Source organism: Croceicoccus sp. (assembly GCF_983967925.1).
In genome coordinates this window covers 1-87,772 of the sequence record NZ_CFETID010000017.1, presented here as the reverse complement: position 1 = coordinate 87,772, position 87,772 = coordinate 1, and the positions used below count along the sequence as shown (strand labels likewise).

86 protein-coding genes, 3 tRNA genes and 1 pseudogene are annotated in these 87,772 nt (G+C 64.8%); 67 read left to right on the top strand and 23 right to left on the bottom strand.

Going from position 1 to position 87,772, the window contains the following annotated elements; translation table 11 throughout:
* On the top strand, window positions 1-1,292 hold a 1,292-nt coding region (gene pnp, locus AC4FIJ_RS11015), incomplete at its 5' end, for a polyribonucleotide nucleotidyltransferase (protein ID WP_490336772.1).
* A 76-nt stretch (window positions 1,293-1,368) separates the two neighbouring features.
* Window positions 1,369-2,052, top strand: coding sequence for a spermidine synthase (locus AC4FIJ_RS11010; RefSeq protein WP_490336771.1), 684 nt, complete (start codon window positions 1,369-1,371; stop codon window positions 2,050-2,052).
* A gap of 111 nt (window positions 2,053-2,163) precedes the next feature.
* On the opposite strand, the gene AC4FIJ_RS11005 is transcribed toward AC4FIJ_RS11010, so the two are convergent.
* Window positions 2,164-2,829 carry a GcrA family cell cycle regulator gene (locus AC4FIJ_RS11005; RefSeq protein ID WP_490336770.1) on the bottom strand — a complete coding sequence of 222 codons (666 nt, stop codon included), beginning with the start codon at window positions 2,827-2,829 and terminating at the stop codon, window positions 2,164-2,166.
* A 120-nt stretch (window positions 2,830-2,949) separates the two neighbouring features.
* Between AC4FIJ_RS11005 and AC4FIJ_RS11000 the strand changes: the two genes are divergently transcribed.
* A complete protein-coding gene (locus tag AC4FIJ_RS11000) occupies window positions 2,950-3,804 on the top strand; it encodes an ABC transporter permease (protein WP_490336769.1) in 855 nt (284 codons plus the stop codon).
* A 45-nt stretch (window positions 3,805-3,849) separates the two neighbouring features.
* Here the strand turns inward: AC4FIJ_RS11000 and hspQ are convergent, their stop codons facing one another.
* Complete coding sequence (gene hspQ / locus AC4FIJ_RS10995; RefSeq protein ID WP_490336768.1) at window positions 3,850-4,284, bottom strand: heat shock protein HspQ; 435 nt, start codon at window positions 4,282-4,284, stop codon at window positions 3,850-3,852.
* A gap of 157 nt (window positions 4,285-4,441) precedes the next feature.
* Here hspQ and AC4FIJ_RS10990 point away from each other — a divergent pair.
* Window positions 4,442-4,531: transfer RNA gene (locus AC4FIJ_RS10990), tRNA-Ser, on the top strand.
* Window positions 4,532-4,679: 148 nt separating this feature from the next.
* On the opposite strand, the gene AC4FIJ_RS10985 is transcribed toward AC4FIJ_RS10990, so the two are convergent.
* Both AC4FIJ_RS10985 and AC4FIJ_RS10980 read right to left on the bottom strand, forming a co-directional pair.
* Window positions 4,680-5,225: a VOC family protein gene (locus tag AC4FIJ_RS10985; RefSeq protein WP_490336767.1), complete on the bottom strand. Its 546-nt coding sequence runs from the start codon at window positions 5,223-5,225 to the stop codon at window positions 4,680-4,682.
* Window positions 5,225-6,877, bottom strand: a complete 1,653-nt coding sequence (locus tag AC4FIJ_RS10980) for a class I adenylate-forming enzyme family protein (RefSeq protein ID WP_490336766.1) — start codon at window positions 6,875-6,877, stop codon at window positions 5,225-5,227. The genes AC4FIJ_RS10985 and AC4FIJ_RS10980 overlap by 1 nt, the downstream gene beginning before the upstream one ends.
* A gap of 195 nt (window positions 6,878-7,072) precedes the next feature.
* Between AC4FIJ_RS10980 and AC4FIJ_RS10975 the strand changes: the two genes are divergently transcribed.
* The 5 genes from AC4FIJ_RS10975 (at window position 7,073) to AC4FIJ_RS10955 (ending at window position 10,883) form a co-directional block, all read left to right on the top strand.
* Window positions 7,073-7,879, top strand: a complete 807-nt coding sequence (locus AC4FIJ_RS10975; RefSeq protein WP_490336765.1) for an SDR family oxidoreductase — start codon at window positions 7,073-7,075, stop codon at window positions 7,877-7,879.
* A 74-nt stretch (window positions 7,880-7,953) separates the two neighbouring features.
* Window positions 7,954-9,174: an aromatic ring-hydroxylating oxygenase subunit alpha gene (locus tag AC4FIJ_RS10970; RefSeq protein ID WP_490336764.1), complete on the top strand. Its 1,221-nt coding sequence runs from the start codon at window positions 7,954-7,956 to the stop codon at window positions 9,172-9,174.
* Entirely contained in the window at window positions 9,174-10,106 is a 933-nt protein-coding gene (locus AC4FIJ_RS10965) for an acyl-CoA thioesterase (protein ID WP_490336763.1), read from the top strand. Before AC4FIJ_RS10970 ends, AC4FIJ_RS10965 begins: the two co-directional genes overlap by 1 nt.
* Complete coding sequence (locus AC4FIJ_RS10960; RefSeq protein WP_490336762.1) at window positions 10,103-10,588, top strand: MaoC/PaaZ C-terminal domain-containing protein; 486 nt, start codon at window positions 10,103-10,105, stop codon at window positions 10,586-10,588. Before AC4FIJ_RS10965 ends, AC4FIJ_RS10960 begins: the two co-directional genes overlap by 4 nt.
* A 91-nt stretch (window positions 10,589-10,679) precedes the next feature.
* Window positions 10,680-10,883, top strand: a complete 204-nt coding sequence (locus AC4FIJ_RS10955) for an LPXTG cell wall anchor domain-containing protein (RefSeq protein ID WP_490336761.1) — start codon at window positions 10,680-10,682, stop codon at window positions 10,881-10,883.
* Window positions 10,884-10,923: 40 nt separating this feature from the next.
* On the opposite strand, the gene AC4FIJ_RS10950 is transcribed toward AC4FIJ_RS10955, so the two are convergent.
* From AC4FIJ_RS10950 to AC4FIJ_RS10940, 3 genes are read right to left on the bottom strand one after another with little or no spacing between them, the layout of a single operon-like run.
* Window positions 10,924-12,084, bottom strand: a complete 1,161-nt coding sequence (locus AC4FIJ_RS10950) for an acyl-CoA dehydrogenase family protein (protein ID WP_490336760.1) — start codon at window positions 12,082-12,084, stop codon at window positions 10,924-10,926.
* A gap of 16 nt (window positions 12,085-12,100) precedes the next feature.
* Window positions 12,101-13,432 (bottom strand): aromatic ring-hydroxylating oxygenase subunit alpha, encoded by a 1,332-nt coding sequence (locus AC4FIJ_RS10945; RefSeq protein WP_490336759.1) that lies wholly within the window; start codon window positions 13,430-13,432, stop codon window positions 12,101-12,103.
* 15 nt (window positions 13,433-13,447) lie between these two features.
* Window positions 13,448-14,209: an SDR family NAD(P)-dependent oxidoreductase gene (locus AC4FIJ_RS10940; protein ID WP_490336758.1), complete on the bottom strand. Its 762-nt coding sequence runs from the start codon at window positions 14,207-14,209 to the stop codon at window positions 13,448-13,450.
* A 205-nt stretch (window positions 14,210-14,414) separates the two neighbouring features.
* On the opposite strand from AC4FIJ_RS10940, the gene AC4FIJ_RS10935 reads away from it, so the two are divergent.
* From AC4FIJ_RS10935 to AC4FIJ_RS10905, 7 genes are all read left to right on the top strand, one after another.
* On the top strand, window positions 14,415-15,032 hold the full coding sequence (locus AC4FIJ_RS10935; protein WP_490336757.1) for a TetR/AcrR family transcriptional regulator: 618 nt from the start codon (window positions 14,415-14,417) through the stop codon (window positions 15,030-15,032).
* A gap of 152 nt (window positions 15,033-15,184) precedes the next feature.
* Window positions 15,185-16,399: a CaiB/BaiF CoA transferase family protein gene (locus AC4FIJ_RS10930; protein ID WP_490336756.1), complete on the top strand. Its 1,215-nt coding sequence runs from the start codon at window positions 15,185-15,187 to the stop codon at window positions 16,397-16,399.
* Window positions 16,396-16,764 carry a Zn-ribbon domain-containing OB-fold protein gene (locus AC4FIJ_RS10925; RefSeq protein WP_490336755.1) on the top strand — a complete coding sequence of 123 codons (369 nt, stop codon included), beginning with the start codon at window positions 16,396-16,398 and terminating at the stop codon, window positions 16,762-16,764. The genes AC4FIJ_RS10930 and AC4FIJ_RS10925 overlap by 4 nt, the downstream gene beginning before the upstream one ends.
* Window positions 16,761-17,915: an acetyl-CoA acetyltransferase gene (locus AC4FIJ_RS10920; protein ID WP_490336754.1), complete on the top strand. Its 1,155-nt coding sequence runs from the start codon at window positions 16,761-16,763 to the stop codon at window positions 17,913-17,915. Before AC4FIJ_RS10925 ends, AC4FIJ_RS10920 begins: the two co-directional genes overlap by 4 nt.
* A 123-nt stretch (window positions 17,916-18,038) precedes the next feature.
* Window positions 18,039-18,944: an SDR family oxidoreductase gene (locus tag AC4FIJ_RS10915; protein ID WP_490336753.1), complete on the top strand. Its 906-nt coding sequence runs from the start codon at window positions 18,039-18,041 to the stop codon at window positions 18,942-18,944.
* A 4-nt stretch (window positions 18,945-18,948) separates the two neighbouring features.
* Window positions 18,949-19,719: an enoyl-CoA hydratase/isomerase family protein gene (locus tag AC4FIJ_RS10910; RefSeq protein ID WP_490336752.1), complete on the top strand. Its 771-nt coding sequence runs from the start codon at window positions 18,949-18,951 to the stop codon at window positions 19,717-19,719.
* 65 nt (window positions 19,720-19,784) lie between these two features.
* Window positions 19,785-20,540: an SDR family oxidoreductase gene (locus tag AC4FIJ_RS10905; RefSeq protein ID WP_490336751.1), complete on the top strand. Its 756-nt coding sequence runs from the start codon at window positions 19,785-19,787 to the stop codon at window positions 20,538-20,540.
* A gap of 79 nt (window positions 20,541-20,619) precedes the next feature.
* Here AC4FIJ_RS10905 and AC4FIJ_RS10900 read toward each other — a convergent pair.
* A pseudogene (locus AC4FIJ_RS10900) lies at window positions 20,620-21,938 on the bottom strand (aromatic ring-hydroxylating dioxygenase subunit alpha).
* A gap of 236 nt (window positions 21,939-22,174) precedes the next feature.
* Between AC4FIJ_RS10900 and AC4FIJ_RS10895 the strand changes: the two are divergent.
* Window positions 22,175-22,708: a VOC family protein gene (locus AC4FIJ_RS10895; protein ID WP_490336750.1), complete on the top strand. Its 534-nt coding sequence runs from the start codon at window positions 22,175-22,177 to the stop codon at window positions 22,706-22,708.
* 44 nt (window positions 22,709-22,752) lie between these two features.
* Here AC4FIJ_RS10895 and AC4FIJ_RS10890 read toward each other — a convergent pair whose 3' ends face one another.
* Both AC4FIJ_RS10890 and AC4FIJ_RS10885 read right to left on the bottom strand, forming a co-directional pair.
* Entirely contained in the window at window positions 22,753-24,882 is a 2,130-nt protein-coding gene (locus AC4FIJ_RS10890; protein WP_490336749.1) for a PQQ-dependent dehydrogenase, methanol/ethanol family, read from the bottom strand.
* Between the two features lie 75 nt (window positions 24,883-24,957).
* Window positions 24,958-27,399 carry a TonB-dependent receptor gene (locus tag AC4FIJ_RS10885; protein ID WP_490336748.1) on the bottom strand — a complete coding sequence of 814 codons (2,442 nt, stop codon included), beginning with the start codon at window positions 27,397-27,399 and terminating at the stop codon, window positions 24,958-24,960.
* A 329-nt stretch (window positions 27,400-27,728) separates the two neighbouring features.
* Here AC4FIJ_RS10885 and AC4FIJ_RS10880 point away from each other — a divergent pair, with 329 nt between their 5' ends.
* From AC4FIJ_RS10880 to AC4FIJ_RS10845, 8 genes are all read left to right on the top strand, one after another.
* Complete coding sequence (locus AC4FIJ_RS10880; RefSeq protein ID WP_490336747.1) at window positions 27,729-28,025, top strand: putative quinol monooxygenase; 297 nt, start codon at window positions 27,729-27,731, stop codon at window positions 28,023-28,025.
* Window positions 28,022-28,315, top strand: coding sequence for a putative quinol monooxygenase (locus AC4FIJ_RS10875; RefSeq protein ID WP_490336746.1), 294 nt, complete (start codon window positions 28,022-28,024; stop codon window positions 28,313-28,315). Before AC4FIJ_RS10880 ends, AC4FIJ_RS10875 begins: the two co-directional genes overlap by 4 nt.
* A gap of 145 nt (window positions 28,316-28,460) precedes the next feature.
* Window positions 28,461-29,855 (top strand): DUF418 domain-containing protein, encoded by a 1,395-nt coding sequence (locus AC4FIJ_RS10870; RefSeq protein ID WP_490336745.1) that lies wholly within the window; start codon window positions 28,461-28,463, stop codon window positions 29,853-29,855.
* Between the two features lie 103 nt (window positions 29,856-29,958).
* Entirely contained in the window at window positions 29,959-31,056 is a 1,098-nt protein-coding gene (locus AC4FIJ_RS10865; RefSeq protein WP_490336744.1) for an efflux RND transporter periplasmic adaptor subunit, read from the top strand.
* The gene (locus tag AC4FIJ_RS10860) at window positions 31,046-34,147 is read left to right on the top strand and encodes an efflux RND transporter permease subunit (RefSeq protein WP_490336743.1); all 3,102 of its coding nucleotides are present in this window, start codon (window positions 31,046-31,048) and stop codon (window positions 34,145-34,147) included. Before AC4FIJ_RS10865 ends, AC4FIJ_RS10860 begins: the two co-directional genes overlap by 11 nt.
* Window positions 34,144-35,529: an efflux transporter outer membrane subunit gene (locus AC4FIJ_RS10855; protein WP_490336742.1), complete on the top strand. Its 1,386-nt coding sequence runs from the start codon at window positions 34,144-34,146 to the stop codon at window positions 35,527-35,529. Before AC4FIJ_RS10860 ends, AC4FIJ_RS10855 begins: the two co-directional genes overlap by 4 nt.
* Before the next feature lie 23 nt (window positions 35,530-35,552).
* A complete protein-coding gene (locus AC4FIJ_RS10850; protein ID WP_490336741.1) occupies window positions 35,553-36,371 on the top strand; it encodes a hypothetical protein in 819 nt (272 codons plus the stop codon).
* 197 nt (window positions 36,372-36,568) lie between these two features.
* A complete protein-coding gene (locus tag AC4FIJ_RS10845; RefSeq protein WP_490336740.1) occupies window positions 36,569-37,660 on the top strand; it encodes an endonuclease/exonuclease/phosphatase family protein in 1,092 nt (363 codons plus the stop codon).
* Between the two features lie 7 nt (window positions 37,661-37,667).
* On the opposite strand, the gene AC4FIJ_RS10840 is transcribed toward AC4FIJ_RS10845, so the two are convergent.
* Window positions 37,668-38,672, bottom strand: coding sequence for a bile acid:sodium symporter family protein (locus AC4FIJ_RS10840; protein WP_490336739.1), 1,005 nt, complete (start codon window positions 38,670-38,672; stop codon window positions 37,668-37,670).
* A 183-nt stretch (window positions 38,673-38,855) separates the two neighbouring features.
* On the opposite strand from AC4FIJ_RS10840, the gene AC4FIJ_RS10835 reads away from it, so the two are divergent.
* The 5 genes from AC4FIJ_RS10835 (at window position 38,856) to pssA (ending at window position 42,966) form a co-directional block, all read left to right on the top strand.
* The gene (locus AC4FIJ_RS10835) at window positions 38,856-39,959 is read left to right on the top strand and encodes an NAD(P)/FAD-dependent oxidoreductase (RefSeq protein WP_490336738.1); all 1,104 of its coding nucleotides are present in this window, start codon (window positions 38,856-38,858) and stop codon (window positions 39,957-39,959) included.
* A gap of 49 nt (window positions 39,960-40,008) precedes the next feature.
* Window positions 40,009-40,863 carry a formyltetrahydrofolate deformylase gene (gene purU / locus AC4FIJ_RS10830; protein ID WP_490336737.1) on the top strand — a complete coding sequence of 285 codons (855 nt, stop codon included), beginning with the start codon at window positions 40,009-40,011 and terminating at the stop codon, window positions 40,861-40,863.
* Between the two features lie 152 nt (window positions 40,864-41,015).
* The gene (locus AC4FIJ_RS10825) at window positions 41,016-41,249 is read left to right on the top strand and encodes a hypothetical protein (protein WP_490336736.1); all 234 of its coding nucleotides are present in this window, start codon (window positions 41,016-41,018) and stop codon (window positions 41,247-41,249) included.
* An 86-nt stretch (window positions 41,250-41,335) separates the two neighbouring features.
* A complete protein-coding gene (locus AC4FIJ_RS10820; RefSeq protein ID WP_490336735.1) occupies window positions 41,336-42,088 on the top strand; it encodes a phosphatidylserine decarboxylase in 753 nt (250 codons plus the stop codon).
* A gap of 65 nt (window positions 42,089-42,153) precedes the next feature.
* The gene (gene pssA / locus AC4FIJ_RS10815) at window positions 42,154-42,966 is read left to right on the top strand and encodes a CDP-diacylglycerol--serine O-phosphatidyltransferase (protein WP_490336775.1); all 813 of its coding nucleotides are present in this window, start codon (window positions 42,154-42,156) and stop codon (window positions 42,964-42,966) included.
* Here pssA and AC4FIJ_RS10810 read toward each other — a convergent pair.
* Window positions 42,926-43,189, bottom strand: a complete 264-nt coding sequence (locus tag AC4FIJ_RS10810) for a hypothetical protein (protein ID WP_490336734.1) — start codon at window positions 43,187-43,189, stop codon at window positions 42,926-42,928. The genes pssA and AC4FIJ_RS10810 overlap by 41 nt on opposite strands.
* 353 nt (window positions 43,190-43,542) lie before the next feature.
* Here AC4FIJ_RS10810 and rpsB point away from each other — a divergent pair, with 353 nt between their 5' ends.
* The 13 genes from rpsB (at window position 43,543) to rpmE (ending at window position 56,057) form a co-directional block, all read left to right on the top strand.
* Window positions 43,543-44,295, top strand: coding sequence for a 30S ribosomal protein S2 (rpsB, locus tag AC4FIJ_RS10805; RefSeq protein ID WP_490336733.1), 753 nt, complete (start codon window positions 43,543-43,545; stop codon window positions 44,293-44,295).
* Window positions 44,296-44,441: 146 nt separating this feature from the next.
* Window positions 44,442-45,365, top strand: coding sequence for a translation elongation factor Ts (gene tsf, locus AC4FIJ_RS10800; protein ID WP_490336732.1), 924 nt, complete (start codon window positions 44,442-44,444; stop codon window positions 45,363-45,365).
* 242 nt (window positions 45,366-45,607) lie between these two features.
* Entirely contained in the window at window positions 45,608-46,147 is a 540-nt protein-coding gene (locus AC4FIJ_RS10795) for a carboxymuconolactone decarboxylase family protein (protein WP_490336731.1), read from the top strand.
* Window positions 46,148-46,444: 297 nt separating this feature from the next.
* Complete coding sequence (gene pyrH / locus AC4FIJ_RS10790; RefSeq protein WP_490336730.1) at window positions 46,445-47,167, top strand: UMP kinase; 723 nt, start codon at window positions 46,445-46,447, stop codon at window positions 47,165-47,167.
* Between the two features lie 52 nt (window positions 47,168-47,219).
* The gene (gene frr / locus AC4FIJ_RS10785; RefSeq protein WP_490336729.1) at window positions 47,220-47,777 is read left to right on the top strand and encodes a ribosome recycling factor; all 558 of its coding nucleotides are present in this window, start codon (window positions 47,220-47,222) and stop codon (window positions 47,775-47,777) included.
* Between the two features lie 74 nt (window positions 47,778-47,851).
* Entirely contained in the window at window positions 47,852-48,496 is a 645-nt protein-coding gene (gene uppS, locus AC4FIJ_RS10780; RefSeq protein WP_490336774.1) for a polyprenyl diphosphate synthase, read from the top strand.
* Window positions 48,483-49,253, top strand: coding sequence for a phosphatidate cytidylyltransferase (locus tag AC4FIJ_RS10775; RefSeq protein ID WP_490336728.1), 771 nt, complete (start codon window positions 48,483-48,485; stop codon window positions 49,251-49,253). Before uppS ends, AC4FIJ_RS10775 begins: the two co-directional genes overlap by 14 nt.
* Window positions 49,253-50,407, top strand: coding sequence for a 1-deoxy-D-xylulose-5-phosphate reductoisomerase (gene dxr, locus AC4FIJ_RS10770; protein WP_490336727.1), 1,155 nt, complete (start codon window positions 49,253-49,255; stop codon window positions 50,405-50,407). Before AC4FIJ_RS10775 ends, dxr begins: the two co-directional genes overlap by 1 nt.
* Before the next feature lie 85 nt (window positions 50,408-50,492).
* On the top strand, window positions 50,493-51,605 hold the full coding sequence (gene rseP, locus AC4FIJ_RS10765) for an RIP metalloprotease RseP (RefSeq protein ID WP_490336726.1): 1,113 nt from the start codon (window positions 50,493-50,495) through the stop codon (window positions 51,603-51,605).
* A 283-nt stretch (window positions 51,606-51,888) separates the two neighbouring features.
* Complete coding sequence (gene bamA / locus AC4FIJ_RS10760) at window positions 51,889-54,561, top strand: outer membrane protein assembly factor BamA (protein ID WP_490336725.1); 2,673 nt, start codon at window positions 51,889-51,891, stop codon at window positions 54,559-54,561.
* Complete coding sequence (locus AC4FIJ_RS10755; protein ID WP_490336724.1) at window positions 54,561-55,238, top strand: OmpH family outer membrane protein; 678 nt, start codon at window positions 54,561-54,563, stop codon at window positions 55,236-55,238. The genes bamA and AC4FIJ_RS10755 overlap by 1 nt, the downstream gene beginning before the upstream one ends.
* Before the next feature lie 8 nt (window positions 55,239-55,246).
* On the top strand, window positions 55,247-55,705 hold the full coding sequence (fabZ, locus tag AC4FIJ_RS10750) for a 3-hydroxyacyl-ACP dehydratase FabZ (RefSeq protein WP_490336723.1): 459 nt from the start codon (window positions 55,247-55,249) through the stop codon (window positions 55,703-55,705).
* Window positions 55,706-55,832: 127 nt separating this feature from the next.
* The gene (rpmE, locus tag AC4FIJ_RS10745; RefSeq protein WP_490336722.1) at window positions 55,833-56,057 is read left to right on the top strand and encodes a 50S ribosomal protein L31; all 225 of its coding nucleotides are present in this window, start codon (window positions 55,833-55,835) and stop codon (window positions 56,055-56,057) included.
* A 135-nt stretch (window positions 56,058-56,192) separates the two neighbouring features.
* Here rpmE and AC4FIJ_RS10740 read toward each other — a convergent pair whose 3' ends face one another.
* Together AC4FIJ_RS10740 and AC4FIJ_RS10735 are read right to left on the bottom strand one after the other, a co-directional pair.
* On the bottom strand, window positions 56,193-56,435 hold the full coding sequence (locus tag AC4FIJ_RS10740; RefSeq protein ID WP_490336721.1) for a hypothetical protein: 243 nt from the start codon (window positions 56,433-56,435) through the stop codon (window positions 56,193-56,195).
* 173 nt (window positions 56,436-56,608) lie between these two features.
* The gene (locus AC4FIJ_RS10735) at window positions 56,609-57,256 is read right to left on the bottom strand and encodes a prolyl hydroxylase family protein (RefSeq protein WP_490336720.1); all 648 of its coding nucleotides are present in this window, start codon (window positions 57,254-57,256) and stop codon (window positions 56,609-56,611) included.
* Between the two features lie 95 nt (window positions 57,257-57,351).
* On the opposite strand from AC4FIJ_RS10735, the gene AC4FIJ_RS10730 reads away from it, so the two are divergent.
* The 15 genes from AC4FIJ_RS10730 (at window position 57,352) to AC4FIJ_RS10660 (ending at window position 68,902) form a co-directional block, all read left to right on the top strand.
* Complete coding sequence (locus AC4FIJ_RS10730; RefSeq protein ID WP_490336719.1) at window positions 57,352-57,912, top strand: GspH/FimT family pseudopilin; 561 nt, start codon at window positions 57,352-57,354, stop codon at window positions 57,910-57,912.
* Window positions 57,909-58,277, top strand: a complete 369-nt coding sequence (gene gspI / locus AC4FIJ_RS10725) for a type II secretion system minor pseudopilin GspI (protein ID WP_490336718.1) — start codon at window positions 57,909-57,911, stop codon at window positions 58,275-58,277. Before AC4FIJ_RS10730 ends, gspI begins: the two co-directional genes overlap by 4 nt.
* Window positions 58,274-58,885, top strand: a complete 612-nt coding sequence (gspJ, locus tag AC4FIJ_RS10720; protein WP_490336717.1) for a type II secretion system minor pseudopilin GspJ — start codon at window positions 58,274-58,276, stop codon at window positions 58,883-58,885. Before gspI ends, gspJ begins: the two co-directional genes overlap by 4 nt.
* A complete protein-coding gene (gspK, locus tag AC4FIJ_RS10715) occupies window positions 58,882-59,886 on the top strand; it encodes a type II secretion system minor pseudopilin GspK (protein ID WP_490336716.1) in 1,005 nt (334 codons plus the stop codon). Before gspJ ends, gspK begins: the two co-directional genes overlap by 4 nt.
* Before the next feature lie 223 nt (window positions 59,887-60,109).
* A tRNA-His gene (locus AC4FIJ_RS10710) sits at window positions 60,110-60,186 on the top strand.
* A gap of 72 nt (window positions 60,187-60,258) precedes the next feature.
* The gene (locus AC4FIJ_RS10705; RefSeq protein ID WP_490336715.1) at window positions 60,259-61,308 is read left to right on the top strand and encodes a Leu/Phe/Val dehydrogenase; all 1,050 of its coding nucleotides are present in this window, start codon (window positions 60,259-60,261) and stop codon (window positions 61,306-61,308) included.
* A 96-nt stretch (window positions 61,309-61,404) separates the two neighbouring features.
* Window positions 61,405-62,202: a heme ABC transporter permease CcmC gene (gene ccmC, locus AC4FIJ_RS10700; RefSeq protein WP_490336714.1), complete on the top strand. Its 798-nt coding sequence runs from the start codon at window positions 61,405-61,407 to the stop codon at window positions 62,200-62,202.
* A 33-nt stretch (window positions 62,203-62,235) separates the two neighbouring features.
* Window positions 62,236-62,379, top strand: a complete 144-nt coding sequence (locus AC4FIJ_RS10695) for a hypothetical protein (protein ID WP_490336713.1) — start codon at window positions 62,236-62,238, stop codon at window positions 62,377-62,379.
* Window positions 62,376-62,858: a cytochrome c maturation protein CcmE gene (gene ccmE / locus AC4FIJ_RS10690; protein WP_490336712.1), complete on the top strand. Its 483-nt coding sequence runs from the start codon at window positions 62,376-62,378 to the stop codon at window positions 62,856-62,858. The genes AC4FIJ_RS10695 and ccmE overlap by 4 nt, the downstream gene beginning before the upstream one ends.
* A gap of 13 nt (window positions 62,859-62,871) precedes the next feature.
* The gene (locus tag AC4FIJ_RS10685) at window positions 62,872-64,848 is read left to right on the top strand and encodes a heme lyase CcmF/NrfE family subunit (RefSeq protein ID WP_490336711.1); all 1,977 of its coding nucleotides are present in this window, start codon (window positions 62,872-62,874) and stop codon (window positions 64,846-64,848) included.
* A complete protein-coding gene (locus tag AC4FIJ_RS10680) occupies window positions 64,845-65,429 on the top strand; it encodes a redoxin family protein (RefSeq protein ID WP_490336710.1) in 585 nt (194 codons plus the stop codon). The genes AC4FIJ_RS10685 and AC4FIJ_RS10680 overlap by 4 nt, the downstream gene beginning before the upstream one ends.
* The gene (locus AC4FIJ_RS10675) at window positions 65,426-65,860 is read left to right on the top strand and encodes a cytochrome c-type biogenesis protein (protein ID WP_490336709.1); all 435 of its coding nucleotides are present in this window, start codon (window positions 65,426-65,428) and stop codon (window positions 65,858-65,860) included. Before AC4FIJ_RS10680 ends, AC4FIJ_RS10675 begins: the two co-directional genes overlap by 4 nt.
* The gene (locus AC4FIJ_RS10670; protein WP_490336708.1) at window positions 65,857-66,543 is read left to right on the top strand and encodes a tetratricopeptide repeat protein; all 687 of its coding nucleotides are present in this window, start codon (window positions 65,857-65,859) and stop codon (window positions 66,541-66,543) included. Before AC4FIJ_RS10675 ends, AC4FIJ_RS10670 begins: the two co-directional genes overlap by 4 nt.
* A gap of 169 nt (window positions 66,544-66,712) precedes the next feature.
* The gene (locus tag AC4FIJ_RS10665) at window positions 66,713-68,638 is read left to right on the top strand and encodes a potassium transporter Kup (RefSeq protein ID WP_490336707.1); all 1,926 of its coding nucleotides are present in this window, start codon (window positions 66,713-66,715) and stop codon (window positions 68,636-68,638) included.
* A gap of 114 nt (window positions 68,639-68,752) precedes the next feature.
* On the top strand, window positions 68,753-68,902 hold the full coding sequence (locus tag AC4FIJ_RS10660; protein ID WP_490336706.1) for a hypothetical protein: 150 nt from the start codon (window positions 68,753-68,755) through the stop codon (window positions 68,900-68,902).
* A 62-nt stretch (window positions 68,903-68,964) separates the two neighbouring features.
* On the opposite strand, the gene AC4FIJ_RS10655 is transcribed toward AC4FIJ_RS10660, so the two are convergent.
* The 5 genes from AC4FIJ_RS10655 to AC4FIJ_RS10635 all read right to left on the bottom strand — a co-directional run bounded on the left by AC4FIJ_RS10655 (window position 68,965) and on the right by AC4FIJ_RS10635 (window position 74,345).
* The gene (locus AC4FIJ_RS10655) at window positions 68,965-69,618 is read right to left on the bottom strand and encodes an inner membrane-spanning protein YciB (RefSeq protein WP_490336705.1); all 654 of its coding nucleotides are present in this window, start codon (window positions 69,616-69,618) and stop codon (window positions 68,965-68,967) included.
* Window positions 69,618-70,538, bottom strand: coding sequence for a signal recognition particle-docking protein FtsY (gene ftsY / locus AC4FIJ_RS10650; RefSeq protein WP_490336704.1), 921 nt, complete (start codon window positions 70,536-70,538; stop codon window positions 69,618-69,620). The genes AC4FIJ_RS10655 and ftsY overlap by 1 nt, the downstream gene beginning before the upstream one ends.
* On the bottom strand, window positions 70,535-71,755 hold the full coding sequence (locus tag AC4FIJ_RS10645) for a MiaB/RimO family radical SAM methylthiotransferase (protein ID WP_490336703.1): 1,221 nt from the start codon (window positions 71,753-71,755) through the stop codon (window positions 70,535-70,537). Before AC4FIJ_RS10645 ends, ftsY begins: the two co-directional genes overlap by 4 nt.
* Window positions 71,752-72,576, bottom strand: coding sequence for a diaminopimelate epimerase (gene dapF / locus AC4FIJ_RS10640; RefSeq protein ID WP_490336702.1), 825 nt, complete (start codon window positions 72,574-72,576; stop codon window positions 71,752-71,754). Before dapF ends, AC4FIJ_RS10645 begins: the two co-directional genes overlap by 4 nt.
* A gap of 89 nt (window positions 72,577-72,665) precedes the next feature.
* Window positions 72,666-74,345, bottom strand: a complete 1,680-nt coding sequence (locus AC4FIJ_RS10635) for a putative bifunctional diguanylate cyclase/phosphodiesterase (RefSeq protein WP_490336701.1) — start codon at window positions 74,343-74,345, stop codon at window positions 72,666-72,668.
* A gap of 367 nt (window positions 74,346-74,712) precedes the next feature.
* Between AC4FIJ_RS10635 and ffh the strand changes: the two genes are divergently transcribed.
* From ffh to rimM, 3 genes are read left to right on the top strand one after another with little or no spacing between them, the layout of a single operon-like run.
* Window positions 74,713-76,191 (top strand): signal recognition particle protein, encoded by a 1,479-nt coding sequence (ffh, locus tag AC4FIJ_RS10630; protein WP_490336700.1) that lies wholly within the window; start codon window positions 74,713-74,715, stop codon window positions 76,189-76,191.
* A 49-nt stretch (window positions 76,192-76,240) separates the two neighbouring features.
* The gene (gene rpsP, locus AC4FIJ_RS10625; protein ID WP_490336699.1) at window positions 76,241-76,708 is read left to right on the top strand and encodes a 30S ribosomal protein S16; all 468 of its coding nucleotides are present in this window, start codon (window positions 76,241-76,243) and stop codon (window positions 76,706-76,708) included.
* Window positions 76,709-76,728: 20 nt separating this feature from the next.
* Window positions 76,729-77,274, top strand: coding sequence for a ribosome maturation factor RimM (gene rimM, locus AC4FIJ_RS10620; RefSeq protein ID WP_490336698.1), 546 nt, complete (start codon window positions 76,729-76,731; stop codon window positions 77,272-77,274).
* On the opposite strand, the gene AC4FIJ_RS10615 is transcribed toward rimM, so the two are convergent.
* From AC4FIJ_RS10615 to AC4FIJ_RS10600, 4 genes are all read right to left on the bottom strand, one after another.
* On the bottom strand, window positions 77,271-78,251 hold the full coding sequence (locus tag AC4FIJ_RS10615; RefSeq protein WP_490336697.1) for a threonine ammonia-lyase: 981 nt from the start codon (window positions 78,249-78,251) through the stop codon (window positions 77,271-77,273). The genes rimM and AC4FIJ_RS10615 overlap by 4 nt on opposite strands.
* 27 nt (window positions 78,252-78,278) lie before the next feature.
* Window positions 78,279-79,178 (bottom strand): hydrogen peroxide-inducible genes activator, encoded by a 900-nt coding sequence (locus AC4FIJ_RS10610; RefSeq protein ID WP_490336696.1) that lies wholly within the window; start codon window positions 79,176-79,178, stop codon window positions 78,279-78,281.
* 6 nt (window positions 79,179-79,184) lie between these two features.
* Entirely contained in the window at window positions 79,185-80,384 is a 1,200-nt protein-coding gene (gene rnd / locus AC4FIJ_RS10605; RefSeq protein ID WP_490336773.1) for a ribonuclease D, read from the bottom strand.
* A 113-nt stretch (window positions 80,385-80,497) separates the two neighbouring features.
* On the bottom strand, window positions 80,498-81,478 hold the full coding sequence (locus AC4FIJ_RS10600) for a hypothetical protein (RefSeq protein WP_490336695.1): 981 nt from the start codon (window positions 81,476-81,478) through the stop codon (window positions 80,498-80,500).
* A gap of 474 nt (window positions 81,479-81,952) precedes the next feature.
* On the opposite strand from AC4FIJ_RS10600, the gene aspS reads away from it, so the two are divergent.
* The 6 genes from aspS to AC4FIJ_RS10570 all read left to right on the top strand — a co-directional run bounded on the left by aspS (window position 81,953) and on the right by AC4FIJ_RS10570 (window position 87,772).
* Window positions 81,953-83,770: an aspartate--tRNA ligase gene (gene aspS / locus AC4FIJ_RS10595; RefSeq protein ID WP_490336694.1), complete on the top strand. Its 1,818-nt coding sequence runs from the start codon at window positions 81,953-81,955 to the stop codon at window positions 83,768-83,770.
* 172 nt (window positions 83,771-83,942) lie between these two features.
* Complete coding sequence (locus tag AC4FIJ_RS10590) at window positions 83,943-84,179, top strand: acyl carrier protein (protein ID WP_047821044.1); 237 nt, start codon at window positions 83,943-83,945, stop codon at window positions 84,177-84,179.
* Window positions 84,180-84,375: 196 nt separating this feature from the next.
* On the top strand, window positions 84,376-85,638 hold the full coding sequence (fabF, locus tag AC4FIJ_RS10585; protein ID WP_490336693.1) for a beta-ketoacyl-ACP synthase II: 1,263 nt from the start codon (window positions 84,376-84,378) through the stop codon (window positions 85,636-85,638).
* Window positions 85,639-85,644: 6 nt separating this feature from the next.
* Window positions 85,645-86,619, top strand: a complete 975-nt coding sequence (gene mltG / locus AC4FIJ_RS10580; RefSeq protein ID WP_490336692.1) for an endolytic transglycosylase MltG — start codon at window positions 85,645-85,647, stop codon at window positions 86,617-86,619.
* 425 nt (window positions 86,620-87,044) lie between these two features.
* Window positions 87,045-87,569, top strand: a complete 525-nt coding sequence (locus tag AC4FIJ_RS10575; protein ID WP_490336691.1) for a 2'-5' RNA ligase family protein — start codon at window positions 87,045-87,047, stop codon at window positions 87,567-87,569.
* A 126-nt stretch (window positions 87,570-87,695) separates the two neighbouring features.
* Window positions 87,696-87,772: transfer RNA gene (locus tag AC4FIJ_RS10570), tRNA-Met, on the top strand.

Genomic DNA, 87,772 nt, shown 5'->3' with positions numbered 1-87,772 from the left:
TGTTCACGCGCGGTGAGACGCAGGCGATCTGCACCACCACGCTGGGCACCAAGGAATCGGAGCAGATGATCGACGGGCTGGAAGGCCTGACCTATTCGAACTTCATGCTGCACTACAACTTTCCGCCCTATTCGGTCGGCGAGGTTGGCCGGTTCGGCGCTCCCGGTCGGCGTGAGATCGGCCACGGCAAGCTGGCATGGCGTGCGCTGCACCCCGTGCTGCCGTCGAAGGAAGATTTCCCCTACACCATCCGCATCCTGTCGGACATCACCGAGTCGAATGGCTCGTCCTCGATGGCGACGGTCTGCGGCGGCTGTCTGTCGATGATGGACGCAGGCGTTCCGATCGAGCGTCCGGTGTCGGGCATCGCGATGGGCCTGATCCTGGAAGGCGACGAGTTCGCCGTGCTGTCGGACATCCTCGGCGACGAGGATCACCTCGGCGACATGGACTTCAAGGTGGCCGGTACGGAAGCGGGCATCACCTCGCTCCAGATGGACATCAAGATCGCCGGCATCACGCAGGAAATCATGTCGAAGGCGCTTGAGCAGGCGAAGGCCGGCCGCGCGCATATCCTTGGCGAGATGACCAAGGCGTTGGGTTCGGCCCGTACCGAACTGTCGGCGCATGCTCCGCGTATCGAGACGATGCAGATCGACAAGTCGAAGATCCGCGACGTCATCGGCACCGGCGGCAAGGTGATCCGCGAGATCGTCGCCGAAACCGGCGCGAAGGTCGACATCGACGACGAGGGCATCATCAAGATCTCGTCCAGCGATGTCGCGCAGATCGAAGCGGCCCGCAAGTGGATCGAAGGCATCGTCGAAGAGGCGGAAGTCGGCAAGATCTACAACGGCAAGGTCGTGAACATCGTCGACTTCGGCGCCTTCGTGAACTTCATGGGCGGCAAGGACGGCCTCGTCCACGTCTCCGAAATGAAGAACGAGCGCGTGGAAAAGCCGACCGACGTCGTGTCGGAAGGCCAGGAAGTGAAGGTCAAGGTGCTTGAGATCGACAACCGCGGCAAGGTCCGCCTGTCGATGCGCGTCGTCGACCAGGAAACCGGCGAAGAGCTGGAGGACACGCGTCCTGCCCGTGAACCGCGCGAGCCTCGCGGTGATCGCGGCGGTGACCGTCGTGGTCCCCGTGGCGGCGGCGATCGCGGTGGACGCGGCGGTGGCGGTCGTGACCGTGGACCGCGCGGTCCGCGCGGCGACCGTGACGGCGGCAGTGGTGAAGGCAAGGAAGGGGGCAACCCCGACCACATGCCCGCGTTCCTGAAGGACGACTGATCTTTCAGCGGATCGTATGACAAAAGGGGCCGCCGGAGCGATCCGGCGGCCTTTTTCGTGAAGAGGAGGATTTGAGATGCTGGCGCGCGAATTACTGGGCACCGCGCAGGTGCCGGGGGGCGAGGAACTGCGGCTCTATTCCCATGGCCGCGATTTCATGATCGTGCTCGACCGCAACGAGCTGATGAGCACGCGCATGCGCGGATCCGAGGAAGCGCTGGCGGTGATGAGCCTCGAACGGCTTGCCAATGCGCGTGCGCCGCATCTGCTGATCGGCGGCTATGGCATGGGCTTTACCCTGCGCGCGGCGCTGAAGACGGCGCCTCCCAAGACGCGGATCACGGTGGTGGAACTGGTGCCCGAGATCATCGAATGGGCAAAAGGTCCGATGGCGGAATTCACCGGAGATACGTTTGACGATCCGCGCTTTACTCTGCGGATGGGGGATGTCGCCGATGTCATCGCCGAGCGGCCCGGACGATACGATGCGATCCTTCTCGACGTCGACAATGGCCCGGACGGTCTGGTGCGGGCCGAAAACGACCGGCTCTATTCAAACGCCGGTCTGGCCGCCGCTCGCCGCGCTTTGACTCCCGAAGGCGTACTGGCGATCTGGTCCGCCGCGCCGGATCAACGCTTTACCAAGCAGCTTGAGCGCGCCCGATTCCATGTCGATGCGGTGGAGGTCAGCGCGCGCTATGACGCGAACGGCAAGGGCAAGGGTCCCAAGCACGTGATCTGGTTCTGCAGGCCATCCTGATAAGCTGCCTGCCGAGGCAATGTCGCTAGCCTACTAGATTGCGGAAAGAAAAAGGCCCGCCGGTACGTTCCGGCGGGCCTTTTCAATTCTCTTAGCTGACGGCTGCGCTGCTTAACGCACGCGCGGACCGCCGAACGGCAGGGGCGGAGGAGGACGGCGGGCACCGCGCGGAAGCTGTGCCTGATAGGCCCGCCCGCAATGCTCGACGCAATAGGGAAAGCCGGGGTTCACGCTCTGCCCGCAGAAATGGAAGTCCGGTTCGCCCGGATGGCCCATGGGCCAGCGGCAAATCCGGTCGTTTAGGTCGAGCAGGCTAGTCTTGCCTTCGATCTCGGGGCTGGGCTTTGCGGGCACCAGGCGGCGCGGCGGAGCGGGCGGAATAGGCGACTGCTGATCGCCGGGGCCCTGCCGCAGGAAGCCGCCAGGGCCGACCGACACGATCCGCGGCTGGTTGCCGCTGGGGGCTGCCGGACGCTGATCGGCCGGAGCCGCCGCAGGGGCCGGGCGCGGCGCGGGGGCAGGCGTCGGCGCCGGACGCGCCGCCTCCGCCGGCTTGGGCGCCGGGGTTTCCGCCTTCTTGGGCGCCGGCTTTGGCTTTGCCTTGGCGGCAGCCTTTTCCTTTACCGGGGACGGGCGCGCCTTCAGGCCAAGGCGATGCGCCTTGCCGATCACCGCGTTACGGCTAACCCCGCCGAGTTCCTCGGCGATCTGGCTGGCGGTCGAGCCGCTTTCCCACATCTTGGTAAGCTTCTCGATCCGTTCGTCGGTCCAGCTCATGCGTTCTCCAAAAAATCCGTTATCTGCGCACGGGCGGTATCGTTCCGTCCGTTTCGGCGCCGATCTTGTTCCGCCGCCTGCGCTTGCCATATCGATAGCCCGCCGTTACGCGAGCAATTAATGAACGACCCCGCACCCGAAACCGCCGCCAACCCCGCTTTTCACCAGTTTGGCCAGCCAGTCATCGGCCGGGTGAACCGGCTGGGGCTGTGGACCCTCTATATTAAGGAAGTCCGCCGTTTCTTCAAGGTCCAGACGCAGACGATCTGGGCTCCCGCGATCACGACACTGTTGTATCTGGTGATATTCTCGGTGGCGCTTGGCCGCGGAGGGCGCGAGGTGCTGGGCGTCAACTTCACCACCTTCGTCGCGCCGGGCCTGATCGTGATGGGCATGATGCAGAATGCCTTTGCCAATGCCAGCTTCTCGCTACTGGGCGGAAAGATACAGGGCACCATCATCGATTATCTGATGCCGCCGCTGTCCAACCTGGAACTGCTGGTGGGGATTGTCGGCGCAGCGGTAACGCGCGGGATCCTAGTTGGCCTTGCGGTGGGCATCGCCGTATGGCTCTATCCGGGTGCGGAGCTTAGCCTTGCGCATCCGGTTGCCATCATCTGGTTCGGCCTGATGGGTGTGATCCTGCTGTCGCTGATGGGCGTGCTCACGTCGATCTGGGCGGAAAAGTTCGATCACAATGCGGCGGTCACCAATTTCATCGTCGCTCCGCTCGCGCTTTTGTCGGGCACTTTCTACGTGATCGACAATCTGTCGCCAGTTTTCCAGACGATCAGCCGGTTCAATCCGTTCTTCTACGTGATCTCGGGCTTCCGCTACGGCTTTCTGGTGGAAAGCGATATCGGCAATAGCGGACATGCCGTGCTGTGGGCAGGCCTTGGGCTGGGCGTGCTGAACATTGCCATGTTCGTCGTGACTTACATGGTCCTGCGCTCGGGCTGGAAACTCAGAAGCTGATTGAGGAGGTGAGGGGACCGATCCCGCTTTATCGCGCGACCAACCTCAATGCCTCAGGCTGCGGTGCAGTGTATAGCGTCCGTCGTCCAGGTCATAGTCTCCGAACACCATGTCGATGGACGGATGTTCGACAGGACCACCAAGGCTGTCCTCGACCAGGTTCTGCTGGCTGACATAGGCGATGTAGCTCGATTCCTCATTCTCTGCGAAGAGATGATAGAATGGCTGTTCGCGGTTCGGGCGCATCGCATTCGGAATGGATTCGTACCATTCCTCGCTATTGGCGAAGACCGGGTCGACGTCGAAGACGACACCCCGGAAATCATGCAACCTGTGGCGCACGACGTCACCGATCCCAAAGCGAGCTTCGGCGATTTTCGGTGCAGAAACCGTGCCTCCCGCCTGTGGTGAAAAGAACGAGGAGCGTGTATCGCGCTCTGGCGCGCCCTCGTGCGGGATGTTGCGAGAACTTCCGGGCATGGGCACAATATAGGCCGCGTACGGTCAAGTCACAAGCGTAACGAGGTGGTTAACCCCGAAACGCTGCATTTGCCCCCTTGGCAAGCGCCGAATCATCGGCTAACCGCCCGGCTTCCTAAACGACCGGCAGGGATATTTCCCGGCCTGCAGTCCTCGCGGAGAGGTGGCAGAGAGGTCGAATGCGCCGCACTCGAAATGCGGTGTACGGGCAACCGTACCGTGGGTTCGAATCCCACCCTCTCCGCCACTCATCATCCTTGTTTCACTGCACTTTTCGCTCAGACGGAGAGGCCTTCGGGCTGCCCGAGTGATACAGCAGGTCTATTGAGGAACCCGCCCCGTCCGCGCCGTGGATGCCCTGCAAGGCAATCGTTTTCCCCAAGGGAAGCGCGGCGTTAAAGGCCGATCTTGCGGACGACGAGGTGGCGGTCGAAATCACCCGCAATCGCGGCGATATGGTCGTAGAAGCCGCGCAGCTTGTCGGTTCCGGCATAGAGTTCGGTCATCATGCCGGTCAGCGGCACCGTATCGACGAAGTGGAACGCGAAGCCGTCCTCCATGGTGCCGCGAAAGACGCTAGGATAGCCCGCATCCGACCATTCCTGCGCCGCCTTGTCGGCATCGTCGACGAATATGGCGGCGTGATGGGGGCCGAAACGGCCCGAACCTTCGGGATAGATGTCGTGAAAAGCCGAAGGGCCCGGATTGTTCTGCTGGACGAACTCCACCATCACATCGCCCCACTGGCCATAGGCCGAACTGTGGTCGAGCGTGCCGGGCTTGCCGCGATATATGGCCTCGGCCAGCGGGATGTTTTCCGCGAGAAGATAGGGCCCCGATCCGTGCATGGTATGATGCGACAATGCGGCGGCGTGAGCATCGGGCACGAAGAACGCGATCTGCCGGATGGGAAGGGGCGCTGGGGGACGAACTGGGGCCATCAGCCCGCCGCCGTCTGGTCACGCTGCGCCAGCAGTTCCTCGCGCAGTTTGAACTTCTGGATCTTGGACGTCGACATCGGCCATTCGCGCACGAAATGCACGCTGCGCGGCACCTTGAACCCGGCAAGAAATCCGCGGCAATGGTCGATCAACTCGTCCTCCTCGCAATTCTTTCCGGCAGCAAGCTCGATGAAGGCGACCGGCACTTCGCTATAGCGCGGGTCGGGAATGCCGACGACCTGCGCGAGCTTGACGGCGGGATGGGTCTGCAGATGGCTCTCGATCTCGGCGGCGGCCACGTTTTCGCCGCCGACCTTCAGCATGTCCTTGGTGCGGCCGTGGAACATCACATTGCCGTCCGCGTCCACGCTGCCGATGTCGCCGGTGTAGAACCAGCCGTCACGGATCGCCTCTGCCGTCTTGTCGGGCGCCTTGTAATAGCCTTTGAGCATGTTCGGGCCGCGCAGGACGATCTCGCCCTTCTGGCCCGCGCCGCAATCCTGGCCCGTTTCGGGATCGACGATGCGGATCTCCCATTCCTGCAGCGGTTTGCCGCATCGTCCCGTGCGGATTTCATAGCTGTCGTCGAGGCGGCTGGTCGATACCGTGCCCGCGCCTTCGGTCAGGCCATAGGTACCGACCTGGATGGTATCGGGCATCGCCTTGGCGACGGCCTCCTTGATCCACGCCGGCTGAACCGCGAAGTTCGAATTCATCACCCGCAGGCTGGACAGGTCGGTCTGCTCGAATTTTTCATGCGTGATCAGGTCCTGCATGATGGTGACAAAGCTGGGATAGGCGATGGTGCCCTTTTCGCGGTCCAGCATGTCGAGCGCGACGCCCGCATCGAAATGCGGGACCGTCATATAGGCGCCGCCCCGGTCGAGGATCATCGTCATCGGAAGAATTCCGGCGATGTGATAGATCGGCAGCGGAGACCACACCTTGTCCTCGCTCGTCACCTCATAACGCGTGCCGAGGTTGCGGCTGTTGGCGACCTGTCCGCGGTGGCTGATGAGCGCGCCCTTCGGATTGGCGGTGGTGCCCGAGGTGTAGAGGATCATCGCGACATCTTCGTCCTTTATGGCGTCGATGCGTCGGTCGATTTCCTCGTCCGAAATCGCGCGTCCGGCGGCAAGGATCGTGTCGGGCGAGGTGAGGCCGGATTGGCATGGCGGATCGAGGCAGATGACCTGACGAAGATCGGGCGCATCGGCGAGAGCTAGACTGCCGGAATCCTGCCCCTCTGCCAGATCGGGGAAGGCCGCCTGCAGCCTTTCGGCGAAATCGACATTTTCGGCCACGCGGCCCGTCGTCACCAGCATCACGAGGTCGGCATCGGCCACCAGATAGCGCAATTCGCCCGACTGATAGCGCGCATTGACCGGCACGGCGACGCCGCCCGCCATCATGATGCCGAAAAGAATTTCGAAGAAATCGATGCGTGTGGGCAGCAATATGCCGACATGCTCGCCCGGCTTGACGCCGGCGGCGACGAACCCCTTCGCCCATGCGCGCGCTGCGCGATAGAGTTCGTCATAGCTGCGCCGGTCGTCGGGAAAGACCACGGCATCGCTGGGTCCATATGCCTCGGCCGATGCGCGCAGCATCTTGCTCATGGTATAGTTCGGCTGCCCTTGCGCCATAGTCATCCATCCTCCGTCGGCGCCGAGCGGTTCCGTCCGCATCTGTTGCGCGCATGCCAGAATGATAAGGCCGGGGTACGAGAATGCAAAATAAAAAACAAACTTTCATGTTTGTTTTGATTCGTGCCATGGTGACGGTGCAAAACAAGGCGTCGGATCCGGTTCGCCGGGTCGCACGGCACTAATATTGTGGAGAGAGAAATGGCGCATTCGGAAGGGCAGTTCGCCGGGCGGCTGGCGGTCGTCATGGGCGCGGCGGGTGAAGGCAACATGGCGCAGACCATCGCGCGGCGGCTGTCGTCGGAAGGGGCGACCTGCCTTGTGACCGGGCGGCACCGTGATACGCTGGAAACGCTTGCCAACGACATCGGCGGTCATGCGGCGGTCTGCGACATCACCAGTGAAAGCGATCTGGCCGCGCTGGGCGATCGCGCGCGCGAACTGGGCGGCGTGGACATTGCCGTCAACGCAACCGGATGGGGCCTGATCAAGGGTTTCCTCGACACCACGCGCGAAGAGATCGACCGCATGGTGGCGCTGCAATTCACCGGCGCGTTCCAGTTCTACCAGGCGATGCTGCGCGCGATGAACGACGGCGGATCGCTGATTCAGGTGACCAGCGCGACGGCCACGATCATGCTGGAGGATCACGCCGCCTATATGGGCACCAAGGCAGGGGCGGATCACGTGCTGCGCTGCGTTGCCAACGAATTCGGGCACCGCGGCATCCGCGCCAATTCGATCGCGCCGGGATTCACCGCCACCCCGATGACCGAGCGTGCGGCGCGCAACAAGGCGGTCGTCGACTGCTTTGCAAAGGCCTATCCGCTGGGGCGCGTGGGGACGAGCGAGGACGTCGCGGCGGGTATCGTCTGGCTGGCATCCGACGAATGTTTCATGACGGGCGAGACATTGCATGTCAGCGGCGGGCTGCGCCTGCGCCGAAACCCGACCACGGCCGAGATCGTTGCAGCCGCAAAGGCGGCGCGCGAACAGCGTTCGGCGTGATATAAAAAACATTCCTGCTTGTTTTTTCATCCGGTCGTTGCGATGATCGGGCAAGAGGAAGGAGCGCAAAGGCCATGGAACTCAACCGCGACACGATCGCGCAGGTGCAGGAAGTGATGGAATTCGAACGGTCGCGCAAAACGCCGCCCGACGATTTCCCGGCGCTGCCCGATGTTCCCGGATGCCGCTATACCGATCCCGCATTCCTCGACCTTGAGGAAGAGCGCATGTGGAAGCGGTCGTGGCGCTATGTCGGACACGCCGATCAGGTGCCCGAAAACGGCAGCTGGTTCCTGACGCATGACACCGGATCGCCGATCGTCGTCACGCGCACCATGGATGGCGAGGTCAAGGCGTTCTACAACACCTGCCAGCATCGCGGCGCCCCGCTGGTGACCGAGAAATCGGGCCAGTCGCGCGGCTTTGTCTGCGGCTATCACGGGTGGAGCTATACGCTCGACGGGAAGCTGGTGGCGGTGCGCGACAAGCGCGATTTCGTCGATCTCGACATGTCGTGCCGCTCGCTCGTCGGCGTGCGCTGCGAGATGCTGGGCACGCTGATCTTCCTGAACGAAGATCCCGACGCCCAGCCGCTGAAGGACCATATCGGCCCGATGGCGAAGGAGCTGGAGCAATACGACCTCGACAATCTGTCGCTGGTCGACAGCAAGCGGTATGATGTCGACTGCAACGTCAAGGTGCTGCTCGACGCCTTTCTCGAAGTGTATCACATCTCGTCGATCCATCAGGACACGGTGAACCGGTTCCTCGATCATCGCGGCATGATCGTGACGCTCTGGCCCAATGGCCACAGCCGAATGATGACGCCCAATCGCAGGCCCGACTGGACCGATCCCGGCACGCTGGGCATGCCCAAGATCGAGACGATCACCCCGGTCCCGGCCGAGAACAATGTCAGCTATCACATCTTTCCGAACCTGGTGATGCCGCCGTCGGACAGCGGCATCCCCGTGCTGCAATTCATCCCGCGCGGGCCGCGCAAATGCGAAGTCGTGTCGAGCTGGCTGGCCCCCGACCACGACCCTGACGATCCGCACCCCTTGTGGAAGACGCGGATCGATAACTGGACCCGCATCCTGTACGAGGATCTGCAATATGCGCCGCAGATTCAGGAATCGCTGGAAAGCAGGGGCTTTCGCGGCATGCCGCTGAACTATCAGGAACGCCGCATCTATCACTGGCACGAAGAGCTGGACCGGCGCATCGGCCTGAACCAGGTGCCCGAGAGGGCGCGCGTGCAGCAGGTGCTGAAGGATCAGGTCACGGGCGGCTGATGAAGGGCGATATCCCGGCGCGGCAGGCCGCCGAACGGCGGTCCTACACCGGCCCGCCGCGCAGGCTGGAGCGCGAAGGGCTGTTTATGCTGGAGCAGCAGGGTGACAGCCGCTTCGTCTCGCAGCCCCTGCCAAGCGCGCTGATCCGGCTGTATGGCGGGCAGGTCATGGCGCAGGCGCTTATGGCCGCGCAGCGCACGGTCGAAGACGGCAAGCGGCCGGCAAATTGCCATGCCATGTTCCAGACGCCGGGCGATATCGCGGTCCCAATCAGTTTCGACATCGAACGCGATTCCGACGGGCGTAGCTTTTCCGCGCGGCGGATCGTGGCGCGGCAGGGCGATGCGATCATCCTTGCGATGAACGCTATGTTTCATATCGAGGAACCGGATGCGCCTTCGCATGGGGCCGCCATGCCGCGTGTGCCCGAGCCCGAGACCTTGACGCCGATGGAAGAGGTGCTCCACGCCTCGACCGAACTGGCAAAGCGGCACGAGCCGTTCTGGCTGCGCGACCATATCTTCGACTGGCGCCCGGTGCAGACATTTCGCGTAAACACCCGTCCGCCCGAAGCGGGCGAGCAGCAATTCTGGGTCCGGCTGAAGGAATCGTGGCAGGGGCTGGCGATCGATCATTTTTCGCTGACCGCCTATCTCACCGACCTGCACCTGCTGCATGTCGGGCTTGCCCCGTTGGGCATCGGGTTCGCGTCGGATCATCTGCAGACGGCCTCGCTCGACCATTCGGTGTGGTTCCACCGCGCCGCCTCGCTCGACGACTGGATGCTCTATTCGCTGACAAGCCCCTCGGCCGCGCATTCGGTGGCGCTGGGGACCGGGAACCTGTTCACCCGCGATGGACAGATCGTCGCCAGCACGGCGCAATCGGGCCTGATCCGGCTGCACGACAAGGCGCGTACAGGAAAGCTATGACCGGCACCGACCCCAATCGCCCCACGATCTGTTTCGAGGATCTGGAAGTCGGCGATTTCCGCCAGTCGCGCAGCCGCACGGTCACCCGCGACGAGATCGTCGAGTTCGCGCGGCAGTACGACCCGCAATGGTTCCACTCCGACCCAGAGGCGGCGAAGGATTCGGTCTTCGGCGAGGTGGTCGCCAGCGGCATCCATGTGCTGGCCATGTGGCGGCAGCTGGATCATGAGATCAACAGCGATATCGATTACGTCTGCGGCATCGGCTGGAACGAATTGCGCCTCAACCGCGCGATCAGGGCAGGGGACGTCATTCACGTCACCTCGCGCATAGTGGACCTGATCCCTTCAAAGACGCGCGAAAATCGCGGGACGGCGCTGACCCGCTATGCCGTTGTGCTGGAAGACGGGACCGAGGCGGTGACATTCACCAGTATCAATCTTGTCTATACGCGTAACGGCCGTCACCGCGAACGGCGGTAGCACTGCCGACCGCCGCTATTTGGATGGAACAGGACCCGAAGGCATCAGTTGGGAAGGTAAGTCAAAGAACTAAGATTTACTGGAGAGTACGATGCCAGAAGGCGGATTATTAAGCTCGTTGAGCCTTTTTACACTCATCGGCGTGTTGGTGCTGGCAGGTGTAGCGCTGATCTATTTCATGCGGAAAAGATCGAACCGGCACCCCATGGATACCCCCGAAGGCAAGCGAGCCGAAGAATTGCGCAGCCGGGAAGCCGAAGAGGAACGTCGCGAGGAAGGCCGGTCCGAACTTTAGATCTGGCCACTCGCGCTAGAGTTTGCACCCGACATCCCTGTCAACGCCGCTGGTCGAAGCGGCGGCCCAGCATGGCGCTGGCGATGTTCACCTTCTGGATGTCGATCGCACCGCCCGCGATGCCCCAGCCCCAGCTGTCGCGCAGGCGGCGCTCCATCGGGAAATCCTTGGAATAACCGTACGCACCCATCAGCTGCATCGCATCGCCGCACACCTCGCGCGCGATGGCGTTGGAAAAGCATTTGCCGGAGGAGGATTCGAGGATCGAGGGCAAGCCGTCCTCCGCGTTCGAGGCTGCGCGCCAGATCAGCAGGCGGGCGGCTTCGGTCTTCATGTACATCTCGGCCAGTTTCAGCTGCACCGCCTGGAACTCGGCAATGGGTTTGCCGAACTGGACGCGTTCCTGCACATAGGCTGATACGTCTTCCAGCGCGCCGGATGCCTGCCCCAGCGCCATCGTCGCATTGCCGCAGCGTTCGAGGTCGAAAGCTTCCATCAGCTTCTTGAAGCCGCCCGCGGGTACGATGATATTGTCCGCCGGAACCTCGCAATCGTCGAAATTGAGGTCGGAGGAGGGGATGCCGCGAAAGCCCATCAGCTCTTCATTCGGGCCGAACGACAGGCCGGGCGCGTCCTTTTCGACCAGCACCGCGCCGATGCCCTTGGCGCCCGGATCGTCGGACAGGCGGCAATAGACGACATAGGCATCGGCGTGCCCACCGCCCGAGCACCAGCGCTTGGTGCCGTTGATTACCAGCCTGTCGCCCTTCGCCACGCCCTTGGTCTTGAGGTCGGTGAGCGCGCTGCCTGCGTCGGGTTCGGACATCGAGACGGCAACGATCATCTCGCCGCTGCACACCTTGGGCACGATCCGCTGCTTAAGCGCGTCGGACCCGAAATGCTCGATCGCGCGCACCGGGCCTACCGAGGATTCGAAGATCGGGAAGGCGACGGCGGAGGAAATCTTGGCGAATTCCTCCAGCACCACCAGCGCCTCGATATTGCCGAGGCCGAGGCCGCCCAGATCGCCGCTGACGTTGATGCCAAGGAAGCCCATGTCGGCGTAACGCTTGATCAGCTCGCGCGACGGCGGCGCGTTGTCGCGTTCCAGCTGCGCGGCGATGGCGGGCAGTTCGGCCCGCGCGAAAGTGCGCGCGGCCTGCTGCAGCTCCTGCTGCTCCTCGGTCAGCCTGAAATCCAAGTTCCTGTCCCTCTTGTCAGATGTCGCCGGGCTTTTTGCCGCCCGGTCCGTAGATGTAATCGTCGAGCACCTTGTGGAAGTGCCGGATCCGCAGCTCCTGATCCCCGATCCACAGGCCGGGGAAGGAGTCGGAATGCATCCCCTTCTGCACGGTCGGCAGGTTGAAGGCATCCTGGTCCAGCACCTGCCCGATCGACTTGTCGCCATGCGCGAAGCGGCGGTGCTTCGGGCGTTCGGGCCATTCTTCGCCATCGGGCATAAGTTCCAGCACCCAGATGTCGTAGAGCATCTTGTTGGGGTCGGTCGCATGGGGCCGCTGGCGGAACATCATCACGTCGTCGGCATGGACGTTGAGCGAGACGTTCGGAAAAATCGTGTAGTGATAATCGTCGGTCAGCTGGTCGTCGTTGAGGTCGGAATAATCCTTGCCCTGCTCGGGCCCGTGCTCCCGCTTGAAGCGCTGAACGTCGCGGCGGATGTCGCCGACGCGGCCTTCATATTCGGCTGGGTCCATGCCGGCGGCGCGCATGATGCCGTCGATGGCGGGCGGGATGGCGCTGGGCATCGCGACCCGCGCCGATATGGCGGCGAATGGCACCAGATAGCGGCTGTGCTTGTCATAGACGTCGATCTGCGCGCTGGTGTCGTCGAGATACCATTGCAGCTGCGGATGGATGCCCTGAACGTGATAGACCTCGCTGAAGGCGTCGACGCTGGCCTTCCAGTTGCAGTCCCACTCCACCGTGACGTCGCGCACCCATGCCATGCGCTCCATGTGATAGGGGTCGAGGTGCTGCGGGATCATGCCGAGGAAGTCGCTGAGCGGCTCGACATCGCGGTTGAGCGAGAACCACACGAAGCTGCCCCATTCCTCGCAAGGCAGCGGCGGCAGTGCGGCGCCCTTGGGACAGCCCTGCGGAAACGTGTCCATGTCAGGAATGCGCGTGATCTTGCCCGACCAGTCATAGGTCCAGTGGTGATACATGCACTGGAAATGCTCGGCATTGCCCAGCCCCTCGGGCCGAAGGCGATTGCCGCGGTGCAGGCAGACATTGGGAAAGGCGCGCACCGATCCGTCGGCCTGCCGCACGATGAGGACGGATTCCTTGCCGATCTCGGTGCAGATGTAATCGCCGGGTTCGGGAATGTCGCAGGACCGGCCGCCCAGCAGCCAGACCTTGGTCCAGACATGCTCCCACTCCAGCTTCATGAAATCCTCGCTGGTGTAGCGAGCGGCTGGAATGATGTCATAGCCGAGATCGGGATCCTCGGCCTTTTCGGCAGGGGTGCCGTCCGGCCATTCAGCCGGATCGACCCGTTCTATCTTCTGTTCTCGCTTGACGTCCACTTCCCGCACCTTTCCTTAGAATTGCGTGCGGTTGGTATAGGCGCCGTCGACGACAAGGTTCGACCCGTTGCACCATTCGGCAGCAGGGCTGGCCAGGAACACGATGCAGCGCGCAACTTCCTCGGGCTTGCCCAGGCGGCCCGCCGGATGCTGGCGCAGCTGTGAATTGTAGAATTTTTCCATCGTGCCCTTGATCATGTCCCAGTTGCCGCCCTCGAACTCGATGGGGCCGGGGGACACGACATTGACGCGCACGCCATTGCGGCCATGGTGCAGCGCCAACTGCTTGCCCCAAGTGATGAGCGAGGCCTTCATCGCGTTATAGGCCTGCGGACCGCCCATCGCCTCGCCTGCGGATGTGGTGGAGATGAGGACGATGGAGCCCGAGCCCTGCTCCTCCATGTGCGGCATCACGACCTCCACCGCGCGGACGGGGCCGAGCACGTCGACCTCGAAATTATTGTGCCAGTATTTTTCCGAACCCATGCCGCCGCCGGCCGAGGAGATCGGGATGAGGATGTCGACGCCGTCCAGCTCCTCGATCGCCCATTCCAGCCATGCTTTGTATTCGTCGGCGGATTTCACGTTGACCGGCTTGCCGACGATGCGGGTGCCATATTTGCCAAGCTCGGCAACCGCGTCCTTGACGCTGTCTTCGGAACGGGCCGTCAGCGCGATGTCGCAACCTTCGCGGGCAAGGATCTGCGCGACTTCAAAGCCGATTCCGCGTGCGCCGCCGACGACGATGGCCTTCTTGCCTTGCAATCCAAGGTCCAAGGGTTCTCTCCTCAATTCAATCCGCTTGTTGCCCAAGGGTTAGAATGCGAGGCGTGGCCACGCAAGGAAAAACATGCATGTATGTTTGTTTATTTCGTTGGCAGTGCAGACGCAAACATGCATAGGGCGGCGTACCACGATTTGCCTATTGACAATAAACAAGCATGATTGTTTTCTTTCAGCGATGGCCACGACTATGAACCGAATGGCGGGAACCGCGCGCGCCGATGCAACGCAGACGCAGCAATCGCTGAAAAGCGCGCAAACGCGGGCAAGGCTGGTCGACGCCGTCATTCGCTGCATCGTCAAATATGGTTACAACAAGACCACGACGCCTCGCATCGCGGAAGAGGCGGGCCTGTCGCGCGGCGCGATGCTGCATCATTTCGAGAACGGCACCGCGCTGATCAAGACCACGATCATCGAGCTGCATGAAAAGCGGCTGCGCGCATTTCGCCGCGCGTCGGACAGCGGGCACGATCCGACACATCTGGTGCAGGCCTATTGGCGGCAGGTGCAGAAACCCGGCTTCATCGCGTTTCACGAACTGGCGCTGGCAGCGCGGACCGATCCCGACCTCGCCAAGATCCTGCATCCGTTGCAGGTCGAATTTCGCGAGCGGTTCCACCAGGAAGCGGTCGAGATGTTTCCCGAATGGCGCGCCGATCCCAAGAGTTTCGACCGCGCCATGACCCTGTCACAGGTCGTGATCGAGGGGATGGCCTCGTCGAAGCTGACCGGATCGCTGGACGAGGCGATGATCGAGCCGATGCTGACGATGCTGGAAGACCAGATCCGGACGATGAAGCCGAAAGGCGGATAGCGCGGCCAAACGCCGCCGCGGCGCGGACCCATGCGGCAAGGTCAATCGGCCTGCCCGGTCCCCGCCGGCAGACACAGGAGAGGACGCGAGTTGGCACATCTGCATGAAGCCGGCACCAGGCTGCGGACATGAGCGGCCGGGGGCAAGGTCCCTTGGCGGGGGTTAAGGTCATCGATCTGACCAGCGTGCTGATGGGCCCCTATGCGACGCAGATCTTCGCCGATCTGGGCGCCGACGTCATCAAGGTGGAAAGCGAGCAGGGCGACACGACCCGCGCGCTGCCGCCGGGGCGGGAGCCGGGGCGCGGCGGGATGTTCCTGAACGTCAATCGCGGCAAGCGCAGCATCGTGCTGAACCTGAAACAGGCCGAAGCGCGCGAAGCTCTGCTGACATTGTGCCGGGATGCCGACGTATTCGTCCATTCGATGCGTGCCCGCGCGATCGAGCGGCTGGGCCTGACCTATGACGATGTGCGCGCCGTCAATCCGCGCATCATCTATGCCAGCATGTACGGCTATGGCCGGAACGGACCCTATCGCGACCACCCTGCCTATGACGACATCGTGCAGGCCGCATCGGGCGTGGTCGACCTGCAGGCACGGCTCTCGGGCGGTCAGCCGACCTATCTGGCCAATGTGGTGGCCGACAAGGTCAGCGGGCTGACGGGCACCTATGCCGTCATCGCCGCGCTCTATTCGCGCGAGAAGACGGGCGAGGGGCAGGAGATCGAGATCCCCATGTTCGAGACAATGGTCTCGTTCTGCTCGGTCGAGCATCTGTGCGGATCGGTGTTTCGCCCACCGCTGGGGCCGCCCGAATATGCGCGAGCGGTTTCCGCCTCGCGCCGTCCGTACGAGACGGCTGACGGCTATATCGGGGTGATGATCTACAACGACCGGCACTGGCGAAATTTCTTCGACGCCATCGGCAATCCCGAATGGTCGAAGGACCCGATCTTCGCCACCATGGAAAGCCGGACGCATAATATCACCCGCGTGCTCGACCATGTTGCCGAAACCATGCGTACCCGCGGCACCGACGAATGGGTCGCGCTGCTGCGCGAGGCGCAGATCCCCGCGACCGCGATTGCCAGCCTGCAGGACCTTCTGCATGACGAGCATCTCGAGGCCGTGGGATTCTGGCAGGACCGCGAGACCGATGCGGGGTCGCTGCGCATGCCGGGCATCCCGGTGCACTTTTCGGGCACGCCGGGATCGATCGGCGATCCGGGGCCTGCCCTAGGCGCGGACGGACGGGAGATCCTTGAGGAAGCGGGCTTCGACGCGGCCGCCATCGAACGGCTGGTTGGCAGTGGCGGCGAGGAAGATCGAACCGCGCAGGCTGCGCGCAGCGGAGGTGTCCGATGACCGGGCCGGAACAGCAGTGGCGCGAGGCGCTGTCCGAAGGACGCCTTGTGTTCCAGCGTTCCCGTGCCAGCGGGACAGTGTTCTTTCCGCCGCGCATTACCGAACCCGGCACGGGCGATGGTGATTGGGAATGGGTCGAAGCGCCGTCGCCGGCGACGGTCTATTCGGTCACAGTGATCCCCTCGCGAGCAGGTCGTGCGACGGCGGTGGCGCTGGTGGATTTCGACGGCGGCGGCCGGATGATGGGCAATGTCGTCGGCATCGATGCCGAAAGCGTGGCGATCGGCATGCGGGTCGATGTTTTTGTCGACCGGACGGGTGATGCGCCCCGTGTGCAGTTCGACGCAACGAGGGCGGCGCGTTGACCGCGGGCGCCTTCCCCCGCGCGCAATGTTCGATTGCAGGCGCCGCGACATGGGGCGTCGGCGAAGCGCCGGGCCACAGTGCCATGGAAATCGCGATGCGGTCCGCAATGGGCGCGCTCGACGATGCAGGGCTGTCGGTTGGCGATGTCGACGCGGTGTTCGGCTGCTTGCCGGGCGATCTGTTCGCGGGGCTCAGCTTTGCGGAATATCTCGGGATTTATCCGCGCTTTACCGACAATAACCGCACGGGCGGATCGTCGTTCATCAGCCATCTGATCACCGCCTGCCACGGCATCGCCGCCGGATCGTTCGAGACGGCGCTGATCGCCTATGGATCGAACCAGCGCACCGGTGGCGGTCGGCTGTCCACTCCGGCAGGCTGGAACGAATGGGACGCCATGTCCGACGGGCTGTTTCCCGTATCGGGCTATGCGCTAGCGGCGGCGCGTCACATGCACGAATATGGCACTACGCGCACGCATTTGGCCGAGGTCGCGGTCGCGGCACGCAAATGGGCGGCCGGCAATCCCGAGGCGTTCGTGCGCGATCCGCTGACCATCGAGGATTGTCTGAACGCGCGTACGATCAGCAGCCCGTTGGGGAAATTTGATTGCTGCCTCGTCACCGATGGCGGGGCCGCCATCGTCGTGACCTCGACCGAGCGGGCGCGCGACCTTCGTGCGGCGCCCGTGCCGGTTCTGGGCGCGGCGGCGGCCACATGGTACAATTCGGTGTCGCAAAGCGGGGATTTGACCACGACGGCCGCGGCTGAATCCGGCCCGCGCGCCTATCGCTGCGCGGGGATCGGGCTCGCCGATGTCGATGTCGTGCAATTATACGATGCGTTCACGATCAACACGATCCTGTTCCTCGAGGATCTGGGCTTTTGTCCCAAGGGCGAGGGCGGCGCCTTTGTCGCGGACGGGGCCATTGCGCCCGGCGGACGGCTGGCGGTCAACACCAATGGGGGCGGCCTCTCCTTCGGGCATCCGGGCATGTACGGCCTGTTTACCCTGATCGAAGGCGTTCGGCAGATCCGGGGCGAGGCCGCCAATCCGCTGGCCGATGTCGATATCGCGCTGGCCCATGCCAATGGCGGCACGCTGTCGAGCCAGGCGACGGCGATTCTAGGATCGCTGGCGACGATCTAGCCAAGAAAAATACATTCCTGCTTGTTTTTTACCTTGCCATCCAGCATCGAGGTTTGACACGATAACCGAACCGGCGCCTTCTTTTCGAGCGTTCGGGGTGGATGCAGGTTGAGAAGGGATCCCATGAACGAACCTCGGATAATCCGGCCCGATCCCAACGATCCCACTCGGCCCAAGCGCGGGCTGCACGAGGACGATCTCGCCAGTTTGCCAACCGTCTTTCGCAGCGATCTGCTGGCCGATCACGTCATACTGATTTCCGGTGGCGGCAGCGGCATGGGCAAGGCGATGGCGTTCCTCGCCGCAAGGCTGGGCGCAACGGTGATCATCTGCGGCCGGACCGAGGAAAAGCTGGAACGCACGCGCGATGCCATTGCGGAAAAAGTCGGTCGCGAGATCCATTTCTACCCGACCAACATCCGCGACCCCGATGCGGTGGAGGCGATGATCGCCGATGCATCCGACCGGTTCGGCGGGATCGACACGCTGGTCAATAATGCGGGCGGCCAGTTCCCGCAGGATGCCATCGATTTCAGCCGCAAGGGCTGGAACGCGGTGATCGACACCAATCTCAACGGCACGTGGTGGATGATGCAGGAGGCCGCGCAGCGCTGGCGCAAGGACGGGCGCAAGGGCCATGTCATCAATATCGTCGCCAATGTCGAACGCGGCATGCCGCAGGCGGCGCACACCTGCGCGGCGCGTGCGGGGGTGATCTATCTGTCCAAGACCGTCGCGACCGAATGGGCACCGCACGGCATACGCGTCAATTGCATTGGCCCCGGCGTGATCGAGACCGAGGGTTTCGCCGTCTATCCCGAGGAAGCGCTGCAGCGTTTCCACAAGGCCAACCCCATGAAAAAGCGTGGCAATGCGTGGGACGTGGCCGAGCAGGTGATGTATCTGGCATCCCCTGCCGCCGATTTCATAAACGGCGATCTGATCATCATCGATGGCGGACAGGCGCAATGGGGGGTCGTCTGGCCCGGCGGCATGCCCGACTATTTCGACGAGGGCGGGGCGGCCTGATACCATGGCAGGCCTGGTCGAGGAGCGTCGCGGAGCCATCTGCATCCTGACGATCGACCGCCCTTCGCGCGCCAATGCGCTGGACGCCGCGACCTCCGCCGCTTTGGACGAGGCAATCACCCGTGCCGAAGCCGATGAGGCCATTGGCGCGGTTCTGCTCTGCGGCGCGGGCGACAGGGCGTTCTGTTCGGGCATGGACATGAAGGAAGCGGCGCAGGCGGGCGTCGGGCAGGGCCTGATCCCCGGCCGCGGGTTCGGCGGCATTACCGAGCGGCAGCGCAGCAAGCCCCTGATAGCGGTGGTGAACGGCGCGGCGGTGGCTGGCGGGTTCGAGATCGTGCTGGCCTGCGACATGGTGTTTGCCGCTCCGCATGCGATTTTCGGCCTGAGCGAAGTGAAGCGGGGGCTGTTCGCCTATGCGGGCGGGATCCAGCGGCTTGCGCGCCAGTTGCCGCGCGCGACCGGGCTGGCGATGATCCTGACGGGTGAACCGCTTTCCGCCGAGCGGATGCACCAGCTGGGTCTGGTGACGCAGATTTTCCCCTCGGACGCGCTGCTGGAGCGCGCGATTGGCACGGTTGAGACCATGCTGAGCCACAGTTGGGACGCGGTCGGACACGCTTTGGCGCTGTACGACGCAAGCCGCGCAATGCCCGAAGACATGGCTCTGCGTTTCGGCAGGCGGTTCGGCGATGCGACGCTGGGATCGTCCGATGGCGGCGAAGGCGTGGCTGCATTTGCCGAAGGGCGCAAAGCGAAATTCCGGCCCGATTAGGGGGCTGACGAATCCATACCGCAATCGCGGCGATCAGACCGCATCGGATATTGAAGGAGAGAGGCATGGGACGCGTAGAAGGCAAGGTGGCGCTGGTAACCGGCGGCGGATCGGGGCTGGGGGCGGAGGCCTGCCGCGTCCTGGCGGCTGAAGGCGCGCTTGTGGTGGTGTCCGACGTCAACGAAAAGGCCGCGCAGGCGCTTGCCGACACGATCGGCGACCGGGCCATGGCGCTGCGCCACGATGTCGCGTCGGAGGATGACTGGATCTCGGTGATGAAATCCATCGAGGACACGCACGGCCGCCTCGACATATTGGTCAATAATGCCGGTGTCGTACTGAACGCCGATGTCGAGGATACCTCGCTCGAGAAATATCGCTGGGTCAATTCGGTGATGAGCGACGGGGTGTTTCTGGGCTGCAAGCACGCGATCCCGCTGATGAACAAGGGCGAGGGCGGTTCCATCGTCAACATGTCCTCGACCGGCGCGCTGCTGGGCTATCCGATCTTCTTCGCCTATTCCGCCGCCAAGGGCGCGGTGCGGGCGCTGACCAAGTCGGTCGCGGTGATGTGCCAGGAAAAGGGCTATGCGATCCGTTGCAATTCGGTCCATCCCGGCGCGATCGAGACGCCGATGGTGCAGACCGCCGAAGGGCGCGAGGCCAAGGATATTCCCGCCGAGGGGATCCTGCCGCCCGGATCGCCGGGGCATCCGCGCGATATCGCGATGATGGTGCTCTATCTGGCGTCCGACGAATCGCGTTTCGTCACCGGGGCCGAGATGGTGGTCGACAATGGCGTGACGATCCGACCGTTCTGAGTTTTGCCTGCCGGCAGAATCTGGGGGAGCCATTCCATCCGGAGTGGCTCCCCTCTTTTTACGCTAATTCTCGCCGCCGCTATTTCTCGCCGTCCATGTAGCGGTCGATTTCCTTGTGGAAGTGGCGCAGCCGGGCTTCCTGCTCGCTCCACAGCGGCCCGCGGAAGCCGCGCGAGCGCGCGCCCGCCTGAACGATGGGCAGTAATTCGGAATCCTGGTCCAGCACCTCGCCAAGGCCCGGAGGCTCGCCGATGCCGGTGCGCACGATTTCGGGGCGCGTCTTGCCCGACAGGTCGGTCTGGGCCAGCCCCATCCATGCGGGCGCGGTGTAACCCGGCGCATCGACATGGCGATAGAGGATCAGCGTGTCATAGGTGAAGCGGTTCGGATCCTGAGCATTGGGCAGGAACCGGTGCAGGACACCGCCTCTGGGTGGCAGCCGATCTGGGCGTTGGGGAACACCGAATAGACGGTCGAATCCGACAATTGCGTATCGCTGAAGCGTTCATAGTTCAGGCCGAGATCGTCCGACCGCTTGCGCTTGGCCAGCTGGACCGCGCGGCGGGTTTCCTGCGCGCTGCCGTCGAAATCCTCGGGGTCGATGCCCGCGTCGGACAGCATCATCTTGATCCCGTCATTGACCGTTTCCTGATCGTCATAGCGCCGGCTGGGCTGCGCGAAGGGGACGAACTGGCGGCTCATGCCATTGGGATAGAGGTCGATCTGGGTGCGGTCGTCCATCAGGCACTGGGTCTGCGGGTGAACGGCATGGAGGTGATAGGTCTCGGCAAAGGCGTCGACGCCGCCCTTCCAGTTCGCGCCCCATTCCGACTGGCGGTGCTGCACGACATACATGTCGTCGATCTGGTAAAGCTCGAGCTGCGCCTTCAGCGGTCCGAGATATTCGTCGAGCGGCATGACGTCGGGGTTCATCGAGATGAACACCAGCCCCGCCGCCGTTTCGCACCGGACCGAGGTCAGGTCGCGGTCATGGCACAGCACTTCGGGCTGGAACGTGTTTTCGTCCGTCACCTCGCTATTCTTGCCGTCGAGGTCGAATTTCCAGCTGTGGAACGGGCAGGTAAAGCCCGACAGCGTGCTGAAATCGGCAAGCACGAGGCGACTGCCGCGGTGCGGGCAGACGTTGTAATGCGCGCGGATCACATCGTCGTCGTCGCGCACGATGATGAAGCTTTCGTCCCCGATATCGAAGCGAAACAGATCGCCGGGTTCGGCGACATCGGCGACCGGGCATGCGATCAGCCAGCTTTTCGCGAAGACCTTGTCCCATTCCTCGCGCGCGAAATCGCGGTCGTGATCGGGGCGGTCGGTGCCGTTGTCGATTTTCGGCGACCGGTTGTTGAACGGGTGGGGCGTTCCGACGTGAATGTCCCACATTTCGGTTTCGAGTTTCATGGCATCCTCCGCGCCGGTCGGTGCCGGCATCTTGCTTGCTCTGTCCGCTCGGCGCACCGGCGCGATGGCCAGTTCGCGTTTCGCCAAGGCGCTTTCACCGGAAGGCGAAACGGCGGATCGACTCCTATAAAAAAGACATGCATGAATGTTTGCAAGTGGATTCGTTCAAGACGAGCGAACGCTTACGATAAAATGCAAACGGGAAAGGAGAGCGCGCCATGAGCCGCAATTTCGGGAATGTGTTCCAGATCGCCTATGTCGTGGACGAGATAGAAAAGCACATCGATTATTGGACGCAGGTCATGGGCGTGGGGCCGTTCTTTCACTTTCCCGTGCCGCTGCCGTTCGAATGGCTGCGGGCGAACGGAACGGATCTTGCGGTCGATGCGCCGGTCTTCAAGGCGGTGGCCGTGGCATACAGCGGCGACACGATGATCGAGCTGATCGAACCGGGTTCCGCCCCGTCGACCTATCGCGATTTCCTGGAATCGGGGAAGAGCGGCGTCCATCACCTGGGCACCTTTACCGACCGGCTGGAGGAAGAACTGGCCGCCGCGCAAAAGGCCGGGATGAAGGTGGTGCTGGAAGGCGAGCTGCCGTTCTCGCGCTTTGCCTATCTTGAGCCTGCCGACGCGAAGCCGGGCACGATCATCGAGATGATCGACGCGCGCCCGGCGATGCTGGAAACGCTGGAGAAGATCAAGCAGGCGGCGCGCGACTGGGACGGAAAGACCCGCACGGCAGAGATGTAGGGCGCGCCAGCATGTAAGCAGGGGATCGGCGGGGCGCGAACCGGTCAGTTCGCGCCCACGCTGGTCGATGCCTTGCCGCCCGTCCGCAGCACGGCGGCCTGGTCGCGGATATACTGGCGCAGCGCCTTGAGGTCGCTGTCCGACAACTCGCCGAATTTGGGCATGCCCATCGGGATCAGCGCGCCTTCGCCGACGACGCTGTGGAACGCATCGGCGGATGCGACGATGCCCGATGTGCGCAGATCGGGCGCGGTGCCGCCCGCGATCGCGCCGCCGCCATGGCACACCCCGCAGCGGGAGGCGAAGATTTCCGAGCCGCGTGCCGACAGCGCGGCGTTCGGCGCGTAATCCGGATCGTTGAACGCCACTGCCTTGTACGGCACCTTGGCAGGCAGCGTGCCGTTCGCGCCCAGTCTGAAGGTCAGCACCCGGCGCGCCTGCGTGCGGTAGTCGATGCCGAACTGCGCGGTCATCGGTCCGAACAGGCCGGGGCTGGTGCCCATGCCTGCGATCACGGTGACATATTGCTCGCCGTCGACGGTATAGGTGATGGGCGGGGCGATGACGGGGGCCTTGGCGTCGAAGGTCCACAGCACCTTGCCGCTTTTCGCATCATAGGCGGTGAAATCGTCGTTTACCCGGCCCTGGAACACCAGCCCGCCTGCGGTCGCCATCGCGCCGCCGCTGAACGGCACATCCATGGGGATGCGCCATGCGACCTTTTGCGCGACCGGGTCATAGGCGGTGAGGTAGCCGGTGTTCGTCGCGCCCTCGGGTATCGACACCGCATAGCCGACCCCGCTGGTCAGCCCCATGCGCCCGGCCCATTCGAAATTGTCCTTCGTCACGCCCGCGTCGTCATAGGTGACCTCCAGATCGAGCGTGGGGATATAGGCGAGGCCGCTTTGCGGGCTGTAGGCCATCGGCAGCCAGCTATGCGCGCCGACGGGGGTGGGCTGAAAGGTGACGGGGCCGTCCTCGTAGCGGACATTGTCGATCTCGATCGGGCGGCCGGTTTCCTTGTCGATGCCCTTGGCCCATGTGACGGTGACGAAAGGCTCGGCGCTGATGAGTTTGCCGTTGGTGCGGTCGATGACGTAGTAGAAGCCGTTCTTGGGCGCGGTCATCACCACCTTGCGCGGCTTGCCGTCGATGGTCAGCTCGGCCAGCTCCATGTCCATGCTGGCGTTGAAGTCCCAGCTTTCGCCCGGATTGATCTGGTAGTGCCAGCGATATTCGCCGGTCTTGGCATCCAGCGCCACGATTGAGCACAGGAACAGATTGTCGCCCTTGCCCTCGCTACGGATCTTGCGGTTCCACGGCGCGCCATTGCCGGTGCCCAGCAGGACAAGGTCCTGTTCGGCGTCATAGGTCATGGCGTTCCAGACATTGCCGCCGCCGCCGTATTTCCACCATTCGCCCGACCATGTCTCGGCGGCCATCTCCATGGCCTTGCTCTCGAACCCGTCGGCGGGGTTGCCGGGGACGGTGTGAAAGCGCCACAGCTGCTCGCCCGTCTCGGCGTCATAGGTGGTGACATAGCCGCGGATCGGGCCGCTGTCGGCGCCGCCGTGGCCGATGATGACCTTGCCGTCGAACACGCGCGGCGGGCCTGAGATGAAGCGCGGTTCGTCTTCGGCAAAGGTGCGTTTCGACCAGACGGGCTGGCCGGTTTTCGCGTCGATGGCGATCAGGCGGCCGTCCTGCGTGCCGATATAGACCTTGCCGTTCCACCACGCGATGCCGCGGCTCCCCCAGCCCTGCCGCAGCTTGTCGCCCGCGGCTTCGGGCGCCTTGGGGTCATAGGTCCACAGCAGCTTTCCGGTCTTGGCATCGACCGCGTTGGCGACGCTGTAGCCCGAGGCGAAATAGATCACCCCATCGACCGCCACCGGCCCCGTCGCCGGATTGCCCGGCGGCAGGTCGAGCGACCATGCGAGCCCCAGCGAGCCGATGTTCCCGGTGTCGATCTGGTCCAGCGGGCTGAAATGTTGTTCGCCATAGGTGCGGCCGAACGCGGGCCAGTCCGCGCCGTCGCTGGCATCGGTCAGGATCGCGTTTGACCGGCTGTAGGCGCTGTCGTCGGTGTCTCCGGAAGCCCCTCCGCAAGCGGTCAGCGGTACGGCCAGCGCGGCGAGCAGGAGGGCGCGGAGGGGAAGGGGGGTGGAGGGCATCGGAGTGAATCTCTTGGCGTAAATACGGGAAGAGGCAGCCGCGCAGGGTGCGGCTGCCTCTCCGATCAAGCGGACTTAGCGGAACAAATCCTGTCCGAACTTGGCACCCACTTCGAGGCCGAAGTAGCGCGGCGCGCCGTACTGGGCGTTGACCCACAGCCCGGCCACGTTCTGGATACCGACGCGGTAGCGCTCGTCGGTCAGGTTCCGGCCGATGGCGCGGATGTAGTACCTGTCGTCGATCTCGCCCAAGGTGATCGATGCGTTCACCAGCGTGCGCGCATCGAGAAAGGTGTTGCCCAGCGGATCGTCGATCGCCTGCGTGTTCAGGTTGCGATCGGTATAGGCGACATTGCCGTTCAGCGTCAGCGAATGGTCGGCACCCAGCGGCAGTTCGTAATTGCCGTCGATGGTCCACTGCCATTCGGGCGCGCGGTCCAGCGGGGCGGTCGACAGGTCATAGCCGGCGTTGGGCGCGTCATATTCCTTGTACTTGCCGTCCTGATAGCCAAGCACGCCGCGCAGGGTGAAGCCTGCGAAGGGATTGGCTGAGGCTTCAAGTTCAAGACCCTTTACTTCGGCGCTGGCGGCATTGACGAACAGTGTGACCTGGTTGGGCTGGCCGTTCACCTCGATCGGCACGTTCAGCTGCTTTTGCAGATCGTCGTACTTCACGTAGAAGCCGGTCAGGTTGAAGCGCAGGCGGTTGTTGAGGAATTCGGACTTGATGCCCGCCTCGAAGCTGTCGGCCAGTTCCGGATCGGTCGCCTGCGCGGCTTCGCGGAAGGCGTCGAGGTCGGTGCCGAAGGCTGCGAAGCCGCCGATCTGGTCATTGAACCCGCCGCCCTTGTAGCCATGCGAATAGGTGCCATAGACGAACAGGTCGGGCGTCGCCTGCCAGCCAAGGCTGGCGCGATAGGTCGGTTCTTCCCAGCTGTCCTCCACCGTGATGACATTGGCGGGATAGTCATAGACGCTGGCATCCAGCGCTGTGTCGAGCGGGATCGACAGGTCGAAGCCGCCTTCCAGCTCGGCCGCGAAGGCCTGCTGGCGTCCGCGCCATGTCTTGTCGTCCCAGCTGTACCGGCCGCCGACCGTCAGCGAGAGTTCGGGCGTGATTTCGAACGTGCCTTCGGTGAACAGCGCCTTGGACGTCGCCTTTTGCGCGTTGCACAGCACATAGGGCGTGGAGTTCCAGTCGCCGAACGGCAGCGGGCCGCCGGTCAGGTCGAGGAAGCCTAGGATCTGCGACACGCAGAAGTCGATCTTGTCGCGCTGATAGAACCCGCCCGCGATGAAGTTGAACGGCCCGTCGAAGTCGCTCGCATAGCGCAGTTCCTGCTGAAACGTCTTGCGGTCGTCGTCGCGCGATGCGTCGAAGAAGGACAGCCGTTCGCCATCGGGCGCAACCGCGGTCGCACCGGCGTAGGAGTTGGGGATCTGCGAACGCTGCGAGCGGTAGCCGGTCACCGAGGTGATGACGCCCGAACCGATATCCCAGTCGATATTGCCGTAGTACCCGTCGACCGAGATGCGCTGGCCAGCTTCCAGATTGACGCTGGGGAGCGTCCGGCCCGTATAGGCCGCGCGGTCGAGCGGATCGATGTTCTCCGCATTGGGATCGGTCAGGCCGAGCAGGTCGGTCAGCAGCGGGGTATCGCCCTCGTACAGATAGTTGACGTTGACCGAGGGGACGACGTCGGACCGGTCGCGCAGCCATTCGTACTGGAACAGGGCCGAGATATTGTCGGTCGGCTCGACCAGCAGCTTGGCGCGGGCCTGCCAGACGTCCTTTCCGCCCAGCTTTTCGCCGTTCAGGCAGCCCTGCTGTCCATTGAACTTGCTGGGGACGAAGGCCGTGACCGGGCCATAGCAATGGTCGTTGCGGTAATAGCCGTCCGACGTTTCGGACCCCATGACAAGGCGCAGGGCCGCGATGGAGCCGAGCGGGACATTGACCGCGCCCTGCAGGCGGGTCGTGCCGAACTCGCCGAATTCGGCGCGGCCCTCGACCCCGATGTAGTTCATGATCGGGCGCTTGGTCCTGACGGTGACCACGCCGCCGGTGGTGTTCTTGCCGAACAATGTGCCTTGCGGGCCGCGCAGAACCTCGACCTGTTCGATGTCGAACGTGTCGAGCAGCTGCGTCTGGACCGAGGGCACCACGAAATCGTCGACCAGCACCGCGACCGGCGGTTCGAAATAGACGATGATCGAGGTCTGGCCCACGCCGCGCATGGCGAACGAGGCCGCGTTGAAATTGGCGATGGTCGCCGCCGAAAAGTTCGGCACGAAGGCCGCAAGGTCGCCGATGTCGCGCGGCGAGGATTGCTGGATCAGCGCGCTGTCGACGGCGGACACCGCGATCGGCGTCGTCTGCAGGTCCGAGCTGCGGCGGGTGGCGGTGACGACGATTTCGTTAAGACCGGTGCGTCCGCCGTCAGCGGTATCGTCCGGAGGATTGACGACGGTGGCGGGACCGGCAGGCTCTTCCTGATCGGGCGCGGGATCCGCCATGTCCTGCGCAAAGCGGACGGCAATGACGCGATGGCAAGGGCGGACAGGGCGCATTGCACGCCGAGCATGTATTTCATTGTTCCTCTCTCCCCATTTCCATCCCTCTGGCGGGGATGGCAACGACACCCTCATCGGGCAGAAACAGACATTCATGCATGTTTGTATTTATTGCAAGCCCCTTGTGGCAGCTGTCGTCAAATAGCGTTCGGGGTGTTGCCGGGGCTGCTTTTGATGCGCCCGAACAAGCGAAACGCCCTTTCCAAAAGCAATCATGTATGTTTTTTATATCGAAACAGGCGGTTCACCGCCGACAGACGGAGAGAGATTCCATGGCCTATAGTTTCCTGTCGCGCTTTCGCATCAAGGAGGGGGCCGAGGATCGTTTCATCGCCGCCGCCCGCAAGATGGAGCAGCAGGCGCCGGAAGAGCCCGGCGTGCTGCATTTCCAGTTCTTCCGGCTGGAGCAGCCGCAGATGTTCGCGGTGCTGGAATCCTTCGTCGACGCCGATGCCGACAAGGCGCACATGGAATATGAGCAGAACAAGCCGCTGATCGCCGAGATGATCGAATGCATGGACGGCAGTTACGAGCGCGAGATGCTGCTGGACCTTGAGGCGGCGCGATGAGCGGGAAGAGCTTTATCGCGCAATTGCGCGCCAAGCCCGGTCGCCGCGAGGAGCTGATCGCCTTGCAGGGCGAGATGAAGTCGCTGGCCTTCGAACACGAGCCGGGTGTGGTCGTGTACGAACTGTTCCAGTCGGAGGACGATCCGGACCTGTTCCAGGTGGTCGCGACGTTCAAGGACGATGCGGCGTTCGATACGCATATGTCGATCGACTTCCACGACCGGCTGGTGCCGCCGATCCTGGAGTGCGTGGACGGCGAAATGGAGATCGCATTCTACCGCTCGGTCTGACCGGCGGACTCTCCCGTTCGCGCGGTGATTTGCCAAGCTGCGTGATCGGGGATAGCCTGCGCCCGGACAGCGCCGGAATCCGGGGGCGGTGCTGACAGGCGTGGGTCGCGGCCGATGTGCTGCCTCGGGGACCGGGAGTCCTTCGATGACGAGTCCTTCGATAACAGGGCCCGCTCTTGCGGCTGCCCCCGCTGCGCCCGTTCCTGACTCTCCGTTATCCGCCTCACCCGTTTCCGGGGCCGACCGCATAGGCTCGCTCGACGTTCTGCGCGGGATCGCGGTTTTCGGCATATTGCTGATGAACATCTCGGCATTCGGCCTTGTCTGGCAGGCCTATGGCAATCCGTTCGCCGCCGGCGGCAGCACCGGGGTCAACCTGCTGCTGTTCGAGATCATGAATGTCGGTTTCGAAGGGACGATGCGCGGCATCTTTTCCATGCTGTTCGGAGCCGGGATCGTGCTGATGACCGTCAGGATGGAGCGGGCGGGCGTGGGCATGGCCGCTGCCGACATCTATTTCCGGCGCATGGCTTGGCTTGGCCTGTTCGGGCTGATCCACTGGACGCTGCTGCTGTGGCCGGGCGAGATCCTGTTCGCCTATGCGATCTGCGGCTTTGCGCTGTTCGTCGTGCGCAAGGTTCCGGCGCGCTGGCAACTGGCCATCGGCATCGCGCTGCTGGCGGTGGCGGCGGTGAAGATGGAGCTTGGCTATCGCGGGACGCTGGAGGATGCCGGTAATGCCGCGCAGGCGCAGGCCGTGCTTGCCCAAGGGGGCACGCTAAACGAGGGGCAGCGCGAGACCCTCGACGCATGGAACGAGACGCTGTCCGAATATGTGCCGACCGCCGAGACCGATGCGATGTTCACCGAATGGCATAGCGGATCCTATGTCAGTTCCGTCCTGCAGCAATTGCCGTTCAGTTTCGAATTCCAGTGGGTGCGCGCGCCCTTCTGGCTGGCCTTCGACATGGTGCCCTTCATGCTGATCGGCATGGCGCTGCTGAAATGGGATGTGCTCACCGCGCGGCGCAGCACTGGCTTTTATGCGGGGATGGCGGCGGCGGGCTATGCCGTGGGCATACCGCTCGGGCTTTACGAACTGGGCCTGCTGCAGGCGGGCGACTATGGCCCGGTCGCGTCGGCGGCGGCGGGGCGGACCTATCAGTTCAGCCGGCTGGCGATGGTGCTGGGCCATCTGGGGCTGGTGCTCTGCGTGGTGAGGCTGGGGCTGTTCGCCATGCTACAGCGCGGTTTCGCGGCGGCGGGGCAGATGGCGCTGACCAATTACATGACGCAGACCCTGATCTGCATCACGCTGTTCTATGGCTTCGGTTTTGGTCTTTATGGGCGGTTCGACCGGTCCCAGCTCTATCTGATCGTGGCGACCATCGCCGCGGTGCAGATGATCTGGAGCCTGGCGTGGCTGCACCATTTCCGGTTTGGCCCGCTGGAATGGCTGTGGCGGACGCTGACCTACTGGAAATGGCAGCCGATGGCGCGTGCCGTGCCGGTCCATGCGGCGGCGCCGGGACATGCCTGATCGGACAGCTTGACAGCTGTTTTGCCGATGTCGCTGCCCAAGCATATGAATATTAGCCGAAACGGCGCTTTTGCTATCGGTCAGGCCCGGTTATGCAGGCCCGATGATTTGTCGTACTTTTTCGCTTCTGTGGCTGATCGTCCTTGTGGTCACGGGCGGATGTTCCGATCAGCAGGAGGATCGCACGCCCGATCCGGTGCCCGTCGTGGCAGAGCCGCTGCAGTTCCGCCCGCTGCAGGTCGCGACCGAGATGATCGGCACCGCAAGGGCGTCCACCAGCGCCGAGCTTTATCCTGAGACTTCGGGCCGCGTCACGCGGGTGCTGTTCACCGCGGGGGATTACGTGCGCAAGGGCCAGCCTTTGGTCGAACTCGATTCGCGGCGCGAACGGCTGGCTGTCGAGGCGGCGCAGGTGCAATTGCGCGAGGCGGACCAGCTGCTGGGCCGCTATCGCCGGATCGAGGATACGGGCGCCATTTCCGAAAGCCAGATCGAGGCAGGGGAAACCGCGCTCGCCTCGGCCCAGGTCGAATTGCAGCAGGCACGCACCGAACTGGCCGACCGGACGATCAGGGCGCCGTTTTCGGGCCATATCGGCCTGACCGAGATCGACCCCGGCGACCGCGTGAACGATTCGACGCCCATCGCGCAGATCGACAAGCGCAGCACCCTGTTCGTCGATTTCAACGCTCCCGAAACCGTGTTCAGCGCACTGCGTCCCGGCGAGACGGTGACCATCGCGCCCTTTGCGCAGGACGACCGCACGATCGAGGCGCGGATCGTCGCGACCGACAGCCGGGTGTCGCAGGACAGCCGCGATTTCATTGTGCGCGCCTCTGTTCCCAATCGCGACGACCGGCTGCGACCGGGTATGAGCTTTCGCGTCACCGTCGACCGCCGCGGCGATCCGCGCCCTGCCGTGCCCGAGGAAGCCATCGTCTGGGGCGGCGAGGGATCGCATCTGTTCGTGGTGCGCGAGGGCAAGGCGAAGCAGGTGCCCGTTACCATCACCGCGCGGCGCGAGGGGCAGGTGTTCGTCGACGGCGCCCTGTCGCGCGGCGACCGCGTGATCGTCGAGGGCGTGCAGAAGGTGCGCGACGGACAGGCGATCAGGCTGGTCGTTCCCAAGGCGCCGCCCCCGGGCAAGGCGCGGCTGCAGCCTGCGGAAGAAGGCGCTGGCGGAAGCGGCGATGAAGGATAGGTCCGATCTTCCCATGCTGGCGGTCAAGCGGCCGCTGCTGGTGGGTGTGCTCAACCTGCTGATCCTGCTGGCGGGGCTGGCGGCAATCTTTGGCGTGGAAGTGCGCGAACTGCCCAATGTGGACCGGCCCGTGGTGTCGGTGTCGGCGGTGCTGCCCGGCGGATCGCCCGAGACCATGGACGCGGAAGTCACCAGCATCCTTGAGGACGCGGTGGCCCGAGTGACCGGGGTGCGGCAGATCCGCTCTTCCAGCGAGGAGAACAACACGCGCGTCCGGGCCGAGTTCAATCCCGGCGTCGACCTCGACACGGCGGCATCCGACGTGCGCGAGGCGGTGAGCCGCGTCACCCGCGACCTTCCCGACCGGGTCGAGCAGGTCAATATCACCAAGGCCGACGCCGACGCGTGGCCGATCATGCGGCTGGTGGTGCAAAGCGACACGCTGGGCGAGGCGGAGCTGACTCGCGTGGTCGAGAACGACATCGTCCCCGAATTGCTGACCGCCGAGGGCGTCGCCAGTATCGATCTGTTCGGCGAGCGCGCGCTGCAGATGCGCGTGTCGATCGATCCGGCGCGGCTCAACCGATTCGGCCTGACGATCACCGATGTCGCCGATGCGCTGCGCCGCGCGCCCTATGACGTGCCGGTCGGGTCGTTCCGTTCGAATGCGCAGGAACTGGTGGTGCGCGCCGAGGCCAGCGCCACCGATCCGCAGCTGATGCGCGACCTGATCATCAGCGGCAATACGCGGCTGGGCGATGTCGCCGATGTCGATTTCGCGCCCGCCGATGCGAATAATTTCGTGCGGCTGGACGGCAGGTCGGTGATCGGCATGGGCGTGGTCAGGCAGGCCAGTTCCAACACGATCGAGATTTCCGACGCCATCCGCAGCGCGGTTGAGAGGGTCAACCAGCGTTTTGACAATGTGCGGGTGGAGGTCATTTCCGACGACGCCGAATTCATCCGCATCTCGGTCGAGGAAGTGCTGATCACGCTGGGCTTCACGGTGATGGTGGTGATCGGCACGATGCTGATCTTCTTTCGCGCGTGGCGGCCAACGATCATTCCCAGCACCACCATACCGATTGCCTTGGTCGGGGTGATCGCGGGCATCTGGATCATGGGTTTCTCGATCAACCTGCTGACGCTGCTGGCGCTGGTGCTTGCCACCGGGCTGATCGTCGACGACGCCATCGTGGTGCTGGAAAACACGCAGAGGCTGCAGAACAAGGGGCTGGGGCGGCGCGCGGCGGCGGTGGTGGGCACGCGGCAGGTGTTCTTTGCCGTGGTCGCCACGACGGCGGTGCTGGTGTCGGTGTTCGTGCCGATCAGCTTCCTGCCGTCCGAAACGGGGCGGCTGTTCCGCGAATTCGGTTTCGTGCTGTCGGTCGCGGTGCTGATCTCGTCCTTCATCGCGCTGTCGCTGGTGCCCGCGCTGGCGGCGCGGATCGACCTGACCAATGGCGCGGCGGAAAACGACCGGCTGACGCGTTGGGGCGGGCACGCGCGCGACCGCTATATGAAAATGCTCAACTGGTGCCTCGACCGGGGGAAGCTGGTCGTGCTCGCCGCGGTGCTGGTCGCGGGGCTGACCGGCCTGCTCTACACCCAGATCGACAACGAACTTGTGCCGGACGAGGATCGCGGCGTGATCGAGGTGGACGCCACCGGCCCGGACGGCGTGGGGCTTGCCTTCATGGACCGCGAACTGGACGAGATCGAGCGCATCCTGCAGCCCTATCTCGACAGCGGAGAGATCGAGAGCACCTTCTCGGTCGTGGGCCAGTGGGACCCGAACCGCGTGCGCGTGACGGCAGAGCTGGCGCCGTGGGGCGAACGCGACCGCAGCCAGAGCGAGATCGTCGAGGAGCTGAACCCGCCGCTGCAGGAAATCCCCGGATCGCGGACCAATGCGCGCGGACGCGGCACGCTCAGCTTTGGCGGCGGGGGCGAGGGGCTGGAGGTCGCGCTGACGGGCGGCGAGTACGACAATATCTACCGGTCCGCGCTGGCCCTGTCCGAAGCCATCGACACGCGGTCGGACATATTGTCCAACCCCGACATCTCGTACCAGCCGACCCAGCCGCAATTGTCGCTGCGGATCGATCGGCAGCGCGCGTCGGACCTTGGCATCGATCTCGACGATCTGTCGCAGACGTTGAGCGCGATGGTGGGGGGCGAGGAGATCGCCGACCTCAACGTGGGCGATCAGGCGGTGCCGATCTTCCTGACGTCGCGCGCGGTGTCGATCACCAATCCGACCGACCTGTCGAACCTGTATGTCCGCACGCAGGATGGCGGCATGGTGCCGCTCTCGCTGGTTACCGAGGTGGTGGAGCAGGGCGTCGCCGCGCAGCTCGATCGCACCGAACAGCGCCGCGCGATCGAGGTGGATGCCGATATCGCGCAGGGCGTGTCGCTGCGCGATGCGATCACCGAAATGGAACGCCTTGCCGACGAGACGGTGGCAGAGGACATCGACATGCTGCTGCAGGGCGATGCCGAAAGCCTGAACGAGACGTCGAGCGACGTGCTGGTCACCTATCTGTTCGCGCTGGTGATCGTGTTCCTCGTCCTCGTCGCCCAGTTCGAGAGCCTGACGAGCGCGCTGGTGGTGCTGCTGACCGTGCCCTTCGCGCTGGCCGCCGCGATCCTTGCGCTGTTCCTGTCGGGCGTGTCGCTCAACATCTATTCGCAGATCGGGCTGGTGATGCTGATCGGGCTGATGGCGAAGAACGGCATCCTCGTGGTCGAATTCGCGGATCAGCTGCGCCACGAGGGCCGCGACCTGCGCGAGGCGATCGAGGAAGCGGCCGCCATCCGCCTGCGCCCGATTGCTATGACGCTGATCTCGACCGTCATCGGCGCGGTGCCCCTGATCCTTGCGGGCGGAGCGGGGGCAGAGGCGCGCCAGTCGATCGGCTGGGTGATCTTCGGCGGGCTGGGCATCGCGGGGGTCTTCACCCTGTTCCTGACGCCGGTGATCTATCTGGGCATCGCCCGCTTCGGAAAGCCGCGTTCGGTCGACCTCGCGCGTCTCAACGAGGAAATAGACCAGATCGACGAAGACATGACGATGGCGCCCGCATGACGTCCCGACCGATTCGCCGTTTCCTGCCTGTGATGCTGGCCGCCAGCACGCTTGCGGCCTGCGCGACCGTTCCCGAGATCGAGCCGCAGACCGCGGTCGATGCGCCGCCGGCCTATAGCGCGGCGCTGCCCGAGGCGGGGCTGGCCGACGACTGGTGGGAGGGTTTCGGCGACCCCGTGCTGGATGCGCTGGTAGAGCGCGGGCTTGCCGCCAATCTCGACATCACCGCGGCGCGCGACCGGGTCCGCGCAGCAGAGGCGCTGCTGCGGGCCGAACGATCCGACCTTCTGCCCCGCGTGGATGGTGCGGCCGATGTCGGTGTGACGGCGGGGGAGGGGGACGACGGCAGCTTTGCCAGCGCGGGTCTGTTCGTCCTGTTCGATCCCGATCTCAGCGGTAGATTGAGCGCCGAGATACGCGCCGCCGCCGCCCGCTATGCCCAGGCGGATTATATTCGCGCCGACACCCGCCGGATCGTCGCCGCGGCCATCGCCAGCCAATATGTCGAATATCGCCGCACCGGCGCGCAGCTGGAACTGCTGCAGGAATCGACCGCGCTGCAGGAACAGACGCTGGATGTCGTGACCCTGCGGTACGAGGCGGGGCTGGCCGCCAATCTCGACGTGCGGCGCGCGGCTGCCGACCTTGCGCAGACGCAGGCGCGGCGCGGCTTGCTGGAGATCGACCGGGCCGAGGCGGCCCATGCGCTGGCGTTGCTGCTGGCCGAGGCGCCGGGCACTTTCTTGCCGGAGGGCGAGAGCGGGATCGGCTCGATCCCCTCCTATGCCGAGGGGCCCGCGCTGGGCCAGCCCGCCGATCTTCTGCGCCGCCGCACCGACATTCTCGCGGCCGAGGCGCGTCTGCAAGAGGCTGCCGCGGCGGTGGGCATAGAGCAGGCCGATCTGCGCCCGTCGCTCACCGTGCCTGCGTCCATCGTGCTGGGCGGCGGGGGGATCGACGATCTGTTCGGCGAATTCCTTGCCAGCGTCGGGGCCGCGCTCGACCTGCCGATCTTCGACGGAGGGCGGCGGCATGCCGAGGTGGAGGCCGCTGAAGCCGAGCTGGATGCGCGCTATGCCGAATATCGCCTGACGTTCCTGGATGCATTGGGCGAGACCGAGAATGCGCTGGTCGCCATCGGGGCGTTTCGCCAGCGGGCGATCGCCTTGTCCGAGGCCATCGAGCAGAGCGAGGCCGCGCTGGAGCAATCGAATGCGCTTTACCGCGAAGGGCTTGCCTCGCTGTTCGACGTGCTGGATGCGCAGAGGCAGCTGATTTCCAGCCGGGAATCGCTGCTCGACAATCTGGCCGCCTTGTCGAACGCGCATATCGCACTGCATCTGGCTGCGGCCTCGCAGGGTCCGCAACTGGACCAGACGTGACTCGGGTAATCGAGGGAGGTCGCATGATTGGAGTTCGCAGCTTTAGGATCGCGGTGTCGGCCATGGCCGCTGCATTGGCCGCGCCAGTGGCGGCGGGCGCGCAGGAGGCCGTGACCGAACGCGTGATCAAGGCGGAGCATGCGCGGCAGGGCGTGGCGTCCGACGGGCAATCGATCTACGCGGTCGATAATAATGTCATCACCCGCATCTCGCTGGCCGATGGCACGCAGACCGGCGAGTGGAACGGCGATCCCAAGCTGTTTCCGCATCTCAACAGCTGCACCGTGGTGGAAAGCGAACTCGTCTGTGCCTCGTCCAACTATCCGGCAGTGCCGCAGCTTTCGACGGTAGAGATCTATGATCTGGCGTCGCTGAAGCATGTGCGATCGGTGGCGCTGGGCGCGATGCCGGGGTCGCTGACGACGCTCGACCGGCATGACGGCGAGTGGTGGGCGACCTTCGCCAATTACGACGACCGCGGCACGCCAGAGGGGCGGAGCCACCGCGACAGTTTCGTCGCGCAGATGGACGAGCAGTTCCGCATGGTTCGCATGTGGGGCCTGCCCGACACGGTGCTCGAACGGCTTTCCCCCAGCAGCGTATCGGGCGCAAGCTGGAGCGAGGACGGGCTGCTTTATCTTTCCGGCCACGACCGGCCCGAGCTTTATGTCATGGCCTTGCCGCAGGCAGGTGGGCTGCTGCGGCATGTGGCGACGGTCGGAATCGCCTCGCACGGGCAAGCTATCGACATCGATCCGGCGGACAAGGGTCTGATCTGGTCGATCGACCGCGATTCGCGCACGGTGCTCGCCAGCCGGCTGCCCGATCTGTCCGCCGACTGATTTGCGCCGCAGCAGGCCGCTATCCACGGTCCTTTAAGTGTTCGACCGCCAGAAAATGACATGAAGTTGCAGCATTCTCGTGCGAAATGATGTATGGGAACTGAATCGAACCTTGGCTTTCACGCCTGGCTCTGGCGCCTGGCTTTGACGGGGGACTGATGAACAGGACGGGTCGTAAATCGGGAATCGCACTCTGCATGACGGGGGCACTGCTTATGGCAGGGTCCGCCGCTGCTCAGACGACAGCGCCGCTCGCCGCGCTGGAAGTGGCGCTTCCACAGCTTGAATCGCCCGACCTTTCGGTCATGACCTATAATGTGAAGGGCCTGCCGTGGCCCATCGCGCGGGGCCGTCCCGAGGCGCTGGCGAATATCGCGGCGCATCTGGCCGACATGCGCGAGGGCGGGGTGCAGCCTGCCGTGGTGGTCCTGCAAGAGGCATTCGTCTCGCGCGCCAAGGCCATCGGCGACAAGGCCGGCTATCGCTATCAGGCGACCGGCGCGGGCATTCCCCGCGCGTCCGAGCCGAGCTCGCGGCGCTTTCCGCTTCGCCGGCTCAACCGCGGGCCGCAGCTCGACAGCGGGCTGCTGGTGCTGAGCGATTATCCGATCGTCGACATCAAGGCCGCGGCCTTTCCGGAAAGCGCCTGCGCGGGGCTCGATTGCTTTGCCGCCAAGGGCGTGGTTCTCGTCACGCTTGAGATGCCGGGCAAGGGCCGGGTGCAGGTGGCGACGACCCATCTCAACAGCAGGGGCGCCTCCATGGCCCCCACCAGGGAAAGCGCCCGCGCCTATCGCGAACAGGTGGATTTCCTGTGCGAATTCCTTGGCAGCGAACGCGATGCCTCGATCCCGCTGGTGCTGGCCGGGGACTTCAACCTGGGCGACACCGAGGAAAGGCTTGCGATCCTTCCGCCCGCGCTGGAACACCTCAACGGCGGAACCGCGCCGGACGAACCGTTCCGCAATTTCGTGCAGGCCACGGACACCGAAATCTCCCGCTCGGACGATGCGCGCTGGGTGGTGGAGCGGGCGCGCGACATGCAATATATCCTGCCCGGCGGCGGCAGAACCTTGTCGGCCATCTCGGCCCGCATCCCGTTCGGCAGCAAGACGCCGGGCGGGGCCTTGTCCGATCATTTCGGCTATACCGTCGAATACCGGCTGGCCCCATCGAACACCCGGCTCGCCTCGCGCGATACGCGGCCTACAGGAATGGCTGAAAAGACGGCGGGCAGCGGCGGCGATACGCGCCTGCACGGCTCGGCAGAGACCGTCAGCGCCCGCTGATCGGGCTTCACGTTGCGGTTGGCGCGGGTTCGCGCGGCTGCGTTTCCGGATCGACTTTTGCCGACATGCGCTGTGCGATCGCGGCGCAGGCCAACAGTTGCAATTGGTGAAAAATCATCAGCGGCAGGATGAGCGGGCCGACCATGGCGGCGGGAAACAGCACGCCCGCCATCGGTACGCCCGACGCCAGGCTTTTCTTCGACCCGCAGAAAATGATCGCCGCGCGGTCGGGCCGGTCGAACCCCATCCTGTGCGCAGTCCATGCGACAATGCCCAGCACGACGGCCAGCATCGCGCCGCACAGACCTATGATCGCGGCCAGTTGCCAGCCCTCTATCGTTTTCCATAGCCCCTCGACCACGGCTGCGCTGAAGGCCGCATAGACGACCAGCAGGATCGATCCCCGGTCGACATAGGACACCACCGCCTTGTGCCGCTCGATAAAGCGCGCGGTGAGGGGGCGCGACAGGTGACCGGCAAGGAACGGCAACAGCAATTGCATCACGATGGCCTCTATCGACGCGAGCGTGTCGCCGGTCCCGCTGGCTCCGCCTAGCAGCAGGGCGGTCAGCGCCGGGGTCACGAAAATCCCCGCGAAATTCGAGAATGAGGCCGCGCAGACGGCGGCGGGGACATTGCCGCGCGCGATCGAGGTGAAGGCGATCGATGATTGCACGGTCGAAGGCAGCAGCGTCAGGAACAGGAAGCCAGTCGCAACCAGCCCCGGAAGGAACAGCGCCGACAGGGCCGAGATGCCGAGGCCGAGGACCGGAAACAGCAGGAACGTCGCCAGCAGCACGGTGACATGCAGTTTCCAGTTGGTCAGCCCCGCGAGGATGGCGGCCCGCGAGAGCTTCGCCCCGTGGAGGAAGAACAGCAGCGCGATTGCCGCCTTGACGATCCAGCCCAGCCAGAGCGCGAAGATGCCGGATGCGGGCAGCAGGCTGGCCACCACGACGCTCGCCAGAATGGCAAGGCTGTAGCGGTCGATCTTGAGAAGCAGTTTGAGCAATAGGCACCTGAAGACGGGATAGGCCTCCGCCTTAACGCCGCGCCGACCGCGGTGCCAGTGCCGAGCGATAACGCTGTCCTATTGAACGCAATCCGCTGCCGGATAGCCCTTATGCAGCCGTGACATTGTGGCGGGGCCCGGTCTATCGCTGCGGCTGGAACTAAGCGGGGCAGGGCGCAGAATTTGGTCGAACAGGTCGATGCGATAGTCGTGGGGGCGGGCGTGGTCGGCCTTGCCGTCGCGCGCGAACTGGCGCTGGCGGGGCGCGCGCCGCTGGTGCTGGACGGCGAGGCGCATTTCGGATCGTGGACCAGCAGCCGCAATTCCGAAGTCATCCATGCAGGCATCTATTACCCGCTCGGCTCGCTGAAGGCGCGGCTCTGCGTCGAGGGGCGCGACCTGCTGTATCAATTCTGCGCGGCGCGGGGCGTGCCGCATCGGCGCAGCGGCAAGATCATCTTTGCGCATGACCATGCCCAAGCGGGCGAGCTGAACGCGATCCAGACGCGCGCGGCACTGGCGGGCGTGCACGATCTGGTGCGGCTGGACGCGAAGGATGCGCGGACGCTCGAGCCCAAACTGACATGCGCCGAGGCGCTGTTTTCGCCGTCCACCGGAATCGTCGACAGCCATGCGCTGATGCTGGCGCTGCTGGGCGAAGCGGAAGCGCATGGCGCCATGCTGGTGATGGGCAGCAAGGTTGCGCGCATTACGCGTGCTGGCGGACAGTGGCAGGTGTGGCTGGACGATAGCGCCGGTCCGGTGGTCGAGGCGCCGGTGCTGGTCAATTCGGCAGGCCTTGCCGCGCAACGTCTGGCCATGGCGATCGAGGGGCTGGACGATGCCTTCGTCCCTCCTGCTTTTTACGCGCGAGGCGTCTATTTCACCTATTCGGGCAAGGTGCCGTTTCGTCATCTGATCTATCCGGTCCCCGAACCCGGCGGTCTGGGCACGCATCTCACGCTGGATCTGGCGGGGCAGGCGCGTTTCGGGCCCGATGTCGAGTGGATCGATACGGTCGACTACACCGTCGATCCGGCGCGTCATGCCAGGTTTGCAGAGGCCGCAAGGCGCATCTGGCCGGCGCTCGATCCCGCGCGGCTGCAGCCGGGTTACGCAGGCGTTCGGCCCAAGATCACCGGCCCCGGCGAGGCGGCGGGCGATTTCGTCCTCTCGGGCCCCGCCGAGCACGGCTGTGCGGGGCTGGTCAATCTGTTCGGAATCGAGAGTCCCGGCCTGACCGCGTCCATGGCGATTGCCCGCGCGGTCGCGGAAATGCTGGACTAACGCGGCCGCGCCTTTCATGCGGCGGCTCCTGAGCCAAAGGAGTGGGATCTTGAACAGGAATTGCGTGCTCAGCCTTGCTTGCGACGACAGGCCGGGCCTGGTTGCCGCCATTGCGAGCTTTCTGGCCGGACATGGCGGAAACATCACCGATGCCGAGCAATATAACGATGCGTCGACCGCGCGGTTCTTCATGCGCGTCGCCTTCGATCCCGGCCCGACCGCGCCCGAGACCTATCGCGACCTGTTCGCTCCGCTGGCGAAAGAACATGGCATGGACTGGCGGCTGCGCGTCCCGGGCTATCGGCCGCGCATCGTGGTCATGGTCAGCCGGTTCGATCATTGCCTTGCCGACCTCCTCAACCGTCAGCGCAGCGGGGAGCTTGCGATGGATATCGTCGCCATCGTGTCGAACCATCCCCGGGGAGTGCTGTCCGGCTGCATCATCGGGGACATCCCCTTCCATCACCTGCCCGTCACCCGCGGCACCAAGGCGGATCAGGAGGCGCAGGTCAGGTCGCTGATTACCGAGACGGGGGCCGAGCTGGTGGTGCTGGCGCGTTATATGCAGATCCTGTCTGACGAGATGGCGGCGTTCCTGTCGGGACGATGCATCAATATCCATCACTCGTTCCTGCCGGGTTTCAAGGGCGCGAAACCCTATCACCAAGCCCATCGGCGCGGGGTGAAGATGATCGGGGCGACCAGCCATTACGTCACCGCCGACCTCGACGAGGGGCCCATCATCGCGCAGGACGTGCAGGCGATCACCCACAAGGACACGGCCGAGGACCTTGTCGCGCGCGGCCGGGACGTGGAGCGGCGCGTGCTGGCCCGTGCGGTGAAGGCGCATCTCGAGGACCGCGTGTTCATGAACGGCCATCGCACGGTGGTGTTCGACGCCTGAAGCGGGCGTTGCTTCGCAAATTGCCGGCCTATGCCAATTGTTGCAGCGGGGGCGGCGCAGAACCGCTAGAACGTGCCTGCCATCCATACAGCCGGTCGAGTCGTGATTGGGGTCCGATTCAGTCGCTGTCGTGGCGGAAAGGGATCGGGTTCATGCAGACCTATCGTCTGAAGCTGACCGATGACGGGATCGGGATCGCAAAATTCATCGACTTCGACGGCGTGGACGCAAGTTCGGCTCTGTCGGTCCTCAGCAACGAAAGCGGGGGGCGGCGCGCCGAGTTGTGGGACGGCGCCAGACTTGTCTGCACGATCGAGAGGGACAGCGAAGGCAGCGGTTTCTGGGTGGTCAATCCGGTCGTGCGCGCAAGGGCGAAAGCGGCCTGACCGGCGGGCCGGATCCCGCCTCTGCAACCGGGGGTTGGTCAAGCGTCACGCTTGCCGGTGCGCGCGGCAAGCCCTAGATGGTCTGAATGGCAGGTGAAATTCTCGACAACGAAGGACGCGGCGAGGCTGGCTGGAGCTGGCCGCCGATCCATCCCGAGGGCCGCAAATACGGATTGATCGCAGGCGTCGTCGCGCTGTTCTTCCTGTTGGTGGTGGACTGGGAGATTGTCGGCTGGCCGCTGGTGCTGCTGACCATCGGCGTGTTCGCGTTCTTTCGCGATCCAAAGCGCGTGGTGCCGCAGGATCCCGATGCGATCATCGCGCCCGCGGACGGTCTCGTCACGCTGATCCGCCGGGTTCCGCCGCCGCCCGAACTGCAACTCGACGACGGGTCGGGTTCGGCGGGCCTTGGGACGGAGGAGCTGCTTCGCGTCTCGATTTTCATGAGCGTGTTCGATGTGCACATCAATCGCGCGCCGATTTCGGGCACGCTTCGGCGCCTCGTCTATATTCCCGGCAAGTTCGTGAACGCCGATCTCGACAAGGCGAGCGAGGATAACGAACGGCAGCACCTGCTGATGGAGCGAGACGATGGCGTGCTGGTCGGCTTTACCCAGATTGCCGGTCTTGTCGCGCGGCGCATCGTGCCTTTCGTCAAGCCGGGCGACATGCTGGCCGCGGGACAGCGCGTCGGGCTGATCCGGTTCGGCAGCCGGGTGGATATCTATCTTCCCGCCAATACCGAGCCGAGCGTGGTGCTGGGCCAGACAACCATTGCCGGCGAAACGGTGATTGCCCGGATCGGCCAGAGCAGGTTGATCGAAGGCATCGCGCTTTGACCGGGGAAGACGCTTCGACCAAGGGCGATAAGGACAAATTCGATATGTCGAACGAACGGGATTCCATGTCGGGCGACATAGGTCCGCGCATTACGCATGGCGAACGGCCCGTGCCGGCGCGGCGGTCGAGGGGGCTTTCCATGCGCGCGGTGACGCCCAACGCGATCACCGCGGCTGCGCTGTGCCTTGGCCTGACCGGCATTCGGCTGGCGATCGACGGCAACTGGCAATTGTCGATCCTCGCCGTGCTGACGGCGGGCGCGCTGGACGGTATCGATGGCCGCATCGCGCGTTTGCTCAAGGCGCAGAGCCGGTTCGGCGCAGAGCTGGACAGCCTGGCCGATTCGCTGTCGTTCGGCGTTGCGCCCGCATTGATCCTGTTTCTTTGGTCGCTGCAGGACCTGCCGCGGATCGGCTGGTTCGCCTCGCTGGCGCTGGCGATGTGCTGCATGCTGCGCCTGGCGCGTTTCAACGCCCAGATCGACGAGGAGGAGCAGCCGCACAAGTCCGCCGGTTTCCTGACCGGCGTGCCCGCGCCCGTGGGCGGGGGGCTGGCGTTCCTGCCGCTCTATCTATGGATGGCGACCGACGAGCCCATTTTCCGTGAGCCGGTGCTGGTGGCCGTGTGGGTCGTCCTTATCGCCTTCTTGATGATCTCGAACCTTGCCACGCTGAGCTGGACCTCGATCAAGCCGGGCCGGTCGATCCGGATCGAGATCATCGCCCTCGTCGGCCTGCTGGGCGCGGCCTTGCTGCTTGAGCCGTGGCTGTCGCTGGTCGCCGTGTGCGTCGTCTATATCGCGCTGCTGCCCATTGGCTGGTGGCGCTATCGCAAGGTCAGGCGGCGGCGGGCAGCCGAACGTTCGGCGATCGGCTGACATCGCCTGCTGGCAGCGGCCGGGACAGGGGCAGGGCGACGATATTTGCCCCGCGTGCCGATTGCCGATGAACGCGAACGGGCAAGGCCTGCCCGGAATGATCGCCGCCAAGATCGCGATAGGTGGTCGCCATATCGCGCAGCATCAGCCGGATCGCGACGACACAGCCGAGGGCGAGGGCGGCGAAAGAGATGACGGGTGCCAGTGCGGCAATGTCGGTCATGATATACGATCCCCTTTTGTTCCGTACATCATTCTGATAGAACGGATGCGAACGGACATTCGATTGAACAGGTGTAGATACGTAATTGACTTTGAGTGACACCTTTGTTCCTCATTTGTTCTCACCCGTCAAGCGATTTCGGACATGCTCCCCGTATGGCGGGATTCGACAGGGGGCTTCCCAAGGCCGCCTCTTGCCGCTAAGGGCGCGTCGTTCGCGTGAATTCCGGCATCGATTCCCGATGCGGTAACGCGGGCAAATCCACATGGAAGGCACACATCAACCGGTGCCGCGGGGCGTTCATCGCCCTGGGTCATCCGCCTTCCAGAGGTCAAACCGGAAAGGAAACGATTATGGCGTCCACTGGCGTCACCATGCAGCAATTGATCGAGGCCGGCGCACACTTCGGCCACCAGACCCACCGCTGGAACCCGCGGATGAAGCCGTATATCTTCGGCGCCCGCAACGGTGTTCACATCATCGACCTGTCGCAGACCGTGCCGCTGTTCCAGCGCGCGCTCGACTTCGTGTCGGCCACCGCGCAGGCGGGCGGCAAGGTGCTGTTCGTCGGCACCAAGAGGCAGGCGCAGGACCCGATCCGCGAAGCCGCGCTCGCTTCGGGCCAGTATTTCGTGAACCATCGCTGGCTGGGCGGCATGCTGACCAACTGGCAGACCGTGTCGAAGTCGATCAAGAAGCTGAAGACCATCGAGGAACAGCTTTCGGGCGACGTATCGGGCCTGACCAAGAAGGAAATCCTCGACATGACCCGCAAGCGGGACAAGCTCGAGCTTTCGCTGGGCGGCATCCGCGACATGGGCGGCATTCCCGACGTGATGTTCGTGATCGACGCCAATGTCGAGGAACTGGCCATCAAGGAAGCCAACGTGCTTGGCATCCCCGTCGTTGCCGTGCTCGACACCAATGTCGATCCCTCGGGCATCGCGTTCCCGATTCCGGGCAACGATGACGCGGCCCGCGCCGTGCGCCTGTACTGTGACGCCATTGCCGAGGCGGCACGCCGCGGCGGCCAGCAGGGCGTGGCCGACTCCGGCGTCGACATCGGCGCCATGGAAGAGCCGGTTGCGGAAGAAGTCGCCGGCTGATCCGGTTTTGACGCGGCGCATGGCCTTGCCGTCATGCCCGCGTCACCGAAGGCTGCTTGAGAAGCGGCCTTTACGGAAAATTTCTGCCCGGCCTGTCTGCGCATGGCGCGCCTGCCGGGCATCACATCTGAAAAAGGACATGAGCGATGGCTTACACCGCCGCTGACGTGAAGGCCCTGCGCGAGAAGAGCGGCGCAGGCATGATGGACTGCAAGAAGGCGCTGGAAGAAACGAACGGCGACATGGAAGCCGCCGTCGACTTCCTGCGTGCCAAGGGCCTTGCCGCCGCCGCCAAGAAGTCCAGCCGCACCGCGGCCGAGGGCCTGGTCGGCGTCGCCGTCGAAGGCACCAAGGGCGTTGCGGTCGAGGTGAACTCGGAAACCGATTTCGTCGCCAAGAACGAGCAGTTCCAGGATTTCGTCCGCACCGCGACGCAGGTTGCCCTGAACGTCGACGGCGACGATGTCGAGGCGCTGAAGGCCGCTTCCTATCCCGGCGGCAGCACCGTCGGCGAAAAGCTGACCGACAATGTCGCCACCATCGGCGAGAACCAGCAGATCCGCCGCATCAAGTCGGTCGCGGTCAGCGAAGGCGTGGTCGTGCCCTATATGCACAATGCCGCCGCGCCGAACCTCGGCAAGATCGGCGTTCTGGTCGCGCTGGAAAGCTCGGCCCCGACCGAGAAGCTGGAAGAGCTGGGCCGTCAGCTGGCCATGCACATCGCCGCGGCGTTCCCGCAGGCGCTGACCGCCGAAGGCCTCGACGCCGAAGTGATCGAGCGTGAACGCGCGATCGCCCGCGACAAGGCGGCCGAAAGCGGCAAGCCCGAGAACGTGCAGGAAAAGATGGTCGAAGGCGCCGTGGCGAAATACGCCAAGGAGAACGCTCTGCTGTCGCAGATCTTCGTCATGGACAACAAGACGCCGGTCCAGCAGGTCGTCGATCAGGCCGGCAAGGATGCAGGCGCCAAGATTGTGCTCAAGGACTATGTCCGCTTCCAGCTGGGCGAAGGCATCGAGAAGGAAGACAGCGACTTCGCAGCCGAAGTCGCCGCTGCCGTCGGCGGCTGATCGTTCAGCCAGTGCCGATGCCCGGAATTGTCCGGGCCAATTGATTACGGGCCGGAGGGATATCCTTCCGGCCCGTTTTCGTGTCGGGCCTGTTTTCGTACCGGGCTGGCCCAAGTAAAAAACATGCATGATTGACTCTTTCGTCGGGGTGCGTACCCTCTGGCGCGCTAAGAACGGCCGGCGCTGCCCGGTGCCCCACGCGGTCCTGCGCATGCGACCGGCTCACCAAGGAGAGCCCTGTCATGCGTGTTGCACTCGACCCCCAGCCAGAAGCTGCGATCCCCGATCTGGCGCAGCAATATTCGCCCGATCTGATCAAGGCGGGCAATATGTTCGCCGTCGCGCCCTATCGCTTTTCGACCCTACCGCTTCGCCTGTTTGAGGCGTGCCGGATCGCCACCGCGGTCATCAACGGCTGTATCGTGTGCAAGAACTGGCGGGCGCAGCGCGATCTGGCATCGCTGGGTCTGGACAAGGGCGTCGTGGACCAGCCCGAGAAGCCCGACGAGGCGATGTATCAGGCAGTGCTGAACGGCGATCTGTCGGTCCTGTCGCCCAAGGAACGCATCGCCGTGCGCTTTTCGCAGCGCATGGGCACCGATCCCGACGAGCTTGGCAATGACGACGCGTTCTGGAGCGAGCTGAAGCAGCACCTTACCGATGCGGAGATCGTCGAGCTGACCCATTGCACCGCGGCATGGATGGCGATGGGCCGCGTGGCGCATGTTCTGGGAGTCGACACCGTCTGTTCGGTCGGCGGACCGCTAGAAGAGGCGGCCTGAACACCGACGAGAGCAAGTTGCCAAGACCACTGTCGCCTCGGCAGGATCGTCGGGGCGCAGAGGCTTGGGTTCTGATATCTGTCTCCGCGAGGCAGGTTCGCTTTTCAGCCAAGATCTGGGCGGACGCGCGGAAGGGCGCGCCAGCAAGCGTGGCACCATCGGGGCGAGCCGCATAAGGTCGAGTCCTTTCTACGGCAAAATTGCGGGCGATACTCTCCAACAGCGCCCTTGGCTTTCGCGCGCGGCGGTTTTAAGGCCTCTTCACTCCTTCACCGTCCGCGCAGAGACTTGTCCTTCATGCCCCTTCCGCAATTCAAACGCATCCTCCTGAAGCTTTCGGGCGAAGTGCTGATGGGCGATCAGCCCTTTGGCATCGATACCGATTATGTCGCCAAGCTGGCGCAGGAGGTGAAGGCGGCGAAGGAAACGGGCCTTGAAATCTGCCTTGTCATCGGCGGCGGAAACATCTTTCGCGGCATGGCGGGCGCGGCCAAGGGGATGGACCGCGCGCAGGCCGATTACATGGGCATGCTGGCGACCGTGATGAACGCGCTGGCGATGCAGAGCGCGCTGGAACAGATCGGCGTCGAAACCCGCGTGCAATCCGCCGTGCAGATGGACCAGGTGTGCGAACCGGTGATCCGGCGCCGCGCCGAGCGCCACATGGAAAAGGGCCGGATCGTGATCTTTGCCGCCGGAGTCGGCGCGCCCTATTTCACCACCGACAGCGGCGCGGCCCTGCGCGCGGCGGAGATGCGCTGCGACGCCTTGTTCAAGGGCACCAGCGTCGATGGCGTCTATAACGCCGATCCAAAGAAGGATCCGTCGGCGGTGCGTTACGAAACCGTGGGTTACGACAAGGTGCTGGCCGATAATCTGAAGGTCATGGACGCCAGCGCGGTTGCGCTGTGCCGCGACAATGACATTCCCATCGTCGTGTTCTCCATCCGCGAGCGGGGCAATCTGGCCCGCGTGCTGGCGGGCGAGGGGACGCAGACTGTGGTGGGCAATTCCGACTGATTGTTTACGGGGTGGAGCTGCCCCGCTTGTTTCGAACCGAGAGGAACCGAATATGGCCAAATTCGACAAGGCCGATCTGGAACGCCGCATGGCAGGGGCCGTGGAATCGCTGAAGGGCGATCTGGCGGGCCTGCGCACGGGCCGCGCGAATACCTCGCTGCTCGATCCCGTGGTGGTCGAGGTCTATGGATCGATGATGCCGCTGAACCAGGTTGCGACCGTGTCCGCGCCCGAACCGCGCATGCTGGCGGTGCAGGTGTGGGACAAGTCCAACGTGACCGCGGTGGAAAAGGGCATCGCCCATGCGGGTCTGGGCCTGAACCCCAGCATCGACGGCCAGACGCTGCGCCTGCCGATCCCCGACCTGACCGAGGAGCGCCGCAAGGAACTGGCCAAGCTGGCCGGCAAATATGCCGAGGCGGCCAAGATCGCGATCCGCAACGTGCGCCGCGACGGCATGGAAGCGCTGAAGGAAGACGAGAAGAAGAAGGAAATCTCGGAAGACGAGCGCAAGCGTTTCGAGGACGAGGTCCAGAAGCTGACCGACAAATATGTCGCCGAAACCGACAAGGCGGCCGAGGCGAAGGAAAAGGAAATCCTGAGCCAGTGAACGTGCCTGCGCCTTCGGTATCCATCGCGGGCGGCGGTGCGCATGGCGCCGGGCCGCGCCATGTCGCCATCATCATGGATGGCAACGGGCGCTGGGCCAAGAAGCGCATGCTCCCCCGCGCCATGGGTCACCGCAAGGGCGTTGAGGCGGTGCGCAGACTGGTGCGCTCGCTGCGCGGCACGGGGGTCGAGGCGCTGACGCTCTATGCCTTCAGTTCCGAGAACTGGAAGCGGACCGAGGAAGAGATCGCCGACCTCACCACGCTGATGAAGCACTTCATCCGCTCCGATCTGGGCGAGATGATCGAGAACGGGGTGAAGCTGCGCATCATCGGCGATCATTCGGCGTTCGAACCGGAAGCGGTCGCGTTGATCGACGACGCGCTGTCGCGCACCGCGCATAACACCGGCACCGTGCTGACCGTGGCGCTGAACTATGGCGCGCAGCAGGAGATCGCGCGGGCGGCGGCGGCGGCGGCGCAGGCGGGCGAGGTCACCGTGGACAGCATTTCGGCGCATCTCGACACCGCCGACCTGCCGCCGCTCGACCTGCTGATCCGCACGAGCGGCGAAATTCGCCTGTCGAATTTCCTGCTGTGGCAGGCCGCCTATGCCGAGCTTTACTTCACCGAAGTGCTCTGGCCCGATTTCACGCCCGAACATTTCCAGGAAGCGGTCGCGAGTTTCGCGGGCCGCGAAAGGCGTTATGGCGGACGTTGATCCCGCCAATGCCCCCATGCCCGAACGCAAGCGCGACCGGGTGATGCGCGCGATGCGCGTGCCGCTGGCGGTGCGCACGTCGGACCTGCCGCTGCGCCTTGCCTCGGCCGCTGTGATGCTGGGCGTGGCGGCGCTGGCATTCTGGGCCGGAACATGGGCGGTGCGCGCCTTGATCAGCGCGGTCGGCATCGCCTGTTTCTGGGAATGGCAGCGCATGGTGCGCGCGCGTTCCATCTCCGGTTTTGCCAAGGCGATCTGGATGGCGGGCGGAGTGCTCTATATCGGGCTTGCCGCCTGGCTGATGATGGAATTGCCGCTCGACGCGCTGCCGGTGATCATCGGGGTCGTCATCTTCACCGACAGCTGCGCCTATTTCGCGGGCCGCACATTCGGCGGGCCCAAGATCGCGCCGCGGATCAGCCCGTCGAAGACATGGGCGGGCCTTGCGGGCGGCATGCTGGGCGCGGGGCTGTTCCTGTGGATCATCATGGCCGTGCTGATCCGGGCCGATGGTGAAACCAACCTCAGCGTGCCGCAGCTTATGTTCGCGCCGATGGGCCTGCTATTCCTGCCGATGGGCGCAGGGATGGCGATCGCCGCGCAAATGGGCGATTTTTTCGAAAGCTGGATGAAGCGCAAGGCGGCGATGAAGGATTCGTCGAACCTGATACCCGGACATGGCGGCGTGTTCGACCGGATCGACGGGCTGATGCCTGTTGCCATTCTGGTCGGTCTGGTCTTCATGTATTTCCTGTAATGCGCACGATTTCGATCATGGGAGCGACCGGGTCCGTCGGAACCTCGACGCTGGATCTGGTGCGGCGCGATCCGGCCGGCTGGCGCGTGGTGGCGCTGTCCGCCAATTGCAGCGCAGGCGAACTGGCCGCGCTGGCGCGCGAATTCGGTGCCGAGATCGCCATTGTCGCGGACGAAAGCTGTCTGCCCGAATTGCGCGATGCGCTGGCGGGCAGCGGCGTGGAAGCGGCAGGCGGCGAGCGCGCGCTGATCGAGGCGGCTTCGCGACCCGTCGACGTCTTCGTTGCCGCCATCGTCGGCTGTGCCGGCCTTGCCCCGACCATGGCCGCGATCGAACAGGGCGGCACCATCGCGCTCGCCAACAAGGAAGCCTTGGTCTCGGCGGGCGAGGTGATGACGGCGGCAGTGCAGCGCCACGGCGCGACCCTGCTGCCCGTGGACAGCGAGCATAATGCGATCTTCCAGTGCCTACAGGGCGGGCGCATGTCCGACGTGCGCTGGATCACGCTGACGGCCAGCGGCGGCCCATTCCGCAACGCCACCATGGCCGAGCTGAATGCCGCGACGCCCGCGCAGGCGGTCAAGCATCCCAACTGGTCCATGGGCGCGAAGATCAGCGTCGATTCCGCCACCATGATGAACAAGGGGCTGGAGTTCATCGAGGCGCATCACCTGTTTCCCGTCGGGCTGGACCGGCTGCGCATCATCGTCCACCCGCAGTCCATCGTGCATTCCATGGTCGAATATCGCGACGGATCGACGCTGGCGCAGCTTGGCCCTTCGGACATGCGCGTGCCCATCGCAAGCGCGCTGGCGTGGCCCGCGCGCATGGATACGCCGTGCGATCCGCTCGACCTGGCGGCCATCGGCACGCTGGAATTCCGCGCGCCGGACGAGACGCGCTTTCCCGCGACAAGGCTGGCGCGCGAGGCCGCTTCGCATGGCGGCGCGGCGCCCGCGGTGCTGAATGCCGCGAACGAGATCGCGGTGGCCGCTTTCCTCGCCGGTCAGATCGGGTTCACCCGGATTGCGGCAATGGCGGAGGACATGCTCCAGCAAGGGACGCTTCCGCCGCCGCCCGCCACGCTGGACGAGGTTCTGCTAGTCGATAGCGAGACGCGGACAAGGGCGCGGGCGCTGCTGCAGGCGGCCTGACGCGCAAGGCCCTGCCCCGGCGGGCGATTCTCGCTTGGAGCGCGGCGCGCGGCGGGTTAACAGGGGCGGCTAACAAAGGCTTTCGATGTTCGACAATCCCTCCATTCTGACTGCCATTCTCGGGTTTTTGCTGGTGCTTGCTCCGCTCGTCGTGGTGCACGAGCTTGGGCATTATCTCGTCGGCCGCTTGTTCGGCGTGAAGGCAGAGGCGTTTTCGGTCGGTTTCGGCAAGGAAGTCGCCGGTTTCACCGACAAGCGCGGCACAAGGTGGAAGCTGTCGATGCTGCCGCTGGGCGGTTATGTGCAATTCGCGGGCGACATGAACCCGGCGAGCCAGCCGTCGGAGGAATGGCTGGAACTGCCGGAGGAAGAGCGCAATCGCACCTTCCAGTCGAAATCGCTGGGTGCCCGCGCGCTGATTGTCGCGGCGGGTCCGGTGACGAACCTGCTGGTCGCGATCCTGATCATCGCCGGTTTTACCATGGCCTTCGGAAAGCTCGTCGCCGATCCGGTGGTTGGCGGTTTCGTCGAGAATTCGCCCGCTCTGGCCGCCGGTATGGAGGAAGGCGACCGCATCGTGCGCGTCGATGGCAGCCCCATCGACACGTTCGACGATGTGCGCGACCGCGTCATGCCCTATCCGGGTGAGCCGCTGACATTGACCGTGCTGCGCGACGGCGCGGAGCAGGAGATCAGCTTCGACATCGCCACCCATGTCGAGCGCGACCGTTTCGGCAATGAATTCCGGCTGGGCCGCATCGGCGTGCTGGCCACCGAAGGCCGCGCGGTGCCCGTCGGCCCTGTAGAGGCGGTGTGGGAAGGGACCAAGACGACCGGGCAATTGCTGCATCTGACGACGGTGGGGCTGTGGCAGATCATCACCGGCCGCCGCCCGGTCAGCGAGCTTGGCGGACCGATCAAGATCGCGAAATATTCGGGCGAACAGCTGATCTCGGGCTGGTATGCCTTCATCTCTTTCATCGCCATGATCTCAATTAACTTGGCATTCATTAACCTCCTGCCAATTCCTGCGCTCGACGGCGGGCACCTCGCCTTTTACGCGGCGGAGGCAGTCCGCCGGAAACCGATATCCGCAAAGGGCCAGGAATGGGCTTTCCGCACCGGAATGGCGCTCGTGCTGACCTTGATGGTCTTTGTCACGATCCTCGACATCAGCTCTCTCAATATCTTCAGCTGAATTGGCCGCCTGCCGGCGCGCGTGTCGGTGTCGCCCACCGCGCGCCTGTCGCGGATAAGCATGGGCTTTGTCTTGATCGTGGGCGCTTCATCGGGCAGATGGCCCGCAATCGTATTTCCGCGGGTTCACGGGCTTTCTTCCCGACCGCGAAATTCGCGAGCGGGGCGGTATTTCCATGCGGGGAAGGGACAGGACCCGCAGCGGCTTTCGCGCCGCGACATGTCAGGATCGAGTATAACGCATGAATAGACGGGATGGATCGCCGATGGGATCAGCGGCAGGCATGAACAAACCCGTATCCGGATGGGGCGGGGCAGGCATGCTCGGCGCATTGCTGGCGACGACGGCGCTCAGCGTGCCGGCCTTTGCGCAGGACAATGCGCAGCCGGCGCCCGATCAGCAGACGGCCCCCGATGAACAGCAGGCCCCTGCCACGCAGGCCCCCGCCACGCAGGCCGCGCCTTCGCTCGCGCCGGGCAGCCAGGCCGTGCCGGCGGCCGCCGAGGGCAATGTCATCCGCACGATCTCGGTATCGGGTGCGCAGCGGCTCGAGCCGCAGACGATCATGTCCTATATCCAGCTGCGTCCGGGCCAGGCCTATACGCAGGCCGCGGCCGACCAGGCGCTGAAGGATCTGTACGCCACCGAACTGTTCGGCGACGTCCGCATATCCGAGAACGACGGCCAGGTCCTGATCGAGGTGGTCGAGAACCCGATCATCAACCGCATCATTCTCGAGGGCAACAAGCGGCTCAAGAACGACAAGATCCTGCCCGAGATCAAGCTGGCCCCGCGCCAGATCTATACCCGCTCCAAGGTCCGCGCCGACGTCAACCGCATCATCGAGCTGTACAAGCGGCAGGGCCGTTTCGCCGCGGTGGTCGAGCCCAAGGCGGTCCAGCTGGACCAGAACCGCGTCGACATCGTGTTCGAGATCAGCGAGGGCCCCAAGTCCAAGGTCCGCCAGATCAACATCATCGGGAACGAGGAATTCTCGGACGGCGAGCTGCGCGGCGAGATGCTGACCAAGCAGACCGGTTTCCTGTCCTTCCTGACCGGCAACACCAGCTATGACCCCGACAAGCTGGCGTTCGACCAGCAGAAGCTGCGCCAGTTCTACCTGACGAACGGCTATGTCGATTTCCGCGTCGTGTCCGCCGTGGCCGAGCTTACGCCCGACAAGGAAGACTTCATCATCACCTATGTGGTGGAAGAGGGCGAGCGCTACAAATACGGCGACGTGTCGGTCGACAGCCAGCTGCGCGACTTCAATTCCGAACTGCTGACGCGCCAGCTCTCGATGAAAGAGGGCGAGTGGTACAACGCGCAGCAGGTCGAGGACACGATCGAGGGTCTGTCAGAGACCATCGGCGCCTATGGCTATGCGTTCGCCACGGTGGATCCGCGCTACGACCGTGATCCCGAAAACCGCACGATGAGCGTCGAGTTCGTAATCAACCAGGCGCCGCGCACCTATGTCGAGAAGATCGAGATCAACGGCAACACGCTGACGCAGGACAAGGTGATCCGCCGCGAATTCCGCCTGGCCGAGGGCGATGCGTTCAATTCGCTGCAGGTGCGCCGTTCGACCAACCGCATCAACTCGCTGGGTTTCTTCCAGGAAAACTTCGAGATCGCGCAGGAGCCGGGCAGCGCCGAAGACCGCATCAACCTGATCGCCAATGTCGAGGAAAACCCGACCGGCGAGCTGCAGCTGTCGGCCGGTTTCTCCAGCCTTGAAAGCTTCATCCTGCAGGGTTCGATCCGCGAGCGGAATTTCCGCGGGCGCGGCCAGACCGTGGGCCTGTCGCTGAACTATTCGCGCTATTCCAAGGCGGCGCAGATCAGCTTTACCGAACCCTATGTGTTCGACCGCAACATCTCGTTCGGGGCGGATATCTATCGCCGCGATTTCAACAGCTTCAACTATTTCAACAACGACCGGAACAACACCTACGAGAACTCGACGACCGGTTTCTCGCTGCGTGCCGGTACGCCGCTCAGCGAATATATGACGGTCATTGCCCGCTATACGCTGAACTTCGAGGACGTGACGCTGGGTGACCAGTACTTCAGCGACATCGACGGCGACGGGGTGCAGGAATGTAATCCGCTGGTCGCGGGCCGCTATCTCTGCGATGCGCTGGGCAAGCGGACCAGTTCGATCCTCGGTGCCTCGCTGGTGTGGGACAATCTCAACAACCGGGTCCGTCCCAGCCGCGGCCAGCGCGTCGTCGGCAATGTCGATTTCGCGGGGCTTGGCGGTAATGTGAAATATCTGCGCGGCCGTCTGAACGCCGCGAAATACTGGGATTTCGGGTCCAGCTTCATCTTCTCGCTGCAGGGCGAGGGCGGGTATATCCACGCGCTTGAGAGCAATGACGATCCCTTCACGGACGACGTCCGGCTGACCGACCGCTTCTTCCTCGGCCAGCCGCAGATGCGCGGTTTCGACATTCGCGGCATCGGCCCGCGCGTTTTGCGCAAGCGGGTCATCGACGGCGTGGTCAGCGAGGATCGCCAGAACTGGACCGACGACGCGCTGGGCGGCCGTGCCTATTACCTCGGCCGCGCAGAACTGGAAATTCCGCTCGGCTCCGGCGCGCGCGAAATGGGCCTGCGCCCCTCGATCTTCGCCGATGTCGGCGCGGTTTGGGGCCTGACCGATCCGCAGGTGAACGACATCTATCAGCAGATCGATTCGCGTGACGACGATGGCAATGTTACCGGCACGTCATTCGTGACCAATCCGGTCGCGCCCGACGGCACGCCCAACCAGCTGATCTTTGTCGAGGAATATGTCGGCGACAGCCCCAAGCCGCGCGTCGCGGTGGGTATCGGCGTCAACTGGAACTCGCCGTTCGGTCCGCTGCGGATCGATTTCTCCAAGACCCTCGTCAAGGTCGAAGGCGATGATCCCAAGACCTTCAATTTCAACGTAGGAACGCAATTCTGATGAAATTCCATGCCCCCAAGGCGGCGTTCGCCGCACTCGCCCTCGGCATTGCGCCGGTTTCGATGATCGCGCTGTCGGCACCCGCCGCTGCGCAGATCGTTCCCGGTATCGGCATCGCCAACCCCGACGCGATCGTGGCCGCCTCCAGCGCGTTCCAGAACGCCGAGACGCAGCGCCAGACCACCTACAAGGCGCAGATCGATCAGGCAGAAGCGCGCCGCGCCGCCATCGCCGCCCAGCTCGAACCGCTCTACACCAAGCTGGAAGCCGATTCGCAGGCCGCCAGCCCCAACCGTCAGGCGCTGCAGCAGCAGGCCGCGCAGATCCAGCAGATCGAACAGTCCGGCCAGGCCGAGATCAATCGCCTGCTGCAGCCGGTCGCGCTCTCGCGCGCCTATGTGGTCGAGCAGATTTCGGACCAGCTGACCGCCGCGATGGACGCCGCCAAGGCGCGCCGCAAGATCACGCTGGTGCTGTCGCCCAATGGCGTGATCTCGGCCGACCAGGCCTATAACCTCAACCAGGACGTGGTGAACGAGCTGAACCGCCTGATCCCCAATGCCCAGCTGGTTCCGCCGCAGGGCTGGATGCCGCGCGCGCAGCGTGAAGCCGCCGCACAGCAGCAGGCCCAGCAGCCCGCCGCCCAGCCTGCCGCGCAGCCCGCCACCAGCCGCTGAGAGCCACGATGAGCGAGACCCCTTCCGTGACGGCCGAAATGTCGATCCCGCGCATCCTCGAACTGCTGCCGCATCGCTATCCGATGCTGCTGGTGGACCGGGTGGTGTCGCTGGATCCCGACAAGGGCATTCACGCGGTGAAGGCGGTCTCGTTCAACGAGGATTTCTTTCAGGGCCATTTCCCGGGCCGCCCGATCATGCCGGGCGTGCTTCAGATCGAGGCTCTGGCGCAGGCCGCGGGTCTTCTCGCGGTCGAGGCGCTGGGCCTCGCCGGAACGGGCAAGCTGGTCTATTTCCTTGCGATCGACAATGCGAAGTTCCGCAAGATGGTCGAGCCGGGGCATTTGCTGGACCTGAAAGTGGAATTCCTGCAGCGGCGCGCGCGCATCTGCAAGTTCAAGGGCGAGGCGTCGATCGAGGGCGAGGTGACCTGCGACGTCGAATTCACCGCCATGATCGAGAAGTAAGCAAGATCCAGCCACGGCGCGGACACGCTAGTCCTTGCCAGAATCGCCGCGCCCCGCTATGCGCGCGCCTTTCCTGAAACACCGAGTGTCCGGTCGGAACCGGATGCAGCACGCGGAGAATACTGCCATGAAGGCCGATACCCATCCCGATTACCACATGATCAAGGTGCAGATGACCGACGGCACCGTGTTCGAGACCCGTTCGACCTGGGGCTCGGAAGGTGACACGCTGACGCTGGAAATCGATCCGACGTCGCACCCGGCATGGACCGGCGGCACGAAGCAGCTTCAGGAAGGTGGCCGCGTGGCTCGCTTCAACAAGAAGTTCGGTGGCCTTACGCTCAAGAAGTAATCGAGAGCGGGCGATCGGTGCGCGGGCCAGCCCGCGCACCGCACCAAAAACGAAAGGCGGCCTTTGCGGGCCGCCTTTTGCGTTTTACGGGATGTGAAGACCGGAACGTGAGATCCGGGTGATCCTGCGCGCCGGTCAGGCGATCAGATAGGCCGACACGCCGATGATCGCCGCCCACAGGCCAAGCGCGACGGGCACGCCAAAGGCCATGCCGCGAAATGTCTTTAGCGTCTGATCGTCATCATGCGGGCCGGTCAGGTCCCGACGCGCCTTGTCCGGCGCGATGGTGTCTGGCGCCGTGATTTCCGGAGCAGTGTCGCCGGACGGGGCCAGATCGACCTCTTCCGCGCTCTCGATGTCCTTGACGAAGCCTTCCATCGCTTCCCCCAATGGCCTTATTGATCGGCCAAGTCCCTTCGACTTGCCCTCATGCCGATATCGTGGCCGAAGGGTGCGAAGAAAACCTTGGGAGAATACCTAGAGGATATTACCTAAACGTGCATGATCGTTGATTTTGTCGTCCCGAAAAGGTGCAAAGCGGCGCGCTCTCTTCATTGCCGGTAGGGCAGTTCGCGGTACCACTTGGTGATCACATATTTCAGCCCTTTGCGCACTTTCATCGCGTGGTGCAGAGTCGCGGCATTGGGCGAACCGTCGGCGCGGCGATTGTTCCATCCCAGCAATCGGCCCGCTTCGGGCTGGAACATCTTGTTCGCCACCTTGAAGCGGGTGGCGCCGCCGGCCTCGGGCGAGTTAAGATAGATCATGAAGGTCCACGTCCGATTGCCGCCGCGCGCGCAATTGGCGTCATAGTCCTTGCCGTTGGGCTCGAAATAATCGGTGTGCGCCTTGAACTCCTGCCCCACCTCGTAACGCTGGCCCTGCAGCGGTTCGCCGAACACCGGGTCGATCCCCGACAATGCGTGCAGCCGGTCCTCCAGCCTCGCGACGACCGGCACGGTTTCGTCGAAATGGCAGGTCTCGCTGGTGCGGAAGTAATCGTCGCCGTTGCTGTCGGTGATCGTGGACGGCTGGCGATTGGCATCGATCAACGCCATCAGCGCCAGCCGGTCGTCCTCGGGCAGGAAATCGCGCAGGGTGAACAGCTCCAGCTTGGGCGAGGGGACGCGCTGGATATGCGGCGTGGCGCGGAGGCGTTCGGTGACGCTGGCTGCCTGGTCGATTGCTTCGCTGGCCATGGCCTTGCCCATAATGCCGCCGGCGTTTGCTGCAAAGGGCAAAGGCGCTGCAAAGGGCAAAGGCGTTTGCGGGCGCTGCCGATATGATCTTGCCCATGCCCGCGCGTGCGCGCATAGGCTCTGCCGCGATGGGCAGGCAGGCTATCCGGCAATCCGGCAATTCCGCTTCGGGTGCGGCGCGCACGGCGCGGGCCAATGGATTCAGCCTGATCGAATTGCTGGTCGCGCTGTTCGTGATGGCGCTGCTGGCATCGGTGGCGGTGCTGTCGCTGCCCGACAGCGGCAGCGATTTGCGCCGCAGTGCCGAACGTTTCGCCGCCCGCACCGGCGCCGCCCGCGACGAAGCGATCGTGACCTCGCGGCTCGTGTCGGTGGTGGTCGGGCAGGCGGGTTATTACTTCGAGACGCGAGGCGAGGGCGGCTGGCAGCCCCCGACGGCGCAGAGCCTGCAAGGCGGCGACTGGCCCGACGAAACCGCCGTGAGCCAGACCGGTGCGATAACCGACGATCCGCAGGCAGGCGGCAACCGGCGCATCGTGTTCGACAGCCTTGGCCTTGCGAGTGAGGACGCGCGGATCGTGCTGACGCGCGCCAATCACCGGGCGACCGTCACCATCGCCCGCAACGGCGATATTCGCACGGAAGCGGGCCAATGAGGGCGCGCAACGGTTTTACCCTGATCGAGATGCTGGTCGCGCTGGCGATCTTTGCGCTGGCGGCGCTGGCCTTGCTGCGCATGGAAGGCGCGTCGATTTCGCGCACCGCGGATCTCGACCGGCGGCTGGTGGTCGAGGTGACGGCGCGCAATCTGGCCGCCGAATGGCTGAGCGATCCGATCCCGCCTGCGCTGGGCGATGAAAGCGGCACGGTCGAGAATGCGGGGCGGCGTTTCGCATGGGTGCGCCGCGTCGATGCGCCCGAGGCATTTCCCGGCACCATCCGGATCGCGATGTCGGTGCGCGAACTGGGCCAGCCCTCGGGCGGGGTCAGCTTCGAATTGCTGAGGTCCGCGCCGCGATGACCCGCCGATATGCACGCAATGGCTTTACGCTGGTCGAGATGCTGGTGGCGCTCATCATCTTCTCGATCATCGCGGCGGGCGCGCTGGGCCTGCTGCGCTTTTCGGTCGACGCCGAGATCGCGAGCCGGGACGCGACCGGCGAAATCGCCGCCGAACGCCGCCTGATCGCCGTGTGGACAGCGGACATGGCGCAGGCCTCGCCCAGACCCGCGCGCGATGCGGGTGGAGAGCCCGAACCGGCCCTGCTGGCGGGGGAGAACGGCGATCTGATCGCCATCACGCGGGGCGGCTGGGACAACCCCTCGGGTCAGGCGCGGGCTTCACTGCAGCGCGTGATCTGGCGCATGGAAGGCAACCGGCTGGTGCGGATCGGCCTGTCGCATATCGATGGCGCGGCGCGGGGCGAACCCAGCGTCATGGCTGAGCTGAACGGACAGCCGGGGCTGCGTTTCCGCATGGCGGGCGGCAACTGGGTCGGCACGTGGCGACCGCAGAACCCCGCCGAATTGCCCGCCGCGGTCGAGCTGACCCTGCCGCAGCCCGACGGGACGGTGCTTCGCGTGGTGACGCTGGTCGGATCCGGCCCCGCAGCGGAGGAGGGAGAGTGAGCCGCGCGCCCGGCAGCTGGTTTGCGCAGCGGGGGCGCGGCGCGGCGCTGCTGTCGGTGCTGGTGCTGGTGGCGCTGATGACGATCATCGCGACCTTGATGCTCGACCGGCTGAACCTTGCCACAAGGCTTGCCTCGAACAGTCAGGCGATGGCGCAGGCGCAGCTTTACGCAGCCAGCGCAGAGCAGATGACCGCCGCGCGCCTGACGCAACTGGTCGCCGCGGACGAGGACAAGACGGTCGACCGCATCGGCCTGCTGGGCCGGGAACAGGCGATGCCGCTGGCGCGGGGCAGCGTCTCGGTCACGGTGCTGGATGCGCAGAATTGCTTCAACGTCAATTCGCTGGGTGCGGGCGCCAATGGCGAGGGGCGGCGTTTCGACCGCCGCGCGCAGGGCCAGTTCCTGCGGCTGATGGAAGGGCTGGCGATCCCGGTGAACGAGGCGGCGGTGATCGCCGATTCGGTCGGGGACTGGGTGGACGCCGACCAGTCGCCGCAGCCCAACGGCGCGGAGGACGATTATTACCTGTCGCTGCCGGTGCCCTATCGCACCCCCGGGCGCGCGATGGCGGAACTGAGCGAGCTGCGCGCGGTGCGCGGCATGACCGAGCCGATCTATCGCCGCCTGCTGCCATGGGTCTGTGCGCTGCCGACGGGCGAGGACGCAAGGGTCAATCTCAATACGCTGCGGCCCGATCAGGCGCGGTTGATCGCGGCGATGACGGCGGGCAGCCTCAGCATCGACCGTGCGCGCGCCTTCATCGCCTCGCGCCCGCCTGCGGGCTGGAGTTCGGTATCGGGCGCGGTGGGCCAGATGGCGCGCGGCGACGATTCGGTGTTCGGTCCGGCCGCCCTGTCGCAGATGTCGGTGCGCTCCGATCTGTTTTCGGCCCGCATCGCGGTGCGCGTCGATTCGGTATTGCTGGAGGAGACCGCGCTGATCGACACCAGCGACGATATCGGCCGGGTGGTGGCGCGATATTGGGGGCCTGCCGTCTGAAAACGCGTGAGTCGCGGCAAATTTGCGTCAGCGGCGAAATTCGCAAATTGCGCGTCCTTATAATATTGCGCCATCTGCGGGCGAAACGCTGATTTTGCTTTTCACGGGCGACGCTTTGTGCAACAGGCCGCCTCCGCCGTTCGCAAGCGCTTGACGCATGCAGCCGGCAGTGAAAACAGGGCGCCCCGGCCGGGCGAAAATCGGGCCGGATTTGCGCTTCATGGCGATCGTAGCTCAGTTGGTTAGAGCGCCGGTTTGTGGTACCGGAGGTCGTGGGTTCGAACCCCATCGGTCGCCCCATTTTCACTAGCGGGCGGTGTCGGAAATCCGGCCATTCTGCCGCCTGCTTCCAGGCAAAAGGCGGCCCCCGCAATGTGGAGCAATCCCGCATTCGACGAGCATGAAAAGCTCACCCTCGTCCATGACCGTGCAAGCGGGCTGGCCGCAATCATCGCCATTCATTCGACCCATCGCGGCCCTTCGGCGGGCGGCACGCGGTTCTGGCATTACGCCAATCCCGACGATGCGCTGACCGATGCGCTGCGCCTGTCGCAGGGCATGAGCTACAAGAATGCGATGGCCGATCTGCCGATGGGCGGCGGCAAGGCCGTTATCCTGGCGCCGAAGGACGGCACCAAGACGCCCGAAATGCTCGCCGCGTTCGGCGATGCGGTCGAGGCGCTGGGCGGACGTTACGTGACGGCGGAAGACGTCGGCATTTCCGAAGCGGACATGGTCGCCGTGTCGAAACGCACCGATTACGTCACGGGCCTGCCTGCCGACGACGATGGCGCGGGCGGCGATCCCGGGCCCTATACGGCGCATGGCATCTATCTGGGCCTTGCGGCGGCAGTGCGGCACAAGCTTGGCCGTTCGCTGAACGGCGTGCATGTCGCGATCCAGGGCACGGGCAGCGTGGGCGGACGGCTGGCGCAATTGCTGGCGAAGGACGGGGCGAAGCTGACGCTTGCCGACGTCAACACCGCCCGCGCCGAGGCGCTGGCAGCGGAACTTGGCGGCACGGCCGTGCCTGCGGACAGCATCATGTCCGTGCCCTGCGACGTGTTCAGCCCCAATGCGCTGGGCGGCATCCTCGACAGCACCAGCATCGCCGCGCTCGATTGCGCCGTGGTGGCCGGCGGGGCGAACAACCAGCTCGCCACTGCCGAACATGGCCGCGAACTAGCCCAGCGCGGCATTCTCTATGCACCCGATTACGTGCTGAATGGCGGCGGTATTATCGCGGTCACCTATGAATATCTTGCGCGCCGCGAGGGCGTGGCGGTCAGCACCGACACCATCGACCAGAAGATCGCGGGCATTCCCGACCGGCTGGAATCGATCTGGCAGGAAGCGGAGTCGAGCGGGCGGTCGGTCAATATCGTGGCCGATGCCATGGCGCGGCGCGCGATTGGGCGTTGAACGGCGGCCAGCCGGTGCTGGGCCCTTGTGTCCGCGCGGGCGAACCGGCATGAGACTTGACCGGTCGTTCCGGCCCGAGTTTAGCACAAATCTGACATGCACGGTTTCGCCAATCCCGCCCGTTTTCTGCGTATCGCCCGCTGGCTGACGCCGCTTTTGCTGGTGTCCGGCCTGCTGATCGCGGGCGCGGCACTGGCCTATGGGCTGCTGCTGGCGCCTGCCGACCGGCTGATGGGCGATACGGTACGCATCATGTATATCCACGTGCCCGCCGCATGGCTTGGCATGGGGGGATGGACGACCATCGCCATCGCCTCGCTGGTCGAACTCGTCTGGCGGCATCCGCTGGCCTCCATCGCGGCGCGGGCCGCCGCGGTGCCGGGCGCGGTGTTCACGGCGATCTGCCTTGTCACGGGGTCGATCTGGGGCCGCCCGACATGGGGCACATGGTGGGTGTGGGACGGGCGGCTGACGTCGATGCTTGTCCTGCTGCTGCTCTATTTCGCCTATATCGCGCTGGCGGGCGCGGCGCAGAAGGACATGGCGGCGGGAACGGGCGGAAGCCGCGTGACCGCGATCTTCGGCCTGCTGGGCGCGGTTAACGTGCCAATCATCAACCGGTCTGTCGTGTGGTGGAATTCGTTGCACCAGCCGCCCAGCATCACCATGGGGCAAAGCGCGATCGACCCGGCCTTTCTGTGGCCGCTGCTGGCGGCGACCCTGGGCTTTTCGCTGCTGTTCGGCGGGGTAGTGCTGGCGCGCATGCGGGCGCTGCTGGCCGACATCCAGGCCGAGGCGCGGCTGCGGCGCAAGGCGGTCAGTGCGGAAATCGGGGCCGAGTTCAGGGCCGATCAGGGTGCGGATATTCTTTCCGTGTCGTCCGACAGGCTGTAAGGCTTGGCCAACGGATTCGAAGTGACCATCCCATTGACCGAAAATCTTGACCACTGGCCTTTCGTGATCGCCTGCTACGCCATCGGCATAGCGGGCACGCTGGCCATGGCCGGATGGAGCTGGCTGTCGATGCGCCGTGCGGAAAAGCGCCGCGATGCGATCAGGGGGCGCAAATGAACGCCGCCGGTTCGACGACGGGATCGCAGGCGTTGAAGCCCAAGCATCAGCGTCTGGTGCTGCTCGCCATCGCGCTGGTGGTGCTGATCGGCGCGGGGCTGCTGGCGGCATGGGCGCTGCGCAATCAGGCAAGCTATTTCTATGTCCCTTCCGACATCGCCAGCAACCCGCCAGAGGCCGGGCGCGCGATCCGGCTGGGCGGCATGGTGCAGGAAGGATCGCTGCAGCGCGAAGCCGACGGGGTCAGTATCCGTTTTCTGGTCGGCGACGGGGCTGCGACCGTGCCGGTCCGCTTTACCGGCATCGTGCCCGACCTGTTCGTCGAGGGATCGGGTGTCGTGGCCGAAGGCAGCATGACGCGGGACGGCACGTTCAGCGCCACCAATCTTCTCGCCAAGCATGACGAGAATTACATGCCCCGCGAATTGCAGGACATGTCCGATATGCAGGCCAAGCAGGTGGTGGCCGAGGCCGAATGATCGCCGATAATTCATGATAGCGGAACTGGGTCTTGTGCTTTTGTGGCTGGCGGCGGCGCTGGCCCTGTTGCAATTCGCGTCGGGTCTGTGGGCGCTGGGCGGCGGCGACGGGCAGATGCGCGAGCAGCCTGCCGCCACGGTGCGTCCCGCCGCGGTGATGCAGGGCGTGCTGGCGGCGCTGTCGTTCGGCGCGCTGATGCTGCTGTTCGTGCGGACGGATCTGTCGGTGCTGCTGGTCGCGTCCAATTCGCATTCGGACAAGCCCTTCGTCTTCAAGCTGGCCGGTACATGGGGCAATCACGAAGGGTCGATGCTGCTGTGGGCGACGGTGATGGGGCTGGCGGGCGCGCTGGTGGCGCTGTTCGAACGCCGCCTGCCCGAAAACACCATTGTCGCGACCCTGTCCGCGCAGGCCTTCGTGTCGCTGGGCTTCTATGCATTTCTGCTGTTCAGTTCGAACCCGTTCGAGCGTCTGGATCCGGTGCCGCTGGCGGGCGCGGGGCTCAATCCGCTGCTGCAGGATATCGGTCTCGCGTTCCATCCGCCGACGCTTTATTTCGGCTATGTCGGCCTGTCGGTCGCCTTTTCCTTCGCGGTGGGCGCGCTGGTCACGGGTGAGGTCGGCCCCGCCTTTGCCCGCGCAATGCGGCCATGGGTGCTGGGTGCGTGGATATTCCTGACGGTGGGGATCACCGCAGGCTCCTACTGGGCCTATTACGAGCTTGGCTGGGGCGGCTGGTGGTTCTGGGATCCGGTCGAGAACGCCTCGCTGATGCCGTGGCTGGCGGCGACCGCGCTGCTGCATTCGGCCAGCGTGCTGGCGGCGCGCGATGCGCTGAGGACATGGACGATCATGCTGGGCGTCGTCGCCTTTTCGATGAGCATGGTTGGCACGTTCCTCGTCCGGTCGGGCATTCTGACCAGCGTGCATGCCTTTGCGGTCGACCCGGAGCGCGGATCATTCATCCTCGTCCTGCTTGCGCTGTATATCGGCGGGGCGCTGACGTTGTTCGGCCTGCGCGCCGCCTCGATCCAGGAGGGCAAGCAATTCTCGCTCGTCAGCCGCGAGGCGGCGCTGGTCTTCAACAATGTGATGCTGACCGCGATCCTCGCGATCGTGCTGCTCGGCACGCTCTATCCCCTGGTGACCGAGGCGTTCGGGACGCGCGTGTCGATCGGGCCGCCCTATTTCAATCCGGTGGGCGCGATCTTCGCGCTGCCGATGATGGTCGTGATGGCGGTCGGGCCTTTGCTGCGCTGGAGGGGCGATAGCGCGGGGCGCGCGGTCAGGCCGATGATCTTGCCCGCGCTGGCCGTGGTGGCCGTGCTGGTCGCGGCGCTGGTGCTGGCGCCGGGGATCGGGATCTTGCCGCTGCTGGGGCTGGGGCTGGCGGCTGGACTGGCGATTGCGAGCGTGTTGCCGCTGCTGGGCCGGAACCTGCTTCGCACACCGTTGCCGATATGGGGCATGGTGGTCGCGCATCTGGGGCTTGCCGTCGCGGTGGCCGGGATGGCGAGCGAAAGCGCCTTTTCGGTCGAGCGGCTGGTGGCGGCCCGCATCGGCGAGCAGACGGATGTCGGCCCGTGGCAGATCCGGTTGGCGGCGATCGATCCGGTGGCGGGTCCCAACTGGACCGCGCTGCAGGCGGATCTGCAGGCCAGCTATCGCGGCGGCGATCCGCTGTCGCTTGAGCCGCAGTCGCGCAGCTTCACCTCGCCGGTGCAAACGACCAGCGAGAGCGCGCTGGCGACGCGCTGGAACGGGCAGCTTTATGCCGTGCTGGGCGGTCAGGCCGACGATGGCCGCTGGCAATTGCGCCTGTGGTGGAAGCCGTTCGTGCCGCTGATCTGGCTGGGCGGTCTGCTGGTGGCCTTCGGCGGCGCGCTGGCGCTGGTCGGCCGCGTCGCCAGCGGCTGGCGGCGACAGTCCAGCATGCGCCGCATCGCGCAGCGCCGCGAGGTCAATCCATTGAGGAATACGAGCGCATGAGCGGTCAGCAGGAACGGCGCGGTGCCGCGTGGGCGATCTGGCTGCCGCTGGCGATCTTTGTCCTGCTGGGCGCGCTGGTCGCCTGGGGGCTTGCCAATCCGGGGTCGACCGAGGTGGAAAGCCGCATGATCGGCAAGCCGCTGCCCGATCTCGACCTGCCCGCCGCCACCGCCGAACTGCCCGCGGTGCCGCTGGGCACGGGCGCCGGTGCAGGTGCAGGGACAGGTGGCGCGCAAGGCCCGCGACTGCTGAACGTCTGGGCCAGCTGGTGCGTCCCCTGCATTGTCGAAGCACCGGTGCTGGGCGATCTGGCAGAGCGGGGCGTGCCGATCGACGGCGTCGCCATCCGCGACAAGGACACCGACATCGCCGCCTTTCTGGAACGCCATGGCAATCCCTATCGCGCCATTTCGCGCGACGATGTCAGCGCTTTGCAGATGGCCATCGGCTCTTCGGGCGTGCCGGAGACCTTCGTGATCGATGCGGACGGCATCATCCGATACCAGCATATCGGCCCGATCATGGACCGCGACGTGCCGATGATCCTGGCCAGGCTGCGCGAAGCGGAGCGGGCATCGTGAGGCGGGCACTGGCCCTTTGCGCGATTGCCGCGATCCTGCTGCTGGCGATTTTCACGCCGCACGGGCTGGCGCAGGACGCGCTGCCGCCTGCGCCCTATGCTTACCGGCAGCTCGACGATCCCGCGCAGGAGGCCGCGGCGCAGGATTTGATGGAGACGATCCGCTGCCTCACCTGTCAGAGCCAGTCGATCGCCGATTCCGATGCCCCCATGGCCGGCGACATGCGCAGCGAAGTGCGCCAGCGCATCGCCGCGGGCGAGGATCCGGAAGCCATCCGGCGCTGGCTGGTCGAACGTTACGGCGATTATATCAGCTATAAGCCCGAGGTGACCGGGCTGACGTGGCCGATCTATGTCGCGCCCGTTCTCCTTTTGCTGCTGGCGGCAATCCTGCTGCGCGGCCGGTTCCGCCGCAGGGAGGGCAACCCATGAGCTGGGTGATTGTCATAGCCGTCGCGCTCGCCGTGTTCGCGGCGCTGGTCATCGTGCTCAGACTGCCGCGTCCGGCATGGGAGCTGACGGGGGCGGTCCTGCTGCTGGCGCTGGCGGGCTATGCCGCGCAGGGAAGCCCCGGGCTTGCCGGTTCGCCCACGCCGCCGCGCGCTGATAGCGACAACAACGCCGCCGCGCTGGTCGAGACGCGTCAATCTATGCAGGCCGAATTCGCGCCCGGACGCCGCTATCTGATCACTGCCGATGCGATGGCGCGCAACGGCCGGTTCGCGTCCGCCGCGGCGATCCTGCGCGGTGCGATCCGCGCGCATCCCGACGATCCCGACGCATGGCTGGCGCTGGGCAACGCGCTGGTCGGTCATGCCGAGGGGGTCGCGACGCCCGCCGCGCTCTATGCCTATGACAAGGCGGCGACATTGGCGCCGGGCCATCCGGGGCCACCGTTCTTCGCAGGGCTGGCGCTGGCACAGTCGGGCCGTTTCGCCGAAGCGCGCGAGAAATGGCAGGGCCTGCTCGACCGCCCGCTTGCGCCCGGCAACACCGAGGCCGACGAACCGTGGCGTGCGGTTATCGGCGCGCAGGTCCAGCGACTGGACATGCTGATCGAGGCGCAGCGCCAGCAGCAGGCGGGCGGACAGGGCATGGCGGTGCAGCCGCAATGATCCGCCTGTCGCCGACATGGGCGGGGCATTGGAAGTATGCCCCGGACGGCCGCTTGCGGTGTGCCATGCTCGCTGCTAATCGCCGCAGCCTGCCGGCGGGGGCCTTCATGCCCGCGTCTGCGGACATGCCCGCGTCTGCGGACAAGCGCGTAGCGGAGTTTTTTCTGGCTTGAGCAGCGAATTTGCATCGCACGCGGGTGGTCACACGCTCGAAGGCAAGGACCGCACCAGCGCAAAGCTCAAGCTTGCGGCAGGCGCGGTGGGCATCGTCTTCGGCGATATCGGCACCAGCCCGCTCTATGCGTTTCGCGAAACATTCGTGGGGCCGCATCCGCTTGCGCTGGACAATCTGCACATCCTTGGCGTCGTCAGCCTGATCTTCTGGTCGATGACGCTGGTCGTCTCGATCCAGTATGTCACGATCCTGATGCGCGCCGACAACAAGGGGCAGGGCGGAAGCCTTGCGCTGGTCGCGCTGATTTCGCGGCACATCAGCGGCTCGCGCTTTGGCTGGCTGACGGTGCTGCTGGGGGTGATGGCGACATCGCTTTTCTATGGCGATTCGATGATAACCCCCGCGATCTCGGTGCTTTCCGCGGTCGAGGGGCTGACCGTGGTCGAGGCGCGGTTCGAACAATGGGTCATCCCTATCGCTCTGGTCATGCTGGTCGGCCTGTTCCTTATCCAGAAGCGCGGCACGGCCAAGGTGGGCGCGCTGTTCGCGCCGATCATGATCACCTATTTCATCGTGCTGGCGGTGCTGGGCGTCACCCACATCGTGCAGAACCCCGGCGTGCTGGTGGCGCTCAATCCCTGGTATGCCGTGCAGTTCTTCATGGTCGACAAGACGCTGGCGTTCCTGGCGCTCGGTTCGGTCGTGCTGGCGGTGACGGGGGCAGAGGCGCTCTATGCCGACATGGGCCATTTCGGGCGCGGGCCGCTGCGCATCAGCTGGTTCGGCTTTGTCATGCCCGCGCTGCTGCTCAACTATTTCGGTCAGGCGGCAATGGTGACCAGCCTGTCCGGGCCCGACGCGGCCGAGGCAATCCGCAATCCGTTCTTCATGATGGCACCCGACATCATGCGCTTTCCGCTGGTGATCCTGGCCATGCTGGCAACCTTCATCGCCAGCCAAGCGGTTATCTCGGGCGCGTTTTCGGTGACGCATCAGGCGATCCAGCTCGGCTTCATCCCGCGCCTGTCGATCCTTCACACCAGCGAGACCGAGGCGGGGCAGATCTATATCCCCGCAATCAACTGGGCGCTGATGGTGGCGGTGATCCTGCTGGTGCTGACGTTCCAGAACTCGTCCAATCTTGCCAGCGCCTATGGCATTGCGGTGACGGGCGCGATGCTGATCGACACCTGCCTGATGGCCGCGCTGCTGCTGGCGGTGTGGCGGTGGAAATGGTGGATGGCGGTGCCGGTCGTGGTGCTGTTCTTCATCGTCGACGGCGCCTATTTCGCGGCGAACGCGACAAAGGTGCCCGATGGCGGCTGGTTCCCGCTGCTGATCGGCGCGGCGGCCTTCACGCTCCTCACCACATGGGCCAAGGGGCGCAAGCTGATGCGCGAACGCATGGCCGAGGTCGCGCTTCCTATCGAGATCTTTGCCAAGTCGGCGACCAATTCCGCAACGCGGGTGCCGGGAACGGCGATCTTTATGGCATCCAGCACGGCGGGCGTGCCGTCTGCGCTGCTGCACAATATCAAGCACAACAAGGTGCTGCATGAACGTGTGGTGGTGCTGACCGTCAGGATCGTCGAATATCCCTATGTCGACCTGTCGAAGAGGCACGAGATCCACGACCTTGGCCACGGATTCTATCGCCTGGTGCTGAATTACGGCTTCATGGAAGAGACCGACGTGCCGCGCGCGCTGGCCGATATCGACAATTGCGGCGGCATGTTCGACATGATGAAGACCAGCTTCTTCCTGTCGCGCCAGACTTTGCTGCCATCAGAGAATCCGGGCATGATGATCTGGCGCGAGAAGATCTTCTCCTGGATGCTGCGCAATGCGGCCAATGCGATGGAATTCTTCCGCCTGCCCACCAATCGCGTGGTCGAGTTGGGAAGCCAGGTCGAAATCTGATCCTGCGGCCACGCTTGCGGCACGCGCCGGCGCCCGGAACCGTCCCCGTTTCGCCGTATTTTCTGTTATGATGCCGTTCCAACGAAAAGAGCATCATGAGAGAGGAGAGTCGCGATGAAGGAAGTCACAACGAAGGACCGCGAAAACGAACTGCGCCAGCTGATCGACAAGGTCAGCAGCCAGCCCAATCGCAGCTGGTCTGACGAGCGCAAGCGGATCGCCGTGCTGCAGACGCAGCTGGCATCCGAACACGCTGCCGCCTGACAGGCTGGCGTAAAGGCAGGGGCGGATCCGCGTGGTCCGCCTTCTGCGTATCATTCCGCGTATCAGACGGGCGGCTGGGTCGTCTCGACCTCGGTTTCCTCTTCCTTGCCCAGTCCCTCGCGCATCATCATCGGAAGCTGCATGAAGGTGAATAGGAAGGACAGTGGCATGAACAGCCAGAACTTGGCCGCCAGCCAGTCCTCGAACGGCAGGGCCGCGCGCAGCACCTCGTTCAGGATGGCGAGCGCGACGAAATAGAACCCCCAGTTGCGCGATAGGGCCATCCAGCCGCGATCGGACAACCCCTCGAACGCGGCGCCCAGCAGATATTTGAGCAGCGGCTTGCCCATGCGCCAGCCGACCAGCAGGGCGACCGCGAACAGCGCGTAGATGATCGTTGGCTTGACCTGGACGAACACGGGGTCCTGAAAAAAGATCGTCAGACCGCCGAAGAACACGATCAGCGCGGTCGACAGCATCAGCATGGGGGTGATGTGCCCCAGCTTCCATTTCGACATGCCCAGCGCCACCAGCGCCGCCACGATGAACGCGCCGGTGCCCTTTACCACGGCCAGCACCTCGGCCACCGAATTGCTGGCATCCTCGGGCGCGAAATAGCGATAGACCAGAAAGAAAATCAGCAGCGGCCCGTAATCGATGGCGAGGTTCAGCCAGCCGGATTTCTTCTTCGGCGCGGCGGTGTTTTCGTGGTCCATCAGGCTACTCCGGCAATCACGCGGGCGACGAGGTCGGGGTCGAAGGGCCGCAGATCGTCGATCCCTTCGCCGACGCCGATGGCGTGGATCGGCAGGCCGTATTGCTCGGCCGCGGCGACTAGTACGCCGCCGCGCGCGGTGCCGTCCAGCTTGGTCATGACAAGGCCGGTCACGCCCGCCACTTCGCGGAACACGTCGATCTGCGACAGCGCGTTCTGCCCGTTGGTGGCGTCGAGCACCAGCACCACGTCATGCGGCGCCTCGGGGTTGAGGCGGCCGAGCACTTTGCGGATCTTGGCAAGCTCGTCCATCAGCTCGCGCTTGTTCTGCAGGCGGCCCGCGGTGTCGACGATCAGCGCGTCGCTGCCCTTTTCGGTCGCGGCCTTGACCGCATCGAACACCACGCTGGCCGGATCGCCGCCTTCGGGGCCGGTGACGATGGGAACGCCCACCCGGTCCGCCCAGACCTTCAGCTGACCGATCGCGGCGGCGCGGAACGTGTCGCCCGCGGCCAGGATCACGCTGTAATCCTCTTCCTGGAACAGATGCGCCAGCTTGGCGATGGTGGTTGTCTTGCCGCTGCCGTTGACGCCGATCACCAGCACGACATGCGGGCGGGGGAAGGCGGTCACGTCCAGAGGTTTGGCCACCGGGCGCAGGATCTCCGCGATCTCGTCGGCCACCGCCTGCCGGATCGCCTGCTCGTCGGCGCCGCGGTCGAAGCGGCGGTCGGCAAGCTTTTCGCGTATCCGCATCGCCGCGCGCGGGCCGAGATCGGAGAGGATGAGCGCATCCTCCAGCTCGTCCAGCTGCGCATCGGTCAGGCGGGTCTGCCCGCCGATACCGGCGAGATTGCCCGCCAGACGGTCCGAGGTCTTGCGAAAGCCGCCGAAGACGCGGTCCTGCCAACTCTCGCTCATGCGGCTTCTCCGACCAGCAGGCCTTCGTCGCGGGCGGCGATGCGAAGACGGCGGGTTTCGCCCTGCTTCATGCCTTCCGGCAGGCGAACGGGTGCGAAATTGGCGGCGTGGCCGGTGCCGTCGCGTTCGGCCAGCACCGTCTGGGTCGAACCGATCAGTCCGTCCAGCCACCGGCTGCGCTGCCGCGCGACCGCTTCGCGCAATTCGGCGGCGCGGGCCTTTACCAGCACCGGATCGACTTGCGGCATGCGCGCGGCGGGTGTGCCGGGGCGCGGGCTGAAGGGAAAGACATGGCCATGGACGATATCGCAGGCGCTGACGATGGACAGATTATTGGCGTGCATGTCTTCCGTTTCGGTGGGAAATCCGGCGATGAGATCCGCGCCCACCGCGATTTCGGGGCGGCGGGCCTTCAGACGCTCGACAAGGTTGATCGCATCGGCGCGGCTGTGGCGGCGCTTCATGCGCTTGAGGATCATGTCGTCGCCCGACTGCAGCGATAGGTGCAGGTGCGGCATGAAGCGCGACTCGCTGCCGGCCATGTCCTCGATCAGCGGATCGATCTCCGCCCCGTCGATGGACGACAGGCGCAGGCGTTCGAGCGACGGGCAGGCGTCGAGGATGGCGCGCACTAGAACGCCCAGCGCGGGCGATCCGGGCAGGTCGTGGCCCCAGCTGGTCACGTCGACACCGGTCAAGACGATTTCGGGCGCGCCCTGTTCAAGATGGTCGGCAATTATCCGCACCACCTCGTCCACGGCAAGCGAGCGGCTGGCGCCGCGGCCCTGCGGGATGACGCAAAAGGTGCAGCTGTGGTCGCAGCCGTTCTGCACCGGCACGAAGGCGCGTGTGCGGACACGCGGTGCGGGCGCATCTTCGGCGGCGGGCAGAGAGCGGCCGGACAGCCAGGCGGCGGGCTCCAGCTTGGCGGCATTGGGGACCAGCCCGTCCACTTCGGGCATGGCGGACAGGCGTTCGCCCTCAATATCGGCGGCGCATCCGGTGACCAGCAGGCGCGCATCGGGATGGCGGCGGCGCAGGCGGCGGATTGCGCGGCGGGTCTGGCGGACGGCCTCCTGCGTGACGGCGCAGCTGTTCACCACCACGGTCGGGCTGGCGCTGGCGGTCAGCATGGCGCCGATGCGCTCACTTTCCGCCATGTTGAGGCGGCAGCCGAGCGTCACGACCTCTGCCTCTTGATGACCGGGGACGCTCAAGCGTAGGCCCCCCAGTCGAACGATCCGGTATAGGAAACGGTCGCGGGCCCGGTCATGGTGATCCGGCCCTTCGCGTCCGCCGTGTCTTCGCCCCATGCGATCAGCAAATCGCCGCCAGGCAGCGAGACCGTGACTTCGCGCTCCACCAGCCCGCGGCGCATCGCCCCAACGGCGGTGGCGCAGGCTCCGGTTCCGCAGGCCCGCGTCAGTCCCGCGCCGCGTTCCCACACGCGCAGCCGGATCGCGCTGCGCGACAGGATCTGCGCGGCATTCACGTTCACCGCCTGCGGGAAGATGGGATCCTTCTCGATCACCGGGCCGATTTCGCCGAGGGGGACGGCATCCAGATCCTCGACGAAGAAGATCGCGTGCGGATTGCCGACATTCACCGCTATCGGATTTTCGAGCATGTCCCAGCCCACCGGCATCGACAGCGTGTCCATCGCATAGGCCAGCGGGATCGCGTCCCAGTCAAAGCGCGGCACGCCCATGTCGACCGCGATACCCGCGGGATCGGGCCGGGCCGAGATCGTGCCGCCCAGCGTCTCGATCGTGACCGCATCGCCAGCGAGCAGGCCGACCGCGCGGGTCGCATTGCCGCAAGCCTCGACCTCGCCGCCGTCCCGGTTGAAGATGCGCATCTTGAGGTCCGCCGTGTCCGAAGGCTCGATCAGCACGAGTTGGTCGCAGCCGATGCCGGTATGGCGATCGGCGAGCGCCGCCGCGACCTCGCCATTAATCGGCGGCAGGGCCTGAACGCGGGCATCGAGCACGACGAAATCATTGCCGAGCCCATGCATCTTGGTGAAGGGGATGCGCATGATGTGCCGCATCTATGCAGCGGGCGGCGCTACGTCCAGTCCCGTGGGCATTCAGGGCGCGTGTTCAGGGGCGGGAAGGGCAAGCAGCCTCAGGCGCCCGCCACTTTCCGTCCGTCGTCGCCGCGCGGCGTCGGGGCAAGCCTCGGTTCACTGCGGACATCCTCGGCCAGCCGCGCTTCGCTCTTCAAACGGGCGCGAACCTTTTCGGCGGGTTCGGGGCGGCCATAGAAATAGCCCTGTCCCTTGAACTGGCCCAGCGTGCGGAGGCGGTCGCGCACATGCTCGCTCTCGATCCCTTCCGCCGTTACCGGCAGACGCATGCCCGCGCCGATCGAACTGATCGCGCCGACGAGCGCGGAATTGTCGCCCCCGCGGCCCAGTTCGGCGATGAAGCTGCGGTCGATCTTGATCCGGTCGAAGGGCAGCGCGCGCAATTGCGCGATCGATGCATAGCCGGTGCCGAAATCGTCGAGGCTGACCGATACGCCCTGGTTCTTGAGGCTGGTGACCAGCGAGCGAACCAGTCCGATATTCTCGTGCAGGCAGCTTTCGGTGACTTCGATCTCAAGCCGTTCGGGCGGGAATTTCGCCTCGGCCAGCAATTTGAGCAATTTCTGCGCGAACCACGGATCGCGCATCTGGATCGGCGAGATATTGACCGAGAGGGTCAGCGAAGGATCCCATTCGGCCGCGTCCTTCAGCGCCTGCGCGATGACCGATTCGGACAATTCCGCGATGCAGCCGATCTCCTCGGCGACCGGGATGAAGAAATCGGGCGTGACAAGGCCGAGCGTCGGCGACTGCCAGCGGGCCAGCATTTCGAAACCGGTCAGCTCGCCCGTTTCGACATCGACCTGCTGTTCGTAGAATGGCACGAACTCGCCGCGCGAAATGCCGCGCCGGATACCGCTTTCCAGCTCGCTGCGCAGCTTCAGCTCGCGCTCCATCTCGGGCGTGAACCAGTCATACCGGTTCCGGCCCAGTTTTTTCGCGTGATACATGGCGACATCGGCCATGTGCAGCAATTCGCCCGCCGCGTTCGATCCGGGATGGTCCAGTTCCACGCTGGTCGCGAGGCCGATCGAAAGACCGACGGCCAGCTCGCCGCCGTTGATGGCGATGGGTTTCTGGGCAATGTCGATGATGCTGGTCGCCAGCTGGTCGATCAGATCGGGCGAGGAGCGGCTATAGGGAACCACGCATGCGAATTCGTCACCGCCAAGCCGTGCGAGGCGGGCGCCCGGCGGCATCTGGGCGCGAATGCGGCGCGCGATCTCGATCAGCATGGAATCGCCTGCGCGGTGGCCGTTGAGATCGTTGATCTGCTTGAAATTGTCGAGATCGATCATCACGAAGGCGACCGCGTTGTCGGCCTTCTCGGCGTCGATCACCATCTCCTCGGTCAGCGGCAGAATGGATCGGCGGTTGAGCGAGCCAGTCAGCGGATCGGTCAGCGCCAGTTCGCGCGCTTCTTCTTCTGCGATGCGGCTCTTTTCGACCTCGCTGATCAGTTCGCGGTAACGCCGCCAGCCGAAGATGATGAGCGCGATGTTTAGCAGCAGCGCACTGGCGGCCCATTGCGCCGGGCCTTCGCTGTCGCCCGTGATAAAACCGATCACCTGCGGCATCACCGCACCCGCGTGCCCAACCAGCATGATGGCGGCGGCGATGATGACCCCCAACAGCACGAGATCGCGCTCCCCCCGGGGATACCGGTCGGTCAGGCGAATGACGCCCTCTGTCTGGGGATTTTCGGCGCGATTGTTCATCGCAAATTTGCTCCACGGCCCTTTGGCGCGTTTCCGGCGCCGGAACGGAATTGCTAGCCGCAAGACCCTAAAAAGAGGTTAAGCCGCGTTCGTGCCGCCGCGCCGCGCCCGGACCGCGGGAAGGCTTGCCATCGTGAGGGCCTGTCTGTATGAGGCGCCGCAGACGGAAAGGGCGGGCCATGGGCAGGCTCTGACCGGATCATGCACAAGGGCGGTTCCAGGCGGCACCGCACGCATTGACATACACGCTGGTCGGCGAGGTTTCGCCCACCGGCGTTTTCGGCGTTTTGCGCCGGATCTGAACGGCCACGCGGCGATTTTCGCGGCAGGCGTAACTGGAGAAGCGGCATGACAGCCGGAGGTGACCATGTTTGACGCACTGTCCGACCGGCTCGGCAATGTTTTCGATTCGCTGCGGGGCCGCGGCGCGCTGAAGGAAGACGATGTCCGCACCGCCATGCGCGAAGTGCGGATCGCATTGCTGGAGGCCGATGTCGCGCTTCCGGTGGTGCGCCGCTTCATCGACACCGTCACCGAACGCGCGATCGGGCAGGAAGTGCTCCGATCGGTCACGCCGGGGCAGCAGGTCGTCAAGATCGTCAATGACGCGCTGGTCGAAATGCTGGGCGGCGATCCCGCGGAAGGCGGCAGCGCGCAGGCGGCCAAGCTGGATCTCGACGCCAAGCCGCCGGTCGTGATCATGATGGTCGGCCTGCAGGGCTCGGGCAAGACGACCAGCACCGCCAAGATCGCCAAGCGGCTGAAGGAGACCGAGGGCAAGAAGGTCATGATGGCCTCGCTCGACGTCAATCGCCCGGCGGCGCAGGAACAGCTGGCCATTCTGGGCGAGCAGGCGGGCGTGGCGACGCTCCCGATCGTGGGGGGGCAGCAGCCGGTCGATATCGCGAACCGCGCGATTTCCTCGGCCAAGCTGCAAAGCTTCGACGTGCTGATGCTCGACACCGCGGGCCGCCTGCATGTCGACGAAGCGCTGATGGCCGAGATGAAGGCCGTGGCCAGCGTCTCGACCCCCAGGGAAGTGCTGCTGGTCGTCGACTCGCTGACGGGCCAGGACGCGGTCAATGTCGCGCAGAGCTTCACCGGCGAAGTGCCGCTGACCGGCGTGGTGCTGACCCGCATGGACGGCGATGCACGCGGCGGTGCGGCGCTGTCGATGCGTGCCGTCACCGGCAAGCCGATCAAGTTCGCGGGCACGGGCGAAAAGCTCGACGCGATCGAGGCGTTCCATCCCTCGCGCGTGGCCAATCGCATTTTGGGCATGGGCGACATCGTGTCGATGGTCGAAAAGGCCGCGACCGCCGTCAAGGAAGAAGACGCCGAACGCCTCGCCAAGCGCATGGCGAAGGGGGAGTTCGACATGAACGACCTTCGCATGCAGCTGCAGCAGATGACCAAGATGGGCGGCATCGGCGCGATCGCAGGCATGCTGCCGGGCATGAAGAAGGCCAAGGCGGCGATGGCGCAGTCGGGCATGGACGACAAGGTCCTGCTCCACATGGACGCGATCATCTCGTCGATGACTCCGAAAGAGCGCGAGAAGCCGCAGCTTTTGAACGCGCGTCGCAAGAAACGCATCGCGGCAGGGTCCGGCACGCAGGTGCAGGACGTGAACAAGCTTCTGAAAATGCATCAGGAAATGGCGAAGGCCATGAAGCAGATCAAGAAGATGGGCGGGCTGAAGGGTCTGGGCCAGCTGTTCGGCAAGGGCGGTCTGGGCGCGGCCATGCCGGGGCTTGGCGGCGGCGGCGGAATGGGCGGCATGCCGGGCCTTCCGGGCGGCGGAGATATTCCGCCCGAGCTGCAGGATCTGCTCAAGAAAAAATGATTTAACCGTAATTTCAGTGATTTGAATATTGTTCGAAAGGTAGTTTGATATGGCAGTTGCAATTCGTCTGGCGCGCGGCGGCGCGAAGAAGCGTCCCTATTACCGCATCGTCGTCTCCGACACGCGCAGCGCGCGCGATGGCAAGTATCTGGAACAGGTCGGCGTCTACAATCCCGTCCTGCCCAAGGATTCGGAAGATCGCGTCAAGCTGATCGAGGACCGCATCCGTTATTGGCTGGGCGTCGGCGCGCAGCCGACCGACCGCGTTGCTCGCTTCCTCGACGCCGCGGGTATCCAGGAGCGTGCGGCTCGCAACAACCCCAAGAAGGCGGAGCCGGGCGAAAAGGCCAAGGAACGCGCCGAGGAAAAGGCTTCGAAGGCCGCTGAAGCCGAGGAAGCCCGCAAGGCTGCCGAGGAAGAAGCCAAGAAGCCCGCAGAAGCGCCGGCTGAAGAAGCGGCTGCCGAAGAGGCGCCTGCTGAAGAAGCCGCGGCTGAAGAGACTGCGACCGAAGAGTAAGATCGGTAAAGGCCGGACTGATGGCGATTGCCCAGCGTATCGTGCTTGCCGCCATTGCCGGCGCGCATGGCGTGAATGGCGAGGTCCGGCTGAAACTGTTCGGCGAAGGCGTGGAGTCGCTGAGGCGATTCCGCGCCTTCACGCTTTTGCGCGAGGTACCTTCCGGTATTGGGGGCGGCGAATCGCGCGAGGTCAGCCCCAAGAAATTGCGGGACGACGGCAAGGGCGGGGCGATCCTGAAGCTGGCCGGCGTCGACAATCGCAATGCGGCCGAGGCGCTGCGCGGCATGGTGCTGACCGTGGCCCGCGAGGAACTGCCTCCGCTGGAAGAGGGCGAATATTACCACGCCGATCTGCTGGGTCTGTCCGCCGTATCCGATACGGGCGAGGCGCTGGGCACGGTGATCGCCATCGACAATTACGGTGCGGGCGACGTGATCGAGATCGAGCGGCCAGCGGCGGAGGGCGAGAAGCCCAAGCGCTTCATGGTGCCGATGCGGCCCGAAGCGGTGCCCGAATGGGACGCGGCGCGGATCGTGATTTCGTCCGACTTCGCGGCGGATTAATCGCCGCCGACTATTTCGGCGAACAAGCCGCCGTCGACGTTCGATCCCGATATGACCACCACGGTCGCGCCATCCGCAGCGGGCGCCTTGCCTGCCAGCAGCGCGGCGAGCGCGACGGCGCCGCCCGGTTCGACCACCAGCTTCAGCACCTCGAACGCATAACGCATGGCGCGGCGAACCTCGTCGTCCGTGACCGCCAGCCCGCCGCTCAGGAGAGCCTTGTTGATCGGGAAGGTCAGGGCGCCGGGCGTCGGGGCCAGCAGGGCGTCGCATATCGACACGGCATCCGCCGCGACGGGCTCGCGTGTTCCTGACGTCAGCGATCGGGCCGTATCGTCAAAGGCCGCGGGTTCGACCGAATAGATCGCCGCATCCGGCAGACAGGGCCGCATGGCGGTGGCAATGCCGGCCACCAGCCCGCCACCGCCGCAGCAGACCAGCACCTGGCCGATGGACGCGCTTGCCTCGTCGGCCTGCTTGAGTATTTCCAGCCCGACCGTGCCCTGACCCGCGATGATGAAGGGATCGTCATAGGACGGCACCAGCACCGCGCCGCGCTCCTCGGCGAGGGCGGTGGCGATGGTCTCGCGCGACTGGGTCCGGCGGTCATAGGCGACGATATCTGCCCCAAGCGCGCTTGTGTTGGCCGTTTTAACCGACGGCGCATCGGCGGGCATCACGAGGGTGGCGGGAATGCCCAGAATGCGCGCCGCCGCCGCCACACCCTGCGCGTGATTGCCCGACGACCATGCGACCACGCCTTTCGCGCGGTCCTGCTGAGGGATACGAGCAAGCCGGTTATAGGCGCCGCGAAACTTGAACGCGCCTCCGATCTGCGCGCCCTCGAACTTCAGCAGGACGCGCCGTCCGGTGCGCTCGTTCAGGAACGGAGATTCGATTAAAGGCGTGCGAACTGCCACGCCGCGGATCAAGTCCGCCGCACCATCGACATGCTGCGGTCCGATGGCAAGTGCCAATTCCTGTCCTGCCGGGTCCTGCACGGCCTAGCCCTCGCGCAGTTCCTTGGCGAGCAGCCTGAACTCGTCCGCGCGGGGCGAGCCGCGCCGCCAGACCAGCGCGATCTGGCGCGCCGCGTTCTTGGATTTCAGCTGTCGGGCCACGACATTCGTGCCGTCCAATATCCCCGATTCCAGCGCCATTTCGGGCAGCATGGTAAGGCCCAGCCCGTTGTCCACCATCTGCACCAGCGTATGGAGAGAGGTGCCGATCATCGTGGCCGATGCCCGCAATTCGGGCCGGTTGCAGGCCGCCAGCGCATGTTCCTTGAGGCAGTGCCCGTCTTCCAGCAGCAGCAGGCGCGCCTCGTCTATCATCGAGGGCGGCACGAGTTCGGGCGGATCGCGCGGATCGTCCTTGGGAAAGGCGACGAACAGGCGGTCGTTGAACAGGATTTCGCTGTCGACCTCGCCGGTCGCGAAGGGCAGGGCCAGCAGCACGCAATCGGCGCGCCCGTGCTGCAGCGACTCGATGGCGTCGGCGCTCGGCTCCTCGCGCAGGAAGAGCTTGAGGCTGGGGCGCTCCTTGCGCAGGCGCGGCAGGATCTTGGGGAGCAGGAAGGGCGCGATGGTGGGGATCACGCTCATGCGCAGTTCGCCCGACAGCGGCTTGCCCGCCGACTGGACGAGTTCGGCCAGCTCCTCCGCCTCGCGCAGCAAGACATGCGCCTTGTCCACCACGCGCTCGCCCAATGGCGTAAAGCGCACCACGCGGCGGGTGCGTTCGACCAGCGTGACGCCCAGCAGCGATTCCAGCTCGCGAATGCCGGCGGACAGGGTGGACTGCGAGACGTAGCAGCTTTCCGCCGCGCGCCCGAAATGGCGCTTTTCGTGCAGCGCCAGCAGATATTGCAGCTGCTTGAGCGTCGGCAGATAGGTGTTCTTCAAGGCACCCTATTCCGTCGCAGCGGTTTCGGCGGCCAGGGGGACATCGTCGATGTGGGTCATTTTCAGATGTCCGTTCTCGACCGCGAAGGCCAGCTTGCCTTCGACCAGATCCAGCGCGTCGCGCCCGAATTCCTGATAGCGCCAGCCTTCCAGCATCGGTAGGTTCTTGCGCACGCCCGCGGCCAAGGCCTCAAGATCGTCGGCGCGCGCGATGAGACGCGAGGCGACATCGATCTCGCGGCTGCGAATCTTGAGCAGCAGCTTGAGCAGATCGGCGACCAGTGCGCCTTCCTTGCCCAGCGGCACGCCCTTCTTGCGTTCGGGCATCTCGTCCTTGGGAAGCGGTTCCGCCTCGTCCAGCACCTTCATCAGGCGTTTGCCGATGTCATTGTCCTTCCACCCGCCCGACAGGCCGCGCACCTTGGCAAGATCGCCCTGCTTCTTCGGCGGATGGCTGGCGAGATCGGCCAGGGTCTCGTCGCGGATGATCCGGCCGCGCGGGATGTTCTTGTCCTGCGCCTCGGTCTCGCGCCAGGCGGCCAGCGCCTTCAGCCGGCCCAGAACCTGCGCATTGCGGCCCGGCGAGCGGATGCGGTGCCACAAGGTTTCGGGATCGCTGGCATAATTCGAGGGGTCGGCCAGCCGTTCCATCTCGCGGTTCAGCCATTCGCCGCGGCCGGTCTTCACCAGCTTCTTCAGCATCTTGGGGAAAATGCGCGAGAGATAGGTGACGTCGCCGATGGCATATTCGATCTGACGCTCGGTCAGCGGGCGTCGGCTCCAGTCGGTAAAGCGCGCGCCCTTGTCGATCTGGATATTGAGCCAGCTGTCGACGAGGTTCGAATAGCCGATCTGTTCGGACTGGCTGATCGCCATCATCGCGATCTGCGTATCGAAGATCGGATGCGGCGTCTTGGCGGTCAGATTATAGATGATCTCGACGTCCTGGCCGCCCGCGTGAAAGACCTTCAGAACCTCCTCGTTCTCGGTCAGCAGGTCAAGCAGGGGCTTGAGATCGATGCCCTCGGCCAGCGGATCGATCGCGGCGGCTTCCTTGCCGTCGGAGATCTGGACGAGGCAGAGCAGCGGCCAATAGGTCGACTCCCGCATGAATTCGGTGTCGACGGCGACGAAATCGGCCGTGGACATCCGCTCGCAGATGTCGGCCAGCGCGTCGGTCGTGGTGATCAGTTCGTGAATTTTCATGGCTTCGGGCGGGTTACGCCGCATGAACGCCGCTTGCAATCATGCGTGGGGGGCGCATCCCCCTCTTTTTGCCCGTCACAGCCGTTTTTGCGGCCCGGAGCGCCCCGATCACGTCAGGCCGGGCGGCGGCGCAGGCGTTCGAACAGGCTGGAGACGAGGCTGGTGGGGGTCGACGCCGTATCGTTCGCAGGCTCCTCGACCGGCGCGGCATCGCGGATGCGGCGGCGCAGGCTGGTGCCGCTGACTTGTGTGTCGTCCTGAAAGATGCTGCCCGGATCGTAATCGGCGGGGCGCGGGGCGAGCGACAGGCTGGCGAATTTCGATTCCTCGACCTCGCCTTCCTCGCCGTCCTCGATCAGATCGTAATATTCCGCGCGTGTGTAGACCGGCGCGTCGAAGAAGGGATAGCTCTCGTTGCTGCCGACCAGCACGGTGACGGGTCGCGGCAGGCCGCGCCCTTCGATCACTGCTCGCATCGCCTGATGCAGGCGCACCGCGACGAAGGCATGGCCCATCACCAGCGCGTCATTGTCGGCGGGCAGGGGCAGATCGCCCAGCTCGCGCCTGCGCTGATAGGCCAGCACTTCGCCATAGATGCCGCCAAGCCCGCGGACCTGCACCTCGGCGCCCGCTTCCTCGAACGCGCTGCGCCATACGCCTGCCTTGCGGCCATAGCCGTGATTGATCTCCTCGCGCCCGGCGCGGGCAAAGGCAAAGGCGCTGTCGGTGAAATAGAGCGTTTCGAGATCGGGTTCGCGGAAATTGCCGCGTTCCGGATCGGGCGCGGGCAGGGTCACCGGCGCGCTGATGTCGACCGACATGGCGGTCACAGGTTGTTCCGGCCGGTCGATCTTGCGGAATGTCTGGTCCAGAACCTCCCAACCGATCAGCCGCACGGCGCTGACGGGCGTCGCCTGCGCCAGCTTGGCGATATCGTGCCGGCCGTCGTTCAGTTCCATCAGCTGCGCTTCGATCAGCGTCGCGGCGACATCGGGCTGTCCCCGGCGCATCAGCGATTCGACATTGCCGAGAAACTGTTCGAGCTCTTCCTCGGACTCGAAGATCTCGCTGGCGAAAATGTCGGTTACGGACATGAACATGCTCTCCTGGCCCGCGGATCGGGGGTTCACCATCAGTTGATAACCGGCCTTTGGTTAAGAATGGCTTGGCCAGCATGATTAACGCGGATGGCGGCGTGGCGCTGCTCAGGCCCGTTCAGCCGTCCGCGATGGAAACACGATCAAGAGGCGGAAGAAGCGGCTGAATATCCGCGCCAGCCACCAAATCCGCCTCTTGCCCGGTGTCGGCGCGCCTTTCGGTCTGCCGGTCCGAACGATCGATCCTCGCAGGACAGCGTTAAGATCGGGTAACCATCGGCGGTAGGATCGGCCGCATGATTGGTGCCGTGATCTTCGGCCGGAAACGCTCTGCCTACCGAAATGCGGACCGGTGCATCGGCGCACTGGAAATGAGGGACGGTTTGACCTAGTGCGCGGCGCAGCAATCGATAAAGGTGGCCGACAGCGGACACCGCATCATCCAGACCAGACGAGAAGCGAATTTTTGCCATGCATGCCTATCGCACCCATACCTGCGGCGCCCTGACTGCCGCCAATGTCGGCGAGACCGTCCGCCTGTCGGGCTGGATCCATCGCAAGCGCGACCATGGCGGCGTGCTGTTCGTCGACCTGCGCGACCATTACGGCATCACCCAGATCGTCGCGGACGAGGATAGCCCCGCGCTGCAGGTGCTGGACGGGCTGCGCGTGGAATCGGTGGTCACCATCGACGGCGAGGTCAAGGCGCGGTCGGCCAGCACGGTCAACGCGAACCTGCCGACCGGTGAGATCGAGATCTATGCCCGCGGCATCACGGTACAGAGCCGCGCCGAGGAACTGCCCATGCCCGTTGCGGGCGAGCAGGAATACCCCGAGGAGATCCGGCTGAAGAACCGTTTCCTCGACCTGCGGCGCGACAAGGTGCATTCCAACATCGTGCTGCGTTCGAAGGTGATCTCCTCGATCCGCCGCCGGATGACGGATGCCGGTTTCACCGAGTTCCAGACCCCGATCCTGGGTGCGTCCAGCCCCGAGGGCGCGCGCGACTATCTGGTGCCCGCGCGCATGCATCCGGGGCGCTTTTATGCACTGCCGCAGGCGCCGCAGATGTTCAAGCAGCTGCTGATGGTCGCCGGTTTCGACCGCTATTTCCAGATCGCGCCCTGTTTCCGGGACGAGGATCTGCGTGCCGATCGCAGCCCTGAATTCTACCAGCTCGATTTCGAGATGAGCTATGTCACGCAGGAAGACGTGTTCCAGACGCTGGAGCCCGTGCTGGCCGGTGTGTTCGAGGAGTTCTCGGGCGGCAAGACGGTGACCCCGGCGGGCACCTTCCCGCGCATCCCCTATGCCGATGCGCTGCTGAAATATGGCAGCGACAAGCCGGACCTGCGCAACCCGCTGATCATCTCGGACGTGACGAGCCATTTCGAACAGTCCGGCTTCGGCCTGTTCGAGAAGATCGTCGGCAGCGGCGGCAAGGTGCGCGTGATCCCCGCGCCGAACACCGCCGACAAGAGCCGCAAGTTCTTCGACGACATGAACAACTGGGCACGCCAGGAAGGCTTCGCGGGGCTCGGCTATGTCACCCGGAAGGGCGGCGACTTCGGCGGACCGATTGCCAAGAATCACGGGCCCGAGCGCATGGAAGAGCTGTATAACGAGTTGGGCCTTGGCCCCGACGACGGGCTGTTCTTCGCGGCTGGCAAGGAAAAGGACGCGGCCAAGCTGGCAGGCGCCGCTCGCACCCGCACGGCCGAGGAACTGGGCCTGATCGAGGAGGGCTGCTTCAAGTTCTGCTGGATCGTCGACTTCCCGATGTTCGAATATGACGAGGACCTCAAGAAGATCGATTTCAGCCACAACCCGTTCTCGATGCCGCAGGGCGAGATGGAAGCGCTGGAAACGCAGGACCCGCTCGACATCCTGGCGTGGCAGTACGACATCGTGTGCAACGGATACGAGCTGTCGTCGGGTGCGATCCGGAATCATCGTCCCGACATCATGTTCAAGGCGTTCGAGATCGCGGGCTATTCGAAGGAAGAGGTCGAGGCGAATTTCTCGGGCATGATCAATGCGTTCAAATATGGCGCGCCGCCGCATGGCGGTTCGGCGCCGGGCATCGACCGCATCGTCATGCTGCTGGCGGAAGAGCCGAACATCCGCGAGGTCATCGCCTTCCCGATGAACCAGCGCGCGCAGGACCTGATGATGGGCGCGCCGAGCGTGGTCAGCCCGAAACAGCTGCGCGAGCTGTCGATCCGCACGGTCGAGCCGCCCAAGGCCACCCCGGCCGACAAGGCGCGCGTCGACCAGATCGGCGATTGAGGCGGCGTGTCCTGAACGCTGGCAATCGGGCGGGCATGGCGGTAATTGTTAAGCGCCTGTCACCCGCTCTTGCCAGCGGCGCACAGTCCGACTAGGGCCACGCCTGAGATTTTATCCGATCCTGTCACGTTACGCTCGGGGCAGGACAGTTTTAGTACCGAGAGGTTTATTCATGAGCGACACCGAGGAACGCGTAAAGAAGATCGTCGTCGAGCACCTGGGCGTTGAAGCCGACAAGGTGACCATGGACGCGAGCTTTATCGACGACCTGGGCGCGGACAGCCTCGACATCGTCGAGCTGGTGATGGCGTTCGAGGAAGAGTTCGGGGTCGAAATCCCCGACGATGCCGCCGAAAAGATCACCACCGTCGGCGACGCGGTGAAATATATCGAAGAGCACAAGGGCTAAGCCTGCAAGGGGCCGGCCCCTGCCGGTTCTGCTCTGATCGCCTGCGCGTCCTTTAGGGGGCGTAGCGGGCAAACGGCAGGCTCGGCCCCAAGTGGCTGGGCCTGCTGCGTTTCGGGGCGGAGCGCGGAATCAGGCGGCCGGGCAGAGGGCAGGATGTCCGCCCGCGGGCGGATTGGCCGAAAGGAAAGGATCACCCATGCGCCGTGTCGTTGTCACCGGACTTGGACTTGTCACCCCGCTTGGTGCGGATGTCGAAACCGTGTGGGCGAACCTGATCGCCGGCAAGTCGGGCGCCGGGCCCATCACGCGATTCGATGCGAGCGACCAGAAATGCCGCATCGCCTGCGAGGTGAAGCCCGCCGACCATGAATATGGCTTTGACCCTGACAAGCGCGTCGACCACAAGGTCCAGCGGCAGGTCGATCCGTTCATCGTCTATGGCATCGACGCCGCGGGACAGGCGATCGAGGACGCGGGCCTTGCGGATATGCCCGAGGAAATGCGCTACCGCGCGGGCTGCTCGATCGGTTCGGGCATCGGCGGTCTGCCGGGGATCGAGAAGGAATCGCTGGTGCTGGCCGAAAAGGGCCCGAGCCGCGTTTCGCCGCATTTCGTCCACGGGCGGCTGATCAACCTGATCAGTGGTCAGGTTTCGATCAAATACGGGCTGATGGGGCCGAACCATGCGGTCGTGACCGCCTGCTCCACCGGCGCGCATTCGATCGGCGATGCCGCGCGCATGATCAAGGACGGCGATGCCGACATCATGCTGGCGGGCGGAGCGGAAGGCACCGTATGCCCGATCGGGATTGCCGGATTTGCACAGGCCCGCGCTCTTTCTACCGGTTTCAACGACGAGCCGACCAAGGCCAGCCGCCCCTATGACGAGGCCCGCGACGGCTTCGTGATGGGCGAGGGCGCGGGCGTCGTCGTGCTGGAAGAGTATGAGCATGCCAAGGCACGCGGCGCGAAGATCTATGCCGAGGTCGTCGGCTATGGCCTGTCGGGCGACGCCTATCACGTGACCGCGCCGCATCCCGAAGGGTCGGGCGCCTATCGTTCGATGGAGATGGCACTGAAGAAGGCCGGCATGACGCCTGCCGACATCGACTATGTCAACGCGCACGGCACCAGCACGCCGCTGGGCGACGAGCTGGAACTGGGCGCGGTGCGCCGTCTGTTCGGCGATGCGATGGACGGCGTGTCGATGTCCTCGACCAAATCCGCCATCGGCCATCTGCTGGGCGGCGCGGGCGCGGTCGAATCGATCTTCTGCATCCTGGCGATGCGCGACCAGATCGTGCCGCCGACGCTCAATCTCGATAACCCGAGCGAGAGCTGCAAGGGCGTCGATCTTGTGCCCCACAAGGCCAAGAAGCGCGAAGTGCGCGCGGTGCTGAACAATTCGTTCGGCTTTGGCGGCACCAATGCCTCGCTGATCATGAAGGCGGTGGACTAGTCCGTCATGAAACGCGGCTGCAGCGTCCTTGTCGCCATTCTCGTGCTGGCGGCGCTGGGCGCTGCCGGCTGGTTCATGGCCGGATGGTACGGCGGCGCAGGGCCGGACAAGGCGACCAGCTTTGTCGTCCCGTCCGGCGCCACGCTGACATCGACGGCGGACAAGCTGGCGGAAGAGGGCCTTATCGGCTCCTCCGACGGCTTCCTGCTGCGCGCGAAACTGCTGGCCAGCGGCGATCCGGTGAAGGCGGGGGAGTTCGCGATTCCCGCCGGCGCCAGTCCCGCGACCATCCTCGACATCCTGCAGCACGGCGAGGTCATTCGGCGCTTTGTCACCGTGCCCGAGGGGCTGCCCTCGATCATGGTGCACGAACGGCTGATGGCCGAACCTTTGCTGACAGGCGAGGTTGCGGTCCCTGCCGAAGGATCGGTCCTGCCCGATAGCTATGACTTCGAGAGAGGCGAGGCGAGAGCGGACGTGCTGGCGCGGATGCAAGAGGCGATGGGCGAATTTGTCGCATCCGAATGGCCGAAACGCGACAAGGACCTGCCCGTTACGACGCCGCAGCAGGCCGTGACGCTTGCCTCGATCGTCGAGAAGGAGACAGGAGTCCCGCAGGAACGGCGGATGGTGGCTGGCCTCTATACCAACCGCCTGCGCAAGGGGATGCGGTTGCAGGCCGATCCGACGATCATCTACCCCATCACCAAAGGCAAGCCTCTGGGCCGCCGGATCAGGCGCAGCGAGATCGACGCGGTGAACGGGTATAACACCTATTCCATGGCTGGTCTGCCGGTGGGGCCGATCACCAACCCCGGACGGGAATCGATCCTGGCCGTGCTGCATCCCGCCGATACCGACGCCGTCTACATGGTCGCCGACGGATCCGGCGGTCACGCATTCAGCGATACGCTGGACGGCCATAATGACAATGTGGCCGCATGGCGCGCGCTGCGCCGAAAGCGGGGCGAGATCGAGTAGGATACCCGCTCCGCGCAAAGCGGCTGCCGCAGCGCGCATGCCGTCAGGGCCGCGGATAAGACTGCGCGCAATCCTCATAATTTGCCAGCGGAGCTGTGGTTGCGCCGCAGCGTGGCCTTTCGTTGAGGCTTTGCGCAGAGCGGAGAGACGGAATTGCCGCATTTGGCTGGCATCCGGGCATGGAACGTGCCGGATTAGCGACAGGCCGCTTCGCAGATGCGGAACGGGGGCAGCGCTTCCTCGTTTGGGCGTCATGGCTCTCGGACATGCTCGCCGCAGTGATGTGGACGATCAATAGCCCGACGCCTGCACGCTTTGGCGACGCGGTTCTTCCGGGCCGTGTGGACGGGGCGGACGACACCACTCCCCCCCTCCAGGTGTCGTCCGCCCTCGTTCTGGCGGCGTGTTGCTGCCATACAGGCGGCATGACCAGCCCCATCATCGTGACCGCCGCCCTGCCGCCAGAGATATTCTCTTATGCAAACGGCCTCAGGACCGAGTACTTTCCGCCCGAGCGCAATTATCTGTCAGCGCATCTGACCCTGTTTCACGCGCTGCCTCCATCGGTCGAACCCGAACTGCGCGGCCTGATGGCCGACCTCGCAAGGGAATTTCCGCCACCTCCCGCCCGCATGAACCGGATCGTCAGCCTGGGGAGGGGCACGGCTCTCGGTATCGAAAGCGATGCCCTGATGGCGCTGAGAGACCGGATCGCCGACCGATTTGCCGGGTGCCTGACGCCGCAGGACAATCATCGTCCGCGCCTGCACGTGACGGTGCAGAACAAGGTCAGCCCCGACGAGGCCCGTAGGCTGCAAGCGCAATTGTCGTCCGGTTTCACCCCGCGCGAATTCACGATTCCGGCGCTGGAGGCCCATTATTATCGCGGCGGGCCATGGGAAGAGGCGGGCCGCTGGCCGCTGCGCGGCAGACCGGCGCAGCGCCGATGACAAGCGATGTGAATGCGATGTCGAATTCCCTTCAACTGCCGTATTGACCGCCGCCCGCACTACCCCTAAGAGGCGCGCCTGCCGCAGGTGCGGGCCACTGGCCAGACCGTCGCGGCACCCTTCGGGGGCGGAGTAGCTCAGGTGGTTAGAGCAGCGGAATCATAATCCGCGTGTCGGGGGTTCGAGTCCCTCCTCCGCTACCA

What these genes read in the sequence shown, in the direction of transcription:
- AC4FIJ_RS11010 (WP_490336771.1), top strand. Translation starts at nt 1,369, where the DNA reads ATGCTGGCGCGCGAATTACTGGGCACCGCGCAGGTGCCGGGGGGCGAG.
- AC4FIJ_RS11005 (WP_490336770.1), bottom strand. Translation starts at nt 2,829, where the DNA reads ATGAGCTGGACCGACGAACGGATCGAGAAGCTTACCAAGATGTGGGAA.
- AC4FIJ_RS11000 (WP_490336769.1), top strand. Translation starts at nt 2,950, where the DNA reads ATGAACGACCCCGCACCCGAAACCGCCGCCAACCCCGCTTTTCACCAG.
- hspQ (WP_490336768.1), bottom strand. Translation starts at nt 4,284, where the DNA reads ATGCCCGGAAGTTCTCGCAACATCCCGCACGAGGGCGCGCCAGAGCGC.
- AC4FIJ_RS10985 (WP_490336767.1), bottom strand. Translation starts at nt 5,225, where the DNA reads ATGGCCCCAGTTCGTCCCCCAGCGCCCCTTCCCATCCGGCAGATCGCG.
- AC4FIJ_RS10980 (WP_490336766.1), bottom strand. Translation starts at nt 6,877, where the DNA reads ATGACTATGGCGCAAGGGCAGCCGAACTATACCATGAGCAAGATGCTG.
- AC4FIJ_RS10975 (WP_490336765.1), top strand. Translation starts at nt 7,073, where the DNA reads ATGGCGCATTCGGAAGGGCAGTTCGCCGGGCGGCTGGCGGTCGTCATG.
- AC4FIJ_RS10970 (WP_490336764.1), top strand. Translation starts at nt 7,954, where the DNA reads ATGGAACTCAACCGCGACACGATCGCGCAGGTGCAGGAAGTGATGGAA.
- AC4FIJ_RS10965 (WP_490336763.1), top strand. Translation starts at nt 9,174, where the DNA reads ATGAAGGGCGATATCCCGGCGCGGCAGGCCGCCGAACGGCGGTCCTAC.
- AC4FIJ_RS10960 (WP_490336762.1), top strand. Translation starts at nt 10,103, where the DNA reads ATGACCGGCACCGACCCCAATCGCCCCACGATCTGTTTCGAGGATCTG.
- AC4FIJ_RS10955 (WP_490336761.1), top strand. Translation starts at nt 10,680, where the DNA reads ATGCCAGAAGGCGGATTATTAAGCTCGTTGAGCCTTTTTACACTCATC.
- AC4FIJ_RS10935 (WP_490336757.1), top strand. Translation starts at nt 14,415, where the DNA reads ATGGCGGGAACCGCGCGCGCCGATGCAACGCAGACGCAGCAATCGCTG.
- AC4FIJ_RS10925 (WP_490336755.1), top strand. Translation starts at nt 16,396, where the DNA reads ATGACCGGGCCGGAACAGCAGTGGCGCGAGGCGCTGTCCGAAGGACGC.
- AC4FIJ_RS10915 (WP_490336753.1), top strand. Translation starts at nt 18,039, where the DNA reads ATGAACGAACCTCGGATAATCCGGCCCGATCCCAACGATCCCACTCGG.
- AC4FIJ_RS10910 (WP_490336752.1), top strand. Translation starts at nt 18,949, where the DNA reads ATGGCAGGCCTGGTCGAGGAGCGTCGCGGAGCCATCTGCATCCTGACG.
- AC4FIJ_RS10905 (WP_490336751.1), top strand. Translation starts at nt 19,785, where the DNA reads ATGGGACGCGTAGAAGGCAAGGTGGCGCTGGTAACCGGCGGCGGATCG.
- AC4FIJ_RS10895 (WP_490336750.1), top strand. Translation starts at nt 22,175, where the DNA reads ATGAGCCGCAATTTCGGGAATGTGTTCCAGATCGCCTATGTCGTGGAC.
- AC4FIJ_RS10890 (WP_490336749.1), bottom strand. Translation starts at nt 24,882, where the DNA reads ATGCCCTCCACCCCCCTTCCCCTCCGCGCCCTCCTGCTCGCCGCGCTG.
- AC4FIJ_RS10885 (WP_490336748.1), bottom strand. Translation starts at nt 27,399, where the DNA reads ATGGCGGATCCCGCGCCCGATCAGGAAGAGCCTGCCGGTCCCGCCACC.
- AC4FIJ_RS10880 (WP_490336747.1), top strand. Translation starts at nt 27,729, where the DNA reads ATGGCCTATAGTTTCCTGTCGCGCTTTCGCATCAAGGAGGGGGCCGAG.
- AC4FIJ_RS10875 (WP_490336746.1), top strand. Translation starts at nt 28,022, where the DNA reads ATGAGCGGGAAGAGCTTTATCGCGCAATTGCGCGCCAAGCCCGGTCGC.
- AC4FIJ_RS10870 (WP_490336745.1), top strand. Translation starts at nt 28,461, where the DNA reads ATGACGAGTCCTTCGATAACAGGGCCCGCTCTTGCGGCTGCCCCCGCT.
- AC4FIJ_RS10865 (WP_490336744.1), top strand. Translation starts at nt 29,959, where the DNA reads ATGATTTGTCGTACTTTTTCGCTTCTGTGGCTGATCGTCCTTGTGGTC.
- AC4FIJ_RS10860 (WP_490336743.1), top strand. Translation starts at nt 31,046, where the DNA reads ATGAAGGATAGGTCCGATCTTCCCATGCTGGCGGTCAAGCGGCCGCTG.
- AC4FIJ_RS10855 (WP_490336742.1), top strand. Translation starts at nt 34,144, where the DNA reads ATGACGTCCCGACCGATTCGCCGTTTCCTGCCTGTGATGCTGGCCGCC.
- AC4FIJ_RS10850 (WP_490336741.1), top strand. Translation starts at nt 35,553, where the DNA reads ATGATTGGAGTTCGCAGCTTTAGGATCGCGGTGTCGGCCATGGCCGCT.
- AC4FIJ_RS10845 (WP_490336740.1), top strand. Translation starts at nt 36,569, where the DNA reads ATGACGGGGGCACTGCTTATGGCAGGGTCCGCCGCTGCTCAGACGACA.
- AC4FIJ_RS10825 (WP_490336736.1), top strand. Translation starts at nt 41,016, where the DNA reads ATGCAGACCTATCGTCTGAAGCTGACCGATGACGGGATCGGGATCGCA.
- AC4FIJ_RS10820 (WP_490336735.1), top strand. Translation starts at nt 41,336, where the DNA reads ATGGCAGGTGAAATTCTCGACAACGAAGGACGCGGCGAGGCTGGCTGG.
- pssA (WP_490336775.1), top strand. Translation starts at nt 42,154, where the DNA reads ATGTCGGGCGACATAGGTCCGCGCATTACGCATGGCGAACGGCCCGTG.
- AC4FIJ_RS10810 (WP_490336734.1), bottom strand. Translation starts at nt 43,189, where the DNA reads ATGACCGACATTGCCGCACTGGCACCCGTCATCTCTTTCGCCGCCCTC.
- rpsB (WP_490336733.1), top strand. Translation starts at nt 43,543, where the DNA reads ATGGCGTCCACTGGCGTCACCATGCAGCAATTGATCGAGGCCGGCGCA.
- tsf (WP_490336732.1), top strand. Translation starts at nt 44,442, where the DNA reads ATGGCTTACACCGCCGCTGACGTGAAGGCCCTGCGCGAGAAGAGCGGC.
- AC4FIJ_RS10795 (WP_490336731.1), top strand. Translation starts at nt 45,608, where the DNA reads ATGCGTGTTGCACTCGACCCCCAGCCAGAAGCTGCGATCCCCGATCTG.
- pyrH (WP_490336730.1), top strand. Translation starts at nt 46,445, where the DNA reads ATGCCCCTTCCGCAATTCAAACGCATCCTCCTGAAGCTTTCGGGCGAA.
- frr (WP_490336729.1), top strand. Translation starts at nt 47,220, where the DNA reads ATGGCCAAATTCGACAAGGCCGATCTGGAACGCCGCATGGCAGGGGCC.
- uppS (WP_490336774.1), top strand. Translation starts at nt 47,852, where the DNA reads ATGGATGGCAACGGGCGCTGGGCCAAGAAGCGCATGCTCCCCCGCGCC.
- AC4FIJ_RS10775 (WP_490336728.1), top strand. Translation starts at nt 48,483, where the DNA reads ATGGCGGACGTTGATCCCGCCAATGCCCCCATGCCCGAACGCAAGCGC.
- dxr (WP_490336727.1), top strand. Translation starts at nt 49,253, where the DNA reads ATGCGCACGATTTCGATCATGGGAGCGACCGGGTCCGTCGGAACCTCG.
- rseP (WP_490336726.1), top strand. Translation starts at nt 50,493, where the DNA reads ATGTTCGACAATCCCTCCATTCTGACTGCCATTCTCGGGTTTTTGCTG.
- bamA (WP_490336725.1), top strand. Translation starts at nt 51,889, where the DNA reads ATGAACAAACCCGTATCCGGATGGGGCGGGGCAGGCATGCTCGGCGCA.
- AC4FIJ_RS10755 (WP_490336724.1), top strand. Translation starts at nt 54,561, where the DNA reads ATGAAATTCCATGCCCCCAAGGCGGCGTTCGCCGCACTCGCCCTCGGC.
- fabZ (WP_490336723.1), top strand. Translation starts at nt 55,247, where the DNA reads ATGAGCGAGACCCCTTCCGTGACGGCCGAAATGTCGATCCCGCGCATC.
- rpmE (WP_490336722.1), top strand. Translation starts at nt 55,833, where the DNA reads ATGAAGGCCGATACCCATCCCGATTACCACATGATCAAGGTGCAGATG.
- AC4FIJ_RS10740 (WP_490336721.1), bottom strand. Translation starts at nt 56,435, where the DNA reads ATGGAAGGCTTCGTCAAGGACATCGAGAGCGCGGAAGAGGTCGATCTG.
- AC4FIJ_RS10735 (WP_490336720.1), bottom strand. Translation starts at nt 57,256, where the DNA reads ATGGCCAGCGAAGCAATCGACCAGGCAGCCAGCGTCACCGAACGCCTC.
- AC4FIJ_RS10730 (WP_490336719.1), top strand. Translation starts at nt 57,352, where the DNA reads ATGCCCGCGCGTGCGCGCATAGGCTCTGCCGCGATGGGCAGGCAGGCT.
- gspI (WP_490336718.1), top strand. Translation starts at nt 57,909, where the DNA reads ATGAGGGCGCGCAACGGTTTTACCCTGATCGAGATGCTGGTCGCGCTG.
- gspJ (WP_490336717.1), top strand. Translation starts at nt 58,274, where the DNA reads ATGACCCGCCGATATGCACGCAATGGCTTTACGCTGGTCGAGATGCTG.
- AC4FIJ_RS10705 (WP_490336715.1), top strand. Translation starts at nt 60,259, where the DNA reads ATGTGGAGCAATCCCGCATTCGACGAGCATGAAAAGCTCACCCTCGTC.
- ccmC (WP_490336714.1), top strand. Translation starts at nt 61,405, where the DNA reads ATGCACGGTTTCGCCAATCCCGCCCGTTTTCTGCGTATCGCCCGCTGG.
- ccmE (WP_490336712.1), top strand. Translation starts at nt 62,376, where the DNA reads ATGAACGCCGCCGGTTCGACGACGGGATCGCAGGCGTTGAAGCCCAAG.
- AC4FIJ_RS10685 (WP_490336711.1), top strand. Translation starts at nt 62,872, where the DNA reads ATGATAGCGGAACTGGGTCTTGTGCTTTTGTGGCTGGCGGCGGCGCTG.
- AC4FIJ_RS10680 (WP_490336710.1), top strand. Translation starts at nt 64,845, where the DNA reads ATGAGCGGTCAGCAGGAACGGCGCGGTGCCGCGTGGGCGATCTGGCTG.
- AC4FIJ_RS10670 (WP_490336708.1), top strand. Translation starts at nt 65,857, where the DNA reads ATGAGCTGGGTGATTGTCATAGCCGTCGCGCTCGCCGTGTTCGCGGCG.
- AC4FIJ_RS10660 (WP_490336706.1), top strand. Translation starts at nt 68,753, where the DNA reads ATGAAGGAAGTCACAACGAAGGACCGCGAAAACGAACTGCGCCAGCTG.
- AC4FIJ_RS10655 (WP_490336705.1), bottom strand. Translation starts at nt 69,618, where the DNA reads ATGGACCACGAAAACACCGCCGCGCCGAAGAAGAAATCCGGCTGGCTG.
- ftsY (WP_490336704.1), bottom strand. Translation starts at nt 70,538, where the DNA reads ATGAGCGAGAGTTGGCAGGACCGCGTCTTCGGCGGCTTTCGCAAGACC.
- dapF (WP_490336702.1), bottom strand. Translation starts at nt 72,576, where the DNA reads ATGCGCATCCCCTTCACCAAGATGCATGGGCTCGGCAATGATTTCGTC.
- AC4FIJ_RS10635 (WP_490336701.1), bottom strand. Translation starts at nt 74,345, where the DNA reads ATGAACAATCGCGCCGAAAATCCCCAGACAGAGGGCGTCATTCGCCTG.
- ffh (WP_490336700.1), top strand. Translation starts at nt 74,713, where the DNA reads ATGTTTGACGCACTGTCCGACCGGCTCGGCAATGTTTTCGATTCGCTG.
- rpsP (WP_490336699.1), top strand. Translation starts at nt 76,241, where the DNA reads ATGGCAGTTGCAATTCGTCTGGCGCGCGGCGGCGCGAAGAAGCGTCCC.
- rimM (WP_490336698.1), top strand. Translation starts at nt 76,729, where the DNA reads ATGGCGATTGCCCAGCGTATCGTGCTTGCCGCCATTGCCGGCGCGCAT.
- rnd (WP_490336773.1), bottom strand. Translation starts at nt 80,384, where the DNA reads ATGAAAATTCACGAACTGATCACCACGACCGACGCGCTGGCCGACATC.
- AC4FIJ_RS10600 (WP_490336695.1), bottom strand. Translation starts at nt 81,478, where the DNA reads ATGTCCGTAACCGACATTTTCGCCAGCGAGATCTTCGAGTCCGAGGAA.
- aspS (WP_490336694.1), top strand. Translation starts at nt 81,953, where the DNA reads ATGCATGCCTATCGCACCCATACCTGCGGCGCCCTGACTGCCGCCAAT.
- AC4FIJ_RS10590 (WP_047821044.1), top strand. Translation starts at nt 83,943, where the DNA reads ATGAGCGACACCGAGGAACGCGTAAAGAAGATCGTCGTCGAGCACCTG.
- fabF (WP_490336693.1), top strand. Translation starts at nt 84,376, where the DNA reads ATGCGCCGTGTCGTTGTCACCGGACTTGGACTTGTCACCCCGCTTGGT.
- mltG (WP_490336692.1), top strand. Translation starts at nt 85,645, where the DNA reads ATGAAACGCGGCTGCAGCGTCCTTGTCGCCATTCTCGTGCTGGCGGCG.
- AC4FIJ_RS10575 (WP_490336691.1), top strand. Translation starts at nt 87,045, where the DNA reads ATGACCAGCCCCATCATCGTGACCGCCGCCCTGCCGCCAGAGATATTC.